Consider the following 115,343-nt stretch of genomic DNA (forward strand, 5'->3'; position numbering starts at 1 on the left):
GCCGCGAATCTCGATTCCGTCGATCCCGATGCGCCCGACTACGACCTCCCGTCCACCGATGCCCTCGCCGCGGGTACGCCGCACAAGGCACGATCCGAGGCCAACGACGCCATGGTCCGCGCGATCATGGGCGTCTTCGAGCAGTTCTCGATCGATGCGAAGGTCACCGGATTCTCGCGCGGCCCGACTGTGACCCAGTACGAGATCGCCCTCGGCCACGGAGTCAAGGTCGAGCGGATCACCGCCCTCACCAACAACATCGCCTATGCGGTCGCCTCGAACGAGGTGCGCATCCTCGCGCCCATTCCCGGCAAGAGCGCGATCGGCGTCGAGATCCCGAACACGGATCGCGAGATCGTCACGCTCGGCGACGTCCTGCGCTCACCCAATGCGCAGCAGGCCACCCACCCCATGACGATCGGCATCGGCAAGGACGTCGGCGGCGGGTACGTCGTCGCGAACCTCGCGAAGATGCCCCACCTCCTCGTGGCCGGGTCGACGGGCTCGGGTAAGTCCAGCTTCGTGAACTCGATGATCACGAGCCTCCTGATGCGGGCGAAGCCCTCGGACGTCCGCATGGTCCTCATCGACCCGAAGCGCGTGGAGCTCACCTCCTACGCCGGTGTGCCGCACCTCATCACGCCCATCATCACGAACCCCAAGAAGGCGGCGGAAGCGCTGCAGTGGGTCGTGAAGGAGATGGACATGCGGTACGACGATCTCGCGTCGTTCGGCTTCCGCCACATCGACGACTTCAACCGGGCCGTCGTCGCCGGCGAGATCCAGTTGCCCGTCGGCAGCGAACGCGTGCTCAAGCCCTATCCGTACCTCCTGGTCGTGGTCGACGAGCTCGCGGACCTCATGATGGTCGCGCCCCGCGACGTCGAGGACTCGATCGTCCGCATCACCCAGCTGGCGCGTGCCTCCGGCATCCACCTTGTCCTGGCCACCCAGCGCCCGTCTGTCGACGTCGTGACCGGTCTGATCAAGGCGAACGTCCCGTCCCGACTGGCCTTCGCCGTGACGAGCGTGACCGATTCGCGCGTCATCCTCGACCAGCCCGGCGCCGATCGCCTCATCGGCCAGGGTGACGGACTGTTCCTGCCGATGGGCGCCTCCAAGGCGGTCCGCGTGCAGGGCGCGTGGGTCGCCGAGAAGGAGATCGAGAAGGTCGTCAATCACGTCAAGAACCAGGCGCGACCCGAGTACCGCAAGGACGTCGAGGCCGTCATCGAGAAGAAAGAGATCGACGCCGACATCGGTGACGACCTCGAGCTGCTCCTCGCGGCCGCCGAGCAGATCATCACGACCCAGTTCGGTTCGACCTCGATGCTGCAGCGCAAGCTCCGCGTCGGCTTCGCGAAGGCCGGCCGCCTCATGGATCTCCTCGAGGCCCGCGAGATCGTCGGCCCCTCCGAGGGTTCCAAGGCGCGTGACGTCCTCGTGACTCCCGATGAGCTCCCTGCCGTTCTTGCGCGTCTCCGCGGCGAGGAGCCGCCCGAGGATGCCGCACCCGCAGCCGCCGTACCTCCCGCGGCTCCCGCGCCCGTGGCGGATCCGTACGGTCCCGACGCGGTCACGGAGCAGTTCGAGGGCTACGAGGTCGTCGAGTCCGAGGGCGACGAGGATGCCTGGGGCCTCACCGGCCGCGACTGAGGCCGTCGGCGTCTCGGGTCTATAGGCTCGAGACGTGACGATTCCGCGGCAGCTGCCCAACGCCATCACGATCGTGCGCATCCTGTGCGCACCGGTGTTCGTCTGGCTCCTTCTCGCTGACGGCGGCTCGGACGGCGCGCTTCGTTGGTGGGCGGCCGTGCTGTTCATCGTGGCGATCGCGACCGATGGCATCGACGGCTACCTGGCGCGGCGGTACGAGATCGTCACGGACCTGGGCAAGCTGCTCGATCCGATCGCCGACAAGGTGTTGACGGGGTGCGCTTTCGTCGCGCTGTCCATCCTCGGCGAGCTCCCCGTGTGGGTGGTCGTCCTCGTGCTGGTCCGGGAGCTCGGGATCACCGTGCACCGACTCCTGGTGGCGACCGACCACGTCGTCGCGGCAGCCTGGATGGGCAAGCTGAAGACCGTGGCGCAGGCGGTCGCTCTCTCCCTCGCACTGCTGCCGCTCTGGACGCTGGTGGGGGAGTGGATCCACGTCGTCAACGGGATCGCGATGACGATCGCCGTCGTGCTGACGGTCGCGAGCGGCGTCGACTACGTCGTGACCGCCGTCCGCGCTCGCACACCCCGGCGGGCCTGATGCGTCGAACGCCCAGCGAACTACCCGAAGAGCTCGAGCAGACAGCTGCAGCGAGCGGGCCGCGCTCCGATGCCGAGCGCTTGGTGGAGCGGTTGAAGGAACTGGGCTGGACGCTGGGGATCGCTGAGTCCCTGACCGGCGGACTCGTCGCGGCATCCGTGGTCGCGGTGCCGGGAGCATCCGCCGTGTTCCGCGGCGGCATCGTCGCGTACGCCACGGAGCTGAAGGCCCGACTGCTCGGGGTCGACGCGACCCTTCTGGAGGCTCATGGCCCCGTGCATCCGCGGGTGGCCCGACAGATGGCGGACGGTATCCGAAGGGTCGTCGGCGAGGAGGAGCCCGCCGACGTGGGGATCGCGACCACGGGTATCGCCGGCCCCGTGTCCTCCGACGGGCAGCCGGTCGGGACCGTTCACATCGCCGTCTCCACGCCGCTCGGGTCCAGGGTCGAATCCCTCCATCTGGAGGGCGATCGGGACGACATCCGCACCGCTGCCGCGGCCCACGCGATCCTGCTCGCCGTCGAGGCTCTGTGACCCGGGGAATAGCCCTCGTTCCAGGCATGTTACGTCTCGGTGATTCCCATTCATTCCCCAGCGCTCGGGGTCTAGGGTGACAGCGAACGTGTTGTACCGTGGTTCTCCCATCAGGGACTCGGTGGATCGAAGCAGAGGGAGGGCCCACGCATGATCCTGGTTCGTCAAGAGATCGGCGACGTCCTCCGCGACTTCCGTCTGCAGAAGGGTCACACTCTCCGGCAGGTGTCCGGCAAGGCGAGTGTCGCCCTCGGCTACCTCAGCGAAGTGGAGCGCGGTCAGAAGGAAGCGTCGAGCGAGATCCTCGCTGCCGTCGCCGAAGCGCTCGATGTGCCGATCTCGGCGATCATGCGCGAGGTGGGTGAGCGGATCTCGGTCCTCGAGGGGCTGCACCCCATCACCGACGTCGTCCCCGACGACCTCGCGTCGCTGAGCGACGGCGTTTCCGCGCCGGAGCTCTCGCTGCGCTGACCTTCCCCGATGCGTCACAGCGAGTTCGATCGCGCCGTCGCCGATGAGTTCGGAGATGGTGGAGCCGCGCTGGTGGCCGATCTGGCGTTGACTGCTGTGGGAAACCGCACGGCCCGCGAGGCTCTCGCGGACGGCGTGGCCCCGCGAGAGGTCTGGTACGCGCTGTGCACCGAGACCGACGTCCCGGAACCGCGACGTCACGGCGCGGGACGGCTCGAACCGCGACGCTGAGCGGCGTGTCTTATCGAATATGCGTTCGATGCGGGCGTAGTCTCCTTCACAACGGGTGTCGTAGAGACGTCGTCCACGAAGGAGCTCGTTCCGGCATCGATGTCGGAGCCCCCTCCTAACGTGAATGTCGTCAGATGACACCCACGCCCTGTCGCAGCATCCGATCCGTCGGTGACGAGCGCGACAGCCTACGGGCGACGGAACCGCGAGCATCAAGGAGCACGACATGCCATCACCTGCCGACCGCGAAAAGGCCCTCGAATCGGCCCTCGCCCAGATCGACCGCCAGTTCGGCAAGGGATCGATCATGCGACTCGGGAGCGACGAGCGCGCACCGGTCGAGGTCATCCCGACCGGATCGATCGCCCTCGATGTCGCCCTGGGGATCGGCGGTCTCCCGCGCGGCCGTGTCGTCGAGATCTACGGCCCGGAGTCGTCGGGAAAGACGACCTTGACGCTCCATGCCATCGCCAACGCGCAGCGCAACGGCGGGATCGCGGCCTTCATCGATGCAGAGCACGCGCTCGACCCCAACTATGCCGAGAAGCTCGGTGTCGACATCGACGCGCTTCTCGTCTCGCAGCCCGACACCGGAGAGCAGGCCCTCGAGATCGCTGACATGCTGATCCGTTCCGGTGCCATCGACCTGGTCGTCATCGACTCCGTCGCCGCATTGGTGCCCGAGGCCGAGATCAAGGGCGAGATGGGCGACTCCCACGTCGGTCTGCAGGCTCGACTCATGTCGCAGGCTCTCCGAAAGATCACGGGTGGCTTGAGCCAGACGAAGACCACGGCGATCTTCATCAACCAGCTCCGCGAGAAGATCGGTGTCTTCTTCGGCTCGCCCGAGACGACCGCCGGCGGTAAGGCTCTCAAGTTCTACGCGTCCGTGCGACTGGACATCCGCCGTATCGAGACGCTCAAGGACGGCTCCGACGCTGTCGGCAACCGGACGCGTGTCAAGGTCGTCAAGAACAAGATGGCTCCGCCGTTCAAGCAGGCGGAGTTCGACATCCTCTACGGGGTCGGGATCTCCCGCGAGGGCAGCCTCATCGACTTCGGCGTCGAGCACGGGATCGTCAAGAAGTCCGGTGCCTGGTACACGTACGAGGGCGAGCAGCTCGGCCAGGGCAAGGAGAACTCGCGCAACTTCCTGCTCAAGAACACCGACGTCGCTGCCGATATCGAGAACAAGATCAAGCAGAAGCTCGGGATCGGTCAGCCGAAGGTCGAGATCGAGGATGTCGCGGCGCCTGACGAGCTGACGGCTCGGCGCCCGGCCTGATCATGACGGAATCGAACGGGGGCGAGCGGGATTCGCTCGCCCCCGTCATCCCGCTTTTCGGGAGTCGCTCCGATCGGGCGCCCGCTGTCGAGCCCGCGCCCGACGACCCCGACGAAGCCGCGACCTGGCACGCTACGTGGATCGCGGATCGGGCTGCGGCGGATCGTTCGGCCGCCCGCGCGGCGCATCCTGCAACGGGAACTCTGCCCGTGGTGGCCCCCGCGGGCGAGGACGAGGCCGCTGCCGTGGCTGAGCGTGTGCTGCTGCGCAAACTTCGGACGCGTTCCCTCTCCCTCCGAGAGGCCCGTTCCGTCCTCCGAGAGCACGAACTCGACGAGATCGAGCTGGAGGGGATCGTCGACCGGTTCGTGTCGCTCGGGTACCTCGACGATGCTGCCCTCGCGGAGCAGCTCATCGACAAGGCGACCTCGCGCAAGGCGCAGGGTCGCATGGCGATCGCGCAGGCGCTGTCGCAACGCGGCATCCCGCGAGAGGTCGTCGACGAGGCGCTCGATCGGCTTCCCGATGATGAGGCTGAGCGAGCGCTCGAGTTCGCGCGGTCCAAGGCGCGCGGTTTCGAAGGGCTCGACAGGGACACGGCGCTCCGGCGGCTGGCGGGCCAGCTCGCCCGGCGCGGATACGGATCGGTTGCTCTCTCGGTGGCGCGTCAGGCGCTCGACGAGTCCTCAGCGCCGCCACGACGGGGAGTTCGCTTCGAATCCTGACCGCCGTGCACCCGGTCTGACACACTCGGGCTAACGCGCGTCCGGCGCGATCGGTGAGAGGGCGCACGTGGCGATCGAGGTAGAGGGACTCGTCAAGTCGTACAAGACGGTGACGGCTGTGGACGGCATTACGTTCTCTGTTCCCGACGGTCAGCTGTTCGCCTTCCTGGGAGCCAATGGGGCAGGAAAGTCGACGACGATCGGATGCCTCACGACTCTGCTCCGGGCTGACAGTGGCGTCGTGCGCGTCGCGGGCCACGACCTCCGCACCGACAGCGAGAACGTGCGATCGAAAATCGGTGTTGTCTTCCAGCGGTCTCTGCTCGATGACGGCCTGACTGTTCGAGAGAACCTGGCGCTTCGGGCGACGCTCTCGCGGATCGAGAGTCGGCGATTCGCCACTCGGCTCGCCGAGCTGTCGGAGCTCATCGAGCTGGAGGATGTCATCGACCGTGTGTACGGACGACTGTCAGGCGGACAGCGCCGACGTGCAGACATCGCCCGTGCACTCATGCACGAGCCGTCGATCCTCTTCCTCGACGAACCGACCGCGGGGCTCGATCCTGGCAGTCGCGTCGCCGTGTGGGCGGCGATCGACCGGCTGCGGTCTGAACGCGGCCTCACGGTCTTCCTCACGACCCACTACATGGCGGAGACGGAGGAGGCCGACCAGGTCACCATCATCGACTCCGGGCGGGTTGTCGCGAGCGGCACTCCGACGGAGCTCCGCGCGAGACACAGCCGCAGCATCCTCACCGTGACCACGCGCGATCCCGAGGCGCTCGAGGCGCTCGCACGTCGTGAGGGACTCCCCGTCCGACGCGAGGGCGACATCCTCACCGTCGAAGTGCCCGATGCGCTCCCCGCGCGTCGTCTCCTCGCCGCTCACGGCGACGACGTCGCCGACTTCGAGTTCCGACACGGCCGCATGGACGACGTCTTCCTCGCTCTCACGGGCCGCAGCGACCTCGTGGAGGACGCCGCGTGAGGGTCGTCGCGGCCATCGTCCGCCGCAACCTCACGCTCTTCTTCCGCGACCGGATGAACGTCTTCTTCTCCCTGCTGAGCGGACTCATCCTCTTCATCCTCTACACGCTCTTCCTGTCCCGACTGCAGGTCGACGGGCTCGGACGGACCTTCCCGCAGGCGTCGCGCGGCGACGTCGAGGCGTTCGTGGACAGTTGGATGCTGTCGGGCATCGTCCTCCTCACGACCGTGACCTCGGGGATGGGGGCGGTGTCCGTGTTCGTCGACGACCGCGCCACCGGCCGGTTCGCCGACTTCCTCGTCGCCCCAATTCGGCGATCGCAGCTGGTGCTCGGATACCTGCTGTCGTCGGTGGCGGTCGCGATCATCATGTCAGGCATCATCTTCGCCCTGACGGTGCTCCAGCTCGGCCTCGCCCGCGACACGTGGCTCAGCCCTCTCCAGATCCTCACGGCGATCGGCGCGACCGTCCTCTGCTGCGTCGCGTTCACGGCCCTCGGGGCCTTCGGCGCGTCGTTCCTGAAGACGACGGGCGCCTACTCCGCGTTCTCCACCGTCGTCGGAACCGTCCTCGGGTTCATCGCGGGCTCCTACATCCCCGTGGGGTCGCTTCCCGAGGGCGTCGCCTCCACGATCAACGCCTTCCCCTTCGCGCAGGGCGCCATGCTCCTGCGTCTGCCGTTCACGGACGACACGCTCGCGGCCCTCGCGGGCGGAGACAGCGCGGCGATCAGCGACCTCAGGGAGTTCTACGGGGTGGATCTGTTCGTCGGGTCCACCGTCGTGCCGGTGTGGCTGGCCGTCACCGTCCTGGTGAGCGTGGCGGTCGTCTTCAGTGCGATCTCGGCCGCCCGCATCCGCTCGCTCCTGCGCTGAACGGGTGCGGGGCTTCCGGCGCAACGCTGCTCGTAGAATGGCCTGATCATGACCAGCCCTTCCGCTGCCCCCACTCTCATCGCACCGTCCACTGCTGCCGTCGCTGCTGACGGTCACTCTCGCACGTACGAGGTGCGGACGTTCGGGTGCCAGATGAACGTCCACGACTCCGAGCGCCTCTCCGGATCGCTCGAATCGGCCGGCTACGTCCGCGCCGACGCGGGGGCCGATGCCGACGTCGTGGTCATCAACACCTGTGCCGTGCGCGACAACGCCGCCGGCAAGCTGTACGGCACGCTCGGGCACTTGAAGAGCCGCAAGGACAAGCACGACGGCATGCAGATCGCCGTCGGCGGATGCCTCGCGCAGATGGACAAGGACGCCGTCCAGCAGAAGGCACCCTGGGTCGACGTCGTCTTCGGCACCCACAACATGGGCTCGCTCCCGAGCCTCCTCGAGCGCGCTCGTCACAACGGTGAGGCGGAGCTCGAGATCCTCGAGTCGCTCGAGGTCTTCCCCTCGACGCTGCCCACCAAGCGCGACTCGGCCCACAGCGGCTGGGTGTCGATCTCGGTCGGCTGCAACAACACCTGCACCTTCTGCATCGTCCCGAGCCTCCGCGGCAAGGAGAAGGACCGCCGCCCCGGCGACATCCTGAACGAGATCCGTCTTCTCGTCGAGGACGGCGCCATCGAGGTCACTCTCCTCGGCCAGAATGTGAACAGCTATGGGGTGGAGTTCGGCGACCGTCAGGCGTTCAGCAAGCTGCTGCGCGCGGCGGGGGAGATCCCCGGTCTCGAGCGCGTGCGCTTCACGAGCCCGCATCCCGCTGCGTTCACCGACGACGTCATCGACGCCATGGCCGAGACGCCCGCCGTCATGCCGCAGCTTCACATGCCGCTGCAGTCCGGATCTGACCGCATCCTCAAGGCGATGCGTCGGTCCTACCGGAGCGAGAGGTTCCTCGGCATCCTCGACCGCGTCCGCGAGAAGATGCCGCACGCGGCGATCTCGACCGACATCATCGTGGGCTTCCCCGGCGAAACCGACGAGGACTTCGACGACACGATGCGCGTCGTCGAGCAGGCGCGCTTCGCCAGTGCGTTCACCTTCCAGTACTCCATCCGCGAGGGGACGCCAGCGGCCACCATGCCCGACCAGGTCTCCAAAGAGGTCGTGCAGGAACGCTACAACCGGCTCATCGCGCTGCAGGAGCGCATCTCGCTCGAAGAGAACCAGGCTCAGCTGGGCCGCACCGTAGAGGTGCTCGTCTCCACGGGCGAGGGCAAGAAGGATGCCGCGACTCACCGTCTGACCGGGCGGGCCGAGGACAACCGCCTCGTCCACTTCGAGGTGCCCGACGGATCGCCCACGCCGCGCCCGGGCGACGTCGTGACCACTGTCGTGACGCACGCCGCTCCGTTCCACCTGCTCGCCGACAGCCCGGACGGCGCCCCGCTGCGCATCCGCCGCACCCGTGCGGGCGACGCGTGGGATCGCGCGCAGGCAGACTCCTGCGGCGTCCCCGCACCGGTCGGGGACGCCGGTCCGCGGGCTGTCTCACTCGGTCTTCCCGCGATCCGCACTGCGACGCCCGGACTCTGACCCGGTGGGCGCGCAGCGCCTGTGGGCGATCGTCGGTGCCACGGGCACGGGGAAGACGGCGCTGTCACTGGACCTCGCCGACGGCCTGATCCGCTGCGGCCGCGATGCCGAGATCGTCAACGCCGACGCCATGCAGCTGTATCGCGGTATGGACATCGGAACCGCGAAGCTCCCGGTAGCCGAGCGACGCGGCATCCCGCATCATCTGTTCGACGAGTTCGACGTGACGGAGGACGTCGCCGTCGCGGTGTACCAGGAGCGGGCGCGCGCCGCGATCCAGGACATCTTCGACCGAGGGGCTGAGGCGATCCTCGTCGGCGGGTCGGGACTGTACGTGTCGAGCGTCGTCTTCGACTTCCGTTTTCCGCCCCGCGATCCGGCTCTGCGGGCGCGTCTCGAGGCCGATCTGGAGGGGCACGGCGCGGCAGCCCTCATCGAGAGGATCCGCGAGCTCGACCCTGCGGCGGCCGACCGGCTCGATCCGCGAAACGGCCGTCGCGTGGTCCGCGCCTTGGAGGTCGTCCTCCAGGGCGCCGAGACGCACGGCGCCGCCCTTCCGGACGCTCCGGTGCTGTGGCATCCCGACACCGTCCTGGTGGGCGTCCAGTCGGACCGCGCGGCGCTCGTCGAGCGGCTCGACGAGCGGGTACGCGGGATGTGGCGCGACGGCATCGTGGCGGAGGTGGAGGCGCTCCGGATCCTCGGGCTCGAGTCGGGGCCGACTGCCCCGCGCGCCATCGGATACGCGCAGGCACTCGCGCAACTCGCGGGCCGGATGACCGAGGACGAGGCCATCGCCGAGACCCAGGCGCTCACGCGGCGCTACGCGCGACGCCAGGTGTCGTGGTTCCGTCGGTATCCCGGCATCCGCTGGGTGGATGCCGGGACCCCCGGCGCGCGACTCATCGAGGACTTCTCCGCCCCGAGCGCTTGACAAGTTAAAGCTAATAGCCGTAGCCTTCCGGTATCGAACACGATGCTGGGGAGACGGCGATGAGCGAGAAGTTGAGCGTGGCGGGCGGCGAGATCGCCTTCGATGTGGCGGGTGAAGGGCAGTTGGTGGTCCTGGCGCACGGGATGGGCGACTCGCGTCGCTCGTACCGGTTCGTGATGCCGGCGTTGCTGGCGGCGGGATACCGCGTGGCGAACGTCGACATTCGCGGTTGCGGCGAGTCGAGCCCGACGTGGGCGGGCTACGGGCGTGGCGACATCGCCGGCGACCTCCTCGCCGTCATCCGTCATCTGGGCGGACCTGCCGTCATCATCGGCCAGTCGATCAGCGGCGGCGCCGCGACGGTCGCGGCCGCAACCGCACCGCAGGATGTCGCGGGAGTCATCGAACTCGCCCCGTTCACCCGGGTCCAGCGCTTCGACGCGAGGGGCCTGCTGCGAAACTCCCACCACCGGAAGGGGATGACCCGCCTCGCCGGAATGCTCCTGCGGGGCAGCGTCTCCGCGTGGCTGAGCTACCTCGATCTCGCCATTGCCCGAAAGCCCGCCGATTGGGAAGAGGAGCGGGCGAACATCTCCCGCGACCTCAGCGATCCTGCCCGGATGGCGGCCCTTCGAGCCATGGGGCGGACGACTCCCGCGGACGCGGGTGCGCAGCTGCCTCACGTCTCCGTGCCGGTGCTCATCGTCATGGGGAGCGCCGACCCCGACTGGGCCGACCCACGCGCCGAGGGTGAAGGGGTGCTGGCGGAGCTGCCGACGGGCATCGGCGAGCTCGCGGTCATCGACGGCGCTGGGCACTACCCTCACGTCGAACGACCCGACGAGGTCGTCGACCTCGCCCTTCCGTTCCTCCGCACCGTGTTCGCAGCGCACGCGGGGTCGACGGATGCCTAGGGTCGGTCTCGATACCGCGGCCGTCACCCGTGCCGCGGCGGATCTGGTCGACGAGCAGGGGCTCGCTGCCCTGACGATGACGACCCTGGCGGAGCGGGTCGGGGTTCGACCCCCGTCTTTGTACAAGCACGTCCCGGGAGGGCTGGCCGAGCTCGTGCACCGGGTGGCCACGCTCGCGGCGGAGGAGCTCGCCGACGTGTTCCGGACGACCGTGTCGGGGCAGAGGGGAGAAGCCGCCCTCACGGATGTGGCGGACGCTTTTCGGCACTACGTCCGTGCGCACCCAGGGCGCTACGCGGCGACGGCGGCAGCGGATCCGGTGGACGATGAGGACCCGCTGGACATCGCGCTCCGCGACAGCCTGGACGCGCTGGGCGGCGTGCTGGAGGGATATGGGTTGCCGCAGGAAGACCACGTGCATGCGCTCCGGATGCTGCGGAGCCTGCTCCACGGCTTCGCCGTCCTCGAGGCGTCGGGCGGTTTCCGCATAGGGGTCGACGTCGAGGAGAGCGTCACGTGGTCGCTCCGCCTCATGGACGCGGGGCTCCGCACGGGAGGCCGCGCCTAGACTGGGCGGGTGTCGACGATCGCATTCACGAAGGGCCACGGAACCGGCAACGATTTCGTCGTCGTCGCCGACCCGGACGGTTCGCTCCACCTCACCGGTGAGCAGATCGCTGCGGTGACCGACCGTCGATTCGGGATCGGTGCCGACGGTCTCCTGCGCGTCGTCCGCTCGTCCGCGATCGATGCCGGCGCGGCGACTCCGGATGCCGAGTGGTTCATGGACTATCGCAACGCCGACGGCTCGATCGCCGAGATGTGCGGCAATGGCGTGCGCGTCTTCGTGAAGTACCTCCTCAGCGCGGGGTACGCGACCCTCGACGTCGGCGAGACGCTTCGGATCGGGACCCGCGCCGGAACGAAGACGGTGACGCTCTCCGACAACGGCTTCGAGGTCGACCTCGGCGTCTGGCGGCCGACGGTCGACGAGGTGCTGGTTCGGGCCCACGGTCTGAAGGTCGCCCGCCCTGGCCTCGGCATCGACGTGGGAAACCCGCACGTCGTCGTCGCACTGTCGAGTGAGGCCGAACTCGAGAGTCTCGATCTGACGCTTCAGCCGATCCTCGACCCCCACCTTGCAGCCGGCGCCAACGTCGAGTTCGTCGTCCCGGCCGACCCGCTGATCACCGACGGCGTCGGTGCGATCCGGATGCGGGTGTTCGAGCGCGGCGTGGGTGAGACCCTCTCGTGCGGCACCGGGGTCGCGGCATCCGCTCTCGCCGTCCGGCACTGGGCGGGCGCCGGCGCTCCGGACCGATGGACGGTCGACGTCCCCGGCGGCCGCCTCGGCGTTCGCGTCGTCCGGACCGACGCGGGGGAGCGGGTCCTGTTGTCGGGGCCTGCGTCGCTCGTCTTCTCGGGCGAGATCGCCCTCGCCTGACGCGCGGCCGGGACCGTCAGGGAAGCGTGATCGTCCCCGTCTCGGGTGAGCCGTGACGGCGTACCTTGAGGACGCGGAAGCCACGTCCGGTCGCCGCGCGGGTGACCGAGTACCCGCGATCCAGAGATGCCGCGAGCCAGCGCTGCAGCGAGTCCGAGCCGAGGTTCCGCTGCACGACGAGCCACGCATCGCTGCGTTCGGCCAGCCGCGGGATCCACGACTCCAGCATCCCGTGCAGCACGTCCTTGCCCACGCGGATCGGGGGATTGGACCGGATCGTCCGGAAGGTCACGTCGCCCGGAACATCCTCGGGCTGGACGGCGTTGACGTTATCGAGGCCGAGTTCCCGAGCGTTCCGACGCACGAGGTCCAGAGCCCGCTCATTCACGTCCACGGCCCAGACCGTGGCGTGGGGGGCGTCGAAGGCGAGCGAGAGCGCGATGGGGCCCCAGCCGCATCCGAGATCCAGCAGATGACCGCCGGCAGGCGGGGGCGGCGTGTTCGCCAGCAGAACGGCTGTCCCGCCGTCCACGTGCTCGGGACTGAAGACCCCGCCCGCCGTCGTCACCTCGACATCGCGACCGGCGAGGGACACACGGATGCGGCGGAGATTCTCGGAGCTGGACGGGGACGCGCTGAAGTAATGGTCGCTCCCCATGCGACGAGCGTAGCGGAGGCGGTGGAAGCCGCGGGAAGCTAGAGTGCACGGATGGCCGAGAGGCCGCGAAAGGAACACATGACAGACACCACCACCCCTGCCACGACGGACGAACCGGTGGACCCGGTCGACCGCGTGCTCGCGCACGCTGAAGCGCGTTCGGGGGTGCGCGTGTTCGGCGCCGCACAGGCGTTGCAGGACCAGAGCACCGTCGCCTACGGCGACACGGACGGCGAGCAGTGGGACCGTGAGGAGCGCGCCGCGCTTCGCCGCGTCCCCGGGCTGTCCACCGAACTCGAAGACGTCACCGAGGTCGAGTACCGCCAGCTGCGGCTGGAGAACGTCGTCCTCATCGGGGTCTACCCGCAGGGATCGACGGAGGATGCCGAGAACTCGCTCCGCGAGCTCGCGGCGCTCGCCGAGACTGCCGGCGCCGTCGTCCTCGACGGCGTGCTCCAGCGGCGACCGACGCCTGACCCTGCGACGTACATCGGGCGCGGCAAGGCCGCTGAGCTCCGCGACCTCGTGGTCGCCGTGGGCGCCGATACCGTCATCGCCGACACCGAGCTCGCGCCGAGCCAGCGGCGTGCGCTCGAGGACGTCGTGAAGGTCAAGGTCATCGACCGGACCACCGTCATCCTCGACATCTTCAGCCAGCACGCCAAGAGCCGCGAGGGCAAGGCGCAGGTCGAACTCGCGCAGCTCGAGTACCTCCTTCCGCGCCTGCGCGGGTGGGGCGACTCGATGAGCCGTCAGGCCGGTGGCCAGGTCGGTGCCGGGGGTGCCGGTATGGGCTCGCGTGGTCCCGGTGAGACGAAGATCGAGCTCGACCGTCGCCGCATCCGCACGCGCATGGCGATGCTTCGCCGCCAGATCCGTGACTACAAGCCGGCCCGTGAAGCCAAGCGCGCAGAGCGCAAGCGCAACACGATCCCCTCCGTCGCGATCGCCGGCTACACGAACGCCGGCAAGTCGAGCCTCCTGAACCGGCTCACGAGCGCGGGCGTCCTCGTCGAGAACGCGCTGTTCGCGACCCTGGATGCCACGGTCCGCCGCGCGCAGGCCGCCGACGGACGCGTGTACACGCTGACCGACACGGTCGGGTTCGTGCGGAATCTCCCGCACCAACTGGTCGAGGCGTTCCGCTCCACCCTCGAGGAGGTCGGCGACGCCGACGTCATCGTCCACGTCGTCGACGGTTCGCACCCCGACCCGGCGGCGCAGCTGGCGACCGTCCGAGACGTCATGGGCGACGTGGGTGCCCGGTCGACGAACGAGATCGTCGTGTTCAACAAGGCCGATCTCATCGACCCGGACACACGGCTGGTCCTCCGGGGCCTCGAGCCGAAGGCGCACTTCGTGTCGTCGCGGACGGGCGAAGGTGTCGCGGAGTTGCGGGCGACCATCGAGGAGGCGCTGCCGCTGCCCGCGGTCGAGGTCCACGCGCTCGTCCCGTACGACCGCGGCGACCTCGTCAACGCGGTCCACGAGTCCGGTCACATCCTTTCGACCCGTCACGAGGAGGGCGGCACAGCCGTCCACGCCCACGTGTCGGAACGTCTCGCGGCTGAGCTCGCGCCCTACTCGCGCTGATCGGCGCGTCGCTCAGTCGAGCGTGATCGCCGTGACGCCGGGAGTCTCGAACCCGAAGACCTGACCGAGGAACGCGAGCTCGGACTCCAGCGCGTGGACGACGGTGGTCGCGCTCCGGAATCCGTGACCTTCGCCCTCGTACAGCACGTAGGCATGGGGCACGCCCTTCGCGGCGAGGGCATCGCGGATCGCCTCGGCCTGGGTCGGCGGCACCACCGCATCCTCAGCGCCCTGCAGGAGGAGGACGGGAACCCGGAACCCTTCGGTGCGCCCCAGCGGTGAGCGCTCGACGTACAGTGCCTCGGCTTCGGGGAGCGGCCCGATGAGCCCGTCGAGGTACCGCGCCTCGAAGTCGTGCGTGTCGGTGGCGAGCAGGCGCGCGTCTCCCACTCCGTAGCGCGAGATACCGGCGCCGAACACGTCCGTCCCAACGAGGGCGGCCAGCACCGTCCAGCCGCCGGCGGAACCGCCTGCGATCGCGATGCGCCCGGCATCCGCTCGTCCGTCGGCAGCGAGTCCGGATGCCGCGGCCGCGACATCGTCGCGATCGACGATGCCCCACTGGCCGAGGAGGCGCCGCCGGTAGTCCCGGCCGTAGCCGGTGGAGCCGCCGTAGTTGACCTCTAGGATCCCGATGCCGCGACTCGTGAAGTAGGTGATCCGGCTGTCCGCGACGCCGCCGACGTGGGCGGTCGGACCGCCGTGCACGAAGACGACGTAGGGCGGGAGCTCCCCATCGGGGGCGGAGAAGTCCGGGTTCGTCGGCGGGTGGTCGAACGCATGGACCTCCCCATGCTCGCCGGGGACTGTGAGCGGCCGAACCGCAGGGATCCACTCGTCGCCGAGCTCGGAGCGGGTTCCGACGACCATCGTCACCTCTCCGTCGGCGGCGATCTCCCAGATTCCCGTCACCCCCGGTGCGGCGCCGGACACCAGGACGCGCGACCCGCTGACGTCCTCCACGATGGCGCGAGAGCGAGCGGGGACGTCCGTCGTGGAGACGACTCCGGCCGCGTCGATCCGCATGACCTCGTCGGCGCCGTTCGTCCGGATCGCCACGAATCCGCCGTCGTCGAGGGGCACGTACCAGCGCGCTCCGAGCACCCAGAGCCCGCCGCCGGTGTCGGCGTCGGCGGGAGCGACCGCCTCGGCGGGACGATCGGATGCCGCCTCCCGCCGCCAGAGGTTCCATCGCCCGGTCGGCTCGTCGACGAACGTGAGGCGGCCCGCGGCATCCCATTCGGGCTGCAGGGCGGCCGTCCCGCCGGACGTCACCGCTCGCCACGTCGTGATCACACCGTCTTCGAGCTCGCCCACCCGGATCTGCGTACGGTCCCACGGCATGTCGGGGTGGTCCCACGCGACCCAGGCGAGCCGGCGCCCGTCGGGCGACAGCGCAGGGTGGGCGAGGAAGTCGCTGCCCGCGACGACCTCGCGGACATCCCCTCCCGCGAGCGGGATCGACACGATCGAGCGGCGGGGAACGGGGCCGCCGTCGTGCACTTCGCGGACGGCGAGCAGGACGCCGTTCTGCCAGCGGAGGCCGCCGTGACGCGCGCTCGGGTCCTCGGGGGTGAGCGCTGTCGGTTCCTCGCCCGGGCGGAGCGTCCAGACGCGCTGGTCCGACTTCTCGACGAAGAACAGGCGCCCGACGGGGTCCGTCGTCCAGGAACCCCCGCCGTACTCGTGCACGCGCGACCGTGCGCTCCACGGTGCGGGGAGAACGTCCTCGACCTCACCGTCGACGGCGCGACGTACCGATGAGCGGCCCGCTTCCTCGGCGAGCGTCTCACCCCACCAGATCTCGTCGGCCACGAACCGTGCGCCGTCGTAGCGGGCGGCCGCAGCAGAGGCATCCGCCGCGGACAGCGGTGAGATCCAGGAACCGTACGGGGCGATCGTCGTCATGCGACCACGCTACGCGGCGTCACACAGCGCAATGGGGCGTCACACACCTGTCGGAGGTGTGAGAAGCGTGGCTAGCATGACCGCATCAGTGGCCCGGAGACCCCGGGTCCGGAGCGACAGCCGAGCCCGGCACCCGCCCGCGATGTCCCCGCACCCTGCGTGCGGTCCGCGGCCGCCAGGCCTTCCGATCCGTCTCCGGAGCTCCCATGTCGATCATCCAGACCCCGTCCGCCACTTCGGTGCCGGTCTCGTTCGAGGTCTACCCGCCGCGCGATGACGCGGCCGATGCGGCGCTGCACGAGACGATCGCGAAGCTCGCCGCCGTCGATCCGTCGTTCATCTCGGTCACCTACGGTGCGGGCGGGTCCACCGCAGGCCGATCGCTCGAGGTCTTGAGGCACATCCTGCGGGAGACCCGCGTCGAACCGCTGGCTCACCTCACGTGCGTCGGCAACTCCTACCGTCAGGCGACCGCGCTCATCCGTGAGTTCCTCGACGCGGGCGTCCGGTCATTCCTCGCGCTCCGGGGCGATCCGCCGGACGGCGGGGGGAGCGGCGCCGTGGGAGACCTGGAAAGCGCCGCTCAGCTCGTCCAGCTCATCGATCGGGTGCAGGCCGAATGTTCGCCCTACACCGAGGCGCCCATCCCCGGTGTCCCCGGTGCCGCGCGCGTCGAGCGGCGCCGTCACGTCGACATCGCCGTGGCCGCGTTCCCCAATGGGCACCCGCGTTCGCGCTACCCCGCGGAGCACATCGACGCCCTCCTCGCGAAACAGGCCGCGGGGGCGACCCTCGCGATCACGCAGCTGTTCTTCCATGCCGACGACTACCTCTCCTTCGTCGCCCGCGCCCGCTCGGCCGGCGTCGAGATCCCGATCCTCCCCGGCATCATGCCGATCACGTCGCCCTCACGCCTGCGTCGCATCGTCGAGCTCACGGGAGAACCCGTCCCCGGCACGCTGGCGGTCGACCTCGATGTGGAGCCCACGGTCGAGGGACGGCGCGACGTCGGTGTGCGCTACGCGGCGCGCCTGTGCCGTGCCGTTCTCGACGGCGGGGCCCCCGGCATCCATCTGTACGCCTTCAACCATCACCGCACCGTTCTCGCCACCCTCGCAGAGGCGGGCGTCATCACCCCGATCGAGGAGACCTCATGACCCAGTTCCCTGCCGGCACCATCCTCGGCTACCCCCGCATCGGGCGCCGCCGAGAGCTGAAGCGAGCCGTGGAAGCCCACTGGCGCGGCGAGATCGATGAGGAGGCGCTCGAAGCCGTCGCCGCGGACCTCCGTCGTGTCACGCGCGAGCGACTCGCCGAACTCGGTCTCGGTCGCACCGATTCCGCGATCCCGGAGTCGTTCTCCTTCTACGACCAGGTGCTCGACGTCGCGGCATCCGTCGGCGCGGTGCCCGAGCGCTTCGCGCATCTTCGCGACGACGACGGCTCGGTCCCGCTCGCCGCCTCGTTCACGGCAGCGCGAGGCGAAGGCGACGCCGCGCCCCTGGAGATGACGAAGTGGTTCGACACGAACTACCACTACCTCGTTCCCGAGATCGGTCCCGAGACGCGCTTCGCGCTCTCGAGCGACCGCTTCGCCCGTCAGATCGCCGAGGCCGTCGCGGACGGCTACGTGACGCGCCCCGTCCTCGTCGGCCCGGTGACGTTCCTCGCCCTGTCGAAGCCGACGGATGCCGCTCCCGACACTCGTCCGCTGGACCGACTCGATGACGTGCTCCCCGTCTACGTCGAACTCCTGGCCGCCCTCCGCGACGCGGGAGCCGAGTGGGTGCAGATCGACGAGCCCGCTCTCGTCAGCCAATCGCTCGGGTACACAGATGCCGAGCTCGCCGCGGCCATCACACGGGCTGCGGAGGTGCTCACGGCATCCGCTGACCGTCCGTCGATCCTCGTGGCGGCGGGGTACGGAGCACTTTCGGATGCGGCGTGGCAGGCGCTCGCGGAGTCCGAGGTCGAGGGCATCGCCATCGACCTCACCCGCGGGAGCGTGCCCGCCGCAGCTCCGGGGCTCCGCTCGAAGGTCCTCGTCGGGGGAGTGATCGACGGTCGGAACATCTGGCGCGGCGACCTGGCCGCAGCCGCCGAGACCCTCGCCGCGGCGGCCGAGCTCGGTGCCGCCACGACGGTCGCCGGCACGTCGACGTCGCTTCAGCACGTTCCCCATGACCTCGCTGACGAGCCAGATCTCGATTCGCGGCTGGTGTCGTGGCTCGCGTTCGCCGACCAGAAGGTCGCGCAGGTAGCGACGCTCGCTCGCGGACTCCGAGACGGGCGGGAGTCGATCTCGGCTGAGGTGGATGCCGCGAGCGCCGCGCTCGCCGACCGGAGCGAAGCCGATGGCGTGCGCGATCACACGGTCCGCACCCGGGTGGCGGCCCTCACCGCTGCCGACCGGACGAGGACCGCCTTCGAGGTGCGCTCGGCAGTGCAGGATGCCGCGCTCGGGCTGCCCATCCTGCCGACCACCACGATCGGTTCGTTCCCGCAGACCGGCGAGATCCGTCGTGCTCGTGCGCGTTTCGGACGCGGGGAACTCGACGCGGACGCGTACGAGGGTTTCCTTCGCGACGAGATCGGTCGGGTGATCGAGCTGCAGCGCGACATCGGACTGGACGTCCTCGTGCACGGCGAGGCCGAGCGCAACGACATGGTGCAGTACTTCGCCGAGAACCTCGACGGCTTCGCCGTCACCCGGAACGGCTGGGTGCAGTCCTACGGGTCACGGGCGACGCGCCCATCGATTCTGTGGGGCGACGTCTCGCGACCTGCGCCCATCACCGTGCCCTGGGCGGCGTACGCGCAGTCGCTGTCGTCCGCTCCCGTGAAGGGGATGCTGACCGGGCCCGTGACGATCCTCGCGTGGTCGTTCGTGCGGGACGACCAGCCGCTGAGCGACACCGCCGATCAGGTGGCGCTGGCCCTCCGCGACGAGATCGCCGACCTCGAGCGCGCGGGCATCGCGATCGTGCAGGTCGATGAGCCGGCGCTCCGCGAGCTCCTGCCGCTCAAGGCTGCGGACCAGGCGGCCTACCTCGAGTGGTCGGTGGGTGCGTTCCGCCTTGCGACGGCGGGTGCCGGCGATGCGACGCAGATCCACACGCATCTCTGTTACTCCGAGTTCGGTGTCGTGATCGATGCGATCGCTGCGCTCGACGCCGACGTCACGTCGATCGAGGCGGCCCGGAGCCGGGGCGAAGTGATCTCGGATGTCGCGGCCTCCGGCTTCGACCACGGGATCGGCCCCGGTGTCTATGACATCCACTCGCCGCGCGTCCCGTCCGAAGCCGAGGTGACGGACCTGCTCGAGCGGGCGGTCGTCGAACTCGACGTCCGGCGCCTCTGGGTCAACCCCGACTGCGGTCTCAAGACCAGGGGCTACGACGAGACCGTGGCGTCGCTCCGGAACATCGTCGCCGCGACACGTGCCGTGCGCGCGCGGGTCGCAGGCCGCTGAGGTCCCGGATATGAAGAAGGGGGATGCCGCGGCGGCATCCCCCTTCTTCGCGTTGCCCCGGAGGGTCAGACGGCGCGCAGCACCGCGACCACCTTGCCGAGCACGACGGCATCGTCGCCGAGGATGGGCTCGAAGGCGGAGTTGCGGGGGAGGAGCCACGTGTGGCCGTCCCGCTGACGGAAGGTCTTCACGGTCGCCTCGCCATCGAGCATCGCCGCGACGATCTCACCGTTCGACGCGTCAGCCTGCGAACGGATGACGACCCAGTCCCCATCGCAGATGGCGGCGTCGATCATGGAATCGCCCGACACCTTCAGCATGAAGAGCTCGCCCTTGCCGACGAGCTGGCGAGGAAGGGGGAAGACCTCCTCCACCTGCTGGTCGGCGGTGATCGGAACGCCCGCTGCGATCCGCCCCACGAGCGGGACCATAGCCGCGTCGCCCACGGCGGGGGCGGTGTCGGCGGGGTTCTCTCCCGCGGCGCCGGGAAGGTCGATGAGCACCTCCATGGCGCGGGTCTTGCCGGGGTCGCGTCGGAGGTACCCGCTGAGCTCGAGCTGGTTCAGCTGATGGGTCACGCTCGACAGCGACTTCAGGCCGACGGCGTCACCGATCTCGCGCATGCTCGGCGGATATCCGTGCCGCGCGATGGATCGCTGGATCACCTCGAGGATCGCGAGCTGCTTGTCGCTCAGGCTCTTGCGCCGTCGCGTCTGCGGCTTGTCGCTCATGTCGTTCCTTTCGCGGCCTGGGTGATTCAGGGCCGACTTCTCGGGCCCTGAGCGTCCCGCCGGGGGCACTCGCCTTCGAATGTCGGAGGTTGGTGATGGGCTCTGGTTATCGAAACCGTATCCGGTGTCGATGAGATCGTCCCGCAGCCGACCGCGTGTCGTCTTCGATCGATCTGCGGACAACCGCTCCCTTGACAGTGTACGAATATCGAAGATAGATTCGGAAGAGAACTTCGCACCCGCCCGTCCCGGCCGATGGGCGGGGGCGAAGATCTCATCTGACCGGGGTCACCCGAGGAGGACACCATGAACTCGATCACCACAACCACCAGTCCCGCTACGCACACCCGTCTGCGCCTGACGACCCGGGGCCGCCGCGTGCTCGCGACGCTCGCTGCTCTGCCGGCGGTGGCTGCTCTCGGTGTGGCCATCGTCTCGAGCGGCGGGGCGCTCGCGAGCGGTGACGCGGGCGCCCCGTCCGGGTCGTTCGATACGGTGACCGTGCTCCCCGGTGATTCCCTGTGGACCATCGCGAAGGACGTCGCCCCCGACAGTGACCCGCGAGACGTGATCGATGAGATCGTCCGCTTGAACGCGCTCCCGTCGTCTGTCCTCGACGCGGGTCAGTCGCTCGCCATCCCCGCCGCCTACAGTGCTCAGGCGGCCGAGTAAGCCGTCGAGACGCCCTACGATGGCGGGGTGAGTGCGAGTCTCGACGACCTACCCCTCCGCGACGACCTGCGCGGGCAGATCCCTTACGGAGCTCCGCAAGCAGCGCTTCCGGTGACACTCAACGTCAACGAGAACACCCACCCGGTTCCCGAAGAGGTTGCGGACGACATCCTCGACGCGATCGCGCAGGCGCTTCGCGATATCAACCGGTATCCCGACCGCGAATTCACCGTTCTTCGAGAGGGTTTCGCCGACTATCTGGGGCACGGTCTCGAGCCCGAGCAGATCTGGGCGGCGAACGGTTCCAACGAGGTCCTTCACCACCTGCTTCAGGCCTTCGCAGGCCCCGGACGCACGGCTTTCGGGTTCTCACCGACCTATTCGATGTATCCGTTGCTCACCGGTGCGACCGGTGCCACTTATGTCAGCGGCACGAGGGGCGAGGACTTCACGATCAGCGCGGCTGACGCGGCCGAGCAGGTCGATCGTGCGCAGCCCGACGTCGTCTTCCTGTGCTCGCCGAACAATCCCACCGGAACGCCGCTGGCGCTCGATGTGGTCGAGGCGGTGTACGAAGCGTCGCAGGGGCTCGTGATCGTCGATGAGGCGTACCAGGAATTCGCACCGCACGACGAGCCCTCCGCTCTCACGCTCCTGCACGGTCGCGAACGGCTCGTCGTCTCGCGCACGATGAGCAAAGCCTTCGCCTTCGCCGGAGCTCGTGTGGGCTACCTGGCCGCCGATCCTGCGGTCATCGATGCCCTACGGCTCGTCCGGCTGCCGTACCACCTGAGCGCGCTCACGCAGGCCGCAGCGACGGCCGCACTCCGGCACGCCCCCACCATGCTCGGCATGGTCGACGACATCGTCGCTCAGCGCGACCGGATCTCCGCGACGCTCTCCGCACTCGGCTACTCCCCGTACGAGAGCTGGTCCAACTTCGTCCTCTTCGGCGGCGTCGACGACCCCGCCGCCACCTGGCAGGGCTTGTACGACCGCGGCATCCTCGTCCGTGACGTCGGTCTTCCCCACACGCTCCGTGTCTCCGCGGGCAGCGAAGAGGAGTCGACCGCGTTCCTCGAGGCCCTCGCGTCCCTCTGAGTCAGGGCGTCGTCACGAGGGCGGGACGGATGCCGCGCGTCGATAGACTCGACGCATGAGCACCCCCGCGCCCCGCACCGCCTCTGTCCGGCGTGCGACCAGCGAGTCGACCATCGAACTCGATCTGGATCTCGACGGCACCGGTCAGAGCACGATCGAGACGACCGTACCGTTCTTCGACCACCTGCTCACGGCCTTCGCGAAGCACTCCCTCATCGACCTGACGGTTCGTGCCACGGGCGACACCCACATCGACGCGCACCACACGGTCGAGGACACCGCCATCGTGCTGGGCCAGGCGATCCGTCAGGCCCTCGGCGACAAGGCCGGCATCTCGCGCTACGGCGATGCCCTCGTTCCCCTCGACGAGGCGCTGGCCCAGGCCGTCGTCGACATCAGCGGTCGCCCCTACCTCGTCCACTCCGGTGAGCCGGAGGGGTACGAGTTCCACCTCATCGGCGGCCACTTCACCGGTTCGCTCGTGCGTCACACGTTCGAGGCGATCGCGTTCCACGCCGGTCTCACGGTGCACGTCACGCTCGTCGCCGGGCGTGACCCGCACCACATCGCCGAAGCCGAGTACAAGGCTTTCGCGCGCGCGTTCCGTCAGGCGAAGTCCCTCGACCCGCTCGTGCAGGGAATCCCCAGCACGAAGGGCGCGCTGTGACCGCAGCGCCGCTCGTCGCGGTCCTCGATTACGGTTCGGGCAACGTCCACTCGGCAGTCAAAGCGCTGAACGAGGCCGGCGCCGATGCGCGCCTGACGCGTGACCGCGGCCTGATCGCCGATGCCGCAGGGCTGCTCGTCCCGGGCGTGGGGGCGTTCTCCGCCGTCATGTCGGCGCTCACAGCCAGCCGCGGCGACGAGCTGATCGGTCGTCGGCTCGCCGGGGGGATGCCGGTACTCGGTATCTGCGTCGGAATGCAGGTCATGTTCGAGCTCGGCGTCGAGCGGGGCGTGAACACCGAAGGGCTGGGGGAGTGGCCCGGGTCGGTCACCGAACTCCACGCGCCCGTTCTCCCGCACATGGGATGGAACACCGTCCGTGCCGGAGAGGGCTCCACGTTGTTCGCCGGTCTCGAAGAAGAGCGGTTCTACTTCGTGCACTCCTACGGAGCGCAGGACTGGACCCTCGACGTGATCAAACCCTTCCGCGAGCCGGTTCTCACCTGGTGCGACTACGGCACGCCGTTCCTCGCCGCTGTCGAGAACGGCCCGCTGTCGGCGACGCAGTTCCACCCGGAGAAGTCGGGGGCCGCCGGCATCCGGCTGCTTTCCAACTGGATCACCTCGCTCCCCGGCGCCTAGTACTCTGTCCCCTTGTGCGCGCGCCCGGCGTGCACACCGTCCCACCCGGAGCCATGAACGATTTCGCATCTACGCCCGAATTGATCCTGCTGCCCGCTGTCGACGTCGCCGCGGGGAAGGCCGTCCGCCTGACGCAGGGCGAGGCCGGTACCGAGACCAGCTACGGCGACCCGGTCGACGCCGCACAGGAGTGGGCTCGACAGGGCGCCGACTGGATCCACCTCGTCGACCTCGACGCCGCCTTCGGTCGGGGTTCGAACGCTTCGCTCATGCGCAAGGTCATCAAGTCGCTCCGCGGCGTGCAGATCGAACTGTCGGGCGGTATCCGCGACGACGAGTCGCTCGACGCCGCACTCGACTCGGGCGCGACCCGCATCAACCTCGGCACCGCAGCGCTCGAGAACCCCGAGTGGGCGGCCGACGTCATCCTGCGCTACGGCGAGGCGATCGCCGTCGGTCTCGACGTCCGCGGTACGACGCTCGCGGCGCGCGGATGGACCCGTGACGGCGGGGACCTCTGGCAGGTGCTCGACCGTCTCGAGGATGCCGGCTGCAGCCGTTACGTCCTCACCGATGTGACGAAGGACGGCACCCTGCAGGGGCCGAACATCGAACTGCTCCGCGAGGTCGCCATCCGCACCGACAAGCCGGTCGTCGCGTCCGGCGGTATCTCGAGCCTCGACGACATCGCGGCGCTCCGCGAACTCGTCCCGCTCGGTGTCGAGGGTGCGATCGTCGGCAAGGCTCTCTACGCCGGTGCGTTCACGCTGGCCGAGGCACTGGATGTCGCCGGACACTGACCCGCACTCCGGCCACCCGGCGGACTCCGCCGGCGTGCCCTGGGAGGGACGCAGCTTCCAGCCGAATCCGCACAGCGGCGACGACGGGAGTGCGGACCCGGCCCTGCTGGCAGCGCTGATCGCGTTCCACGCGGGCGAGGGCCCGGCGACCGACGTCGTCGATGCCTACCGCAACGCGCGCCTCCTCATCCCTCTCGTCGCCCAGAAGGGGGAGGAGGGCGTCGGCCCCACCGGCCTCACGGTCGACAAGACGCAGGAGCTCTCGATCGTCACGGTCGCGGCCCCCGACGGCCGCAAGGTCCTGCCGGTGTTCTCGTCGGTTGCGACGATGTCGCGCTGGGATGCCGCGGCTCGCCCGGTCCCCGCCGACGGCATCCGTACGGCCCTGTCGGCGGCGGCGGATGACACGGAACTCATCGTCATCGACCCCGGCAGTGACACCGAGTTCGTGCTCCGGCGTCCCGCGGTCTGGGCCATCGGGCAGGGCCACGCGTGGGAACCGCCGCACGTCTCACCGGAGGTCTTCGCCGGGCTGCAGGAGTCGATCGGCACCGAGCTCGGCGTCCTCGACCTCTCCGTCGCCGCGGGGGATCCGCACTCGCGGCTGCGTGGGCCGGAGCTCGTGGTGAGCCTGCACCTCGTCGACGGTCTCGATCAGGCGGCGCTCGACGCCATCCTGCAGCGGCTCGCGTCGCGCTGGGCGTCCGATGACCGCGTCGCGGTCCTCGTGGACTCCCTGACCGTCAAGCTCGTTCGCGCGTGAGGGGGTGGATGCCGCGGCATCCACCCCCTCAGCGCTGCGACGTCAGTTGACGGGTCCGGTCCACTTCTCGCCGGGCCCCTTGCCGATCGGGTCGGGGATCGAGGAGGCCTCGCGGAACGCGAGCTGGAGCGTCCGGAGCCCGTCCCGGAGCGAACGTGCGTGCATGTCGCTGACCTCGGGGGCTGCCGCCGTGATGAGGCCGGCGAGTGCGTTGATGAGCTTCCGTGCCTCGTCGAGGTCCTTCTGCTGGTCGGGGGCGTCGGCGAGGCCGAGTTTCACGGCCGCGGCGCTCATCAGATGGACCGACGTGGTGGTGATCACCTCGACGGCCGGGACGTCCGCGATGTCGCGCGTGGCCGACTGAGCGACCCGTTCCTGTTCGTCCCAGCGCGAGAGGCGCTCGGGGTCGTGATCACTGTGGTCGGCCGGAATAGTACTCACGTGCTGCTCTCTGCTAGACTTCTGCGGGCACCGGAGTGTTCTGCTCCGTGTCGAAAGAGGATCACATCCCACCCGCGCTTGCCGCTCCAGGCTACCGGGTCTCGCACTCCGCCTCGCTCGTCGAGGTTGTCCAGGGTGCAGAACACAGAACGCCGATGCATGCATCGTGCGGGGTGGACGTGACGATCTTCCGCCCGGCGACACATTTCTCGTGTCACCGGAGGCCGTCCACCGCACGAAGAGGAGTTCCGCATCAGCGATCCCCGCACCAATGACCGCATCCGCGTTCCCGAGGTCCGCCTCGTGGGCCCCGCGGGTGAACAGGTCGGCGTCGTCCGCATCGAGGTGGCCATGCGCCTGGCCCAGGAGGCCGACCTCGATCTCGTCGAGGTAGCCCCGAACTCGAAGCCCCCCGTGGTCAAGATCATGGATTACGGCAAGTTCAAGTACGAGGCTGCGCAGAAGGCAAAGGAAGCGCGGCGCAATCAGGCGAACACCGTCCTCAAAGAGGTTCGGTTCCGTCTGAAGATCGAGGCGCACGACTACATAACCAAGCTCAAGCGCGCCGAGGGCTTCCTCCAGGCGGGCGACAAGGTGAAGGCGATGATCCTCTTCCGTGGCCGCGAGCAGTCGCGTCCCGAACAGGGTGTGCGTCTCCTCCGCAAGTTCGCCGAGGATGTCGCCGAGTTCGGCACCGTGGAGTCGAACCCCACGATCGATGGCCGCAACATGGTCATGGTCGTCGCGCCCCACAAGAACAAGTCCGAGGTCAAGACCGAGCAGAACGCCGTTCGCGCGGCGTCGAAGCAGGCAGCGCGCGATGCGCGCGGCGGTCAGGCCGACGACGAAGAGACCACCGCTTCCGCTCCGGCGGAGTAAGCGCACCACAGACTCCCGTCCGCGGGATCCCCAACGAAGGAAGAGATATGCCGAAGCAGAAGACCCACTCGGGTGCCAAGAAGCGTTTCAAGGTCACCGGCAGCGGCAAGCTGATGAAGCAGCAGGCCAACCTGCGCCACAACCTTGAGGGCAAGTCGACCCGTCGCACCCGTCGCCTCGACCAGGAGCAGGTCCTGGCCAAGGGTGACGCCAAGGTCGCCAAGAAGCTCCTCGGCATCTGATCGCCGACGCAGATTAGGAAGTAGAAGAAATGGCTAGAGTCAAGCGGGCTGTCAACGCCCACAAGAAGCGTCGCGTCATCCTCGAGCGCGCCTCCGGTTACCGCGGACAGCGTTCGCGTCTGTACCGCAAGGCGAAGGAGCAGGTCACCCACTCGCTCGTCTACGCGTACCGCGACCGTCGTAAGCGCAAGGGCGACTTCCGTCGCCTCTGGATCCAGCGCATCAACGCCGCTGCCCGCCAGAACGGCATCACGTACAACCGCTTCATCCAGGGCCTCGGCCTCGCGGGTGTCCAGGTCGACCGTCGTATGCTCGCTGAGCTCGCGGTCAACGAGCCGGCCGTCTTCGCGTCGCTCGTCGCAACGGCGAAGGCTGCGCTGCCCGCCGATGTGAACGCCCCCAAGGCCTGATCGCGTCACCGTCTGTGAAAGGGCGTCCTCTTCGGAGGGCGCCCTTTCGCGTGTGCGGGGGATGCGCGCCCCTACACTGAGAACGTGCTCGAGAACCCCCGGTCGCCGCGCGTCCGCGCCGTGGCGAAGCTGACCAAGCGTGCCGCCCGTCAGGAGACGGGGCTCTACCTCCTCGAAGGCCCGCAAGCCGCCCGCGAAGCGCTCACGTGGCGGCCCGACACGCTGATCGAGCTGTTCACGACGCCGTCGGCGTGGGAGAAGCACGACGACATCCGAGACGCGGCATCCGATGCGGGTATCGAGGCGGAGTTCGCGAGCGAAGCCGTCATCGAGGCCATGGCAGACACGGTCACGCCGCAGGGAATCATCGCCGTGGCCCGTCAGGTCCCCACGTCCGTGCGCGACATCTTCGCCGATGACCCGAAGCTCATCGTGATCTGCGAGGAAGTGCGCGACCCGGGAAACCTCGGCACGATCATCCGTGCCGCGGATGCCGTCGGTGCAGACGCAGTCATCCTCACCGGCCGGACGGTCGACCCCTTCAACCCCAAGGTCGTCCGTGCGACGACCGGTTCGCTGTTCCACCTGCCCGTCGCGGTCGGTATCGAATTGGCGGATGCCACGGGTCGGGCCCGCTCGGCGGGGCTGCGGATCGTCGCGGCCGACGTCGGGGGAGAGGACTTCGTCGATCACCGCGGCACACTCGCCGAGCCGACCGCCTGGGTGTTCGGAAATGAGGCTCGCGGGCTGGACGATGACGCTCTCGCACTGGTCGATCTCTCGCTCCGTCTGCCGATCTACGGGAAGGCGGAATCGCTGAATCTCGCGACGGCCGCGAGCGTCTGTCTGTACGAGTCGGCGTTCGCGCAGCGCGCGAGCCGCTGACTCCGGATCATTACGGAACTGTAAACCCCTGGCAACCAGGCGGGTCTCCGGACGTCATGCCCCATAAGGTCGGAGGATGACCACTCCTGCTGCCGATCCTGCGCCGCGCACGTCGAACATCGATGTCCGCCGTGGCCAGCCGCTCGTCGTCATGACGAACGTGCAGAAGCACTACGGCGATTTCCAGGCCCTCACCGACATCGACCTGTCGGTCAACCGTGGCGAGGTCGTCGTCGTCGTCGGCCCGTCCGGGTCGGGTAAGTCGACGCTCTGCCGCACCATCAACCGCCTCGAGACGATCACGAGCGGGTCGATCACGATCGACGGCGCGGATCTCCCGGCCGAGGGCAAGGCACTCGCAGCCCTCCGCGCCGACGTGGGCATGGTCTTCCAGTCCTTCAACCTCTTCTCGCACCTGACGATCCTCGAGAACGTGACCCTCGGGCCCATCAAGGTCAAGGGCATGAAGAAGGCGGATGCCGACAAGCTCGCCCGCGAACTGCTCGACCGTGTGGGCGTCGGCCACCAGGCCGACAAGTTGCCGGCTCAGCTCTCCGGAGGCCAGCAGCAGCGTGTCGCGATCGCGCGGGCCCTGGCGATGAAGCCCAAGGTGATGCTTTTCGACGAGCCGACCTCGGCTCTCGACCCCGAGATGATCAACGAGGTCCTCGACGTCATGGTCGGCCTCGCGCAGGACGGGATGACGATGATCGTCGTCACGCACGAGATGGGCTTCGCCCGTAAGGCCGCTGACCGCGTGGTCTTCATGGCCGACGGGCTGATCGTCGAGGAAGCGACGCCGCAGGAGTTCTTCACCAACCCGAAGAGCGACCGCGCGAAGGACTTCCTCTCCAAACTCATCACCCACTGAGACGTCCGCGCCCTGCACCGGCGCGACGAATGACGAACGACACGAAACCAGGAGGATCACATGCGTAAGACTCGACTCGCCGGCGCCTTCGCCGGCATCGCGATCGCGGCACTCGCTCTCGCCGGCTGCAACAGCGGCAGCCCCACCACCCCCGGCGGCGCTGCCGGCGGTGACGACGACAAGGCCCTCTGGGAGGTCGCGAGCGACGTGAAGCTCGACGGCAGCCCGACGTTCGACCGCGCCTCGAAGGCCGACAAGATCGTCGTCGGTGTCAAGAGCGACCAGCCCGGCCTCGGCTACGAGGACGCCGTCTCCGGTGAGCGTTCCGGCTTCGATGTCGAGATCGCGCGGTGGATCGCGGCATCCCTCGGTTTCGACGAGGATCAGATCGATTTCCAGACGATCCCGTCGGCCAACCGCGAGCAGGAGATCGTCAACGGCAACATCGACTACTACGTCGGCACCTACTCGATGACCCCCGCTCGCGACGAGGTCATCGACTTCGCCGGACCGTACTTCATCACCGGCCAGGGCCTTCTGGTCGCCGCTGACGACGACTCCATCAACGGCCCGGACGACCTCAAGGACAAGGTCACCTGCTCGGTCACGGGGTCCACGCCGCTGCAGCGCATCCGCGATGAGTACAACGGCGAGGTCACTGAACGTCAGACCTACTCCGAGTGTGTCGAGCAGCTCCTGAACGGCCAGGTCGACGCCATCACGACGGATGAGGCGATCCTCGCCGGCTATGTCGCGGAGGACAAGGACAAGCTCAAGCTCGCCGGTAAGCCGTTCAGCGAGGAGCGCTACGGCGTCGGCCTTGCGGACGGTGACACCGTCCTGAAGGACCACATCAACAAGCTGTTCACCGACGGCGGCGATGTGTGGACTGCGCTGTACGACGAGTACCTCAAGCCGTCTGGCGTCGAGGCTGAACAGCCCGCGGTCGACTGACCTTCTCCCCTGGGGGCGCGGCATCACGCGCCCCCAGGGTCTCTGATCCTCTGAGACCTTCGAAAGGACCGCATGGGCGTCATCACCGACAACCTCGACTTCTGGGGCGAGGCGCTTCGTGGCACCCTCGTGCTGTTCTTCGGCGGTGGACTGCTCGCTCTCATCCTCGGCGTCATCGTCGGAGCGATGCGCGTCTCGCCGATCCCGATCGCACGCGCGGTCGGCACGGTCTACGTCAACACGATTCGCAACACGCCTCTGACGCTCGTCTTCTTCGGTTTCGCCTACACGCTCCCGCCCCTTCTCGACATCAGGTCGAGCGGAGTCGTGCAGGTGGTGTTCGCCGTTGCCGCCCTCGGGATCTACACGGCGACCTACGTCGCCGAGACGGTCCGTTCCGGGATCAACACCGTTCCCGTGGGTCAGGCAGAGGCGGCCCGCGCGCTCGGGATGACGTTCGGGCAGGTCATGTCGCTCGTTGTCCTCCCGCAGGCGTTCCGGTCGGTCATCCCGCCCATGATGAGCGTCTTCATTGCCCTCCTCAAGAACACGACGGTCGCTGCCGGGTTCTCCGTCATGAACCTCGGCTCCGCCCGTGACTGGTTGAGTGAGCGTGGCGAGAATCAGCTCGTCGTCATCATCTGCGTGATGGTCATCTTCGTCGCCCTGGTCCTCCTCCTCTCGTGGGGCCAGCGATCACTCGAGAACCGCTGGAGGGTGGCGCGATGAGCAGCAGCGTCCTGTATGACGTACCCGGCCCTCGGGCGATCGCCCGCAACCGGATCATCGGTGCGATCGTCATCCTGGTGGTCGCGGCGATCGTCGCCTTCCTCGTGTGGCGCCTCGCAGTGACCGGCCAGTTCGCCGCCGAGAAGTGGAACGCGTTCACCTACACCCGAATCTGGGAGCAGTTCCTCCTGGCCGCGGGCCGGACGCTGGCAGCGTTCGCCCTGGCCGCTGTCGGCGCGCTCGCCCTCGGGTTCCTTCTCGCGATCGGCCGTCTGTCGGCTCACGCCTGGGTGCGCGTCCCGGTCGCGGCGGCGGTCGAGTTCCTCCGGGCGGTACCTGTGCTCGTGACGATGTTCCTGCTGTACTACGGCATGCCGGTGATCGGCGTCCGTATGGAGGGGTATTGGGTCGTCGTCATCGCTCTCGTCGTCTACAACGGCTCGGTGCTCGCGGAGGTGATCCGCGCCGGTGTGGAGTCGCTACCGCGAGGTCAGTCCGAAGCGGGCTACGCGCTGGGACTTCGGAAGTCCGGCGTCATGCGTCTCGTGCTCCTGCCGCAGGCGATCCGAGCCATGATGCCCGTGATCATCGCTCAGCTCGTGGTGACGTTGAAAGACACCGCGTTGGGCTTCATCATCACCTACGAGGAACTCCTGTTCTACGCGAAGTACCTCGGGTCGCAGAACTCGCTCGAGCGCCCCATCGTCCAGGCGACGATCGTCGCGGGTGCCATTTACATCGGTCTGTGTCTCGCGCTGTCCGGTGTGGCGAAGCTGGTGGAGAAACGCCTCAACAGTTCTGGTCGCGGGCCCGGTGCCGGCCCTGCCCGGCCCCTGCACAACACGACCGACACCGAACTCATCGCCGTGCAGCTGAAGGCGAGTTCGAAGGATGCCGGCACAGGCCGAGCTGTCTGACGACTCACCGGCGGGCCGCACTCCGGCCCGCCGGTAGACTCGTCTCTCGTGTCCGACGCACCCGAGATCACCCCCGAGGCGGTGGATGCCGCCGTCTCAGACGCGCTGGCAGCCTTCGCCGCCGCACCCGACACCGCCGCGCTCAAAGCAGCACGATCGGCTCACACCGCGGAGGGGTCGCCCCTCGCCGGGCTGAACGCGCAGCTGCGGAACGTCCCGAACGACCAGAAGGCCGCCCTCGGCAAGCTCGTCGGCCAGGCCCGCGGGCGCGTCAACCAGGCGCTTGCCACCCGCGAAGCCGAGCTCGCCGCCGCCGAGACGGCCGCGAAGCTCGAAGCCGAACGCGTCGACATCACGTCGATCGCCCCGCGCGGACGCGTGGGGGCGCGGCATCCGATCTCGCTTCTGCAGGAGGAGATCGCCGATCTCTTCGTCGGCATGGGGTGGGAGATCGCCGAAGGTCCCGAGCTCGAGCACGAGTGGTTCAACTTCGACGCGCTCAACTTCGCGCCCGACCACCCTGCGCGACAGATGCAGGACACCTTCTTCGTCGACCCGGTCGCCCGCCACCTCGTCATGCGCACGCACACGAGCCCCGTCCAGGTGCGTTCGATGCTCGAGCGCGACGTCCCGATCTATATCCTCTGCCCGGGTCGGGTGTACCGCACCGACGAGTTCGACGCGACGCACCTGCCCGCCTTCACGCAGTTCGAAGGCCTCGTCATCGACAAGGGCATCACGATGGCGCACCTCAAGGGCACGCTCGATCACGCCGCGAAGGTCCTCTTCGGCGCCGAGGCGAAGACCCGGTTCCGCACCAACTACTTCCCCTTCACCGAGCCGTCCGCCGAGCTCGACCTGTGGCACCCCACCTTCCCGGGCGGCGCGCGCTGGATCGAGTGGGGCGGATGCGGGATGGTGAACCCCAACGTCCTCCGTGCCGCGGGCATCGACCCCGAGGAGTACTCGGGCTTCGCCTTCGGGATGGGCATCGAGCGGACCCTGATGTTCCGCAGCGATGTGCAAGACATGCGTGACATGGCCGAGGGCGATGTCCGCTTCAGCGAGCAGTTCGGAATGGTGGTCTGATGCGCGTCCCGCTCTCTTGGCTCGGCGAGTACGTCGATGTCGCACCCGGCACGACCCCCGAGGACGTCCTCGCCTCCTTCGTGTCGGTCGGCTTCGAGGAGGAGGACGTCCACGCGTTCGATCTCACCGGCCCGATCGTCGTCGGCCGCGTCGTCTCGTTCGACGCCGAGCCGCAGTCCAACGGCAAGACCATCCGCTGGTGCCAGGTCGATGTGGGCGAGGCGCACGGCGGCATCCGCGGAATCGTCTGCGGCGCGGGCAATTTCTTCGAAGGCGACAAGGTCGTCGTGACGCTCCCGGGTGCGGTCCTTCCCGGTCCGTTCCCGATCGCCGCCCGCAAGACCTACGGCCATGTCTCCGACGGCATGATCGCGTCCGCGAAGGAGCTCGGGCTCGGTGACGAGCACTCCGGCATCCTCCGTCTCACTGAACTCGGTCTCGACCCCGAGGTCGGCACCGACGCGATCGCGCTGCTCGGACTCGACGACGTCGCGGTCGACATCAACGTCACTCCCGACCGGGGCTATGCGCTCTCGATCCGTGGCGCCGCCCGCGAGTACGCCCACGCGACCCGTGCCACGTTCACCGACCCCGGGCTCCGTCCGTTCGAGGAGCTCGAGCAGCCGACCGGCGGCTTCGATGTCACCATCGACGACGCGGCCCCCATCCACGGCAACTCGGGCGCGAGCGAGTTCGTCGTCCGCATCGTCCGCGACGTCGACCCCTCCCGATCCACTCCGCCCTGGATGACGGCACGACTGTCGCTCGCCGGCATCCGTTCCCTCGGCATCCTGATCGACATCACCAACTACGTGATGCTCGAACTCGGCAATCCCATCCACGGCTACGACCTCGACACGCTCACCGGTGGCATTACCGTGCGACGTGCGGCGGCGGGGGAGAAGCTCACGACCCTCGACGGCAAGGAGCGCACGCTCGACGCCGAAGATCTCCTCATCACCGACGACTCCGGTCCCATCGGCCTCGCCGGCGTCATGGGTGGCGGAAAGACCGAGATGGGGGATGCCACGCGCAACGTCCTCATCGAAGCGGCCATCTTCGACCCGGTGTCGATCGCCCGCACGGCCCGTCGGCACAAGCTCCCCAGCGAAGCCTCGCGCCGTTTCGAACGCGGCGTCGACCCGCTCATCCCGTTCGTCGCGGCGCGCCGGGTCGCCGACCTCATGGTCGAACTCGCCGGCGGCACGCTCGACACGACCACGGGCGGCGCTCTCTTCGCCGAGGTGTTCGTCCCGTCGGTCGAGCTCCCGACCGCGTTCATCCCCGGCCTCATCGGCGTCGACTACACGTCCGACGAGATCGTCGGTGCCCTCGAGACGATCGGGTGCGAGGTCATCGAGGCCGACGGTGGCTGGGAGGTCATCCCGCCGTCCTGGCGTCCCGACCTGACCGATCGCTGGACCCTCGCCGAAGAGGTCGCGCGCCTTCATGGGCTCGACCGCATCCCTTCGATCCTTCCGACGCCGCCCTCGGGCCGTGGCCTCACCGCCCTCCAGCGCGGGCGTCGTCGGGTCGTGAATGCGCTGGCCGCTGCCGGTCACGTCGAGGTCGTCGCGTTCCCGTTCACGACCGAAGAGCAGAACGCCCTGCACGGCTCGCCGTCAGGGCAGCACCTTCCGTCGATTCGCCTGGCGAACCCGCTCGACGGCCAGGCGCCGTTCTTGCGTCGTTCCCTTCTGCCGGGTCTCCTGCAGATCGCACACCGCAACGTGTCGCGTGGCTTCACCGACCTGGCGCTGTTCGAAACCGGCACCGTGTTCACGCCGGCACCGGGGGCCGAGTACGGCACGACGACCGTTCCGCCGCTCGCCCAGCTGCCCGACGAAGCGACCCTCGCCGCGCTGCACGCGTCGATCCCGCCCCAGCCGCGCCATGTCGCCGTCCTTCTCCACGGCCACGCCGTGTCGAAGGCCCCGGGCCAGCAGGCGATCTCGTTCGATCTCGCCGACGCGCTCGGCGCCGTCCAGACGGTCGCGACCGCTGCGGGCGTGACGATCGACGTCCGTCAAGCGCAGCGCGCTGCCCTCCACCCGGGCCGCGCGGGTTCCCTCTTCGTGGGCGATGCCGAGGTGGGCTACGTGGGCGAGCTCCTGCCGACAGTCGCGGAGGCGGCCGACCTGCACGGGCGCGTCTTCGTCGCCGAGATCGATCTCGACTCGGTGCTGGCACTGACCCCCGCCCCGGATGCGGCGCCGTCGCTCGCGACCTACCCCGCCGCGACTCAGGACGTGTCGCTCGTCGTCCCCGCTGACCTCGCCGCCAGCGAGGTGAGCGGCGCGCTCGCTCACGGCGCAGGCGCGTTGCTGGAGGACCTCCGCCTCGTGGACGACTACCGCGGCGCGGGCGTCCCGGACGGGTCGAAGAGCCTGACGTTCGCACTGCGCTTCCGCGCCGACGATCGCACGCTGACGGCGGCGGAGGCCACGGAGGCCAAGCTCGCGGGTGTGGCTGTCGCGGCGGAGCGGTACGGGGCCTCGATCCGGGACTGACGCACCCCGCGGTCCGCTCAGCCGCTCGCGGTGTCGGTTCGGCGCCGTCCTCAGGCGGCGGCGCCCGGATCAGCCGCGATCGAAGCGCATGCCGCAGGCGTCGGCATCCACCTCGGTGGAAACCGTTCCCGTGCGCGCGAAGTCCGCCCAGACGCGGCGCACGGCGCGTCCGCGTGCGGCGACCTCCGGCCACGACTCCGGCGGCACGAGGCTCGTGCGCGTCCACGCCTCTCGCGTGCCGAGGATGAGCGGGACGTCGACCGTGTGCCCCACGCCGATGGGGCTGGATGTCGGAGCGGCCTCCAACACGTATCGCACCGCACGACCGCCCGCTGCGCGGTGGCGCTCGGCGAACGCCTGGACAGGCCGGGTGTAGACGAACCGCGTCATCGGGCGGACCATCGCCCCCATGAGGATCGCCCGGAGCGCTCGACCGAGCACCGGCACACGCAGGAGCGGCGCGATCACGGGCAGGGCCGGCAGGTACATCGCGATCTCGTCCCTGGTGGTCCCGATGAGGAGGTCGACCTCCGGCGCGACCGCGCGCCACGCGGCATCCCGGTCCTCCTCTCGGGGAAGCGGTGCGTGACCGTAGCGCGGACCCCACGGCAATCCCGAACGGATGCCGGAGGCCCACGACGCGCGCTCTGCCCGTGCCTGACGCCGCAGCACGGCATCCACCGGCGCGTTCGCAGGAAGCGCCCGCGTGATTCGCGCCATCGCGCGGAACATCCGCTCGCGCCCGGTCGTGATCCCGAGCGGCGGGCTCTGCACGATCGCCCTTCGGATGAGGCCGCGCGCACCGTCGCTGATCAGGAGGTGCAGGATCGCATCGGCACCTGCGGACTGCCCCATCGCGGTGATCGTCTCGGGGTCGCCGCCGAACGCGGCGATCGAGCCGCGGATCCAGCGCAGCGCCTCGATCTGATCGAGCAGGCCGAGGTTGGCGGGTGCACCGTCGTGGGGACGCCTCGGACCAGATCCGCCCCCGCCGAAGCCCAGCATCCCCAGCCGTGAGGTCACGGCGACGACGAGCACGCGCTGTTCGACGACGAGCGCGTGGGGATCGTAGATCGCCAGGTCGCCCGCTCCCGTCGTATATCCGCCGCCGTGGAACCAGACGATGACAGGCACGACCTCGCCGGAGCGAAGGTCGGCGGGCAGCGTGATGGAGAGGCGCTGGCAGTCCTCCGACTGCGGGACGCCGTCGAGGGCGCCCTGCATCAGGGTCTCGAGAATCCGTGACGACGGTTGCGGGCACGCCGGTGCGGTATCCGTCGCTCGCAGCACGAGAGGTTCACCGTCGAGTCCCGTCTGCGGTGCAGCCGGCATGGGCGGCGCGCCGCGGTCGGCGTTCGCGTAGGGGATCCCGGAATAACGGATCACGTCCCCGTCGCGGCGGCCGGTGACGGGGCCGGAACGCGTCGGGATCGGACCGGGAACAGCGAGCGGCGGCATCCGGCAACGCTACCCGTCGGTCCGCGAATCGCCGGCGATCCTCAGCGCTTGCCCCAGTTCCACGGCGGACCCTCCAAGCGTCCCTGGCCCGCCACCGCCGTCCCGTCGAGGCGGCGCTCGAGGGAGACCCGGTTGGCCTCGGGAATCGCGTCGACGAGGCCCGCCGCGTGCGATACCAGGATCACCTGCGTCTGCTCGGATGCCGCACGGACCAGGTTCGCCAGAGGTCCGAGCAGACTCGTGTGAAGGCTCGACTCGGGCTCGTTGAGGACCGTCAGTGGCGCCGGCCGCGCAGGCAGCAGCGCCGCGCACAGGAGCAGGTAGCGGAGCGTCCCGTCGGAGAGCTCTGCGGCATCCAGAGGTCTGAGGAGCCCCGGCTGCCGCACCGTCAGCCGGAGGACGCCGTCGGATGCCTCGACGGTCACCCGGCTGCCGGGGAACGCCTCGTCGACCGCGCGGTCGAGTTGGCGCCCAAAACCCGCGTCGACGACAGTTGCCCACACCGCCGCGAGGTTCGATCCGTCGTGGGCGAGCAGCGGCGACCGCGTGCCGACCTGCGGACGCCGGGCGGGCGCGTCGGCATCCACTCGGAAGTGGTCGTAGAATCGCCAGCCGTTCATGATGCGGCGGAGCCCCAGCAGCTCGGGTGCCGTGTCTCCCTCGGCGAGGTCGGTGATGATGCTCTCGAACGGCGCGAGCTTCTGATCGAGGGACACCCAGGCGCCGTCGCGGATGCGGGTCTGGGAGCGGAGGCGGTCGATGAGCAGGGTGGCGGGTTTGGCGAAGGGACCGGCGAACACCTGCTCGCGCTTGATCTCGGGATCGCGGGCGAACACGCTGTCCTGAGCGATCTGCGGGATGCCGAGATCGACGAGGTACCCCAGCTCATCCGATGAGAACCCCAGCTGCACGGCGATCGGGTTGCGGCGGACCGTGCCCTGATCGCCGCCCTCTTCCGGTCCCGCCCACAACAGTGACGGAAGACCGCCTTCACGGGCCACCGCGCCGACGAGGTCGCCCGTCGCCGCCGACGCGAGCAGGCGAAGCGCCCGGTAGAGGTTCGACTTGCCCGAGCCGTTCGGTCCTGTGACGACGGTGAGTTCGCCGAGCGGAAGCACGACATCGCGGAGGGACCGGTAGCCGGAGACGGCGAGCGTTCGGAGCATACGGACACTGTGTCAGGTGGGGCTGACATCGGAGCGAGGGCGTTCGCTAGGCTCGCCGGGTGAGTGAGCCACGAACCGTCCCCGCCCTCCAGCTCTCCGGTCTCTTCAAGCAGTTCGGATCGACTCCCGCCGTCGCCGGGATCGACCTCGTCGTCCCCGCCGGCTCGTTCTATGGGCTCGTCGGGCCGAACGGCGCGGGAAAGACCACGACTCTCTCGATGGCGACCGGCCTCCTCCGCCCCGACGCCGGTGGCGCCTGGGTGCACGGCATCGACGTGTGGCGCGACCCCGTTGCGGCGAAGCGCATCATCGGCAACCTGTCCGACGGCATCCGGCTGTTCGACCGCCTCACGGGCGAGCAGCTCATCACCTACACCGCGATGATGTTCGGCCTACCGCGCACGGAGATCGCGCCGCGCGTATCCGACCTCCTCGACTTGATGGACCTGCGACCGGCGGCCGGGACGATCGTCGCCGACTATTCCGCCGGCATGACCAAGAAGATCGCGCTCGCGTGCGCGCTCGTCCACGCTCCGCGTCTCCTCGTCCTCGACGAGCCGTTCGAATCCGTCGATCCCGTCTCGGCGGCGAACATCGAGGACGTCCTCCGGAGCTACACGGCCTCGGGCGGATCGGTCATCGTGTCGAGCCACTCGATGGACCTCGTGCAGCGCATGTGCGACCACGTCGCGGTCATCGCGGCGGGTCGAGTGCTCGCGGCCGGCACGATCGACGAGGTCCGCGGCGGGCAGAGCCTGCAGGACCGCTTCGTCGATCTCGTCGGCGGTCGTCACCAGAGCGAGGGGCCGCAGTGGTTGCGACAGTCCTGAAGCTCCGGTACCGCGCCCTCTTCAACACCCTCGCCCGGCGGCCCTGGCAACTCGTCGGGTTCATCTTCGGGGTGCTGTGGGGGCTCGGCATCCTGACCTCTCTCACCGCGGGCATCGTGTCGCTCAGCCTCTTCGGGTCGCTCGAGGCCGCGGCCGAAGTCAGCATCATCGCCGGGAGCGCGCTCATCCTCGGGTGGGTTCTCGGTCCCATCATCGTCGCAGGGATGGATACGTCGATCGATGCGCGGCGCCTCGCGCCTTTCCCGTTCACTCGCCGTCAGACGATGCTCGCGCTCGTCGGTACCGCGGTGACCGGCATCCCCGGGGTCGTCACGACCCTCCTCGCCCTGATCTCTCTCGTCCTCTGGCTCCGCTGGCCGCTGGCTGCCCTCGCCGGCATCCCCGCCGCCATCGTCGGGGTGGCGATCTGCGTCGTCGCCTCCCGCCTCGTCGCGGAGCTGTCCGGCGGGTTCGGAGGCAACCGGCGCGGGCGCGAGTTCATCGGCACGCTCGTCCTCGTCGTCGCGATGCTCTCGGGGCCTCTCCTCACGGGGATACTCGCTCTGCTCGACGGCGGAGGCGGCTCGTTGGGCGATCGGCTCGCCGCCGCGGCCGACGTCCTGCCGTGGACGCCTCTCGGGGCCGCGTGGGGCGTCGCTCCCGCGCTCGCCGCGGGTGACGGGCTGCTGGCCCTCGCTCGCTCGGGCGTTGCGATCGTCAGCCTGGGCCTGCTCTGGTGGGCCTGGTCGCGGGCGGTCGACGGCGCGACCTCGTCTCCGCCGCATCAGACGAGTCGCCGCGTGAAGGCGGGAAAGCTCGGACTCTTCGGCGTGATGCCGACCGGCGGCATCGGAGCGACCTGGGCGCGCTCGCTCACGGCCTGGCTCCGCGATCCGCGGTACATCCGTCAGCTCCTCGTCGTCCCCATCTTCCCGGTCCTGTTCGCCTTCATCGGGGGTGTCGACGGCTTGGGGTTCGCCGCGTCGCCCGTCCTGGTCGCCTTCATGCTGGCGATCGCGAGCTACACCGACATCTCCTACGACGGCACGGCGTACGCGACGGTCCTGGCGACCGGGATCCGGGGGCGGGACGATCGGCTCGGGCGTCTGCTCGGAGCGGCGTGCGTCGGCATCCCGCTCGTGGTCGTCCTCTCGGTCGTCACCGTCGTCCTGAGTACGGATGCCGGGCGTCTGCCGCTCGTCCTCGGCGCCGCTCTCGGGGTCCTGCTCACGGGGTACGGCGTCTCGGCGGTGACGTCCGCGATGATCATCACCCCGGTCGCCGCTCCCGGGGACAGCCCGTTCAAGAGCGTCCCGGGCCAGACCTTCGTCAGCGGCCTGATGGCGTTCGTCGTCTGGGCCGTGATCGGCGTCCTCTCCCTTCCCACTCTCGTGCTCGCCGTCACCGGCATGGTGCAGGGCGGCGAGGGCTGGGCGTGGGCGACGCTCGCCACGGGCGTGATCGTCGGCGGGGGAGTCGTCGTGCTCGGCGTGTTCCTCGGTGGACGGACGTTCGACCGCTCCGGGCCCGAGCTCTTCGATCGCATCCGGTCACTGCCGACATGAGCGACCGCGTCCTCGTTCTCGGCGGAACAGGCTGGGTCGGCCGCCTCGTCGCGCAGGCGTGGGTCGAGCGCGGCGCGCGGGTGACCGTGCTCGCGCGGGGCGACAGGCCCGCCCCCGCCGGGGCGGATCTCGTGGTGGCCGACCGCTCCGAACCGGGCGCGAACGACGCCCTCGACGACGTCGAGTGGGACGAGATCGTCGACATCTCCTCGAGTCCCGGCCACGTGGCGCAGGCTGCGTCCGCACTGGGCGAGCGTGCCGCACACGCGACGTACATCTCCAGTGTGTCGGTCTACGCCGAGGCCGATCGCCCCGGCGCCGACGAGCGCGCCGCAGTGGTCGAGCCGCTGGGCGACGGCGAGCCGTACGACTACGCGCGAGCAAAGGTCGCCTGCGAACACGCGGCCGCCGCGCTTGCCGTCCGCGTCGCCGTCATCCGCCCTGGCCTCATCGTCGGCCCCGGCGATCCGACCGACCGATTCGGCTACTGGCCGGCGCGGTTCGCGGCGGCGACCACCGAATCCGTCCTCGTCCCCGAGGCCGCCGGGCTTCGCGCACAGGTGATCGATGTCGACGACCTGGTCGCCTTCATCGTCTCGTCGGGCGCCCGCGGGTTCGACGGCGTGGTCGACGCCGTGGGGGAGTCGCATCCGCTCGGCCACGTCCTCGATCTCGCACGGGATGCCGCCGGCCACACCGGCGAGGTGCATGCCGCACCCGCCGACTGGCTCGAGCGTCACGGCGTCGCGCATTGGGCGGGCCCACGATCGTTGCCGCTGTGGCTGCCGGCCGAGGTGCGGGGGTTTGCGGCGCGGAGCGGGGCCGCCTACCGCGCGGCGGGCGGCGGCATCCGTCCCCTGTCCGAAACGATCGAGCGAGTCCTCCAGGACGAGCGCGCCCGAGGGGTTTCCCGTTCCCGCTCGAGCGGCCTCGAGCGCGCCGAGGAGCTCGCCCTCATCGAGTCGTTCGTCGCCGGTCGCTGACCTCGATTTGCGACGACGGATGCTGCGGCACTACCGTCGCGGTATGTCCTCGCCCGCGACCCTCACCGTTTCGACGGTGGTCAGCGCGCGTCGACGTCGGGGCGACCGCCGACGCTAGGCGACCCCTCCCGCTCTCCGCGTGCTGCGGATCGAGCCGCAGGTGTCGCCGTCCTCGGCCCATCCACCCCAGACAATAAGGTTGACTCCATGACCTTCTCGGTCGCCGTCTCCGGCGCTTCCGGCTATGCGGGCGGCGAGATCCTCCGCCTCCTCGCATCGCACCCCGACGTCGAGATCCGCACCGTCACGGCGCACTCGAACGCCGGGCAGCCCCTCATCGACCATCAGCCGCACCTGCGCTCACTCGCGCACCTAACGCTGCAGGACACCACCCCCGAGGTACTCGCCGGCCACGACATCGTGTTCCTCGCGCTGCCTCATGGGCAGTCCGCGCAGTACACCGACATGCTGTCGGACGTGCCGCTCGTCATCGATGCGGGCGCGGACCATCGCTTGACCGACTCGGCGGCGTGGGACGCGTTCTACGGCGGCGCGTTCTCGGAGCCGTGGGCATACGGCGTGCCCGAACTGGTCGTCGGATCCGAGAAGCAGCGCGGCGCACTCGTCGGTGCACGCCGGATCGCGGCCCCCGGATGCAACGCCTCGACCGTCTCGCTGAGCCTCGCGCCGGGTGTCGCCGCGGGAGTCATCGATCCCGGCGACATCGTCACCGTTCTCGCCGTCGGCCCGTCCGGCGCGGGCAAGAGCCTCAAGACGAACCTGCTCGCGTCCGAGGTCCTCGGCACCGCCAACCCGTATGCCGTGGGCGGCACGCATCGGCACATCCCCGAGATCCGACAGGCGCTCGCCGCCGCCGCGCCCGCTGCCGGCGACATCCGCATCTCGTTCACTCCCGTTCTCGTCCCCATGTCCCGCGGCATCCTCGCCACCTCGACCGCCCCGATCGCGCCCGGCGTCACCGACGCGCAGATCCGTGACGCGTGGGAGTCGGCATACGCCGATGAGCCGTTCGTGCACCTGCTTCCGGAGGGATCCTTCCCGCGCACCGCAGACGTGCTGGGCGCCAACACCGCGCTCCTCGGCCTCGCGATCGATCGCGCCGCCGGCCGCGTTGTGGTTGTGGCAGCGGTCGACAACCTCGTCAAGGGCACCGCCGGTGCCGCGATCCAATCGATGAACATCGCCCTCGGCCTCCCCGAGACGACGGGCTTGAGTGTGAACGGAGTGGCACCGTGAGCGTCACGGCAGCGCAGGGATTCGAGGCGGCCGGAGTCGCCGTCGCTCTGAAATCGACGGGGGCAGCCGATGTCGCCGTCGTCGTGAACCGCGGTCCGAAGAAGGTCGGTGCCGCCGTCTTCACGACGAACCGCGCCAAGGCGAACCCGATCCTCTGGTCGCAGCAGGTCATCGGCGACGGTGTCGTCGAGGCGATCGTCCTCAACTCCGGCGGGGCCAACTGCTTCACCGGCTCCTTCGGATTCCAGACCACGCATCAGACCGCGGAGAGGGTGGCTGAGCTGCTCGGCGTCGGCGCGGGCGATGTTCTCGTCTGCTCGACGGGGCTCATCGGTACGGGCGACGAGATCTTCCGAGGCAAAGTGCTCGACGGTGTCGACCAGGGCGTCGCAGCCCTCTCGACGGACGGGGGAGAGGCGGCATCCCTCGCCATCATGACGACCGACTCGCGGCCGAAGCGCGCCGTCGTCACGCGGGGCGGCTGGACCATCGGCGGCATGGCCAAGGGCGCCGGCATGCTGGCGCCGGGACTTGCGACCATGCTTGTCGTCATCACGACCGATGCCGACCTCGATGCGCCGTCGGCTGACGCCGCGCTCCGCGATGCGACCCGGGTGAGCTTCGACCGGCTCGATTCCGACGGCTGCATGTCGACGAACGATCAGGTGACACTCCTCGCGAGCGGAGCCAGCGGCATCCGTCCCGAGCCTGCCGAGTTCGCCGCCGCCCTCACCGAGCTCTGCCTCGATCTCGCCGCGCAGCTGCAGGGGGATGCCGAGGGGGCGAGCCACGACATCACGATCGAGGTCGTCGGCGCCGCGAACGAGGACGACGCCGTCACCGTCGGCCGCTCGGTCGCGCGCAACAACCTCTTCAAGGCTGCGATCTTCGGCAACGACCCCAACTGGGGTCGCGTCCTCGCCGCGATCGGCACGACGGATGCCGCCTTCGACCCCTACGACGTGGACGTGTCCTTCAATGGGGTCCGCGTCTGCACGGCCGGCGGCCCCGATCGCCCGCGCGAGGAGGTCGACCTGACGCCACGCGCGACGCACATCCGTATCGACCTGCGCGTCGGAGACGCGGCGGCGACGATCCTCACGAACGACCTCACGCACGACTACGTCCACGAGAACAGTGCCTACTCGTCATGACCGACATCCAGAAGACCACTCCTGAAGAAGCCGCCGGCAAGGCTGCGGTCCTCGTCGAGTCCCTCCCGTGGCTCAAGCGATTCCGCGATCAGATCGTCGTCATCAAGTACGGCGGCAATGCGATGGTCAGCGAGGAGCTGCAGGCCGCGTTCGCCGACGACATCGCCTACCTGCACCATGTCGGCGTGAAGCCGGTCGTCGTCCACGGCGGCGGTCCGCAGATCTCCAAGATGCTCGACCGGCTCTCCATCGCCAGCGAGTTCAAGGGCGGATACCGCGTCACGAGCACCGAGGCGATCGGCGTCGTCCGCATGGTGCTGGCCGGCCAGATCAATCCGCAGCTCGTGTCCCGCATCAACGCGCACGGGTCGTTCGCGACCGGGATGTCGGGCGAGGACGCGGGGCTCTTCCGCGGCCGCCGTCGCGGTGTCGTCGTCGACGGCGCCGAGCACGACCTCGGCCACGTCGGTGACGTCGTCGGAGTCGACCCGACGGCGATCCTCGACCACCTCGCGGCCGACCGGGTGCCCGTGGTGTCGTCGATCGCGCCCGACGTCGATCACCCGGGGAGCTCGCTCAACGTGAACGCGGATGCCGCGGCCGCCGCGCTGGCCGTGGCTCTCGGCGCGGTCAAACTCGTGATCCTGACCGATGTCGCGGGCCTCTATGCCGACTGGCCGAACCGCGATTCGCTCGTCTCGCACCTGACGGCGACGGAGCTCCGCACGATGCTGCCGAGCCTGGAGTCGGGGATGATCCCCAAGATGCAAGCCTGCCTCGATGCCGTCGACGGCGGCGTCGACCGGGCGGCGATCATCGACGGCCGGCAGCCGCACTCGGTGCTGGTCGAGCTCTTCACGCAACGCGGAATCGGAACAGAGGTGGTGGCGGGATGACCGCGCAGGCGACGGTGAGCTGGAAGGATGACGCGTCTCGCGACCTCGTCCTCAACTCGGGAGACCGGTTCGCGCTGCTCGTGCGCGGCGAGGGTGCGCACCTGTGGGATGACGAGGGCACCCGCTACCTCGACTTCCTCGGCGGCATCGCGGTCATCTCCCTCGGCCACGCCCACCCGGTGTTCGTGAAGGCCGTGGCGGATCAGGCCGCGACCCTGGGTCACGTCTCGAACTACTTCGCGACGCCTCCTCAGCTGGGGCTCGCTGCTCGGCTGAAGCGTCTCGCCGGCACGGGTGAGTCCGGCCGGGTCTACTTCGGCAACTCGGGCGCCGAGGCGAACGAGGCGGCGTTCAAGCTCGCTCGACTCCACGGCGGGGCGGATCGCCCCCGCATCCTCGCCCTGAAGAACGCCTTCCACGGCCGCACCATGGGAACGCTCGCCCTCACCGGCAAGCCCGCGATGCAGCAGCCGTTCGAGCCGATGGTTCCCGGCGTCGAGTTCCTCGATTCGACGATCGAGGCGCTCGAAGCCGCGATCGACGACCGCGTGGCAGCGCTGTTCGTCGAGCCGATCAAGGGGGAGGCCGGTGTCCTCGAGTTGCCGGAGGGATACCTCGCCGCCGCCCGTGAGCTGACCGAGCGTCACGGCGCCCTGCTCATCATCGACGAGATCCAGACGGGCGCGGGCCGGACCGGCGCGTGGTTCGCGTTCCAGCACACCGGCATCACGCCCGACGCGATCACGGTCGCGAAGGGCATCGGCAACGGCATCCCGATCGGCGCGCTCATCACGTTCGGCGCGGCCAGCGACCTCTTCTACCCCGGAACCCACGGCTCCACGTTCGGGGGAAACCCGCTGGCGACGGCCGTCGCGTCCGCCGTCCTCGACGAGATCGAGAGCGCCGGGTTGGTCGACGCTGCCGCGGAGCGCGGTCAGCAGATCCGCGACGCGGTGACGGCGATCGGTTCCGCCCTGGTCGAGGGATGCCGCGGCCAGGGCCTTCTGATCGGCGTCGCCCTGCGGCATCCCGTCGCCGGGGCGGTGGTCGCCGCCGCCCAGCAACACGGGTTGATCATCAACGCGGCCAACGACTCGACGATTCGTCTCGCGCCGGCGCTGACGATCGGTGACGTCGAGATCGACGAATTCCAGACCCTGTTCGCCCGAGCCCTCGCCACCGTCGAGGACGCCCTGATGCTCGACGACACCCACGAGACCCCGGAGGCCTCCGCATGACCCGCCATCTGCTGCGCGACGACGACCTGACCCCCGCTGAGCAGGCCGAGATCCTCGACCTCGCCCTCGAGCTGAAGGCTGATCGCTGGAGGGAGAAGCCCCTCGAAGGGCCGCAGACCGTCGCGGTCATCTTCGACAAGTCCTCCACCCGCACCCGGGTGTCGTTCGCGGTCGGCATCGCCGATCTGGGCGGATCGCCGCTCATCATCTCGACGGCCAACAGCCAGCTCGGCGGCAAGGAGACCCCCTCCGACACGGCGCGCGTGCTCGAGCGCCAGGTCGCGGCGATCGTCTGGCGCACCTACGCCCAGGCGGGTCTCGAGGAGATGGCGGCGGGAACGCGTGTCCCCGTCGTGAACGCGCTCAGCGACGACTTCCACCCCTGCCAGCTGCTCGCCGACCTCCTGACCATCCGCGAACACAAGGGCTCGCTCGCCCGCCTCACGCTCGCGTTCTTCGGTGACGGACTGTCCAACATGTCGCACTCCTACGCTCTCGCGGGCGTCACCGCGGGTATGCACGTGCGCATCGCGTCGCCCGATGCCTACGCGCCGCGTCCTGACGTCGTCGCCGACGCCGATCGCGTCGCCGCCTCTACCGGGGGTTCTCTCACCCTGTACACCGACCCCCTCGAAGCCGCCGCCGGGGCCGACGTCATCGTCACCGACACATGGGTGTCGATGGGCAAGGAAGAGGAGAAGATCGCACGTCTTCGCGACCTGGGCGCCTACAAGGTCACGCAGGAGACGATGGCACTGGCGCAGGACGATGCGATCTTCATCCACTGCCTTCCTGCGGACCGCGGTTACGAGGTCGACGCCGACGTGATCGACGGGCCGCAGAGCGTGGTGTGGGACGAGGCGGAAAACCGCCTGCACGCGCAGAAGGCGCTGCTGGTGTGGCTGCTGCGTCAGCAGTGACGGATGCCTGGCGGAGCTGGAACGGCCCCGCCAGGCTCCACGGCATCGATCTCGCCCGGGCGCTCGCCGTCTTCGGGATGCTCGCCGCCCACCTGCTGACGATCGACGAAGACCTGACGCTGTCGGATCCGTCGTCGTGGGTCGACCTCGTCAACGGCCGTTCGTCGATCCTCTTCGCGATCCTCGCGGGAGTCTCGATCGCGCTCATGTCCGGTGGCAGGATGCCGCACCACGGCGAGCGGCTCCGGGTGAGCAGGCGCCGGCTCGCCGTCCGGGCCGTCGCACTGTGGATGATCGGTGTGCTCCTCACGGCGACGGGCGTCCCGATCTACGTGATCCTCCAGGCCTACGGCATCCTGTTCCTTCTCGCTCTCCCCCTCCTCGCGCTGTCCGTCCGGGTGCTCTGGGCGATTGCGGCATCCGTCGCGATCCTCATGCCCTGGGTGCTTCCCTTCCTCGACGCCCTCCCGATCTGGACCGGCGAGTCGGGGGAGACGCTGTTCTTGTTCACCGGGTGGGCGTACCCGTTCCCGTTGTGGATCGCGTTCGTGACCGCGGGTATCGCGCTCGGGCGGACGGATCTGCGGAGCGCGACCAACCAGGTGACGATCCTCGCGGGCGGCGTCGCCGCGGTCGTGATCGGGAGCGTCCTCGCGATCGTCGCGAGCGCGGGCGGCATGTCGTCACCGGGAACGTACGGCGAGGCCGTCTTCGCGGGGGAAGCGCACAGCGGTGGTCTCGTGGAAGTCATCTCGTCAGGCGGGTTCGCGGTGGCCATCATCGGAGCCTGTCTCCTGCTGTGTCGCACGCCGCTGACGTGGTTGGTGACTCCGCTCCGCGCGGTGGGATCCATGCCGCTGACCGCGTATGTCGGCCAGGTGCTGGTGTGGGCTGTCGTGGCTCTCGGTGTCTTCGACGACACGACGGACCTCGGTGCATTCCGCGATCTCGGACTCTTCTGGTGGTTCTGTCTGGGCGCCGTCGTGTTCTGCACGTTGTGGGCAGTGCTGCGCGGCCAGGGCCCGCTCGAGCGCGGGTTGGCGTTCGTCTCGCGCCGCCTGGTGCCGGGGTGGAGCCTCGACCCCGCCGATAGGGTGTATCCGTGAGTGAGAGCAAGAGCGACGCGACGAATCAGGGTGCACTGTGGGGCGGGCGGTTCGCGACCGGACCCTCGCCGGAACTGGTCGCACTCAGCCGTTCCACCCACTTCGACTGGTCATTGGCGGAGTACGACCTCGCGGGATCGCACGCCCACGCTCGTGCCCTGGCCGGTGCGGGGTACCTCACGACGGACGAAGAAGCGCGGATGCATGCCGGGCTCGACGCGCTCGGTGAGGCGGTGCGCGCCGGCGATCTGGTGGCCGTCGATTCGGATGAGGACGTCCACGGCGCCCTGGAAGCGGCGCTGATCCGCGAGGTCGGTCCCGAGCTCGGCGGAAAGCTTCGCGCGGGTCGCAGCCGGAACGACCAGATCGCCACCCTCGTGCGTCTGTTCCTCCTCGACCACTCCCGGGTGATCGCGCGTGACCTCCTCCGTGTGATCGATGCGATCGTCGCGCAGGCGGAATCGCACCCCGCCGCGATCATGCCCGGGCGCACTCACCTCCAGCACGCCCAGCCCGTCCTGCTGGCCCACCACCTTCAAGCGCACGCCTGGCCGCTCATCCGTGACCTCGAGCGTCTCCGCGATTGGACCGCCCGCGCATCCGTCTCGCCGTACGGCGGGGGAGCGCTCGCCGGTGCGACGTTCGGTCTCGATGCGCAGGCGGTGGCGCAGGATCTGGGCCTGGCACGCCCGGCAGAGAACTCGATGGACGGCACCTCATCCCGCGACGTCGTCGCGGAGTTCGCGTTCATCGCCGCGATGATCGGCGTCGACATCTCGCGGTTCGCCGAAGACATCATCATCTGGAACACGCGAGAGTTCTCGTTCGTCCGCCTCGACGACGGCTTCTCGACCGGGTCGAGCATCATGCCGCAGAAGAAGAACCCTGACATCGCTGAGCTCGCTCGGGGCAAGTCGGGCCGTCTGATCGGAAACCTCACGGGTCTTCTCGCCACGTTGAAGGCTCTGCCGCTCGCCTACAACCGCGACCTGCAGGAGGACAAGGAGCCCGTCTTCGACTCGGTGGCGACGCTCGAGGTGCTCCTCCCGGCATTCGCCGGGATGATCGCGACGTTGCGTTTCGACACCGACCGCATGAGCAGCTCCGCGCCCGAGGGTTTCTCGCTGGCCACCGACGTGGCCGACTGGCTCGTGAAACGCGGCGTCCCCTTCCGCGACGCACACGAGATCTCGGGTGCGCTCGTCCAGGCGTGCGAGGTGCGTGGGATCGGGCTCGAGGACGCCGACGACGCTCTGCTGGCAGAAGTGTCGGAACATCTGGATGCCGACGTCCGCGAGGTGCTGACGATCGAGGGATCCGTCGCGAGCCGAGACGGGGTCGGGGGGACGGCGCCCACACGGGTGACGGAGCAGCGATCTGCGCTCGTCGCACGTGCGCAGGAGCTCGCGCGCGACCTCCGTCTGTGACGCGAGCCCGCCTCGCTTATATCCGCAAGACAATAAGCAAAAGTCTTATTGCGCGGGAGACATAACCGCCGTACTCTTCCTGTCATGACTCCCCGTGTCGCTGTGATCGCCGACATCGTCGGCTCGCGCGATCTCGTCGATCGCGCGGGAGCGCAGCGCTCGATCGTCGCGACCGCTCATCAGGTACATGCCGACCACCCGGTGACGACATCTCCCATGACGGCGACCGTCGGCGACGAGTTCCAGGCCGTCTACCCCGATCTCGCGGCCGCCTTGACCTCGCTCCTGTTGGTTCAGCTGCGCCTCCCGGACGGCGTGCACCTGCGGTTCGGGCTCGGCGTCGGAGATGTCGACCCCATTGATGACACCATCACCGACGGGCCCGGCTGGTGGGCTGCGCGTGCCGCGATCGACGAGGCTCACCGTCTGCAGGACCGCGCCGTGCCGCGGGCACGCACGAGGATCGCCGCCGCGGAGGGAGAGGATGCCGTCATGCTCGAACGCATCGCGTACGCCAACGCCTACGTCCTCGCCCGCGACGAGCTCGTCGCTTCGATGAGCGACCGCAGTCGCCGCCTCACGTACGGCAGGTGCCTCGGGCGCACCCAGCGCGAACTGGCGGATGCCGAGGGAATCACCCAACCGGCGGTCTCACAGGCTCTCGCGAGTGCCGGCTCGGCCGCGCTCGTCGCGGGGTTCGCCGACCTGGTCAAGGATCTGCCGTGATCGGCGCCGGGATCGTCCTGCTGGCGGTCGGCCTCGCAGATCTCATTCGCCTGCACGTCCCGGCACGTCTCCGTGTGCCGAGCTATGCACTCGCGGTCCTCGCTGTCCTGATCGGCTCCGCCGGAGCAGATGCCGCGATCTGGGCGTTCGTCGCTGTGGGCGTCGCCGTGCTGTGGGTCGTCGCGACCCCGGGTTCCACCGTGGGGCGGTCGGGCCTGTGGCCGATCGTCGGCGTTGCACTTGTGACACTCGGCGCCGTCGCATTCGAAGGTGTCCGCGCCGATCAAGGCCCGCTGGGAGCGCTCTGGCCGGTCGACTCGCCGCTGGGTGCCGTCAGTCTCGACGTCGGCGTCTTCGTTGTCGGGACGCTCGTCTTCCTGACAGAGTCCGGCAACGTCGTGGTCCGATCCGCACTCCGGGGCGGCGATGTCGCGTCGGATGCGCCGACCGTGCTTAAGGGCGGCCGCCTCATCGGGCCGCTCGAACGGGTGCTGGTGTTCGCCCTGACCGTGACGGGAGCATTCACGCTGCTCGCCGCCGTCCTCGCCGCGAAGGGGATCGTGCGGTTCCCGGAGATCTCCCGCGACACCGATCTCGGCACGCGCGCCGAGTACTTCCTCATCGGCAGCCTCGTCAGTTGGGCGTCGGCGCTCGGCGCAGCCTTCTTGCTCTGGTGGGGGACGTCCACCTGATCCTTGCCGCCCCGAGATTTATCTGCTTGTCTCTCGGCATGGCGAAAATGGAGCACTTCGAGATTCCCGTCGATGACATCGATCGGGCGCAGGCCTTCTACAAAGACGTCCTCGGCTTCGATTACACCCCCTGGGGCGAGGAGATGGGGACGATCACACAGCCCGATGGCGAGGGCGCCAACGGCGACCTTCACGTCCGGGATGTCGTGCCGCACCCGACGGTCGTCTTCACCGTGGACCGAATCGAGGACACCGTCGCACTCGCCGTCGCTGCCGGCGGTGAGCAGGTGGGGGAGATCCAGCCGCTCACCGAGCGCTCGCGCTGGGTCTATCTCCGCGATTCGGAGGGCAACGTGATCGGCCTCTACGACGAGGTGTCACCGGACTGATCCGCCCGGACCCCGCTGGTAGCCTGGAAGGCGTGTCTGAAACCGTTCCGAGCGTCGAAGTGACGGCCCTCGCACCCGCCAACGACCCGTCCTTCGAGAACGTATGGGACGAGATCGTCTGGCGCGGCCTTGTGCACGTGTCGACCGACGAGGGGGCGCTGCGGGAGCTTCTCGGTGGCGACCCCATCACGTTCTACTGCGGATTCGACCCGACGGCGGCGTCGCTGCACCTCGGGCATCTGGTGCAGTTGCTGACCGTGCGACGTCTACAACTCGCCGGACACCATCCCCTCGGACTCGTGGGGGGATCGACGGGGCTCATCGGCGATCCTCGTCCGACAGCGGAGCGCACCCTCAACTCGCGAGAGACCGTCGCCGACTGGGTAGGACGGCTCCGTAGCCAGATCGAGCGTTACCTCAGTTTCGACGGGGAGAACGCGGCTCGGATGGTCAACAACCTCGACTGGACGGCGCCGCTGTCCGCGATCGACTTCCTTCGAGAGATCGGAAAGCACTACCGCGTCGGCACCATGCTGAAGAAGGATGCCGTCGCCGCCCGGCTCAACTCGGATGCCGGCATCAGCTACACGGAATTCAGTTACCAGATCCTGCAGGGACTGGACTTCCTCGAGCTCTTCCGCCAGTACGGCTGCGTTCTCCAGACCGGCGGATCGGACCAATGGGGCAACCTCACGAGCGGAACGGACCTCATCCATCGCGTCGAGGGGGTCAGCGTGCACGCGATCGGCACTCCGCTAATCACCAACAGCGATGGCACGAAGTTCGGCAAGAGCGAGGGCAATGCGATCTGGATCGACGCTGAGCTGACGAGCCCGTTCTCGTTCTACCAATTCTGGCTATCGACGGCGGACGCGGACGTCGTCCAGCGGTTGAAGATCTTCACGTTCCTCACCAGAGAAAAGATCGAGGAGTACGCGGGCCTCGTCGAAACCGAACCCTTTCGGAGGGCAGCTCAGAAGCGCCTCGCACTCGAGGTGTGTGCCGTCGTCCATGGCCTCGAGGCGACGGAGGCCGTCATCGCCGCGACCGAAGCTCTTTTCGGGCAGGGGGATCTCCGCAGTTTGGATGCGGCGACCCTCCGGTCCGCTCTCTCCGAGCTTCCGCACGTGGTGGCGGAACAGCCCGTCCCAATCGTTCAAGCGTTGATCGACACCGCACTCGTCCCGAGTGCGAGTGAGGCACGGCGAGCGATCGCCCAGGGGGGCGTGAGCGTGGACGGCGAGAAGATCGCGGACGACACGTACATGGTGTCCGGGACCTTGCCGGGCGGAGTCTCCGTGGTTCGGCGAGGCAAGAAGACCCTCGCCGGAGTCTTCGTCGCCTGACCGGCCACTCGCCTGACGGCCGCCCGTTCTCTCCCGGAGAGTGGGCGGCCGTCGCCGTTCGTCAGGGCTCGTGCACCACGCGACACGCCCGGGATGCGGGCGTGATTTGCCCGACTCCTGGCAGCCGCGTAACTTATTACTTGTTCGCCCCACAGGGAAGAGCGAGAGTCCGAAAGGCCTCCGGCCCCCTCAAGCGGAGAACAAAATCCATCCCAAACCTCTCCTAGAGAGAACAAGGCCTTGTGGTCTAGGATGGGGACTCCACCTCGAAGCCCCGTGGTGATGAGCCTGTACGACCTTCTGGTTGCTGCATGCCGTCCCGTACGGGAGTCGAGCGAAGAGTAGAGAGGTTGCCTCACTACGAAGCCCTTGTGGGTGGTGTGGGAGCATCCGATCCTTGAGAACTCAACAGCGTGCACTTGTCAAATGCCAAATAACCTCTACCCAGTTTCGGCTGGGTGAGATTCCTTTGGATCAAAGTCCGGCTTCTTCCGGGAAGTCGGCATTAGATAGTCAGCAATGATTTATCTGTTTGGTCAGTTCAAACTCGCTGCTTCGGCCTATTCCGGTCGTTGTCAGTATTTTTCTTTTACGGAGAGTTTGATCCTGGCTCAGGATGAACGCTGGCGGCGTGCTTAACACATGCAAGTCGAACGGTGAAGCAGAGCTTGCTCTGTGGATCAGTGGCGAACGGGTGAGTAACACGTGAGCAACCTGCCCCTGACTCTGGGATAAGCGCTGGAAACGGCGTCTAATACTGGATATGAGCTGCGACCGCATGGTCAGCAGTTGGAAAGATTTTTCGGTCTGGGATGGGCTCACGGCCTATCAGCTTGTTGGTGAGGTAATGGCTCACCAAGGCGTCGACGGGTAGCCGGCCTGAGAGGGTGACCGGCCACACTGGGACTGAGACACGGCCCAGACTCCTACGGGAGGCAGCAGTGGGGAATATTGCACAATGGGCGAAAGCCTGATGCAGCAACGCCGCGTGAGGGATGACGGCCTTCGGGTTGTAAACCTCTTTTAGCAGGGAAGAAGCGAAAGTGACGGTACCTGCAGAAAAAGCGCCGGCTAACTACGTGCCAGCAGCCGCGGTAATACGTAGGGCGCAAGCGTTATCCGGAATTATTGGGCGTAAAGAGCTCGTAGGCGGTTTGTCGCGTCTGCTGTGAAATCCCGAGGCTCAACCTCGGGTCTGCAGTGGGTACGGGCAGACTAGAGTGCGGTAGGGGAGATTGGAATTCCTGGTGTAGCGGTGGAATGCGCAGATATCAGGAGGAACACCGATGGCGAAGGCAGATCTCTGGGCCGTTACTGACGCTGAGGAGCGAAAGGGTGGGGAGCAAACAGGCTTAGATACCCTGGTAGTCCACCCCGTAAACGTTGGGAACTAGTTGTGGGGTCCATTCCACGGATTCCGTGACGCAGCTAACGCATTAAGTTCCCCGCCTGGGGAGTACGGCCGCAAGGCTAAAACTCAAAGGAATTGACGGGGACCCGCACAAGCGGCGGAGCATGCGGATTAATTCGATGCAACGCGAAGAACCTTACCAAGGCTTGACATATACGAGAACGGGCCAGAAATGGTCAACTCTTTGGACACTCGTAAACAGGTGGTGCATGGTTGTCGTCAGCTCGTGTCGTGAGATGTTGGGTTAAGTCCCGCAACGAGCGCAACCCTCGTTCTATGTTGCCAGCACGTAATGGTGGGAACTCATGGGATACTGCCGGGGTCAACTCGGAGGAAGGTGGGGATGACGTCAAATCATCATGCCCCTTATGTCTTGGGCTTCACGCATGCTACAATGGCCGGTACAAAGGGCTGCAATACCGCGAGGTGGAGCGAATCCCAAAAAGCCGGTCCCAGTTCGGATTGAGGTCTGCAACTCGACCTCATGAAGTCGGAGTCGCTAGTAATCGCAGATCAGCAACGCTGCGGTGAATACGTTCCCGGGTCTTGTACACACCGCCCGTCAAGTCATGAAAGTCGGTAACACCTGAAGCCGGTGGCCCAACCCTTGTGGAGGGAGCCGTCGAAGGTGGGATCGGTAATTAGGACTAAGTCGTAACAAGGTAGCCGTACCGGAAGGTGCGGCTGGATCACCTCCTTTCTAAGGAGCATCTGAAGACTTCGGTCTTCCAGAACCCAGATCGAGACGAATGTTCTCGCTGGGAGCTCATGGGTGGAACATTTGACGAGGTGTGGGAGGGTGACCTTCGAATTCAGTACGGCCTTCGGGTCTGGAACGGTTCGGGGTAAGGCTTCTTGCACATGCACGCTGTTGGGTCCTGAGGGACCGGATGTGTTGTGACCTTCGGGTTGTGGCATGACGAACCTCAGGGCCTTTTCTATGTCGGTGTTGCCGGCGTGGGGAGGGTACCGCCCGTACTTTGAGAACTACACAGTGGACGCGAGCATCTTTGAACTGATCTTTGATCGGTTCAGAAAGATGATCTTAAAGATCATTAGTCAATTTCGATTGACGATTCAACTCATGTGATTTCAAGTCTTTAAGAGCAAACGGTGGATGCCTTGGCATCTGGAGCCGAAGAAGGACGTAGCAATCTGCGATAAGCCTCGGGGAACTGATAAGCAAGTTTTGATCCGAGGGTGTCCGAATGGGGAAACCCCGCTGGGCGGCGTGCCGACCTAGTGACTCCCGCCTGAATATATAGGGCGGGTAGAGGGAACGTGGGGAAGTGAAACATCTCAGTACCCACAGGAAGAGAAAGCAACCGCGATTCCGTTAGTAGTGGCGAGCGAAACCGGAACAGGCTAAACCGAGTACGTGTGATATCCGGCAGGAGTTGCGTATTCGGGGTTGTGGGACTTTTCAGACAGTTCTGCCGATCTGTCGGCGTTACAAGAAGGTATAGACGAACCGCATTGAAAGGCGGGTCATAGAGGGTGCCAACCCCGTAGTCGAAATGCCTCTCTTGACGCGAAGAGTATCCCAAGTAGCACGGGGCCCGAGAAATCCCGTGTGAATCTGTCAGGACCACCTGATAAGCCTAAATACTCCCAGATGACCGATAGCGGACAAGTACCGTGAGGGAAAGGTGAAAAGTACCCCGGGAGGGGAGTGAAATAGTACCTGAAACCGTTTGCTTACAAACCGTTGGAGCCTCCTTAGTAGGGGTGACAGCGTGCCTTTTGAAGAATGAGCCTGCGAGTTAGCGATATGTGGCGAGGTTAACCCGTGAGGGGTAGCCGTAGCGAAAGCGAGTCTGAATAGGGCGATTCAGTCGCATGTCCTAGACCCGAAGCGAAGTGATCTATCCATGGCCAGGTTGAAGCGACGGTAAGACGTCGTGGAGGACCGAACCCACTTAGGTTGAAAACTGAGGGGATGAGCTGTGGATAGGGGTGAAAGGCCAATCAAACTTCGTGATAGCTGGTTCTCTCCGAAATGCATTTAGGTGCAGCGTTGCGTGTTTCTTGCCGGAGGTAGAGCTACTGGATGGCCGATGGGCCCTACAAGGTTACTGACGTCAGCCAAACTCCGAATGCCGGTAAGTGAGAGCGCAGCAGTGAGACTGTGGGGGATAAGCTTCATAGTCGAGAGGGAAACAACCCAGACCACCATCTAAGGTCCCAAAGCGCGTGCTAAGTGGGAAAGGATGTGGAGTTGCCTTGACAACCAGGAGGTTGGCTTAGAAGCAGCCACCCTTGAAAGAGTGCGTAATAGCTCACTGGTCAAGTGATTCCGCGCCGACAATGTAACGGGGCTCAAGCACGCCACCGAAGCTGTGGCATTGACATTATTGGTAGGCCTTCGTGGTCCAGCCGTGTTGATGGGTAGGAGAGCGTCGTGTGGCCAGCGAAGCGGCGGTGTGAACCAGCCGTGGAGGCTACACGAGTGAGAATGCAGGCATGAGTAGCGAAAGACGTGTGAGAAACACGTCCTCCGAAAGACCAAGGGTTCCAGGGTCAAGCTAATCTTCCCTGGGTAAGTCGGGACCTAAGGCGAGGCCGACAGGCGTAGTCGATGGACAACGGGTTGATATTCCCGTACCGGCGAAGAACCGCCCAAGCTAATCCAGTGGTGCTAAGAGTCCTAACCCGGCTGAGTGGATCCCTTCGGGGTGAAGCCGGCCGGTCTAACGCTCGACCCCGTTCTGGTGCGGCTAGCGTATTAACAGGTGTGACGCAGGAAGGTAGCCCATCCCGGGCGATGGTTGTCCCGGGGCAAGTGCGTAGGCCGAGAGATAGGCAAATCCGTCTCTCACATAGGCTGAGACACGATGCGGATAAAAAGTGGGTGATCCTATGCTGCCAAGAAAAGCATCGACGCGAGGTTCAAGCCGCCCGTACCCCAAACCGACTCAGGTGGTCAGGTAGAGAATACCAAGGAGATCGAGAGAATCGTGGTTAAGGAACTCGGCAAAATGCCCCCGTAACTTCGGGAGAAGGGGGGCCTTCCGCTTATTAGGATTTACTCCGAAAGGGCGTGGAGGCCGCAGAGACTAGTGGGTAGCGACTGTTTACTAAAAACACAGGTCCGTGCCAAGTCGCAAGACGATGTATACGGACTGACGCCTGCCCGGTGCTGGAAGGTTAAGAGGACCGGTTAGCCGCAAGGCGAAGCTGAGAATTTAAGCCCCAGTAAACGGCGGTGGTAACTATAACCATCCTAAGGTAGCGAAATTCCTTGTCGGGTAAGTTCCGACCTGCACGAATGGCGTAACGACTTCCCAACTGTCTCAACCGCGAACTCGGCGAAATTGCATTACGAGTAAAGATGCTCGTTACGCGCAGCAGGACGGAAAGACCCCGTGACCTTTACTATAGCTTTGTATTGGTGTTCGGTGTGGCTTGTGTAGGATAGGTGGGAGACTTTGAAGCGGTGACGCCAGTTACCGTGGAGTCATTGTTGAAATACCACTCTGGTCACTCTGGATATCTAACTTCGAACCGTAATCCGGTTCAGGGACAGTGCATGGTGGGTAGTTTAACTGGGGCGGTTGCCTCCCAAAAAGTAACGGAGGCGCCCAAAGGTTCCCTCAACCTGGTTGGCAATCAGGTGGCGAGTGTAAGTGCACAAGGGAGCTTGACTGTGAGACTGACAGGTCGAGCAGGGACGAAAGTCGGGACTAGTGATCCGGCAGTGGCTTGTGGAAGCGCTGTCGCTCAACGGATAAAAGGTACCTCGGGGATAACAGGCTGATCTTGCCCAAGAGTCCATATCGACGGCATGGTTTGGCACCTCGATGTCGGCTCGTCGCATCCTGGGGCTGGAGTAGGTCCCAAGGGTTGGGCTGTTCGCCCATTAAAGCGGTACGCGAGCTGGGTTTAGAACGTCGTGAGACAGTTCGGTCCCTATCCGCTGCGCGCGTAGGAAATTTGAGAGGATCTGACCCTAGTACGAGAGGACCGGGTTGGACGAACCTCTGGTGTGCCAGTTGTTCTGCCAAGAGCACCGCTGGTTAGCTACGTTCGGGATGGATAACCGCTGAAAGCATCTAAGCGGGAAGCCGGCCTCAAGATGAGATTTCCATACCTTCGGGTGAGAGGCTCCCAGCCAGACTACTGGGTTGATAGGCCGGATGTGGAAGCGTGGTAACACGTGAAGCTGACCGGTACTAATAAGCCGATGACTTGATAACACACCGTTTAGGTGCTTGCGTCCACTGAGTGGTTCTCGATGTACGGTCGAGAACCGCATAACGTTTAATCGTTGTGCAGATTGAAACATCAATAGTGTTTCGGCGGCCATAGCGTGAGGGAAACGCCCGGTTACATTCCGAACCCGGAAGCTAAGCCTCACAGCGCCGATGGTACTGCAGGGGGGACCCTGTGGGAGAGTAGGACACCGCCGGACTTCTTTCGTGAAATGGCCACCCAAAGTTGGGTGGCCATTTCTCGTTAACGCGTATGCAGGAGGACAGAGAAGATGACTGACGAGAAGCGCCCTGACAAGTCGGGCGGTAAGCGGAAGTTCACGCCTGCTTCCTCGAGCTCGCGTGACGATCGATCGCGCGACCGCGCCCGCCCGGATCGTGGAGATCGCGATCGCGGTGCATCTGAGCGTCGCGATGGCGAACGGAGTTCGGCTCCCCGTCGCGACGGGGAGCGTCCCTCGTATCCGAAGCGTGATGGTGACCGTCCGCAGCGTGATGGGGATCGTCGTCCCAACGAGAACCGTGGTGGCGATCGGCCCTCGTATCCGCGTCGCGATGGCGACCGACCGTCGTACCCGCGGCGGGATGGAGAACGCCGTCCGTACGAGAAACGTGACGGAGATCGTCCGTCGTACCCGAAGCGTGACGGGGACCGTCCGTCGTACCCGAAGCGTGACGGGGACCGCTCGTCGAACCCGAAGCGTGATGAGGAACGCCGTCCGTATGAACGGCGTGACGGTGACCGTCCCTCGTCCGCGCGTCGTGATGGCGATCGTCCGTCGTACCCGCGTCGTGATGGCGATCGTCCGTCGTACCCGCGTCGCGACGGCGATCGTCCGTCGTACCCGCGTCGTGATGGCGATCGTCCGTCGTACCCGCGTCGTGATGGCGATCGTCCGTCGTACCCGCGTCGTGATGGCGATCGTCCGTCGTACCCGCGTCGCGACGGCGATCGTCCGTCGTATCCGAAGCGTGATGGCGATCGTCCGTCGTATCCGCGTCGCGATGGCGATCGTCCGTCGTATCCGAAGCGGGATGGCGATCGTCCGTCGTATCCGCGTCGCGATGGTGACCGTCCCTCGTATCCCAAGCGGGATGGGGAACGCCGTCCGTACGAGCAGCGCGACGGAGACCGTCCGTCGTACCCGCGTCGCGACGGCGATCGTCCGTCGTACCCGAAGCGCGACGGAGACCGGCCGTCCTATCCGCGTCGGGACGGAGATCGCCCCTCGTATCCGAAGCGGGATGGCGATCGTCCGTCGTATCCGAAGCGGGACGGGGACCGTCCCTCTTACCCGCGTCGGGACGGGGACCGCCCCTCTTACCCGCGCCGGGACGGGGACCGGCCGTCGTACCCGAGCCGTGACGGCGACCGCCGATCGTCTCGCCCGCCCCAGGATTCGGACCGCCGCAGCATGCCGGCAGGTCCGGTCGTACCTGACGAGATCACAGCTCGTGACCTCAATGGGGCAGCCCGCAACGAGCTGAAGACACTGAGCAAGGACAATGCCGAGCAGGTCGCTCGGCACCTCGCGATGGCAGCACTGCACATCGACGACGACCCGGCACTGGCACACGAGCACGCACTGGCGGCATCCCGGAGCGCAGGCCGAATCGCAGTCGTCCGCGAAACAGTCGCGATCACGGCTTACGCAGTCGGGGACTTCGCGCTGGCTCTGCGGGAACTGCGGACGTTCCGTCGCATCTCCGGTCGAGACGACCAGATCGCCCTCATGGTCGACAGCGAGCGCGGCGTCGGGCGACCGGATCGCGCCCTCGAGGTCGGCCGCGCTGTCGACCGCGCAGCGCTTCCCACGGACGTGCGCGTCGAGTTGGCGATCGCCATGTCGGGCGCCCGTCTAGACCTGGGGCAGACTGACCGCGCCCTGCAGGAACTCGACATCCCCGAACTCGATCCCGACACCGCCTATCCGTGGAGCCCGGGCCTCTTCGCCGCGCGCGCGGCTGTTCTCGAAGAGCTCGGTCAGGTCGACGAAGCAGCGAAGTGGCAGCGGCGTGCAGATGTCGCGGAGGCTGCGCTCGGAGAGATCGACGCTGACACGGAGACGATCGAGGTCGATGAAATCGACGAGATCGAGATCGATGAGGAGCCTGAGGGCGACGACGAGATCGACGACGATGAGACCGAGATCGACGACGAAGCCGAGGGCGAGCTCGAAACCGAGTTCGACGCCGAGGTTTCGGCCGTCGACGAACTCGACGGCGAGAAGGATGCCGCTGCGTCGGCGAGCCCGGATGCCTCCGAAACCGCCGAGACGCCGGCATCCGATCGGGAGGACGGCCCGGAGGATCGCGCCTGATGGGACTCTTCTCCCGCTCTCGGCCCACTCCGCTGGACGGCGTCGATCTGGTCCTCGCGGATCTGGACGGCGTCGTCTATGCCGGTGACTCCGCGATCCCGCACGCCGTCGAAGCGTTGACAGCGTCCCGCGCTCAGCGGCCGCTCGCCTACATCACGAACAACGCCTCGCGGCGTGACAGCGTCGTGGCGGCGCATCTCACCGACCTCGGTCTCGAGACGCAGCCGCGCGAAGTGGTCACGAGCCCCCAGGCTGCGGTCCGACTTCTGCGCGACAAGGTGCCGGCCGGTGCGACGATCCTGGTCGTCGGCGGGGACGGACTCGTCTTCGAGCTCGAGAAGGCGGGGTACGCGGTGACGCGGAGCGCAGACGATAGGCCTGCGGCCGTCGTCCAGGGCTTCGCACCCGAAGTCGGTTGGGCACAGCTCGCCGAAGCCGCCTACGCCCTCGCGCTGCCCGAAGACGAGGGGGGCATCCCGTGGATCGCGACGAACACCGACTGGACGATCCCGCAGTCTCGCGGCATCGCACCGGGTAACGGCACGCTCGTGTCCGCGGTCCACACCGCCGTCGGTCGCCTTGCGACCGTCGCGGGAAAGCCCGAACGGCCGATCTTCGACGAAGCGGTCGCGCGGTTCGGGGCGCAGCATCCACTCTTCATCGGCGACCGGCTCGACACCGACATCGCCGGCGCTCAGGCAGCCGGAATCGAATCGGTCCTCGTGCTCACGGGAATCGATCGGCCCAAGCACGTCCTTGCGGCACCGACAGTCTCGCGTCCGACGTACATCGTCGGCGACCTGCGGGAACTCCACGAGCCGTACCCCGAGACGATCGTCAAGGGCGATGTGACCACGGTCGGCGGCGCCTCTGTGCGGATCGATGGACCTGACGTGCACATCGTCTCGGAGGGGGATCGCCCCGTCGACCTCGTCCGTGCCGGCGCAGCTGCCATCTGGGCCACCGGTCGCGCGATCTACGGTTTCCGTGTGCCGGAGCGCCTGTACGCCGACCCGTTCCACCGCCGCTGATCACGGCGCGCTCCCCCTCACGACCCGCGTCCGCGGGGCCGCGTAGGGTGGGGATCATGTCGATGGATGCTGCGGACGGCGACGCGCGCCGGGAGGATCTCCTCTCAACGCTCGAGGTCATCGAGGACCAGCCCTTGGGGGAGCGGGCCGCGGCCTACGCACTGCTCCACGATGAGCTGGCCAAGCGCCTCGAATCGGGTCCACGCGACCCGAACGCATGAGCACCCGCCTCGACGCGGCTGTCGCCGCTCGCGGGCTCGCGCGTAGCCGCACGCACGCGGCGCAACTCATCGATGCCGGCCTGGTGAGCGTCGACGGGCACCCCGTGGTGAAGTCCTCCGTGAAGGTCGGCGACGATCAGGTGATCGAGGTCGCGGCATCCGATCACTACGTGAGCCGCGCTGCGCACAAGCTCATCGCCGCCCTCGACGCCTTCGACGTCGACCCGTCTGGACGCGTCGCCCTCGACATGGGCGCCTCCACGGGAGGGTTCACCCAGGTCCTCGTCGAGCGCGGCGCAACCCGGGTACTCGCTGTGGACGTCGGGCACGGCCAGCTCTCCGCGGAGGTTGCCGGGCTCCCCGAGGTCATCTCGGTCGAAGGCTTCAACGTGCGGCACATGACACCGACGTCTCTCGCAGAGGCGAGCGGCTCGGCAGACGTTCCTTCGCTCGTCACCGGCGACCTCTCCTTCATCTCCCTCACTCACGTCCTGCCCGCGGCGGCCTCGGTCTGCGATCCCCGCGGCGATCTCGTGCTGCTGATCAAGCCGCAGTTCGAAGTCGGACGCACCGGCGTCCGAGAAGGACTGGTGACGGATGCCGGGCGCCGGGCCGACGCCGTCGCCACCGTCCTCTGGGCGGCCTGGGATGCCGGCCTCGGCACTCACGGCGTGATCGCGTCCCCGATCGCGGGAACCCACGGCAATCGCGAGTTCCTCGCACATCTCCGTCCCGGGACGAGCGACGACGTGAATCCGACACAATGGTTGGACACCGTGAACCGACTGGCGGGAGCCGCATGACCGACGCGACGCGCAACATCCTCGTGGTGGCGCACGCGCTGCGCGAGAACACCGTCGCAGGCGCCCGGCGCGTCGTCGCGGCCATTCACGATGCCGGCCTCCAACCGGTCGTTCCGGGGGATGACCCCGAACTCGCCGCGGTCCTCGGCGACCTCGACACCGTCGTCCTCGGCGAGGGCGGCGTCGACGTCTCCGACATCGAGGTCGCCATCGTCCTCGGCGGCGACGGCACGATCCTCCGCGCGGCGGAGCTGGTGCGGGCGGCATCCGTGCCCCTTCTCGGCGTCAACATGGGACACGTCGGGTTCCTCGCGGAGCTCGAGGCGGATGACCTCGACGAGGCGATCGGGCGGGCACTCGCGCGCGACTACGAGATCCATGAGCGGATGACGCTGTCGGTCGAGGTCCGTGACTCCGCCGGTGGCCTCGTGTACTCGACTTGGGCGCTCAACGAAGCGACCGTCGAGAAGGCGTCCCGTGAGCGGATGCTCGAAGTCATGATTGAGATCGACGACCGGCCGCTGTCATCCTTCGGGTGCGACGGCGTCGTCGTCGCGACCCCTACCGGATCGACCGCCTACAACTTCTCGGCAGGCGGACCTGTCGTCTGGCCGTCGGTGCAGGCACTCTGCCTCGTGCCGCTGTCCGCGCACGCCCTCTTCGCGCGCCCTGTCGTCCTCGGCCCCGAGACCGCTGTCTCGATCGATGTCCTCGAGCGCAATCAGGGTCTCGGCGTGCTCTGGTGCGATGGGCGCCGTTCTCATGACCTTCCGCCCGGCGCACGCGTCATCGTGCGGCGGTCGGGGCGTCCGGTGCGCCTGGCCCGTCTGCACCGGTCCGCGTTCACCGACCGCCTCGTGCGCAAGTTCCAGCTCCCCATCGCCGGCTGGCGCGGCGGCGCGGAGACAGCACTGTGATCGAGCAGATCCGCCTTCGCGATCTCGGCGTGATCGCGGGGGCGACGTTGCCGATCGGCGCGGGCTTCACGGCGATCACGGGTGAGACCGGTGCGGGAAAGACGATGGTGGTCACGGGGCTGGGGCTTCTGCTCGGGCAGCGCGCCGATTCGGGCGCGGTGCGCGCCGGCGCGGATCAGGCCGCGGTCGACGGTGTGTGGATCGTCCCCGAAGACGGACCGATCGTGGACCGAGTGCGGGATGCCGGGGGCGACGTCGAACCCATCGGAAACGGACGAGCGGAGCTCTACCTCGGCCGCACGCTGTCGAGCGAAGGCCGCAGCCGGGCCACGGTGGGCGGCAGAACCGCACCCGCGGGCGTGCTCGCCGATCTCGCCGACCAGCTCGTCGTGGTCCACGGCCAGTCCGACCAGTTGCGGCTGACGTCCGCCACCGCGCAGCGCGAGGCGCTCGACCGCTTCGGCGGCGCCCCGGTGGCTGAAGCGCTCACGCGTTACCGCGAGGTGTGGGATGCCTGGCGCACCGCCGCCGCTGAGCTCGAGACCCTGACGACCGAGCAGAGCGCCCGCGCCCGCGAGGCGGACGAGCTCCGCGCGGCGATCGCCGACATCGAGTCGGTCGACCCGCAGCCGGGGGAGGACGTCGAGCTCGCGCAGCGCGCGGACCGCCTGGCGAACGCCGAGGAACTGCGGATCGCGGCAGCGACCGCCCACACGGCTCTCTCGAACGAGGACGACCTGCCCGATGTGCAGGCTCTCCTCGCCGAGGCCCGCCGCGCTCTCGAGCGCGCTGCCGGTTCCGATGAGGTGCTCCGCGGGCACGCCGCGGCGATCGAGGAGCTCGGGTACCGCGTGGCCGACGTCGCGGGCGACCTGAGCGGCTACCTCGCCGACCTCGACGAGGGCGGCCCCCACGAGCTTGCTGCCGTCGAGGGACGTCGCGCCGTGCTGGGTGCCCTCATCCGGGTCCACGGATCGCTCGATGAGGCATTGACGCTTCTCGCCACCGGGTCCGCGCGTCTCGTCGAACTCGATGACGACAGCGACCGGATCGAACGGCTCACCGCAGACCGCGACCGGCTCCGCGACGACCTCGATGCGCGAGCCGCCGAGCTGACGGATGCGCGGCGAGCGGCGGCATCCCGTCTCGGTGAAGCCGTGACCGAAGAGCTCCGCCACCTCGCGCTGCCCGATGCGCGACTGACGGTCGCCGTCGAACCCGGTCCGGAGGCCGCTCACGGCCGCGACGTCGTCACGATCCAGCTCGCCCCGCACCCCGGAGCGAGCCCGCGACCCGTGGCGCGCGGTGCGTCCGGGGGTGAGCTCAGCCGCGTCATGCTCGCGATCGAGGTGGTGATCGCGGCGACCGACCCCGTTCCGACGTTCGTCTTCGACGAGGTGGATGCCGGTATCGGCGGCGCCGCGGCGATCGAGGTCGGCCGGCGACTCGCGAAGCTCGCCGAGACGAGCCAGGTCATCGCCGTCACCCACCTCGCGCAGGTGGCCGCGTTCGCCGGCAACCATCTGTCGGTCGTGAAGTCGAACGACGGCTCCGTCACGGCGTCGAGCGTCCGCCGCCTCGAGGGCGAGGAGCGGGCAGCCGAGATGGCGCGCCTGCTGTCGGGGATGGCCGACTCGGATGCCGCCCTCGACCATGCGCGCGAACTGCTCGCCCTCGGCCGGGCTCGCTGAGCGACACGCGTCTGAGCGACACGCCTCTGAGCGACCACCGGGGCGGGCGCCGGACCGGGCACGCGAGAGGGCTGATAGAGTGAAAGCCCGTGACGGACTCTTCGGGCGCGGGACGCAAAAACAACGACATCACCAAGCACATCTTCGTGACGGGTGGTGTCGTTTCGTCTCTCGGCAAGGGCCTCACCGCCGCCAGTCTCGGTAACCTTCTCACCGCGCGCGGTCTCCGCGTCGTCATGCAGAAGCTCGACCCGTATCTGAACGTCGACCCGGGAACGATGAACCCGTTCCAGCACGGCGAGGTCTTCGTGACCGACGACGGCGCCGAGACCGACCTCGACATCGGCCACTACGAGCGCTTCCTCGACATCGAGCTGAGCCAGGCGGCGAACGTCACGACGGGCCAGATCTACTCCGAGGTCATCGCGAAGGAGCGCCGCGGCGAGTACCTGGGCGACACGGTCCAGGTCATTCCGCACATCTCGGACGAGATCAAGCGCCGCATGCGTCTGCAGGCGAGCGAAGAGCCCCGCCCCGACGTGATCATCACCGAGGTCGGCGGCACCGTCGGCGACATCGAGTCGCAGCCGTTCATCGAGTCGGCGCGGCAGATCCGCCACGAGCTGGGCCGCGACAACGTCTTCTTCGTGCACGTCTCGCTCGTGCCGTTCATGGGCGCATCGGGCGAGCAGAAGACCAAGCCCACGCAGCACTCCGTCGCGACGCTTCGCTCCATCGGCATTCAGCCCGACGCGCTCGTTCTGCGCAGCGACCGTCCCGTGACGGAGTCCAACAAGCGCAAGATCGCGCTCATGTGCGACGTCGACGAGGACGCGGTCATCAACACCGTCGACCTGCCCAGCATCTACGACATCCCCTCGACGCTCAGCGATCAGGGTCTCGACGCGTACATCGTGCGCCGCCTGGGCCTCGACGCCAAGGCGGGCGAGATCGACTGGACCCGCTGGAACAAGGTCCTGAACGCGGTCCACAACCCCAAGCACGAGGTCACCGTCGGCCTCGTCGGCAAGTACATCGACCTGCCCGACGCGTACCTGTCGGTGACCGAGGCGCTCAAGGCCGGCGGTTTCGCCCAGGAGACGAAGGTCCAGATCGTCTGGATCCCCTCCGATCTTTGCGAGACGCCGGAGGGCGCCGCGAAAGCCCTCTCCGCCGTCGACGGGATCGTGATTCCCGGTGGGTTCGGCATCCGCGGTATCGAGGGTAAGCTCGGCGCCCTCAAGTTCGCCCGCGAGCAGGGGCTTCCGACGCTCGGCATCTGCCTCGGCCTGCAGTGCATGGTCATCGAGTACGCCCGCCACGTCGCCGGCATTGAGGATGCCTCATCGAGCGAGTTCGATCCCGACACGACGCACCCGGTCATCGCGACCATGGCGGAGCAGGTCGACATCCTCGACCGCGGCGACATGGGCGGCACGATGCGCCTGGGCCTGTACGAGGCCGCGTTGGCCGAAGGGTCGCTCGCGGCCGAGCTGTACGGCTCGGACCGTGCGACCGAGCGTCACCGGCACCGCTACGAGGTCAACAACACGTACCGCCAGCAGATCGCGGATGCGGGCCTCTGGTTCTCGGGCCTGAACCCCGACCTCGACCTCGTCGAGTACGTCGAGCTTCCCCGTGACGTCCACCCGTACTACATCGCGACGCAGGCGCACCCCGAGCTCCGCTCGCGCCCGACCGAGGCGAACCCGCTGTTCCGCGGTCTCATCGCCGCAGCGCTCGACCGCCACCGCGCGAGCGAGCTGTTCGACGTCGAGAACGAGGACTGACGCATGACGGATGCCGCGCCCCTGCAGGACGACGCCGTCACCGTCGAGGTGACGCAGTCGGAGACGGTGTTCGAGGGGCGGGTGTGGAACCTGCGCCGCGATGCGTTCGTCTACGGCGACGGCTCGATCGTGCGGGAGTACGTCGATCACTCCGGCGCCGTTGCCGTGCTCGCCCTCGACGAGGAGGGACGTGCTCTCCTCATCCGTCAGTATCGCCACCCGGTCGGCTTCCGCGAATGGGAGATCCCGGCCGGATTGCTCGATGTGCCGGGGGAGGACCCGCTCGAGGCGGCCCAGCGCGAGCTCGCCGAAGAGGCCGATCTGACCGCGGAGCGCTGGGACGTCCTGTCCGACTTCTTCACGAGCCCGGGCGGCAGCGACGAGGCGATCCGCATCTACCTCGCGCGTGGTCTTTCCGTCGCCCCGGAGACGTTCGCGCGCACCGAGGAAGAGGCCGACATCGAGGTGCGCTGGGTGCACCTGGATGAGGTCGTGGACGCGGTCCTCGCGCGGAAGCTTCAGAACCCCTCGCTCGTCATCGCCGCCCTTGCGGCCGCGGCGGGACGTTCTCGGCAGTGGACGACGCTCGGCGCGGCGGACGCACAGTGGCCGGGGCGGTCGCGTCCGGTGGGCGCAGACCGACCGCAGGGCTGAGGCCCGGATGAGGCTCGCGCGCGCCGTCGACGCGTTCCTCCGGCACATCACGATCGAGCGCGGCCTGTCGGCGCACACCGTCTCGGCGTACCGGCGCGACCTCGCCGGATACCTCGCGTGGTTGAGCGAACGCGGCGTCGACGACACCGACGCCGTGACGGGCGAGCTCGTCACGGCGTTCGCGGCGGAGCGCGCAGCATCCGACCCCCCTCCCGCGTCGACGTCGTTGGCACGGCTGCAGTCGGCGATTCGCAGCTTCCACCGCTTCCTGGCGCGCGAGGGCATCGTGACGGACGACCCGACGACGAAGCTCCGGCCCCCGAAGGCGCCGATGCGTCTGCCGAAGGCTCTTCCCGTGGACGACGTCATCCGGCTCCTGGATGCCGCCGGCCCTGCGCCCGCCGATGCCGCGCCCGGCGAGCTCATCGGGCTCCGCGACCGCGCTCTTCTGGAGCTCCTCTATGCGACCGGCGCGCGCGTGTCGGAGATCATCGACCTCGACGTCGACGACCTGATGCACGGCGATGTGCTGCGCGTGCGGGGGAAGGGCTCGAAGGAACGGATCGTTCCCGTCGGGTCGTACGCCCGGGCGTCGGTCGATGCCTACCTGACCCGAGCGCGGCCAGAGCTGTCGCGCCGAGGCCGCGCCACCTCGCGCGCGTTCCTCGGTGCGCGGGGTGCGGCCCTGTCGCGGCAGAGTGCGTGGCTCGTGATCCAGCAGGCGGCTGAACGTGCCCAGATCGCGGCCCACGTGTCTCCCCACACGCTCCGCCATTCCTTCGCGACTCATCTGCTGCAGGGCGGCGCCGACGTCCGCGTCGTCCAGGAACTCCTGGGTCATGCGTCCGTCGCGACGACGCAGATCTACACGCACGTGACCGTCGACGCCCTGCGCGACGTGTATCTCACCTCGCATCCCCGCGCTCGGTGATCCCGGTCGCGTCTGCGGGGGAGTCGCTCCACGGCGCCCTGCGATGGGATGACTAGACTCGGGTGAGCACGGCGAAGGCGGGAGATCAGTGGCGAGCAAGCGGAGCACGGCGGACGGCGATTCGGCGGTGACGACCGACGCCCCGATGGGGCCGACGGGTCGTCCCTACCACGGCTTCCCGACCCCTCCGAAGCTCGACGGCCACGGTCCGGCCCGCATCATCTCGCTCTGCAACCAGAAGGGCGGCGTCGGCAAGACGACGACGACCATCAACCTGGCGGCCGGACTCGCGTCTTACGGACGTCGCGTGCTGGCCGTCGACTTCGATCCCCAGGGCGCACTGTCGGCCGGCCTCGGTGTGCAGACGCACGAGTCTGCGACGATCTACGACCTGCTGCTCGACCCGAAGCGCGACCCGAACGAAGTCATCGTCTCGACGTCGGTCGAGGGTCTCGACATCCTCCCCGCCAACATCGACCTGTCGGCGGCCGAGGTGCACCTCGTCAACGAGGTCGCGCGTGAGACGATCCTCGCGCGGGTCCTCCGCAAGGTCGCCGGCGACTACGACGTCATCCTCATCGACTGCCAGCCCTCGCTCGGACTGCTCACGGTCAACGCGCTCACCGCGAGCCATGGCGTCCTCATCCCGCTCGAGTGCGAGTTCTTCGCCCTCCGCGGCGTGGCGCTCCTCATCGAGACGATCGACAAGGTGCGCGACCGGCTCAACCCCGCGATCACTCTCGACGGCGTGCTCGCCACGATGTACGACCCCCGCACCCTGCACTCCCGCGAAGTTCTCGAGCGAGTCGTCGACGCCTTCGGCGACGACGTGCTCGAGACGGTCATCGGCCGCACGGTGAAGTTCCCCGACGCTTCCGTCGCCGGTGTGCCGATCACGAAGTTCGCTCCCGAGCACTCCGCCGCCCAGGCATACCTGCGCCTCGCGCGGGAGCTGGTCTCCCGTGGCGCCGTCGCCTGACGAGGGCCCCGACGCCGACGCCGCGCCTTCTCCGGCCGACACGACCGAGGCCGCGGGAGATCGATTCCGTGTCTCGCTGGGCAACTTCGACGGGCCCTTCGACCTGTTGCTGACCCTGATCTCGAAGCACGAACTCGACATCACCGAGGTCTCGCTCAGCGAGGTGACCGACGAGTTCATCTCGTACCTCAAAGGACTCGACGACGACGCCGACCTCGACCAGGCATCCGAGTTCCTCGTCGTCGCAGCGACGCTGCTCGACATGAAGGTCGCAGGCCTTCTGCCCCAGGGCGAACTGGTGGATGCCGAGTCCGTCGCCCTCCTGGAAGCCCGAGATCTGCTGTTCGCACGGTTGCTGCAGTATCGCGCGTTCAAGGAAGTGTCCGCGTGGTTCGCCCGCTGCCTCGAACGCGAAGGCAAACGCCACACCCGGGCCGTGCGTCTCGACGAGAAGCATCGACGAGCTGTTCCTGAACTCGTCTGGACGCTGTCGCCCGACGATTTCGCGGCCATCGCGATGCTCGCGTTCGCGCCGAAGGAGATCCCGCACGTCGGGCTCGACCACCTGCACGCGCCGCTCGTCTCGATCCGGGAGCAGGCGGCGATCGTCGTCACGCTGTTGCGGGATGCCGGTCAGCTCAACTTCCGTGAGCTCGTCGCGGGTGTCACGCAGACCGGCGTGGTCGTGGCGCGCTTCATCGCCGTCCTCGAGCTCTATCGCCATGCCGCGCTCTCGTTCGAGCAGCTGGAGCCGCTCGGCGAGTTGACGCTGCGCTGGACCGCCGACCGCTGGTCCGAAGAGAACCTCGCCACACTGGGAGCCGACTATGACCGATGACGCAACCGAGACCGAGGCGCCGCCCCGCTCGCAGGAGCCCGGCGACATCGCACGACGCCTCGAGGCGATCCTCATGATCATCGACGAGCCGCAGAGCCTCGTCTCGCTCGCCGCCGCCGTCGGAGCACCCGTCGTGGCTGTGCGTCGCGCCGTCGACGACCTGGTCGCCGACTATGACGGCGAACGTTCCGGACCGCGCCGCGGTTTCGAACTCCGCGAAGTCGGCGGGGGATGGCGGTTCTATGTGCGGGACGAACACGACGACCTGGTCGCCGAGTTCGTCAACGGACAGGCGCCCTCGCGACTGTCGCAGGCCGCGCTCGAGACCCTCGCCGTCATCGCCTACAAGCAACCCGTGTCGCGGAGTCAGGTCGCGTCGATCCGCGCCGTGAACGTGGACTCCGTCGTCCGGACGCTCCTCGCGCGCGGGCTCATCACAGAAGCGTTCACCGACCCCGAGACCGGGGCCATCAACTACCGCACCACCGACGCGCTGCTCGGCCACCTGGGGATCAATTCCCTCGACGAGCTGCCCCCCATCTCCCCGCTGCTGGACGACGGCTCCGCGGGATTCGAAGGAGAGACCATCCGATGAACGACCAGTCCGACGAGAACCGCGTCCGCCTGCAGAAGATCCTCGCGAATGCGGGCGTCGCCTCTCGCCGCGTCTGCGAGCAGTACATCGTCGAGGGACGCGTGCGGGTCAACGGCGTCGTGATCACCGAACTCGGCTCGCGGGTCAACCCGGAGACCGACCAGGTCGACGTCGACGGCACCGCCATCCAGCTCGACACGAGCAAGCGCTACGTCGTCCTCAACAAGCCCACCGGCGTCGTCTCCTCCATGAAGGACGACCAGGGCCGTCCCGATCTGCGCCGCTTCACCGCGGACTGGCCCGAGCGCCTCTACAACGTGGGGCGGTTGGATGCCGAGACGAGCGGCCTCCTCGTCCTCACCAACGACGGCGAGCTCGCGCACGTTCTCGCACACCCGTCGTTCGGCGTGACGAAGGTCTACATCGCGAAGGTCTCGGGCCGTGTCCTGCCGCAGACGATCGCTCAGCTCACGAAGGGCATCGAGCTCGAGGACGGCCCGATCGCGGCCGACAAGGCGCGACTGCTCGACGCGAGCGGCGACACGAGCCTGGTCGAACTCACTCTCCACTCGGGGCGGAACCGGATCGTTCGTCGCATGATGGCCGCGGTCGGTCACCCCGTTGAGGAGCTGGTACGACGCCAGTTCGGCCCACTGCACCTGGGCACGCTCCCAGCGGGCCGCGCACGCGAATTGACTACAGTGGAGCGTGGTGCGCTGTTGACTCTCGCGCGCCAGGCGGACACCCCGCCCGGGGACCCCACTCAGGAGCAGTTGTGACCGACGCCATCGACGCGCGCGCCCGTGCCGTCCGCACGAGCGGCGTCGTCCGCATCGTCGGCGCCGGTCTGCTCGGCTCGAGCATCGGGCATGCGTTGCGGGCCCTCGGCGTCGACGTCGTCCTCGCCGACGCATCACCCGCGCAGTTGCGTCTCGCGGTCGACTACGGCGCGGGGCGCGTCGCGCGCGATGAGGACCGACCCGGCCTCGTCGTCGTCGCCGTGCCGCCGGACGTGACCGCCGATGTCATCGAGCGCGAGCTCACCGCCTTTCCCGACGCGGTCGTCACCGACGTGGCGAGCGTCAAGCTCGAGCCGCTCCTCGTGCTCCGCGAGCGCGGCGTCGACCTCTCCCGCTACATCGGCTCGCACCCGATGGCCGGCCGCGAACGCGGCGGTGCCATCTCGGCGCGGGCCGACATCTTCTTCGGCCGGCCGTGGGTCATCTGCCGCGACGAGGAGACCTCCGCGCGCGACCTGGCCGTCGTCGAGGGCCTCGCGCTCGACCTCGGTGCGAGCCTCGTCGAGATGACGCCCGAGGAGCACGACCGCTCCGTGGCTCTCGTCTCGCACGTGCCGCAGCTCGTGGCATCCCTCCTCGCCGGTCGATTCGTCGGCGCGGAGGACGCATCGCTGCGTCTCGCGGGCCAGGGCGTTCGCGACACGACCCGCATCGCGGCATCCGCTCCGGAGCTGTGGGTGCAGATCCTCGGCGCGAACTCGCAGCCGGTCGTCGATGTCCTGGACGCCCTCGCCGCCGATCTGACGACGGTCGCCGGAGCGCTCCGCGAGCCGGATGCGCCCGGATCGCGACGCGCTGTCGCCGACACGATCCGCCGCGGCAACGAAGGCGTCGAACGCCTCCCCGGAAAGCACGGCCAGAACCGTCGATTCGAGACCGTGGTCGTCATGGTCGACGACACCCCCGGGCAGTTGGGACGCCTGTTCGGCGACCTCGGCGAGCTCCAGGTGAACGTCGAGGACTTCCGTCTCGAGCACTCGCCCGGAGCCCAGTTCGGCCTCGGCGAGATCAGTGTCGTCCCGTCCGCCGTCACCGTCGCCACCGACGGTCTCGCGGCGCGCGGGTGGAAGATTGCGAGCCTCAATGACTGACCCCATCACGATCGCCATCGACGGTCCCGCCGGGAGCGGGAAGTCCAGCGTGTCGAAGGAGGCCGCGCGTCGACTCGGCTACGGCTACCTCGACACGGGCGCCGCGTACCGCGCGCTCGCATGGCACGTTCTCCAGCACGGCGCCGACACCTCCGCCGCCGCCGCCGTCGTCGACGCGGCCGGCGACTTCGACTACGCCATCTCGCTCGACCCCGATGAGTACTGGGTGCGCGTGGGCGACACCCTCGTCACCGACGCGATCCGCGAGCCGCACGTGAGTTCCGCTGTGAGCGGTGTCGCGCGGGTGCCGGTCATCCGCGAGCAGGTGAACGTGCTGTTCCGCCGCCTCGTGGCGGAGTCCGGCCGTCCCGGCGTCATCGTCGAGGGCCGCGACATCACCACCGTCGTCGCCCCCGATGCTCCCGTCCGGATCCTCCTGACCGCCGCCCCCGAGGTGCGCGCCGCCCGGCGCAGCGCCGAATTGACCTCACAGGATGCCGCGGCTGTCGCCGCCGCGCTGCACAAGCGCGACGCATCCGACTCCCAGGTCGTCGACTTCCTCACCGCCGCCCCCGGCGTGACGGTGGTCGACTCGACCGACCTGGACTTCGCACAGACCGTCGACGCCGTCATGGACGTCGTGCGGTCGGGAACGGAAGGCTCGCGATGAGCGCCGAAGACGATTACGAATACGAAGCCGGCCCCGACCGCATCGAGGAGAAGCTCGCCAACCTCGACGAGGAACTCGCCGAACAGCGTGCCGCCGCCCTCCGCGCCTCGCTCGCCGACTACGAGCTCGACGAGGACGACGATGAGCTCCTCGCCGGCTTCACCGCCGGCGGCGAGGTCGTCGAGCTGCTGCCCGCCCTTCCCGTGGTGGCGATCGTCGGACGGCCGAACGTCGGCAAGTCCGCACTCGTGAACCGCATCCTCGGCCGTCGCGAGGCGGTCGTCGAGGACACCCCGGGTGTCACGCGTGACCGTGTGAGCTACAAGGCCGAGTGGATGGACCGCCGGTTCACCCTCGTCGACACCGGCGGTTGGGAGCACGACGCCAAGGGGATCGACCGTTCCGTCGCCGCGCAGGCCGAGATCGCGATCGAACTCTGCGACGTCGTGATGTTCGTCGTCGACGCCATGGTGGGCGCGACGGCGACCGACGAGCAGGTCGTCCGCATGCTCCGGAAGACCGACAAGCCGGTCTTCCTCGTCGCCAACAAGATCGACGACGCCCGCCACGAGCCCGAGGCTGCGGCGCTCTGGAACCTGGGTCTCGGCGAGCCGCACCCGGTGTCGGCGATCCACGGTCGCGGCGTCGCCGACCTCCTCGACGAGGTCATGAAGGTGCTCCCCGAGATCTCGGCAGTGGCGAAGAACGAGCTCGGCGGACCGCGCCGGGTCGCGATCCTCGGCCGCCCGAACGTCGGCAAGTCCTCGCTCCTGAACAAGGCTGCGGGGGAGGAGCGCGTCGTCGTCAACGACCTCGCCGGCACCACGCGTGACCCGGTGGACGAGGTCGTCGAGCTCGGCGGCAAGCTGTGGCGTCTGGTCGACACCGCCGGCATCCGTCGTCGCGTGCACCTGCAGCAGGGTGCCGACTTCTACGCATCGCTCCGCACCAGCGCCGCGCTCGAGAAGGCCGAGGTCGCTGTCGTCGTCCTCGACGTGACCGAGACGATCAGCGTGCAGGATCTCAACATCATCGACCTGGTCCTCGAGTCGGGCCGCGCGCTCGTTCTCGCCTTCAACAAGTGGGATCGTCTCAACGACGACGACATGGACAACGCCGATCGCCGGCGCTACCTCGAGCGGGAGATCGAGCAGGACCTCGCGCACGTCACGTGGGCGCCGCGCGTCAACCTGTCGGCCCGCACGGGACGCCACCTCGAGAAGCTCGTCCCGGCGCTCGAGACCGCGCTCGAGTCGTGGGATCAGCGCATCCCCACCGGCAAGTTCAACGCGTTCCTCGCCGAACTCATCGCCGAGCACCCGCACCCGCTCCGCGGCGGCAAGCAGCCCCGCATCCTGTTCGGGACGCAGGCGTCGACTCGTCCGCCGACATTCGTGCTGTTCACGACCGGGTTCCTCGACCCCGGCTACCGCCGGTTCATCCAGCGGCGCCTGCGCGAGATCTTCGGCTTCGAGGGCACGCCGATCATCACGAACATGCGCGTGCGCGAGCGTCGCCAGCGCTGACGCTCTGCCGCCGTCGCTTCGAGAGGAGATGACGCGTCGCGAGGAGGCATCCGGTCGAACCGGTCCTCGCGAAGCGTCATCTCCTCTCTGTTCGTCGGCGAAGCTGGGGATCTGTTCCGGGACGTGACGGATGCCGCGCCCGGCCGCCGTGCGCGTGAGAGGGTGAACGCATGAGGATCGAGGAGCCGTCGAGCGGGCCACCGCGCCCGACCGGCCCCCGCGATCCGGGCGATGCGTGGGTGATCACCGATGCCGGTGAGAAGTACTGGGGCCGGTTCGGCGCAGCGGGTCTGCTCGCGCACGATCGTGAGCGCGGCGTGCTCCTGCAGCACCGCGTCGCGTGGAGCCATCACGGCGGCACGTGGGGCATCCCGGGCGGCGCGCGTCATCAGGGCGAGAGCGCGACGGATGCCGCGATGCGCGAGTCCCACGAAGAGGCCGGTGTGCCCGGCGAGGCGCTGCTGCCGCGCTTCACCAGTGTGCTCGATCTGGACGTCTGGTCGTACACGACCCTGGTTGCCGACGTGGTCCGGCCGTTCGAGCCGGTGATCGCCGATCCCGAAAGTTACGCGCTCGAGTGGGTGCCGCTCGACCAGGTCGATTCGCTGCCTCTGCACCCCGGGTTCTCCGCCTCCTGGCCGCCGCTGCGTGATCTGCTCGCCGTTCGGCCGACCGTCCTCGTGGACGCGGCGAACGTGGTCGGGTCGGTTCCCGACGGATGGTGGCGCGATCGCGCCGGTGCTGCAACGCGTCTGCTCGATCGGCTCGACGGTTTCTCGCGGGCGGGAGTCGCCGCAGCGGAGTTCTCCCTCCCCGGAGACACCTGGTATCCGACAGTCGTCGCGGTGCTCGAGGGTGAGGCGCGGAGCGCCCCCGATCGACCGGGCGCCGTCGAGGTGGTGCGGGCGGATGCCGCGGGTGACGACACGCTCGTCGCCGAGGCGCGGCGGCGCGTCGGCGACGGAGAGCGAGTCCTGCTCGTGACCAGCGACCGCGCGCTCGGCGAGCGGGCGGTCGCGGTGGGCGCCGAGGTGCGTGGGGCGTCCTGGCTGCGGGATCGGGCGTGAGGCGGAGGCTCCTCGGGGTCGCTGTCGTTCTGGTGGCGGTGGCCGCGGGGTTGGCTGTGCACGTCGGCGCGGCGGACACCGCGGCATCCGACATCGCCGGTGACGCGCTCTACGTCATCGCCGTCTGGGGCGGACTTGTCGCGCTGTTCCCGCGGTGGTCGTCGTGGCTCGTCGGCGCGATCGTGCTGGTGTGGTGCGTGGGGGTGGAGCTCTTCCAACTCACCGGCTTGCCCGTGCGGTGGGCGGGGGAGTGGCCGCCGATCGTGCTCGTGTTCGGCACCGTCTTCGACGCGCGCGACCTGCTCGTCTACGGCGTGACGGCCCTGGCCATCGCGGGGACGGATGCCGCAGTGCGCCGCCCGCGGCGACGTCGGCTCTCAGACTGAGTCGAGGTCGCGCCCGCGGAGCCGTTCGATGTCGCGTCGCTCACGCTTGGTCGGCCGGCCGGCTCCGCGGTCGCGGACGGCGACCATGGCGACCGGCTCACGCACGGGCGTGCGGTCCTCCGCGGCGACGGCGGCGACGGGAGCGCCGACGCGCTTGGTGAGGGTCTGGCGGACGACGAGGATGCGGTCGAACCCCGCGATGCGCACGCGCAGTTCGTCGCCGATCCTGACCTGTTGGGCGGCTTTGGCTTTGTCACCGTTGACGCGCACATGTCCCGCACGGCATGCGGTCGTCGCTGCCGAGCGAGTCTTGTAGACGCGGACCGCCCACAGCCAGGAGTCCACGCGAACGGCATCCGCCATGTCCGTCCTCCTTCTGTCCGGTGGCTCCATCGTAGGTCGGGTCAGGATGCCGCGAGCCGCCGTTCGACGCGGGTGAACATGGCCTCGTCGAAGGCGACGATGCGAGCCTCGGTCACGCTCGACGGTGTCTCAGCCAGTGTCGTGACGGCAGCGTCGACCGCGTCGTCGAGTGGCCAGCCGTAAATCCCCGCGCTGATGAGAGGGATGGCGACGGTCGTGGCGCCGAGCTCGTCGGCTACGTCGAGAGCGCGGCGATAGCAAGATATGAGCAGGTCGCGGTCGCGTTCGCCTGCCGCATGATTCGGGCCGACGACGTGGATGACCCAACGGGCGGGAAGATCGCCGGCGGTCGTCCACCCGGCATCCCCGGTCGCGAGGCCGTGGGGGAAGCGCGCGATGCAGTCGGCGAGGACCTCGGGCCCGCCCGCACGGTGGATGGCGCCGTCGACTCCGCCGCCGCCACGCATGGCGCGGTTCGCCGCGTTGACGACGGCGTCGACCTTTTGGCGGGTGATGTCGCCGCGGACGGCTGTGACACGACTCATGCAAATGCCCTCGCGACAAGGGGGCATTCGGCACCGGAACGAGCGGTATCTGACTGAGTGGGCCCGGTGGATATCGGCGTCATGCGGGCAGAGTAGCGGCGGTAACGGACACGCGGAACCCCGTGGCGGTTCGCGGGCGGCCCCGGGACCGGTTAGGATAGTGGAGTTGTCCGCAAGGGCAACGGACCGGGATGTGGCGCAGCTTGGTAGCGCACTTGACTGGGGGTCAAGGGGTCGCAGGTTCAAATCCTGTCATCCCGACCGGACGAGGCCCGGAATCTCAACAGAGGTTCCGGGCCTTTTGCATGTCCATCTCGCGTGGGCGACTCCACAAGGGCTCCAATGCATGGTGAGACAAAGGCGCCCGAGAAGCTGGACGAGTCTCGTCCGGTCCGTTCTCTGACAAGGGCACACCCCTCCGCGAGGCTGTGCAGCATGGGTATGGTCGTGATCCCGGTGCCGCGGCCTGCCCCTGATAAGGAGGGGGCTCTGGGCCGCCACATGGCGCACAGGCTTACCATGACCCCATGAGTGCGCAGTCGAGGGTGTGGGCGGCCACGGCCGGAGTCGTGTCCGTCGGCGCAGCCCTCGCCGTCGCCGAGCTGATCGCGCTCATGGTCGCTCCGCAGAGCAGCCCGCTGTTGGCCGTCGGCTCTCTCGTGATCGACCTCGCGCCACCGTGGGCGAAAGACGCCGCCATCGCACTCTTCGGCACGAACGACAAAATCTTCCTGCTGGTGCTGCTGTCGGTGCTGCTGGCGCTCGTCGCCGCCGGCGCCGGCATCCTTCACCTCGCTGCTCCGCCCGGAGGTGTTCTCGTCCTGGGCGTGCTCGGCGCCATCGCGGCGCTCGCGGTCATGACCCGCGCACAAGCGACCGGAGCGTGGGCCATCCCGACAGTCCTGGGCATCACGGTGGGATGCCTGCTGCTGCACATGCTCATCGTGCGCCTACGGCGGTCCCTCCCCAACCCCAACGGCGCCACGGCATCTCCTTCCTCGCCGTCGCGACGTGGTTTCGTCGCTCTGCTCGCAGGGTCGGCCGCGGCGGTGATCGTCGTCGGCGTGGGCTCGCGCCTTGCGAATGCCGCGACCATCACGACGCAGACCATCCGTCGGGCCATCACCCTGCCGAAGCCCACGGCGGCGGCTCCCGTGCCCGCCGGGGCGTCGCTCGACGTCGAGGGGATCTCGCCGCTGATCACTGCGAACGAGAACTTCTATCGGATCGACACCGCCTTGCAGGTGCCCGCCATCGACCCGGAGACTTGGCGTCTGCGCATCGTCGGCATGGTGGAGAACGAGATCGAGATCGGCTTCGACGAGCTGCTCGCATTGCCGCTCGGCGAGTCCATCACCACCCTCATGTGCGTCTCGAACGAGGTGGGAGGCAGCCTGATCGGGAACGCACTCTGGCTCGGCTATCCGATCCGCGACCTGCTGGCGCGGGCCCGGCCACTGGCCGGCGCCGACATGGTGCTCTCTCGCAGCGTCGACGGATTCACCGCGAGCACGCCGCTCGAGATCCTCCAAGAAGAGGACCGTAATGCGATCTTCGCGGTCGGCATGAACGGCGAGCCGTTGCCGCCGGAGCACGGCTTTCCCGTGCGCATGGTCGTGCCCGGCCTGTACGGCTATGTGTCGGCGACAAAATGGGTCACGCAGCTCGAGGTCACCACGTTCGACCAGGCCTCCGCTTACTGGACCGACCGCGGGTGGTCGGAACGGGGACCCGTCAAGATCGGCTCACGCATCGATGTGCCGACGAACCGCGCTTCCATGACGGCCGGCTCGATTGCTGTCGCGGGCGTTGCATGGGCTCAGCACACCGGCATCCGGGGCGTGCAGGTGCGCGTCGACGGCAGCGACTGGCAGGACGCGCGCTTGGCGACGGCGATCTCCTCGGACACCTGGGTGCAGTGGGTGTACCAGTGGGATGCCGCCGCCGGCACTCACGAGATCGAAGTCCGCGCGACGGACGCCGACGGTCAGGTGCAGAGCGGTGACGACGTCCCCGTCGTCCCGAACGGCGCCGAGGGCTGGCATTCCATCTCGGTGACCGTCGGCTGAGCGGACGTCAGCTCGCAGCGAGGAACGCTCTGGCGGCGCAGACCAGCTGCGAGTGGCCCACGTCGATCGCCTTTGCTCAGCCGACGGTCGATCTGAACTTCGCTTGACGGCCCGTCCTAACCCGGGTTAGCATCATCCACACATGGCGTTAACCCGGGTTAGTCGCCTCAACGGAGAGGGCTCACGTGTCGATCGACAGGCAACGCGCGGTGACGATGCGCGACATCGCCGAGCGGGCGGGTGTGTCGCGGACCGCGGTCTCGTTCGTGCTGAACGACCGCCGCTCCGTCTCTCTGTCGGATGAGACGCGAGACCGCGTGCTGAGCGTCGCCGCCGAGCTCGGCTATCGGCGCAACGCGAGCGCCCAAGCGCTCGCCCACCAGCGAAGCGACTGGTACGGACTCGTCACGGAGATCGTCACCGCCCCATTCGCCGTCGAGATCATCAAGGGCGCTCAGGATCGCGCGCTGAGGGACGGAAAGTACCTCCTCATCGCCTCGACCGAGTCGGATGCCGAGGCCGAGTCCGCTGCTATCGAGCGATTCCTGGAACAACGGGTCGAAGGAATCATCTACGCCGCGACATGGCACCGTGCCGTCACCATCCCGGACATCGCGAGCGAGGTTCCCACCGTTCTCGTGAACTGTTTCGACGAGGAGGGCCGCTACCCTGCGGTCGTCCCCGACGAGCGCACGGGCGGGCGACGCGCCACCGAACGACTTCTCGCTGCGGGACACCGTCGAATCGGCTTCGTCAATCTCGATCCCGGGATCCCGGCGGCAGTGGGAAGACGCTTGGGCTACCACGACGCATTGCGCGACGCGGGCCTCGACATCGACGAATCCCTCGAAATATCTGGACACGCGACAGCAGACGGCGGCTTCACTGCGGTCGACGCTCTGCTCGACCTTCCGACGCCTCCCACTGCGATCTTCTGCGCGAACGACCGCATGGCCATGGGAGCGTACGACGCCATCAAGGAGCGCGGACTGCGCATCCCCCACGACGTGGCCGTCATCGGATTCGACAATCAGGAGCTCATCGCGGCGTACCTGAGGCCGAGTCTGACGACGGTCGCCCTGCCCTTCGATGAGATGGGCGCCCGAGGCGTGGACATCCTCGCCGCTATCACAGCGGGCCAGTCGACCGACGCCACACGGGTGACGGTCGACTGCCCGCTCCTGGAACGCTCGTCCGTGTGACTGGACATCGCTGAACGAGCACACCCTTCGCCTTCAAGGAAGAAGAAAGGAACACCATCATCATGACACTCCGTAGAGGCCGCGCGCTCGCGGCGGTGGCCGCCGCGGCGGCCTTCGCCCTTGCGCTCGTCGGATGCAGCGGCGGCGGGAAAGACACCGCCGCCGATCTGGACGGCACTCAGCTGCTCACTATTCCGCGGGAGGACATGGGAACGTTCGACCGTAACTTCAACCCGTTCTCCAACCCCGACTTCCCCATGACCCAGCAGGCGATCTACGAATCGATGCTGATCTTCAACCCCGCCGACGGCACGACCACGCCCTGGCTCGCAACCGAGTGGGAGGTGGCTCCCGACGGGACCGGGGTGACCTACCACCTCCGTGACGACGTGAAGTGGTCCGACGGCGAGCCGCTCGTGGCCGACGACGTCGTCGTCAGCTTCGATCTGCAGCGCCAGATCCGCGGCGGATTCGACTACATCGAGAAGATCACCGCCGTCGACGACACGACGGTCCAGTTCGACTTCTCCGAGCCGTTCTCGCCCGCTCTTCTCGACATCGGTCAGCAGTCCATCGCACCCGCCCACATCTGGCGCGAGTTCGACGACCCCGCCAAGGAAACCAACCCCGAGCCCGTCGGAACCGGCCCGTACACCGAGGTCACGAACTTCCAAGCGCAGTCGTTCGATCTGCTCCGCAACCCGGAGTACTGGCAGCCCGACGCCCAGCGCATCGAGGGCATCCGCGTGCTCGCCTTCGCCGGCAACGACGGCGCGAACCTCGCCGCCGCCAACGGCGACGTCGACTGGGCGCCGCAGTTCATCCCCAACATCGAGAAGGCCTACGTCGAAAAGGACCCGGAGCACCGCTTCTACTGGTTCCCCCCGACCGGCTCGATGGTGAACTGGCAGTTCAACACGACCAAGGCACCGTTCGACGATGCGAATGTACGCAAGGCGCTGTCGATGGCCGTGGATCGTGAGCAGGTCGCGGAAATCGGGATGCAGGGCTACACGAAGCCCGCGGACTGCACCGGGCTGACCGGGTCTTACGACTCCTGGCGTGACGAGGATGTCGTGTCCTCCTGCACCTGGACGAAACGCGACCTCGACGGCGCGGCGAAGCTGCTCGACGAAGCCGGAATCACCCTCGGCTCCGACGGCAAGCGCGTCCTGCCCGACGGCACGCCGTTCGAGTTCGACTATTCGGTGGGCGCCGCGTCGAGCGACTGGGTGTCGGTCGGCAACGTCATCGCACAGAACCTCGCCGAACTCGGGGTCACGGTGAATGTCGCTGCGCGGGACTGGGCGGAGGTCGTCTCGGGCTATGAGACCGGCGACTTCGACTCCGGAGTGGTGTGGAGCAACTCCGCACCGACGCCGTACCAGTTCTACCGGGGCGTCATGTCGACCGAAACCGTCAAACCGGCCGGCGAGCAGGCCTTCGAGAACTATCACCGCTTCGGCACCCCGAAGGCGGATGCCCTCCTCGACCGGTTCGCTGCGGCATCCGATCAGGCGACGCAGACCTCGGTCATGAACGAGCTTGAAGCGCTCTTCGCGGCGGAGGCCCCGGTGGCGCCGCTGTTCCCCGGGCCGGAGTGGGGAGCGGCCAGCACGGCGCGCTTCACCGGGTGGCCGACCGAGGACGACCCGTACGCGACTCTCTCGACGCGTGCGCGTACCGCGGTTCTCATCCTGACGACGCTCGAGCCCGTCAAGGGCTGATTTCGGCAGCCCGTTGCGCCACCCGGTGTGGTGGCGCAACGGGCACCGAGGAGGAACACCATGGGATACATCCTTCGGCGACTCGGGTTCTACCTGGCCGCCTTCTGGGTTTCGATAACCCTGAACTTCATGCTGCCCAGGCTCATGCCCGGCGACCCCGTCTCGCGCATGGTCGCACGACTGCAGGGGTCGATCCGGCCCGAGCAGATCGAGGCGCTGCGCCGGTCGTTCGGCGTCGACGACGCCCCCCTGTGGGAGCAGTACGTGCGCTACCTGGGGCAGATGCTCTCGGGCGACATGGGCTTCTCGATCTCACGATTCCCGACGCCCGTGACCGACGTCATCGCCGGACAAGTGGGGTGGACCGTTCTGCTGGGGCTGACCTCGTTGATCATCGCGGTGGCCATCGGCAACCTTCTCGGCATCCTCGCCGCCTGGCGTCGAGGCGGGGTTCTGGATTCCGTCCTCCCGCCGGTACTGATCTTCATCGGTTCGTTCCCCTACTTCTGGCTCGCCATGGGACTGCTGTGGCTGTTCGGCGTGACCCTCGGCTGGTTCCCGCTCCGTCACGCGTTCTCGATGGGCACGGTCCCGGACTTCTCGCTCGACTTCGTCGGCGACGTGGCCTACCACCTCGTGCTGCCGGCAACCTCGATCGTCCTCGTCTCGATCGGCGGGTGGATGCTGGGGATGCGCAACACGATGATCGCCACGAACGCCGAGGACTACATCGTCATGGCCGAGGCGAAGGGCCTGCGTCCCGGCCGGATCATGATGCGATACGCCGCGCGCAACGCGATGCTCCCGTCGGTGACCGCCTTCGGCATGTCGCTCGGCTTCATCGTCGGTGGCGCCCTGCTCACCGAGGTCGTCTTCGCCTACCCGGGCGTCGGATACCAACTTCTCTCCGCAGTGCAGAACCTCGATTACCCGCTGATGCAGGGCCTGTTCCTCACCATCACCACCGCGGTCCTGATCGCCAACTTCCTCGTGGACATCGTGTACGTGCGGCTCGACCCGCGCGTGCGCGTCAGCTGATTGGAGCGTGACGATGTCTCTCGCACAAGAACCCAACGCGATGGCCGAGATCGACCTCGGCGGTGAACCCGACTCCACCTCGCGACGCCGACCCGCCCGTGAGGGCCTGATCCAGGGCCTGCTCTCGAACAAGAAGGCGATCGCGGGCCTCGTCATCCTGGCGGTGTTCGCCGCGATCGCGTTGCTCGCGCCGGTGCTGTCGCCGGGCGACCCGACCTTGATCCAAGGGCTCGGCGCTCAGCCGCCGTCGGGGGATCACCTGCTGGGCACCACCGCCAAGGGACAGGACGTCTTGGCGCTGAACCTGTGGGGCGCGCGCTCCTCGCTCTTCGTCGGGTTCATCGTCGGCATCCTCGCCACCCTTGTCGGCCTGCTCGTGGGGCTCGCATCGGCCTACCTCGGCCGGGTGGTCGACAACGTCCTGTCGCTCGTGACGAACGTGTTCCTCCTCCTGCCCGGGCTGCCCCTGCTCGTCATCCTCGCCGCCTTCCTCCCGCAGGGCATCGGCACCGTGATCCTCGTCCTGGTGATCACGGGGTGGGCGGGATCGGCGCGCGTGCTGCGCTCGCAGGCGTTGTCCATCCGCGGCAAGGACTTCGTCGCGGCCGCACAGGTCACCGGTGAGGGATCGTTCCGCATCATGTTCCGCGAGATCCTCCCGAACATGGCGTCGATCGTCATGAGCACGCTCCTGGCATGCATCATCTTCGGCATCGGTGCGCAGGCCGGGCTCGAGTTCCTCGGCCTGGGCGACATCAGCACGGTCAGCTGGGGCACGAACCTCTACTGGGCCAGCAACGACGGGGCGCTGCTGACCGGCGCATGGTGGGTCTTCGTCCCTCCGGGCGTGTCGATCGCATTGGTCGCCTTCGCGCTCGCCCTCGTCAACTACGGCGTCGACGAGACGACCAACCCTCGCCTGCGTCGCCCCCGTCGTCGGGTCGCCGCAGCCCAGCCCACCCCCGTTCTGTCGAAGGAGGTCTCGCGATGAGCGCTCCTCTGCTCGAGGTCGATGACCTCACCGTCGAGTACGTGACCGACACGCGGGTCGTCACCGCCGTGGACCGAGTGAGCTTCACCATCGGTGAAGGCGAGGTGTTCGGACTTGCGGGTGAGTCGGGATGCGGAAAGTCGACCATCGCGAACGCGGTGCTGCGTCTGCTTCGCGACCCCGCCGTGATCGCCGGCGGATCGATCCGCTTCCGCGGCACCGACGTGCTCGCGCTCACTGCGCAGGAGCTTCGCGCCTTCCGGTGGCGTCAGGTCGCGATGGTCTTCCAAAGCGCGATGAACTCGCTGAACCCCGTGATGACGATCGGCGATCAGATCGCCGACATCTACACGACGCACGATGGGGTCTCGAAGAAAGAGGCGCTGCGCCGCGCGGCAGGCCTCCTCGACCTGGTCGGGATCCCGCGCGACCGCCTGCGCTCCTATCCGCACCAGCTCTCGGGCGGGATGCGGCAGCGCGTCGTCATCGCGATGGCGACGGCACTCCGACCGCCGCTCCTCATCATGGACGAGCCGACGACGGCTCTCGACGTCGTCGTGCAGCAGGAGATCATGGCGCAGATCAAAGACCTGCAGCGCGAACTCGGGTTCGCGGTGCTGTTCATCACGCACGACATGTCGCTGATGGTCGAGCTCTCCGACCGGATGGCCGTGATGTATGCGGGCCGCTTCGTGGAGACCGCACCGGCCGTCACCGTGTTCGACGAGCCCCGGCATCCGTACACTCGCGCCCTCATGAACGCCTTCCCGCCGATGACCGGTCCGCGCACGCGGCTGACCGGCCTCGGCGAGGGCATCCGATTCGCCCACATCCCCGACTTGGTCCCCGTCGCCGCAGACCACTGGGTCGCGCCGTCGGGGCCCACCGACTCCTCGACGGAGGTCGCTCGATGAGCCCGTCCGACACACCAGTCCTGTCCATCCGCGGTCTGGAGAAGACCTTCTCGATCGGCAGCGCATTCTCGCGTGGCCGCGTGCGGGCGCTGGGAGGCGTCGACCTCGACATCGCGCACGGTGAGGTGGTGGCGCTGGTGGGGGAGTCGGGCAGCGGTAAGTCCACGCTCGCCCGCTGCCTCGCCCGCCTGGAGCAGCCTTCGGGAGGCACCTTCTCGTTCGAGGGGCGCGACGTCCTGACGTCTGAGCGCCGGGGCGCGAGCCGCGCATACCGGTCGGCCGTGCAGATGATCTTCCAAGACCCGTTCGGGTCGCTCAACCCGGTCCACCGTGTGGGGCACTTCCTCGAGCGGCCGCTCCGCCTCCACGACGCGGCTGCGGGGCGTTCGGAGATCGATGCGGCAAAGCGCCGCTTGATGGCGAAAGTGGATCTGCCGGCAGAACTGCTCGACCGCTACCCGCATGAGTTGTCGGGCGGGCAACGCCAGCGCATCGCCATCGCGAGGGCGCTCGCCGTCAATCCGCGACTCATCCTGGCCGACGAACCGACGTCGATGCTCGACGTGTCGGTGCGTATCGGCGTGCTGAACCTGATGCGCACGCTCTGCGAGCAGCAGGGAATCTCGATGCTCTACATCACGCATGATCTCGCGTCGGCGCGCTACATTGCCGACCGCATCGTGGTCATGTTCGCCGGCGAGTTCGTCGAGGGTGGAGATGCGATGGCGCTGTTGGCCGATCCGATGCATCCCTACACGCAGCTGCTCATCTCCGCGGTGCCGGACCCGCGGCGCCGCGGATCGTTCGATGCCGCCGAGCGCGCGCGGTTGCGACGAGAGGTGCTGCACCCGACGACCTGCCGGTGGGAAGGAACGGGCGACCAGCCCTGCTCGGCCGACACCCCCGTCTTCCACCGCGTGAGCGATACGCCCGAGCACTGGGTCCGTTGCCAGCTCTATGCGCCGCCCTCCGATGCGCCCGGCACCGCGATCGACAGCCCCGCGATGGATGAGGAGTCCACCGTCCTATGACCGACATCGTCACACCCCTGCAGGCCATGCCGTCCGAGATGCTCGAGCGAGCCGCGGCCGACCGTCACCGTCCGGCGTTCCATTTCACGTCGCCTGCCGGCTGGCTCAACGACCCCAACGGCCTCACGCAGCGCGACGGGGTGTTCCACCTCTTCTACCAGTTCAACCCGTTCGCTGCGGTCCACGACCGCATCCACTGGGGTCACGCCATCAGCGAAGACCTCGTCAATTGGCGCGACCTGCCCATCGCGCTCGCGCCGAGCGAGGGGCCCGACGTCGACGGGTGCTGGTCCGGCGTGCTCGTGTACGACGGCGACGTGCCGACGATCGTCTATTCCGGCAGGCGCGGTGATCAGGAACTGCCCTGTCTCGCCACCGGGTCGAGCGACCTGGTCACCTGGACGAAGGACACCGGCAACCCCGCCATCGCGGCGCCGCCTCCCGACCTCGACATCGTCGCCTTCCGTGACCACTGCGTGTGGCGCGAGGGCGACACCTGGCGGCAGATCATCGGTGCGGGCATCCGCGGTCAGGGCGGTACGGCCCTGATGTACGAGTCCCCGGACCTTCGGCAGTGGAACTATCTCGGTCCGCTGCTCGTCGGAGACTCCGAGGACCGTCCACGTGACGCCCCGGATTGGACCGGCACGATGTGGGAATGCGTGGACCTGTTCCACCTCGACGCCGACGATGTCGACCGCGACGTGCTCGTCTTCTCCGCCTGGGATGAGGGCGTGACGCATCATCCGCTCTACTGGACCGGGCACTACGAAGGCGTGCACTTCGAGCCGGAGGCGCTCCACCGCCTCGACCTCGGTGGGCGCTACTTCTACGCTCCGCAATCCATGCAGGATGCCGGCGGTCGCCGGGTCCTGTTCGGCTGGATGCAGGAGGGGCGGCCCGACGCGGCGGCTGTCGCCGCGGGGTGGTCGGGCGTGATGTCGCTTCCGCGCGTCGCGACGCTGCGAGCAGACGGGTCGCTGCACCAGGCGCCCGCGCCGGAAGTGTCGAGCCTCCGGCAGGAGCTGCTGCACGACGGGCCGGCCGAAGGTGCCTCCGTGCGGGGCGACCAGCTCGACCTCGAGCTCGACATCGACCTTCCCGAGGGCGGCTCGGTCGAGCTCGCCGTGCTGGCGTCGCCTCAGGGCGACGAGCGAAGCGTCTATCGCGTGTCCCGCTCGGACGGCGAAGCGACGATCCTCCTCGACCGGTCGCGATCCAGTCTCGATTCCGACGTCGACACCGCGGAGCTCTCCGGGACCTTCCCGATGAGCGGCGACCGGGTGGCTGTGCGGGTGCTCGTCGACCACTCTGCACTCGAGGCGTTCGTGAACGGCGTCCCGCTGGCGGCGCGGGCCTACCCGACGCTGCGTGATGCGGTCGGCGTCGAGATTCAGGCGTCGGGAGCACGCGTCCACCTGCGTGCCTGGGAAATGAGTGCGGCAGCGACGCCGCGCTGACCGAATCGGAGGAACCATGACATCCGCAATCTCGAGGCGCTCGCTGTTCGCCGCGACCGGGGTGGCAGCGGCTGCCCACGTACTGACGCCCGCGCTGGGCTCCACCGTCGAAGCGGCGGAGCTTCCCGCGGCGAGAGGGAAGGGACACCCGGCATCCATGCGACCGACCTATCACTTCAGCGTTCCCGACAACTGGAAGAACGATCCCCAACGCCCCATCTGGGTGAACGGCGAGTACCACTACTACTACCTGTACAACGCCGACTACCTCGACGGCGGCGGGGGGACCTCCTGGCGCCGGGCGACGACCACGGACCACGTCTCGTTCCGGGATCGCGGCGTCGCGATTCCGAAGTTCACGAACGCGAACGGCGACTGCTGGTCCGGGAGCCTCGTCGTCGACGACCGCAACACGGCCGGGTTCGGGGGAGGAGCGATCGTGGCCCTCGTGACACAGGCGCCCGAGGGACGACAAGCCCAGTACCTCTGGTACTCGACCGACGGCGGACGCACGTTCCGGCCGGGCGGCGCGGCTCCGGTGCTCGCGAATCCGGGAACCCCCGATTTCCGGGATCCGAAGGTGATTTGGGATGAGGAGCGGGCTCGGTGGTTCATGGCCAATGCCGAGGGGCGCCGCATCGGGTTCTACACCTCGCCGGATCTTCATCGGTGGACACGCGTCGGGGAGTTCTCCCGCGACGACCTGGGTCTTCTCGAGTGCCCTGACATCTTCCGGATGACTGCCGACGACGGGACGACCCGGTGGATCCTCGGGGTGAGTGCCAATGGGAAGTCTCGAGGCCTGCCGGCGACCTACGCGTACTGGACCGGACGATTCGACGGGGTGTCATTCGTTCCGGATGCCGCCGAGCCCGCGTGGCTCGATCATGGCTTCGACTTCTACGGTGCCGTCACCTACGAGCATCGCGACGCATCAGGTCAGATCGACCCGACGGTGCGCCACGCTCTCGGATGGGCGAACTTCTGGGACTATCCGCACAACACCCCCACCCTGGTGACGGACGGCTACAACGGAGACGACATGATCGTCCGCGATCTCCGCCTCGTTCGTGGTTCCGACACCTATTACCTGGCGTCGGCGCCGACTGCCGCGCTGCGGGGCTACGCGTTCCGACAGCATCGGCTCGGGGACGTGACTGTGAACGGCACCCGCGACCTGAACGTACGATCCCGCGCCTACGAGCTGTCGTGCGAACTCGTGTGGGACCGCGGTGCCCACCCCGAGAACATCGGCTTCGAAGTGTGCCGTGCGCCGGAAGGCGGTCGGCATGTGGCGGCCGGGGCGTTCGTGAACGGTCCGTTCACCTACGTGAACCGTCGGCCGACGATAAACCCGACCGGGGGCGAATCGCAGGCGCCCTTCGACATCGGCGGAGGGTCTCTTCATGTGCGACTTCTGGTCGACCACGCGAGTGTCGAGCTCTTCGTCGGGGACGGTCGAGTGGTCCACTCGCACCGAGTGTTTCCGTTGGCGTCCGATGACGGCATTCGGCTGTACTCGCATGGTGGTGCGACGACGTTCCGCGATCTCCGGATTCGAGAGCTCAGAGCTCCGCGACGCGGATGATCGAGAACGTCTCCGTGAATCCGTGACGTCCCGGCGATCAGCCGTATGACCTCACGAGGTTCAGCGCTCGCTCGCTCACCGATGCGTCGCGGTCGGCGAGCGCGTCGATCGTCGCCCGCAGGCGTTCGACGCGGGCGACCCAGTCCGGGCCGCGCTGCTCGCGCCGGGGCAGCACCTCGAGCGTCTGCACCTCGCGCCACGCGGTGAGCAGCACCGTCTCGTACAGCTGCTGGTCAGCCTCCGCCGCCTCGCCGCGATGCCCATCGGCACGTCCGAGGACGGCGACCGCGTCGAGCCGTGACAGGTCGAGACCGAGCGCGAGCGCATTCAGCTTCTCGCGCAGACCGCGCAGCTGCCTCCGTGCCCTGCGCGAACCGGCGTTGCGGAGGAGCAGCTGGGCGATGGACCACCCGACCATCGCAAGCGCCTGCACACCGGTCCATGTCGCCAGGGCGACCGTCCAGAACAGTGCGCTCGCCGGGAGACCGGCAGCCCGAAGGTTGTTGTATTCCATCTCTCTGCCCAGATCCGACATCCGCGACGCGACGAGCCACCCCACGGGGATCGTCGAATCCTCACCCGGCCTATTCCACATCGCGGGCTCGGTCGCGTTGAAGTAGTAGGCGCCCAGCCTGCTGTCCACGCCCGAACTCAGCGTCCCTGTGAGCGGAAGGCCGACACCGTAGGAGCCGTCGTCGGCGATCCAGAGGGGGACGACGGCGTGTCCGGGGCGCACCTCGCCGGTCGCCGTGTCGATGGTGTCGGGGGAGACCGCCGCCACCTCGCTCGTGATCCGCGGATAGACCTCGAGCAGCTCGAGGTAGTCGAGCTGAACCAGGTTCTCGCCGCGCTCGTGCGGCCGGACGGTGACGTAGTCGTCCATCGGGAGCAGCGCCACGACGATGTCGAGCCGCTCGGGGAGCAACGCGGCATCCGAGCGATCCGCGTTCGACGCCATCGCGTCGCGCACGAACCCGAGCGACAGCGTCTCGATGTTGGGCGGCTCGCGTTCGGCGAGTGCCGGGTCCGAGTACGGCGGAAGCAGCGCGGGGTCACCGATGACCTCGAGCGCCGCGAGCGGCTCGTCCCCGACCAGCGTGCGCCCGTACGTGGCGTCGCCCGCTTCCGCCGCGGATGTCGCCGCGAACCCGGCGATCAGCGCGATGACGAGCGGCAGACCAACGACGGCGAGCGGTGTGAAGTCCGGTGACAACCGATCCACTCGGATGCCGGTGCGGGGCTGTCGATCACCGCCGGAACCGTCCTTCGCCTCATCGATCGCCTCGGCGATGAGCAGGATCCGCTCGGCAGGATGCGACGGCGGCTCGGTCTTCGGAGCGAGATCGAGCGACGCGCGCAACTCCTCGAGGGTCTCCGTCCTGCCGCCCGTGGCGACGCGCGTTCGATTCTCCACGCGCTCGGTCAGAGCTTCCGCGTCGATGTGCGAGGTGACTCCTCGGGGCACCTCTCGCTTCGCGCGGCGTTCGATCCGTGCGAGCGTCGTGGCCAGGCGGTGTTCCGCTCGCCGCCACCGCGTCAGGAGGTCGGCGTGGCGAGCGACGACATCCGGACCGACCTCTGCGAACGAGGTCTCAGCCTCATGAACGAGCGCGAGGAGTTCGCTCCGCTGCCGGGTCAGCACCTCACCCTCATCGACGGTGAGGAGATGACGGCGCTGCAGGACATCGTCGAGTGCGAGTGTGGATGACAGGGCGATCTGTCCGAGGACCGTGCCGCCGCCGGCGTGCCCGACGCGGAGCGACGACGCGGCGACGAGGGCATCGGCCCGGCGTCGGAGCGCTGCGACGCGAGAGGCGAATCGGGGAAGCTCGAGCGGTTCGGCGGGTGCCCCGCGTTCGTGCACCGCCGCACCCGGGTCCAGCAGCTCGCGGGCGAGCACCTGTTCCTCGTGGGCGAGTTCGAGGCTCTCCTCGCGGATCGTCGACCAGTCCGCCTGCAGTTGCTGCTGGATGTCTCCCGCGACGCGACGCGCGCCGCCCTTCGCCGCGCGGTCGAGTTCCGCCCCGGCGATGCTGACGTGAGCGTCGAGGAGGTCGAGCTCGAGGACCACCCTGGCGAGCTCCAGGCGGGCGAGCGCGAACACCCGCCTCCGGCGGCGCTCCCGAGCGAGGTAGCGCGCCCACAGAGCCATCATCAGCAGCCCGACGAGAAGAGGCAGCGCCGCGACCGACACCCAGAACACCGGCGAGCGCGTGCCCCAGTCGAAGGCGCTGGACGCGGCGGTCATCGCGGCACCGACCACGGCGCTCGGTCCTTGTCCCTGCGTGAGGTTGTTGAGGAAGGTTTCGCGGATGCTGGAGCTCGCATCGTAATTCGGCTGCCAGTCATCGCCCGCGGCGAGCTTCGCCACCGAGGCGCGTGAGGCGTCGGTGAGGGTGAGGTCGACATCCTCCTCGTCCATTCCCACGGAGAGCATGACGTCGGCGCCCTGCGGGAACTCGCCGTGCTGGGACTCGTCCCACGTCAGCTCACGTTCGACGATCAGGATCGTGAACGGCTCGTAGCTGAGTGCACGGTCCTCCGCCACCGCGTCGACGCTCTCCTGCGTGATTCCGTACGGAAGGCCCTCCTCCACGAGGAAGGTGATCGGCTGATCCGGCTTCGCGAGGATGCGAGCCTGCGCCACCTGGCCGAGGCCTGCCGACAGCGCAGCGAGGGCGACCGCCAGCACCGGCACGATCCATTTCGTGCGATACACACGAGCGGCACGGGGACCTTTGCCAACCATGTGTCGATGCTATGCGCCGCCCTCACCGCCATCGATGTCCGCACCGCCCCTAGGCTCTCCTGGTGAGCATCGGGGAGTGGGTCGCGCCGGCGCGGCTGGGGAGGGACTTCCGCTGGCTGCTCGCCTCGTCGTGGACGAGCAACGTCGGCGACGGCATCGCGCTCGCCGCCGCGCCTCTGCTGATCGCGTCGATGACCGACTCGCCGCTGCTGGTCGCCTCCGGCGCCGTCATGCAGTTCCTGCCGTGGCTGCTCTTCGGGCTTCACGCCGGTGCCATCGCCGATCGCGTCGACCGGCGCCTGCTCATCATGGGCGCCAACGCCGTGCGGGCCCTTGTCCTCGTGGCACTCTGCACCTTCCTCCTCATGGGTGTCGCGAGCATCTGGATGGTCCTCGCCGTCGCCTTCGTCTACGGGTGCGCCGAGGTCTTCGTCGACACGACCAGCAGCACGCTCCTGCCGATGATGGTCCGGAAGGCCGATCTAGGGATCGGCAACGCCCGCCTGCAGGCCGGGTTCCTGGTCGCGAACCAGTTCGGCGGTCCGCCACTCGGCGCCTTCCTCTTCGCGGTCGGCTCCTTCTGGCCCTTCGCCGTGCAGGCGATCTGCGTCGCGCTCGCCGTGGTGCTCATCTCGCGCATCGCCGTGACCAAGCCGCCGACGGACGGCGAGGAGCGGCCGCGCACCGCCGTGCACACCGACATCCGCGAAGGCATCCGATGGCTGTGGCGCAACCCGCCCGTTCGCACCCTGGTCATCGTCATCCTGACGTTCAACATCACGTGGGCGGCGCCCTGGGGCGTGCTCGTCCTCTACGCGACGGAGCACCTCGGGATGGGGCCGGTGGGCTACGGCGCGCTGACGACGGCATCGGCCATCGGCGGATTGGTGGCGACATTCGCGTTCGGATGGCTCGAACGCCGCTTCACGTTCGCGACCCTCATGCGCATCTGCCTCAGCGCCGAGGTCGCGATGCACCTCGCTTTCGCCCTCACGACCTCGGGTGTCGTCGCCTTCGCCATCATGATGGCGTTCGGCGCCTACGCCTTCGTCTGGGGGACGATCTCGACGACGGTGCGCCAGCGCCTCGTCCCGCACGAACTCCAAGGACGCATCGCGTCGGTGAACATGGTGGGCGTCTTCGGCGGCCTCGTCATCGGGCAGGCGCTCGGCGGCGTCATCGCCCAGCTGTGGGGTCTGACCGCGCCGTGGTGGTTCGCCTTCGTGGGCGCTGCCATCACCCTCGTGCTCGTGTGGCGGCCGATCACTCACATCGCGGCGGCGAAGATCGACGGCGGGGAGGATGCCGCGCACTGACCCGCGGCATCCGCCTCGTCAGTGCTCAGAGCTCCGCGACGCGAATCAGGACCTTGCCCACGGTCGCCGCTTCGACGGCGTCGTGCGCCGCCGCGGTCTCGGCGAGCGGGAACCAGGTCAGCGGGAGGCCGTGTTCCTCCCCGACGGGGAGCACGCCGTCCTGGAGGGCCAGCGTGATGTCGGCGATCGCAGCATCCAGTGCCGGTTCGCCGACCGTGTAGAGCAGAACTCCCTGCACCCGGATGTTCTTCGCGAACGTGGGCCGGATCGGCATGCTGAACGTGTCGCCGTTGTCGTCGGCGTAGAACGCGATCACCGCGTGGCCGGCGGCGACCTCCGCATCGACGGCGGCGTTCGTGGCGAGGGACACTTCGACGAACTGGTCCACACCGTCGGGAGCGACGTCCCGCACCTTCTCGACCAGGTCGCCCTGCGTGTAATCGATGATGTGGTGAGCACCCGCCGCGCGGGCAAGGTCGGCCTTGGCATCGGAGCTGACGGTCGTGATGACGGTCGCCCCGGCCCAGCGAGCGAGTTGGATGGCGGCGTGGCCGACAGCGCCCGCACCTCCGGCGACGAGCACGGTGCGACCCGCGAGAGCGCCAGGGGCGAGACGTGCGGGGCCGTCCTCGTGGACGGTCAATGCGCGGTGCGCGGTGACGGCGGGCACGCCGAGGCTGGCTGCGGTCGCGAAATCGACGCCGTCCGGAAGTCGGATGGCGCGGGATGCCGGGACCACCGTGTACTCCTGCGCGGTGCCCGTGGGGCGCTGGTGCTGGGCGAGGTGCACCCACACGCGGTCGCCGACGGAGAGCCCGTCGACACCGTCGCCGAGCGCATCCACGATGCCGGCGCCGTCCTGATTGGGCACGGTCTCGGCGTAGGAGGCACGCTGCGTCCCGCCGGCGCGGGACTTCCAGTCGGTCGGATTCACGCCGGACACGGCGATGCGCACGCGCACCTCGCCGGCGCCGGGCACCGCGATGTCGCGGTCGACGAGGGACAGGACGTCGGATGCGCCCGGGGCGCGGTAGATGATCGCCTTCATACCGAAAGGGAACCTGCTGAGGCGCCGAGGCATTCCGTGACCGGAGGATTGCCAGGCGCACTGTGAAAGGCTCGAGACAGCGGCATGAGCTTCGTGCCGCACGCAGGAAAGGGGGCCCCGTGCCCACCTGGCTCGAACATCTCTGTCATTCCCTGATCGGCCGGACGCGATCGCACGACGATCTCCCGGATCTCCGCGACCTCCCCACCTCCCGTGTCGAGGTCGAGCGGACCTACTACCTCGTCGACGATCCCGAACGTCGCACCCGCGACGACCGGCTCTACGTCTTGCGTGTCGGCCGCGGCCGCACACGTCGCGCCGTCGATGTCGCGGTGCACTCGAACGGGCGCGTCGTCGGATTCCTTCCGGCGGATTCGGCTGCTGCTCTCGCCGCGCCGCTCGCGCGTCTCGGTGGCGCTGCGGTCGTCAACGGGGCCGGCCCGCGTCCCGGCACCACTCGACTGCGTGTCGATCTTCCGAGCGCCGCTGCGATGCAGTCGGTCCCTCGGGCGGACGAGTTCGCCGCGGCCTGACGGCGTCTCACTGCGCGACGAGTTCGCCCGATCCGTCCGCGTTCACCCGGAACGACGAGTCCTTGTACTCGGTGCGGAGCGAGAACCTCATCTCCGGAGCTGCGACCGGTTCTCCGAAGGTCTCGCTGTCGATGTCGCTGTCTGTGCCGCGCGTGACGAGGACGCTCGCGTCGTCGATGCCGAGCCCCGATTCCGTCGAAGCGTCGCTCAGCAGAGACCAGACCTTCGGTAGGGCGATGTTCTTCCAGACGAACTGCTCCGCAGCGAGCTCCGGCTGTGAGGGGGCAGCCCCGGTGTGCTCGACGATCCCGCCTCGGTACATCCACACGTCGGTCTCGGTTCGTCCGGGAGTCACGGGTGCCTCGACCCTGATGAAGTCGGGGCGGATGAGGACGGTGACGATGCGGTCGTGCCCGATCTCGTCCTCGAGCGCCTTCGCGGCGACGGAGAGTTCGTCGGGGCGGCGCAGGTCGACACCGAAGCGCCCCTCCTGCGCAGCCTGGACGGTCATGATGACGGCCCGCGTGTAGGGCGCGACGACGGCGCCTGCGGCGACGAGCGCGACGACGAGGAAGAGGATGCCGCGCAACATCCGCCCGCGAGGCCCGATTCCCAAGAGCGGTCCCCGTCGCGCTCCGTTCACCACCCGCATCGCTTTCGGCCAGACCAGCGTCGGGACCGATCCCCGCGGAGGGACGACGAGGTCGGCGATCTCCGCAGCGGACACCTCGCCGTCGACGAAGCCGAACTCGGGACCTCCGTCGATGAGTACCGCGACGCGTCGGATCGCGCCGGCCTGGAGGGACGACAGCTCGACGAGCGGCACGACCGTGCGCACCGTTGTCGCATAGCCGGCGCCGCGCCGCGGCTGCACCGTGACGTCTATTTCGCAGAGAGGCTGATCGTTGATCTGCGTTCCGGTCTGGCGGACGGCCTCGATGCGCGCCACCCCCAACCGGTCCTCGGCCCGCGCCCGGATCAGGTCCTCTTGCGAAACGGCCGTCGAGGCGAGCCCCGACGCCCCCAGGCGCATGAAGACAAGGCTGAGGATGCCGACGGGAAGCGCGATCGCAAGGACCCAGATGCCGGCTCCGGGAGGACCGACGAGAACGGCGATGGCGCCCCCGATGAGAGCGCCCACAGCTGCGGACAAGACGAGGCGAAGCACGATTCGTGAGCCTATCGAGCGGTGAAGAACCTTCCGAATCGTCGTCGCGCACACCGCCGCTCTGAGAGGCTTGCCGTGTGATCGAGACGCTCCTGGGCCTGGTGGTCGCCCTCCTCGTCGTCGCCCTGACCACCGTCGTTGGACGGTGGGCGGGTATCGCTGCGCCGATCCTCATGGTCGCCGTCGGCGTCGGCGGCAGCTTCCTGCCGATGTTCGACGACTTCGTCCTCGACCCGGAGTGGATCCTTCTCGGCATCCTGCCGCCCCTTCTCTACTCGGCAGCCGTCTCGATGCCGGCGATGCACTTCCGACGCGAGTTCGGCGCGATCGCGGGGCTTTCGGTGTTCCTCGTCATCGGAACCGCGCTCGCTCTCGGGCTGTTCTTCATGATCGTGATCCCCGATCTCGGGTTCGCGTGGGGCGTCGCGCTCGGCGCGATCGTCAGCCCGACCGACGCGGTCGCGACGTCGATCATCAAACGCACGCCCGTCTCGAAGCGTGTGATCGCGATCCTCGAGGGGGAGAGCCTCCTCAACGACGCCACGGCGCTCGTGCTGCTGCGAACGGCGATCGCGGCGGCCGCGGCATCCTTCTCCTTCTGGGGAGCGGTCGGCACGTTCGCTTACGCCGTCGTGGTGGCCGTGCTCATCGGCGGCTTCCTCGGGTGGCTCAACCTCACGGTGCGACGTCGCGCGACGGACCCGACGGTGAACACCGTGCTGTCGTTCACCGTGCCGTTCCTCGCTGCGATCCCCGCCGAACTCCTCGGCGCTTCGGGCCTGGTCGCGGCGGTCGTCGCGGGCATCATCACGGGAGTCGGCGGACCGCGGGTGTTCTCTGCCCGCAACCGACTCTCCGACGCGCAGAACTGGCGCACGGTCGAGCTCGTCCTCGAGGGGCTCGTGTTCCTGTTCATGGGGCTGCAGCTGACGACGATCATCTCCGACGTGCAGGCTGCGCACGCCGGTGTCGCACCGGCGCTCCTGATCGCGGCGGGCGCGTGGTTGCTCACCGTCGTCGTCCGGGCCGGGTACGTGGCTCCGCTCCTGGCGCTCCTCTCGCTCAGTGCGCGTCGCGTCCGCAGGCTGCAGCCCCGGCTCGAGACCATCGCGCAGCGGCTCGAGAGCGAGGAGGGCGAGAAGAAGCTCGTCGCCGCCTTCGCCCGTCGGGGTCGGACGGTCTCCCGCGACACCGTCCGCCGCTTCGGACCCCGGGTCACGCGAGGCCTCGCGGACATCCGCTACTTCCAGGAGGCGCCGCTCGGATGGCGCGAGGGCGCCCTCGTGGTGTGGGCGGGGATGCGGGGCGCCATCACGCTCGCCGCCGCGCAGACGCTCCCCGAGGACACGCCGCAGCGGTCGGTCCTCATCCTCGTGGCGTTCGGCGTCGCCGTCCTCTCCCTCGTCGGCCAGGGCTCGTCGGTCGCGGCGATGGTCACCGTGCTCACGCCCGCGGGTGCGCAGGAGGAGACCCGCCAGCGGGAGCGCGAGGAACGACGGCACATCCTCGAGCTGCTCCGCGAGAGCGCGGCGATCGTGCCCGCAGTCGAGACGACCGGCCGACGCGGACCGCTCCCTGATCTTCGAGATCGAAAGCGCTCACCGTCTGGAGGTCATCGCCGAGCAGCGCCGCGCGCTTCTCGACGCCCGCGACAGCGGCACCTTCGACGCCGACGTGCTCGCTCACGAGCTGGCTGTCATCGATGCGGCGCAGATCGCGATCGAACTGCGCTCGGACCGAGGCTGACCTCGATCTAGCGGCCGAGCGCGCCGGCGATGTCCTCGACGTCGCGAAGATCGTTGAACACGTGCAACGCGACACGGGCGTTGCCGGCGCGGCTCGACGCCACGATTCCCGCCGCCCGCAGGCGCGCGATGTCAGCGCCGTCCTCGTCCCGCCACGTCACGATGGGGGTGGCCCGCTCGGGCTGGGGCAACCCGAGCCGCTCGCGGAGCGCCGCGGCCATCCCCGTCACTTCACGGTGCAACGCGTCGGGATCGGCCGCCGCGAACAGGGCGAGTGCGGGCTCGGCTCCGACGAAGGCCTGCCACGCCGGCGAGACGTCGAAACGCCGAGCGGATGCCGCCAGTGCCGCATCCGTCCCGTAGCACGACGCCCACGGGTCCGAACCCGCATACCAGCCGGCCTGTCGCGGCGAGATCGTGGCCGCGTAGTCCTCGCTGAGCGTGAGGAACGCGACACCGCGCGGCGCGCACAGCCACTTGTAGGCGTGACAGACGAGCGCGTCGAACGCGGCGGCGGCCACCGGCATCCATCCGACGGCCTGCGTCGCGTCGCAGAGGGTTCGCACGCCGTGCTCCCGTGCGGCCGCGACGATCGCGTCGGCATCGGCGACGACTCCCGTGGCGGACTGCACGATCGAGAACGCGACCAGCGCGTCACCCTCGTCGATCGCGTCCGCGAGAGCCGGCAACGGCACGGTCCGGACGGTGATCCCGCGACCGGCGTGGACGAACGGGAGCACGAGGGAGGAGAACTCGCCTTCGGGGCATACGACGACGGCGTCGTCGGGGAGGGATGCCGCGATGAGGCTCACCATCGCCGATGTCTGCGCCCCGAGGGCGACCGCGTCCGTCGCGACACCGACGAGCCGTGCGAACGACGTCCGGCACCGCTCGGCGACCTCCGCGTAGCGGATCGGGTCCGGGAGGGCGTCGAGGTCGTCGCGCACCGCCGCCCGCGTGGCGAGCGGTGGGATGCCCGCGGTGCACGCTGCGACATAGCCGCGCACGTCGGGGAACGACGCGCGGACGTCGGCGGGGGAGAGGGGCATGCCTCCATGGTGTCGAGGACCGACGAATTGCACTACGGCAGGTATTGCATCGAATGCATGACGTCGCGTTATATGTGCAGGTGCCGACTTCTCTCCCCGACCTGTCCGTCGCCGAACTTCGGATCGTGAAGGCCGTCGGCGACACCGGCTCCGTGACCGCCGCCGCCGTCGCACTCGGCTACAGCCAGCCCGCCGTGAGTCAACAGCTCCGCCGCCTCGAGTCGCGGCTCGGCATGGCGGTGGTGGAACGCGTCGGCAGACGGATGCGGCTCACCGAAGCCGGCCGCATTCTCGCTCGCCACGCCGCCTCCATCACGACCGCGCTCGGGGCGGTCGCCGGCGAACTCGCCGATCTGAGCGGGGGCAGAACGGGGACGGTGCGACTCGTCGGGTTCCCTTCCGCGTCGCCGACCGTGCTGCCCCGGCTGATGCGACGCCTCGCCGAAACCGACCCGGGCGTGTCCCTCACCTACGTGGAGGCGGAGCCGCCGGAAGCGGTCGCGGCTGTCCGGGCCGATCGCGCGGACATCGCGCTGACCTTCAGCCATCCGGGTGGGGGCACGGATGCCCACGGTGACAGCATCCGCGGACTCGACGCTCGCCGCATCGGCGCGGAGGATCTCCTGCTGGTCCTGCCCGACGGCCACCCCCGGACCTCGGACGACGTCGTCGAACTCGAAGCCCTCGCCGCCGACGACTGGATCGCGGGGTGTCCGCGGTGCCGCAGCCACCTGCTCGACTCCTGCTCGCGAGCCGGGTTCCTTCCCCGCATCCGCTTCGAGACGGACAACGTGGCGGCCGTCGAGCAGCTCGTCGCCCAGCGGGTGGGGGTCGCCACGCTGCCCCGATTGGCAGTGGCATCCTTCCCGCTCGTCGACGGTGTCACCACGCGCCCGCTGGCCTCCGGAGACCGGCGGGAGTTGCACGCGGTGTCGGCGCGAGGCGCGGCACGTGTCCCCGCCGTCGCGACCGTGCTTCGCCACCTCGAATCCGCCGTCGCGGAGATGACCATGCCAGGGCCGGAGGCCTCCCGATCGAAGTAGGGTGAGCCCCATGCATCAGCGTCCCCTCGCCGCCACCGGCCGTTCCGTATCCTCGATCGGCCTCGGTACGTGGCAGCTCGGGGCCGACTGGGGAGACGTCTCCGAAGCCGATGCGCTCGACGTGCTCGCGACCTCGGTCGAGGCGGGCGTCACCCTCTTCGACACCGCCGACGTCTACGGCGACGGACGCAGTGAGACCCTGATCGGCCGCTTCCTCTCCTCTCACCCCGGGCACGGTGTCACGGTCGCCACCAAGATGGGCCGTCGCATGGACCAGGTTCCCGAGAACTACACCGCCGCCAACTTCCGCGCGTGGACCGACCGCTCCCGCACCAACCTGGGCGTCGACACCCTCGACCTCGTGCAGTTGCACTGCCCGCCGTCCGCGGTGATCGACGCCGACGAGACGTACGACGCGCTCGACGCCCTCGTCGCCGACGGTGCGATCGCCGCCTACGGCGTCTCGGTCGAGACCTGCGCACAGGCGCTCTCCGCCATCTCGCGTCCCGGGGTGACGAATGTGCAGATCATCGTCAACCCCTTCCGACTCAAGCCGCTCGACGAGGTCCTCCCCGCCGCTGACGCCGCAGGCGTGGCGATCTTCGCTCGCGTCCCGCTCGCCTCGGGCCTGCTGAGTGGCCGATACACGGCTGCGACCTCGTTCGCCGGCAACGATCACCGCTCCTACAACCGCAACGGCGAAGCCTTCGATCGGGGCGAGACGTTCTCCGGAGTGGACTACGAGACCGGGCTCGTCGCAGCGGAAGAATTGAGCGCTGCTCTCCCCGAGGGGGTGTCTCTCCCGGCGGCATCCCTCGCCTGGATCGCGTCCCGTCCCGGTGTCACCTCCGTCATCCCCGGAGCGCGCACAACGGCCCAGGCGCAGTCGAATGCGGCGGCGGGTCTGATCGACCCCGCGACCCTCGAGACGTTCGCCGCCGCGGTCGTCGACGTCTACGACCGGAGGCTGCGGGCCGACATCCACCCGCAGTGGTGATCGCCGGGGTGGGGATGCTGCCCACCCCCGCTTGCGAGAAGTCGCTACCGTGACGGCATGATCGTCGACGTCGCTGGGGTCCTCTTCCGCTGGGAATCGCGGAGGGACGACTGGTACTTCGTGCCGCTCTCTGAAGAGGTGAGCGCCGACATCCGTGACGTCCCGCGCCCGGGACGCGGCTTCGGGTCGGTGCCGGTGCAGGTCACGATCGGCTCGTCGACGTGGCGGACGTCGGTCTTCCCCGACGCGGGCCGCGGGGTGTACGTCCTCCCGCTGAAACGGGCGGTCCGCGAACGCGAAGGCATCTCGGACGGAGACACGGTCCGCGCTCGGCTCGACGTTGTCGACGGCTGAGGTCGTGTTCGCCCCGTTCATCGGCGCCCTGGGACCGGTCGCCGTCGTCGCCGTGAGTCTCGCCTACGTATGGTTCGCCGTCGCCTCGATCGTGCTGGCCGTGATCGACGCCCGGACGCACCGCCTCCCCAACGCCTGGGTGATGCCGGGATACCCAGTCTTCGCTGTGCTCCTCGTCGTCGCGTGTCTGGCCGGCGCACCCTGGCCGTCCCTCCTCCGCGCGGCCATCGGCGGCGCTGCGCTCTTCGCGTTCTACCTCCTGCTCCGCGCCGCCGGCGGGGGAATGGGCGGGGGAGACGTCAAGCTCGCCGGAATCGTCGGGATCGCTCTCGGCTGGTCGGGGTGGGCGGCGCTCGCCGTCGGCGCATTCGCGGGGTTCGTCTTCGGCGGTGTGTACGGCGCGCTCCTGCTGGCCACCCGCCGCGCCGGTCGCCGGACGGCGGTGGCGTTCGGGCCGTGGATGCTGCTCGGCGCGTGGACCGGCATCCTCCTCGGCGGGGCTCTCGTCGAGCGAGTCGGGCTGTGACACCTTTCCGGCACTGACAGATCCCTGCCCTCGATGCAAGGGCGTTCGGGCAGGGCGGGTCCGTGACTACCGTGAAGCCATGGCCGACGACACGAAGACCCCGCTCGTCCCGCGCCTGATCGCTCGCGCGCTCTCGTTCCGCGTCGTCCGCGCGTACCTCCGGTACAGCGAGCGCCGCGGCCCGCTCCTCGCCGACAGCGTCACGTATCGCACGCTCTTCAGCGTGTTCGCGGGGGTCCTCCTGGGCTTCTCGGTGGCCGCCCTGTGGCTCGCCGGCAACCCGCAGGCGTGGCAGAGCCTCATCAGCGCGGTCGACGGCGTCATCCCGGGGCTCATCGGCAAGGACGGCATCATCGACATCGAGAAGCTGGGTGAACCGGTCGCCTTCTCGTTCGCCGGGGCGTTCTCCCTCGTCGGCCTCGTGCTCGCGGCGATCGGCGCGATCGGCTCGCTTCGCGCGGCGCTCCGCACGATCGCCGACAAGGTGCACGACGACACCCTCGTATTCATCGTCCTCGGTCGGAACCTCCTCCTCGCCGTCGTCATCGGCGCAGGGCTGGTCGCCGCGGCTGCCGCGACGGTCCTCGGCACCGCGGGAGTCGGCCTGGTGGCGGGCTTCGTGGGCGTCTCGGCCGAGAACCCCGTGACCGTCGGCGTCAGCGCCGTGGTCGGCATCCTGGTCACGTTCGCCCTCGACACCGCCGTCGTCGCGCTGCTGTTCCGTGCACTCTCGGGCGTCCATGCTCCGGCGCGCGCGCTGTGGACCGGTGCGCTCATCGGCGGAGTCGGGCTCACCGTGCTGCAGCAGCTGTCGAGCCTCTTCGTCGGTGGCGCCGGCTCCAACCCGCTGCTCGCGTCGTTCGCCTCGCTCATCGCGTTGCTGCTCTGGATCAACCTGTCGTGCCAGGTGATCCTGATCGCCTCCTCGTACATCGTGACGGCGACGCTCGAGAGCGAGGACCGAGTCCGCCGGGTCCACGGCGCGACCACGCTGGTCGAGCGTCGCGTGCAGACGGCGGAGGACCAGGTGAAGGCCGCCGCCGACGAACTGCGCGCGGCGCGCGAGGCTCTCGCGGCGGAGCGCAGCGCAGGCTGATCGGTCGGTCGCCCGTCTCCGCTTCGTCACCGCTGTGTGAACTCTGACGCATCTGATCGATGCGAACGGGCGAGGGTGTGTACCGTCGAACCGTGAAGAACCCGCGCCTTCAGCCGAGCCACCCGATAGCCCTCGCGCCCGTACAGGCACCCGAGCCCACCGTCGATGGATTCGTGACTCAATTCCTCCGCAACCTCAACAACGGGCGCGGTGTGGCGCTGTCGACGTCGACAGCGAACGATCGCTACTTCGCGCTGGCCGCGACGGTCCGCGATTACCTCATGGCGCGGTGGCTGGAGGATGTCCGACGTCAGCGCTCGATGCAGTCGAAGGGCGTCGCCTACCTGTCGGCGGAGTATCTGCTCGGCCGACAGCTCGACAACAACCTGCTCGCTACCGGTCTCACCGATATCGCCGCCGAGGCACTCGTCGCCTGCGGTCTCGATCTCGAGGACGTGCGCGCGCTCGAGGTCGAACCCGGCCTCGGCAACGGTGGCCTCGGCCGATTGGCCGCATGCTTCATCGATTCGCTCGCGACGCTCGGCGTGCCGAGCATCGGCTACGGCATCCGGTACGAGTACGGCATCTTCCGTCAGACATTCGTCGACGGCGAGCAGGTCGAACAGGCCGACTCGTGGCTCGCGCTCGGCTCGCCGTGGGAGTTCCCGCACCCCGAGGCCGCGCAGACGATCTCGTTCGGCGGCCACACCGAGACCTATGACGACGAGGGCGTCACCCGCACGCGATGGGAGCCGTCCTGGAACGTCCTCGCCGTGCCCTACAACTACATGGTCCCCGGCTACCACAACGGTCGCGTCAACACGCTCCGGCTCTGGAGCGCGCAGGCCACCAAGGGATTCGACCTCCGAGTGTTCAACGCGGGCGACTACCAGGAGGCCGTCCGCGCGCAGACCTACGCCGAGAACATCTCGAAGGTCCTGTACCCCGAGGACTCGACCCCGCAGGGCAAGGAGCTGCGCCTCCAGCAGCAGTACTTCTTCGTCGCGGCATCCATCAGCGACTTCGTGAACCTGATCCTGCCGAGCGACTTCGACATGACGCAGCTGCCCGAGCGCGTCATCTTCCAGCTCAACGACACCCATCCCGTGATCGGCGTGCCCGAGCTCATGCGCGTGCTGGTCGACGAGCGGAAGCTCGAATGGGATGCCGCCTGGCAGATCACCCAGCAGTGTTTCGCCTACACGTGCCACACCCTCCTTCCCGAAGCGCTCGAGGTCTGGTCGGCGGATCTGCTGGGTCGGCTGCTGCCGCGGCACCTCGAGATCATCTACCGGATCAACGACGAGTTCCTCGAGCAGGTCCGCGCGCGATTCGGGGACGACGGCGATCGCGTCCAGCGGATGTCGATCATCTCTCCCGACGGGTCGGTGCGCATGGCGTTCCTCGCGACCGTCGCGGGATCCAAGGTCAACGGTGTCGCAGAGCTTCACTCGCAGCTGCTGCGGGAGAAGGTCCTTCCGGACTTCGACGAGTTCTACCCGGGCAAGTTCACGAACGTGACCAACGGCGTCACGCCGCGACGCTTCGTGCGACTGGCCAACCCGGGACTGTCGCGGCTCATCACCGACACGATCGGCGCGGGCTGGCTCACCGATCTCGACCGGCTCCGGGAACTCGAGGACTACGCGGATGACGCGGAGTTCCGCTCGGCATTCCGCGCCGTGAAGGCGGCCAACAAGCGGGTCCTCGCCCGCACCCTCGCCGAGCGCGACGGGCTCACTGTCGCCGACGACCACCTCCTCGACGTGATGGTGAAGCGCCTGCACGAGTACAAGCGTCAGACGCTGAAGCTCCTCCACATCATCACCGAGTACGACGCGATCGCCTCGGGCCGCGTCACGGCCGACCAGGTCACGCCGCGCACCTTCGTATTCGGGGCGAAGGCAGCCCCCGGCTACGCGATGGCGAAGCGCATCATCCACCTCATCAACGCCGTGGGGTCCGTCGTCAACGACGACCCGCGCGTCGAAGGGCGCCTGAAGGTCCTGTTCCCACCGAACTACAACGTGACGCTCGCCGAGCGCGTCGTCCCGGCCGCAGACCTGTCCGAGCAGATCTCGCTCGCGGGCAAGGAGGCGTCCGGCACCGGAAACATGAAGTTCGCCCTCAACGGCGCGCTCACGATCGGCACGGACGACGGCGCCAACGTGGAGATCCGCGAGCTCGTCGGTGACGACAACTTCTTCCTGTTCGGCATGGCTGAGCCCGAGGTCGCCGACCTCCAGGCACGCGGCTACCACCCGATCGATTTCGTCCGCGCGGATGAGAACCTCTCCCGTGCGCTCGATCTGATCTCTTCCGGGGTCTTCTCGGACGGAGACGCGTCGGTGTTCGAACCCGTCGTGACCAACCTGACCCACCACGACCCGTTCATGGCCCTGGCGGACTACACGGAGTACATCAAGGCTCAAAAGCGAGTCGACGTCCTGTACGCCGATCAGGATGCCTGGACCCGCGCCGCGATCCTGAACGTCGCGCGGAGCGGGTTCTTCTCCTCGGATCGATCGATGCGCGACTACATCGATCGCATCTGGCATACACCGCCGATCGTCTGATCCGTCTGGATATCACTGGTCCGCCGTGCTGACAAGGCAACCGGGTCCACGGCCGCACGCGATTACAGTCGGTGTCGGAGGTACACAACATGGCTATTGCACGACTTCACGGCGGCCCGCTCGACGGCCAGGTCATCCCGCTCGAAGAGGACACGGATCGCCTGATCCTGCCCTACAGCGAGACGCAGATCACGTACGAGCGCGCCGGCGCCGACGAGAACACGGGGGAGGGTGACGGACCCACATCCGCCGACTTCCACTTCGTGGCGGCACAGGACGACATCGACCCGTCGGCCGACGAGCGCGACGACCGTTCGACTCTTGACGACTGAGCCGGAACACTCGCTCGAGATCGAGCGCACGTACGACGTCGACGCCGGGACGCCGTTGCCCGATTGGGCGCGGCTTCCCGGCGTCGCCGTCGTCGGCGAGGCCGAGCCGCGTGAGCTCGACGCGCACTACCTCGACACGGATGACGGCGCCCTCGGCCGGGCGAGGGTCGCCCTCCGCCGCCGCAGCGGCGGTCCCGACGAGGGATGGCACATCAAGCGGGTGACACCCGAGGGCAAGGCGGAGTCCCGCTGGCCGCTCGACGACGGCGACCCCGAGCACATCGTCGTTCCGGCGGCGATCGAGGCTGTGCTGGCGGAGATCGCCGCACCGCCCTTCGCACCTCTCGCGCGGATCCGGAACGCACGCACGGCGTATGCGCTGCTTGACGCGTCGGGCGAGCTCCTCGCCGAGTTCGTGGACGATCGCGTCACCGCGACCGACGTCCGGCGGGGCATCGACACGTCGTGGCGCGAGTGGGAGCTCGAGTTGGGCCCGGCGGCGCCGACGGATGCCGCTGCCCGCGACGCCCTCTTCGACGCCGCAGACGAGCTGGTGCGAGCCGCCGGGGGAGAGGTCTCGGCGTCGGGATCGAAGCTCGAACGTGCTCTCGGGCTCTGACGGTTCTCACGCGTTAACGCACTGACGCCGCCCCCGGCTTCGTTCGGGGCGGCGTCAGTCGTGATCGTCAGGTTACTGAAGACCCATCCGTTCCGATAGGTCCTTCCCTGCTGATCAGAGGTTGATCATGTGGCCGGCGAGGCCGTGGAAGGCCTCCTGCAGGCCTTCCGACAGCGTCGGGTGGGTGTGCACGTTGCGTGCGGCCTCGAGCGCCGTGAGGTCCCACTTCTGGGCCAGCGTCAGCTCGGGCAGGAGCTCCGACACGTCGGGTCCGATGAGGTGACCGCCGAGGAGTTCGAGGTGCTCGGCATCCGCGATCAGCTTCACGAAGCCGACCGGCTCTCCCAGGCCGTTGGCCTTGCCGTTGGCCGAGAACGGGAACTTCGCGACCTTCACGTCGTACCCGGCGTCGCGAGCCTGCTGCTCGGTGAGTCCGAACGAAGCGACCTGCGGCGAGCAGAACGTCGCGCGCGGCATGTTGCGGTAGTCGCCGAGCGTCTGGGTCTCGGCCTTGCCGATGGTCTCCGCGGCGACGACGCCCTGCGCCTCGGCGACGTGGGCGAGCTGCAGCTTCGCGGTGACGTCGCCGATCGCGTAGACGCCTTCGACGTTGGTGCGCATGTGGTCGTCGATGTCGATCGCGCCACGGTCGGTGAGCTTCACACCGGTCTTCTCGAGGCCGAAGCCCTCGACGCGCGGCGCGAAGCCGATCGACATGAGGACCTTGTCGGCCTCGATCTCGCCCTTCGCCCCGTCGGCGTTGGCGGAGTACGAGACGGTGACCTTGTCGCCGGAGTCGACGACGGACTCGACCTTGGTCGAGGTGAGGATGTCGATGCCGTACTTCTTGTACTGGCGCTGGATCTCCTTCGAGACCTCGGCGTCCTCGTTCGGCAGGGCACGGTCGAGGAACTCGATGATCGTGACCTTGACGCCGTAGTTGCTCATGAAGAACGCGAACTCCATGCCGATGGCGCCGGCGCCCACGATGACGATCGAGTTCGGCAGCTCACGGGTGAGGATCTGCTCCTCGTAGGTGACGACGTTCTCGCTGAGGGTGACCCCCGGCAGCAGTCGCACGGTCGACCCGGTGGAGATGATGACGTTGTCGGCGGTGACGGTCTCCTTCGAGCCGTCGGCCTTCGTGACCTCGATGGTCTTCGCGTCCAGGAACGATCCGCGCCCGTCGTACTCGGTCACCTTGTTCTTCTTCATCAAGAAGTGGATGCCTTTGACGTGGGTGTCGGCGACCTTGCGGCTGCGGTCCCAGGCGACACCGAAATCGAAGCTGACGTCGCCGCTGATGCCGAAGAGGTCGGCCTTGTGCAGGAAGGTGTGCGCCAGATCGGCGTTCTTCAAGAGAGCCTTGGAGGGGATGCAGCCGACGTTGAGGCAGACACCGCCCCAGTACTTCTCTTCGATGATGGCGGTGGACAGTCCGAGCTGTGCCGAGCGGACGGCCGCGACATAGCCGCCGGGGCCGGCACCGAGGATGACGACGTCGTAGTGAGGCATGCGTCCAGCCTAGTCCGACGCAGGTGCCTCATTCCTTCGTGGCGCCCTGTCGACCGCGAACGATCGCGACGGCGATCACGACGCCGACGGCGGTGAAGATGATGGCTCCGCCGACCGCGTACGGGACGGCGTTGAATCCCTCGGTCGACCCCTCCGCTCGCTCCGCGGCGGACTCGCCGCATTGCTCTACGGCTTCGACCTTGCCGACCTCGCCGACGGAGAACGAGTACTCGTCGGAGATGGGATGTCCGTCGCTCGAGACCGCCTTCCACTGCACGAGGACGGCACCCTCGACGGGTCCGCTGATGCGCTGAGCGACGGTGTTGCCTTCCACGATCGGATCGCCGATGCCGATCGGGGCGCACTCCTCGTCGAAGACGGCGAAACGGGTGGCACCCGGTTCGGTCGACGGCGCGTCGCTCAGCGTGAGGGTGATCTTGTCCGGTGACGTCCCCAGGAGCGCGTCCGGCGATGGATCGGACGCAAGCAGCTCATCGTGGGCTGCGGCCGAGGACGCAGGCGCGAACATCAGAAGCGCGCCGATGGCCGCTCCGACGAGGGCGCCGGCGAGGCGGGGGGCGCGTCGTGAGGTGGAGGACATGCGCGAGACGATAAGCGCAGAGTCGCGTTCGCAGCGGGCCCTGTCGTCAGTCCGGACGGATGACTACGATGCGGGCCGTCACTCCGTTCGTGGCGTCAGACCAGCGACAAGGCGTTGAATCGCCGTGACCCCACCGCGAGGACACCGTGGCGGCGGTGGTAGGCGACGGGGTCACCCGGGCTCGCATCGGACGCCGCTCCCGCACCGTTCCACAGTGAGAAGCGTTCGGCGCCACTCCAGCTCATCAGTTCGATCTCGCCCGTCTCCGCGGACACCTCGGTCACGACCGCATCGATCCACTCCGCCGGATCGGCGTCTGCCAGTCGAGCGGGGACGAGATGCAGCGCGTGGCCCGGCGCGAACGTAGAACAGGCCCGTCCCGTGCGGCACATGCACGTCGCTTCCTGACGCGCGACGGCGGCGGGGATGCGGGGGAATGGCCGGGACACGATCTGCTCCTTGTTTCCTGCGGGTGGTGTGCGTCAGGCTACGCAAGCGGACTCTGGATGGTCGTGCCCGACGACACACGGAGAAACACCGCTGACGCGCGCCGATCCCGGGTGCTCGGCAACCCGGAGCGTGACCGATCGGTTACTGTGGAAGAAGGAGGACATCGTGGACGACAATCAGCGACCGAGCGGCGATATCAATCGTGCTGCCGAGACGTCTGCGCACCCACGACTCGTGGACTCGACGCAGACCTTCGGCCACGACTCGGACCTCTCTTTCGTGCCTTTCGGCGCCGAATTGACGGCCGCGGAGGTGGAGGCGATCAATGCGCTGCCCGCCCGCGCCGCTCTGCTCGTGGTTCGCTCGGGACCGACTGCGGGTGCGCGCTACCTGCTCGACACCGATGTGACGACGGTGGGTCGTCATCCCGAGGCCGACATCTTCTTCGACGACGTGACGGTGTCCCGTCGGCACGCGGAGATCACGCGTACGGGGGCGACCTACGAGTTGATCGATCAGCGCTCTCTCAACGGGACCTACGTCAACGGCGAGCGTGTCGATCGTGCCACCCTGACAGACGGTGCCGAGGTGCGGGTCGGAAAGTTCCGTCTCAACTTCTTCGTGGCTCCGGCAGAGCGGGCGATCAGCGCGTGAGCTCGGCTGCCGCCACCCGGGGACGAGTTGCGTCCTCGGGGTCATTGAGTATTGGCCAGGTTCTCGCGAGGCTGAGCCCCGAGTTTCCTGCACTGACCGCGAGCAAGCTCCGCTTTCTTGAAGTCCAAGGGATCGTGACGCCCGTGCGCACCGACTCCGGCTACCGGAAGTTCTCTTCCGCTGACGTTGAGCGCCTTCGCACCGCGCTCACGATGCAGCGTGATTTCGGCATCCCGCTGGCTCGTATCCGTGAGTATCTCGAGGAGCATGGCGAGGAGGCCGCTCCTGCGCCTCCCGCATCGATCGTGCAGACGACGAGGCGCTACCGTCGCGATGAGCTCATCAGCACAGCCGGTGCGTCGCCCACCCTGTTGAACGAAGCCGTGTCGGCAGGGCTCATCCTGCCCGCCGATTCCTTCGACGAGCGCGCGTTGGGATTGCTTCGATCCCTGGTCGCGCTGAACGCCCACGGCATCCAGCCGCGCCACATCCGGACGATCCGGCAGAGTGCGGAGCGCGAGGTCGCCTTGATCGAGAGCGCGATCGCACCGCTGCTGCGTCGCGCCGATGCCGGCGCGCGCGCCCAGGCGAGCGAGGCTGCTCCCGAGCTGGCGCGCAGGCTCGAAGAGGTCCGGCAGTTCTTCGTCGGTGCGGCGCTCGAGCGCCTGACGCCGTGACCGTCGCCCGCGACACGCCGGGGCCCGCCGAGCGGATGTCGTTGCCCGAGGCTCGTCCCTCCTCTAGCGTTGAAGCACCGATCACCTGCAGGAGGCCTCGATGACTGCGCACGACGCGCTGGGCGAGCAGAAGTTCTCGACAGAGCTCCTGTTCACCGACGGTCTCCCCGAGATGGATGACGAAGTCGGTTACCGCGGTGCCCAGGCGGCACGCGCAGCCGGCATCACCTACCGTCAGCTCGACTACTGGGCGCGCACCGAGTTGGTCGAGCCCACCGTGCGCGGCGCAAGCGGCTCCGGATCGCAGCGTCTCTACGGCTTCCGCGACATCCTCGTTCTGAAGCTCGTGAAGCGCCTGCTCGACACGGGAATCTCCCTCCAACAGATCCGGATCGCCGTCGACCAGCTTCGCGCGGCTGGCATCCGTGACCTTGCGGGCACCACCCTTATGAGCGACGGCGCCTCGGTGTACCTTTGCACGTCGAACGACGAGGTCATCGATCTCGTCAGTCGCGGTCAGGGCGTCTTCGGCATCGCAGTCGGCAAGGTGCTCCGCGAAGTGGAGACGACTCTGATCGACTTCGACGCACAGCAGTCCGACCACACGGACGAGCTGGCCGCGCGACGAGCGGCCCGATCCGCCTGACGAATGCCCTGATTTCGGCGCTCTGTTCTGCGCCGGCAGGTCCGCGTCCGCGCCTGCTTCCCGGCTCAGGCGGGGGTGCTGGCTCCCGTGACCGGAATACGGCCCGTCCGGACGATGCGGTCGAGCAACGAGTCGAAATCTGCGGCCAGTTCCTGCGCAGAATCGCCGGGCCAGATGTGCAACGGCTTCGCCGCGCCCTGGGCCTGCTGGAGCGACGTGCGCTCGGGGAGCTGAGGAGCCAGCACGAGCGGGCCGAACATGTCGCGGAGTTCCTTGATGCGGAACTGGTGTTCGATCGACTGCGGTCGGACACGGTTGACGACGATGCCGAGCGGCTGCAGGCGAGGGGAGAGGCCGCGACGAATCTCTTCGATGGCGCGGAGAGCGCGGTCAGCGGCGGCGACGGAGAAGAGGCCGGGCTCGGTGACCACGACGACGCGGTCGGATGCCGCCCACGCCGTGCGTGTCAGCGCGTTCAGGGACGGCGCGCAGTCGATGAGAACGAGATCGTAGTCCGCCTCGATCGTCGCCAGCGCTTCTTCGAGCTTCCAGACGTCGCGGACGCTGGGGTGCGGTCCGTCGAAGTTGATGGCGGACGGACTGCCGATCATCACGTCGATCGTGCCCGGGTGCACCTTCGCCCATCCGCTCGAGGTGATCGCCTGACGGACGACCTTCTCTTTGGGGTTGGCGAGGACATCGGCGACATTGAGTCGGCCGGCGACTTGGATGTCCATCCCCGTCGACACGTCGGACTGCGGGTCCAGGTCGACGACAAGGGTCCGTACCCCGCGCGCGAACGCCGCGGAGGCGAGGCCCAGGGTCACGGTCGTCTTGCCGACGCCACCTTTGAGGGAGCTGACGGAGAGTACGTGCACAAGGCTCCACGTTACCGTCCCGTAGGCTGTGAGGGTACTCAGCCCGTACCTCGGCGGCCCCGACGCAGCGGCCCCGCACCCTGTAGAGGTGAAGAGCATGTTTCGCAAGATTCTGGTCGCCAATCGCGGAGAGATCGCCATCCGTGCCTTCCGTGCCGCGTACGAGCTCGGTGCCCGCACCGTTGCGGTGTTCCCGTACGAGGACCGGTACTCCTTGCACCGACTGAAGGCGGATGAGGCCTACCAGATCGGCGAGGTCGGCCACCCCGTCCGCGCGTACCTCGACGTCGACGAGATCATCCGTGTCGCGCTCGAGAGCGGTGCCGACGCCATCTACCCCGGCTACGGGTTCCTCTCCGAGAACCCGGAGCTGTCCGCACAGGCCGCAGAGAACGGCATCGCGTTCATCGGTCCTTCCGCCACGGTCCTCGAGATGGCGGGCAACAAGGTGACGGCGAAGCGGCACGCGGTCGCCGCGGGCGTTCCGGTGCTCCGCTCGACGGAGGCGTCCGACGACATCGATGCGCTCGTCGCGCAGGCGGACGACATCGGCTTCCCGATCTTCGTGAAGGCCGTCGCCGGTGGTGGCGGACGTGGGATGCGGCGGGTCGAGCACCCTGACGCGCTTCCCCCTGCCCTGTCGGAGGCCATGCGGGAGGCGGGCAGCGCGTTCGGTGACGCCCGGGTCTTCCTCGAGCAGGCCGTCCAGCGGCCGCGGCACGTCGAAGTCCAGATCCTCGCCGACAAGGCGGGGAACACCGTCCACCTCTTCGAGCGTGACTGCTCCGTGCAGCGCCGGCATCAGAAGGTCGTCGAGATCGCCCCCGCGCCGAACCTGTCCGACGAGATCCGTCAGAGCCTGCACGCGTACGCCGTCGCCTTCGCCGAGTCGATCGGGTACGAGAACGCAGGGACTGTGGAGTTCCTGCTCGAGACCGCCGGTCCCCGCGCGGGCGAGGTCGTCTTCATCGAGATGAACCCGCGCATCCAGGTGGAGCACACGGTGACCGAAGAGGTGACCGACGTCGACCTCGTGCAATCGCAGATGCGCATCGCCTCGGGGGAGACCCTCGACGATCTCGGTCTTCGACAGGAGCAGATCCAGCTGCGCGGCGCGGCCCTGCAGTGCCGCATCACGACCGAGGATCCGGCCCACGGCTTCCGCCCTGACACGGGCAAGATCACCACCTACCGATCGCCGGGCGGCGCCGGCATCCGTCTCGATGGCGGGACGACGGCCGCCGGCTCCCAGATCAGCCCGCACTTCGACTCGATGCTGTCGAAGCTGACGGCTCGAGGCCGGGACTTCGAGGCAGCGGTCGTTCGCTCGCGGCGCGCGCTGGCGGAGTTCCGCATCCGCGGCGTCTCGACGAACATCCCTTTCCTGCAGCGCGTCCTCGACGACCCTGCTTTCGTCGCCGGCGACCTCAGCACCGCGTTCATCGACGAGCGGCCGGAGCTCGTGCTCGGCCGGGAGTCGAAGGATCGCGGCTCGAAGGTCGTCTCCTGGCTCGCCGACGTGACCGTGAACCGGCCGAACGGCGACAGTCCGGTCCACACCGATCCTGCGGCCAAGCTTCCGCCGGTCGCACTCGACGCCGAGCCCGCTCCGGGTTCACGTCAGCGCCTCCTCGAGTTGGGCCCGAAAGAGTTCGCCGCGGCCCTGCGGGCTCAGCGCGGGCTCGCCGTCACCGAGACGACCTTCCGAGACGCGCACCAGTCACTGTTGGCCACGCGGGTGCGCACGAAGGATCTCGTACGCGTCGCACCGCACGTGGCGCGCCTCACGCCTCAGCTGCTGTCCGTCGAGGCCTGGGGCGGGGCGACGTACGACGTCGCGCTCCGCTTCCTCGGCGAAGACCCCTGGGAGCGTCTGGACGCACTTCGCGCGGCGCTCCCGAACGTCGCGATCCAGATGCTCCTCCGCGGGCGGAACACCGTGGGCTACACGCCCTACCCCACGAAGGTCACGGATGCGTTCGTGGCTGAGGCCGCGGCATCCGGGGTCGACATCTTCCGCATCTTCGACGCGTTGAACGACGTGAGTCAGATGCGGCCGGCGATCGAGGCGGTCCTCGCGACCGACACCGCCGTCGCCGAGGCGGCCCTCTGCTACACGGGAAACCTCCTCGACCCCGCTGAGGACCTCTACACGCTGGACTACTATCTGCGCCTCGCGGAGCAGATGGTCGGGGCCGGTGCCCACATCCTCGCCATCAAGGACATGGCCGGTCTGCTGCGCCCGGCCGCCGCGACGCAACTCGTCACGGCGCTCCGAGAGCGCTTCGACCTGCCCGTCCACCTGCACACGCACGACACCGCGGGCGGTCAACTGGCGACGCTCCTGGCGGCCAGTGCGGCGGGAGTGGATGCCGTCGACGCGGCCGCCGCGCCGATGTCGGGTACGACGAGCCAGCCCTCGCTGTCGGCGCTCGTGGCGGCGCTGGCCGACACCGATCGCGACACGGAACTCGATCTGCAGGCGGTCTCGGACCTGGAGCCCTACTGGGAAGCCGTCCGGAACCTGTACGCGCCGTTCGAGTCGGGGCTCCCCGGCCCGACCGGCCGGGTGTACCACCACGAGATCCCCGGCGGACAGCTGTCCAACCTTCGCCAGCAGGCGATCGCGCTCGGACTGTCAGAGGACTTCGAGCTCATCGAGGACATGTACGCGGCCGCCGACAGGATGCTCGGACGCATCCCCAAGGTGACGCCGTCGTCCAAGGTCGTGGGCGACCTCGCTCTGCACCTCGCGGCGGTGAAGGCCGATCCTGCGGACTTCGAAGCGCACCCCGAGAAGTACGACGTGCCGGACTCGGTCGTCGGATTCATGGCGGGTGAGCTCGGTGATCTCCCCGGCGGGTGGCCGGAGCCGTTCCGGTCGAAGGTCCTCGCGGGCCGCTCGGTGAAGGTAGGCGTCACGGAGATATCCCCGGATGATGCCGCGGCGCTCGACGCCGAATCGGCGACGCGTCGCGACACCCTGAACCGCCTTCTCTTCCCCGCACCGACGAAGGCGTTCCACGAGGTTCGCGAGACGTACGGCGACCTCAGCGTGCTCGACACGATTGCCTACCTCTACGGCATGAAGCCCGGTCAGGAGCACGTCGTCGAGATCGAGCGGGGCGTACAGCTGTACGTCGGTCTCGAAGCGATCGGCGAGGTCGATGACAAGGGGATGCGGACGGTGATGGCCACCCTCAACGGTCAGCTCCGCCCCGTCACAGTGCGGGATCGTTCCGTCGCCGTCGAAGCTCGTCAGGCCGAGAAGGCCGACACGTCGAAACCGGGTCAGGTGGCGGCTCCGTTCTCGGGTGTCGTCACCGTCAAGGCGGACGTGGGGACGAAAGTCCGCGCGGGCGAACCCGTGGCATCCATTGAAGCGATGAAGATGGAGGCAGCCATCGCCGCCCCCGTCGACGGCGTGGTGGAGCGCGTCGTCATCGCGTCGACCGCGCAGGTCGAGGCGGGCGACCTTTTGCTCGTGGTCCGTCCCGCGGACTAACCTGGTGCGTCGGGCTTTTCGAGCCCCGAGATCCACCAGGAGTGACCCCCGTGA

General features: G+C 68.3%; 107 protein-coding genes, 1 tRNA gene and 3 rRNA genes (2 of these 111 running past the window's edge). 95 read left to right on the forward strand and 16 right to left on the reverse strand.

What is annotated here, in order from left to right; translation table 11 throughout:
• The 14 genes from ABQ271_RS04950 to dapF form a co-directional block, all read left to right on the forward strand.
• Positions 1–1,656, forward strand: the 3' portion of a protein-coding gene (locus ABQ271_RS04950; protein ID WP_349310402.1) for a DNA translocase FtsK. 1,065 nt of this gene lie to the left of the window's left edge; 1,656 of the gene's 2,721 nt are visible here — the last part of the coding sequence; the start codon falls outside the window, past its left edge; its stop codon occupies positions 1,654–1,656.
• Between the two features lie 34 nt (positions 1,657–1,690).
• Positions 1,691–2,257 carry a CDP-diacylglycerol--glycerol-3-phosphate 3-phosphatidyltransferase gene (gene pgsA / locus ABQ271_RS04955; RefSeq protein ID WP_349310403.1) on the forward strand — a complete coding sequence of 189 codons (567 nt, stop codon included), beginning with the start codon at positions 1,691–1,693 and terminating at the stop codon, positions 2,255–2,257.
• Positions 2,257–2,793: a CinA family protein gene (locus ABQ271_RS04960; RefSeq protein WP_349310404.1), complete on the forward strand. Its 537-nt coding sequence runs from the start codon at positions 2,257–2,259 to the stop codon at positions 2,791–2,793. The genes pgsA and ABQ271_RS04960 overlap by 1 nt, the downstream gene beginning before the upstream one ends.
• 150 nt (positions 2,794–2,943) lie before the next feature.
• Entirely contained in the window at positions 2,944–3,264 is a 321-nt protein-coding gene (locus ABQ271_RS04965) for a helix-turn-helix transcriptional regulator (RefSeq protein WP_349310405.1), read from the forward strand.
• 9 nt (positions 3,265–3,273) lie between these two features.
• Positions 3,274–3,495 (forward strand): DUF3046 domain-containing protein, encoded by a 222-nt coding sequence (locus tag ABQ271_RS04970; protein ID WP_349310406.1) that lies wholly within the window; start codon positions 3,274–3,276, stop codon positions 3,493–3,495.
• 226 nt (positions 3,496–3,721) lie between these two features.
• Positions 3,722–4,780 carry a recombinase RecA gene (gene recA / locus ABQ271_RS04975; protein WP_349310407.1) on the forward strand — a complete coding sequence of 353 codons (1,059 nt, stop codon included), beginning with the start codon at positions 3,722–3,724 and terminating at the stop codon, positions 4,778–4,780.
• Positions 4,781–4,782: 2 nt separating this feature from the next.
• Positions 4,783–5,505 carry a regulatory protein RecX gene (locus ABQ271_RS04980; RefSeq protein WP_349310408.1) on the forward strand — a complete coding sequence of 241 codons (723 nt, stop codon included), beginning with the start codon at positions 4,783–4,785 and terminating at the stop codon, positions 5,503–5,505.
• 67 nt (positions 5,506–5,572) lie between these two features.
• Positions 5,573–6,493 (forward strand): ABC transporter ATP-binding protein, encoded by a 921-nt coding sequence (locus tag ABQ271_RS04985; RefSeq protein WP_349310409.1) that lies wholly within the window; start codon positions 5,573–5,575, stop codon positions 6,491–6,493.
• Complete coding sequence (locus ABQ271_RS04990) at positions 6,490–7,368, forward strand: ABC transporter permease (RefSeq protein WP_349310410.1); 879 nt, start codon at positions 6,490–6,492, stop codon at positions 7,366–7,368. The genes ABQ271_RS04985 and ABQ271_RS04990 overlap by 4 nt, the downstream gene beginning before the upstream one ends.
• Positions 7,369–7,416: 48 nt before the next feature.
• A complete protein-coding gene (gene miaB, locus ABQ271_RS04995; protein ID WP_349310411.1) occupies positions 7,417–8,973 on the forward strand; it encodes a tRNA (N6-isopentenyl adenosine(37)-C2)-methylthiotransferase MiaB in 1,557 nt (518 codons plus the stop codon).
• A 4-nt stretch (positions 8,974–8,977) separates the two neighbouring features.
• Positions 8,978–9,907, forward strand: coding sequence for a tRNA (adenosine(37)-N6)-dimethylallyltransferase MiaA (gene miaA / locus ABQ271_RS05000; RefSeq protein WP_349310412.1), 930 nt, complete (start codon positions 8,978–8,980; stop codon positions 9,905–9,907).
• 59 nt (positions 9,908–9,966) lie between these two features.
• Positions 9,967–10,821: an alpha/beta hydrolase gene (locus ABQ271_RS05005; RefSeq protein ID WP_349310413.1), complete on the forward strand. Its 855-nt coding sequence runs from the start codon at positions 9,967–9,969 to the stop codon at positions 10,819–10,821.
• Positions 10,814–11,389 (forward strand): WHG domain-containing protein, encoded by a 576-nt coding sequence (locus ABQ271_RS05010; RefSeq protein WP_349310414.1) that lies wholly within the window; start codon positions 10,814–10,816, stop codon positions 11,387–11,389. The genes ABQ271_RS05005 and ABQ271_RS05010 overlap by 8 nt, the downstream gene beginning before the upstream one ends.
• Before the next feature lie 9 nt (positions 11,390–11,398).
• Positions 11,399–12,265 (forward strand): diaminopimelate epimerase, encoded by an 867-nt coding sequence (gene dapF / locus ABQ271_RS05015; RefSeq protein ID WP_349310415.1) that lies wholly within the window; start codon positions 11,399–11,401, stop codon positions 12,263–12,265.
• Positions 12,266–12,281: 16 nt separating this feature from the next.
• On the opposite strand, the gene ABQ271_RS05020 is transcribed toward dapF, so the two are convergent.
• Positions 12,282–12,923, reverse strand: coding sequence for a methyltransferase (locus ABQ271_RS05020; protein ID WP_349310416.1), 642 nt, complete (start codon positions 12,921–12,923; stop codon positions 12,282–12,284).
• 78 nt (positions 12,924–13,001) lie between these two features.
• On the opposite strand from ABQ271_RS05020, the gene hflX reads away from it, so the two are divergent.
• Positions 13,002–14,516: a GTPase HflX gene (gene hflX, locus ABQ271_RS05025; protein ID WP_076708645.1), complete on the forward strand. Its 1,515-nt coding sequence runs from the start codon at positions 13,002–13,004 to the stop codon at positions 14,514–14,516.
• Positions 14,517–14,528: 12 nt separating this feature from the next.
• On the opposite strand, the gene ABQ271_RS05030 is transcribed toward hflX, so the two are convergent.
• Entirely contained in the window at positions 14,529–16,424 is a 1,896-nt protein-coding gene (locus ABQ271_RS05030; protein ID WP_349310417.1) for a prolyl oligopeptidase family serine peptidase, read from the reverse strand.
• Positions 16,425–16,630: 206 nt separating this feature from the next.
• Between ABQ271_RS05030 and ABQ271_RS05035 the strand changes: the two genes are divergently transcribed.
• Together ABQ271_RS05035 and metE are read left to right on the forward strand one after the other, a co-directional pair.
• Positions 16,631–17,581, forward strand: coding sequence for a methylenetetrahydrofolate reductase (locus ABQ271_RS05035; RefSeq protein WP_349310418.1), 951 nt, complete (start codon positions 16,631–16,633; stop codon positions 17,579–17,581).
• Positions 17,578–19,896 carry a 5-methyltetrahydropteroyltriglutamate--homocysteine S-methyltransferase gene (gene metE / locus ABQ271_RS05040; protein ID WP_349310419.1) on the forward strand — a complete coding sequence of 773 codons (2,319 nt, stop codon included), beginning with the start codon at positions 17,578–17,580 and terminating at the stop codon, positions 19,894–19,896. The genes ABQ271_RS05035 and metE overlap by 4 nt, the downstream gene beginning before the upstream one ends.
• A gap of 65 nt (positions 19,897–19,961) precedes the next feature.
• Here metE and lexA read toward each other — a convergent pair whose 3' ends face one another.
• The gene (gene lexA / locus ABQ271_RS05045) at positions 19,962–20,627 is read right to left on the reverse strand and encodes a transcriptional repressor LexA (protein ID WP_349310420.1); all 666 of its coding nucleotides are present in this window, start codon (positions 20,625–20,627) and stop codon (positions 19,962–19,964) included.
• A 306-nt stretch (positions 20,628–20,933) separates the two neighbouring features.
• Here lexA and ABQ271_RS05050 point away from each other — a divergent pair, with 306 nt between their 5' ends.
• Genes ABQ271_RS05050 through ABQ271_RS05075 form a run of 6 tightly spaced genes read left to right on the forward strand, consistent with a single transcriptional unit; the run spans position 20,934 to position 25,271 of the window.
• A complete protein-coding gene (locus ABQ271_RS05050; RefSeq protein WP_349310421.1) occupies positions 20,934–21,299 on the forward strand; it encodes a LysM peptidoglycan-binding domain-containing protein in 366 nt (121 codons plus the stop codon).
• A gap of 27 nt (positions 21,300–21,326) precedes the next feature.
• Entirely contained in the window at positions 21,327–22,400 is a 1,074-nt protein-coding gene (locus ABQ271_RS05055) for a histidinol-phosphate transaminase (RefSeq protein WP_349310422.1), read from the forward strand.
• Positions 22,401–22,455: 55 nt separating this feature from the next.
• On the forward strand, positions 22,456–23,067 hold the full coding sequence (gene hisB, locus ABQ271_RS05060) for an imidazoleglycerol-phosphate dehydratase HisB (protein ID WP_349310423.1): 612 nt from the start codon (positions 22,456–22,458) through the stop codon (positions 23,065–23,067).
• Positions 23,064–23,708, forward strand: coding sequence for an imidazole glycerol phosphate synthase subunit HisH (gene hisH, locus ABQ271_RS05065; RefSeq protein WP_349310424.1), 645 nt, complete (start codon positions 23,064–23,066; stop codon positions 23,706–23,708). Before hisB ends, hisH begins: the two co-directional genes overlap by 4 nt.
• 53 nt (positions 23,709–23,761) lie before the next feature.
• Entirely contained in the window at positions 23,762–24,508 is a 747-nt protein-coding gene (gene priA, locus ABQ271_RS05070) for a bifunctional 1-(5-phosphoribosyl)-5-((5-phosphoribosylamino)methylideneamino)imidazole-4-carboxamide isomerase/phosphoribosylanthranilate isomerase PriA (protein ID WP_349310425.1), read from the forward strand.
• Entirely contained in the window at positions 24,492–25,271 is a 780-nt protein-coding gene (locus tag ABQ271_RS05075; protein ID WP_349310426.1) for an SseB family protein, read from the forward strand. The genes priA and ABQ271_RS05075 overlap by 17 nt, the downstream gene beginning before the upstream one ends.
• Before the next feature lie 42 nt (positions 25,272–25,313).
• Here ABQ271_RS05075 and ABQ271_RS05080 read toward each other — a convergent pair whose 3' ends face one another.
• On the reverse strand, positions 25,314–25,712 hold the full coding sequence (locus ABQ271_RS05080; protein ID WP_036313760.1) for a DUF1844 domain-containing protein: 399 nt from the start codon (positions 25,710–25,712) through the stop codon (positions 25,314–25,316).
• Positions 25,713–25,916: 204 nt separating this feature from the next.
• Between ABQ271_RS05080 and infC the strand changes: the two genes are divergently transcribed.
• From infC to pheT, 10 genes are all read left to right on the forward strand, one after another.
• The gene (infC, locus tag ABQ271_RS05085) at positions 25,917–26,591 is read left to right on the forward strand and encodes a translation initiation factor IF-3 (protein WP_349310850.1); all 675 of its coding nucleotides are present in this window, start codon (positions 25,917–25,919) and stop codon (positions 26,589–26,591) included.
• Positions 26,592–26,638: 47 nt separating this feature from the next.
• Positions 26,639–26,833 carry a 50S ribosomal protein L35 gene (gene rpmI / locus ABQ271_RS05090; protein WP_036313763.1) on the forward strand — a complete coding sequence of 65 codons (195 nt, stop codon included), beginning with the start codon at positions 26,639–26,641 and terminating at the stop codon, positions 26,831–26,833.
• Positions 26,834–26,862: 29 nt separating this feature from the next.
• Positions 26,863–27,243, forward strand: coding sequence for a 50S ribosomal protein L20 (gene rplT, locus ABQ271_RS05095; protein WP_064003211.1), 381 nt, complete (start codon positions 26,863–26,865; stop codon positions 27,241–27,243).
• An 84-nt stretch (positions 27,244–27,327) separates the two neighbouring features.
• Positions 27,328–28,128 carry an RNA methyltransferase gene (locus tag ABQ271_RS05100; protein ID WP_349310427.1) on the forward strand — a complete coding sequence of 267 codons (801 nt, stop codon included), beginning with the start codon at positions 27,328–27,330 and terminating at the stop codon, positions 28,126–28,128.
• A gap of 151 nt (positions 28,129–28,279) precedes the next feature.
• Entirely contained in the window at positions 28,280–28,999 is a 720-nt protein-coding gene (locus tag ABQ271_RS05105; RefSeq protein ID WP_311869697.1) for an amino acid ABC transporter ATP-binding protein, read from the forward strand.
• 60 nt (positions 29,000–29,059) lie between these two features.
• On the forward strand, positions 29,060–29,953 hold the full coding sequence (locus ABQ271_RS05110; RefSeq protein WP_349310428.1) for a glutamate ABC transporter substrate-binding protein: 894 nt from the start codon (positions 29,060–29,062) through the stop codon (positions 29,951–29,953).
• Between the two features lie 72 nt (positions 29,954–30,025).
• The gene (locus tag ABQ271_RS05115; RefSeq protein WP_349310429.1) at positions 30,026–30,682 is read left to right on the forward strand and encodes an amino acid ABC transporter permease; all 657 of its coding nucleotides are present in this window, start codon (positions 30,026–30,028) and stop codon (positions 30,680–30,682) included.
• Positions 30,679–31,599, forward strand: coding sequence for an amino acid ABC transporter permease (locus ABQ271_RS05120; RefSeq protein ID WP_349310430.1), 921 nt, complete (start codon positions 30,679–30,681; stop codon positions 31,597–31,599). Before ABQ271_RS05115 ends, ABQ271_RS05120 begins: the two co-directional genes overlap by 4 nt.
• Before the next feature lie 48 nt (positions 31,600–31,647).
• Positions 31,648–32,688 (forward strand): phenylalanine--tRNA ligase subunit alpha, encoded by a 1,041-nt coding sequence (pheS, locus tag ABQ271_RS05125; protein ID WP_349310431.1) that lies wholly within the window; start codon positions 31,648–31,650, stop codon positions 32,686–32,688.
• Positions 32,688–35,198 (forward strand): phenylalanine--tRNA ligase subunit beta, encoded by a 2,511-nt coding sequence (pheT, locus tag ABQ271_RS05130; RefSeq protein WP_349310432.1) that lies wholly within the window; start codon positions 32,688–32,690, stop codon positions 35,196–35,198. Before pheS ends, pheT begins: the two co-directional genes overlap by 1 nt.
• A gap of 69 nt (positions 35,199–35,267) precedes the next feature.
• Here the strand turns inward: pheT and ABQ271_RS05135 are convergent, their stop codons facing one another.
• Both ABQ271_RS05135 and ABQ271_RS05140 read right to left on the reverse strand, forming a co-directional pair.
• Positions 35,268–36,656, reverse strand: coding sequence for a carboxylesterase family protein (locus ABQ271_RS05135; RefSeq protein WP_349310433.1), 1,389 nt, complete (start codon positions 36,654–36,656; stop codon positions 35,268–35,270).
• Positions 36,657–36,697: 41 nt separating this feature from the next.
• Complete coding sequence (locus ABQ271_RS05140) at positions 36,698–37,822, reverse strand: AAA family ATPase (RefSeq protein ID WP_349310434.1); 1,125 nt, start codon at positions 37,820–37,822, stop codon at positions 36,698–36,700.
• A 59-nt stretch (positions 37,823–37,881) separates the two neighbouring features.
• Here ABQ271_RS05140 and ABQ271_RS05145 point away from each other — a divergent pair, with 59 nt between their 5' ends.
• The 36 genes from ABQ271_RS05145 (at position 37,882) to ABQ271_RS05320 (ending at position 76,284) form a co-directional block, all read left to right on the forward strand.
• Positions 37,882–38,652: an ABC transporter ATP-binding protein gene (locus ABQ271_RS05145; protein WP_036313792.1), complete on the forward strand. Its 771-nt coding sequence runs from the start codon at positions 37,882–37,884 to the stop codon at positions 38,650–38,652.
• Complete coding sequence (locus ABQ271_RS05150) at positions 38,634–40,217, forward strand: hypothetical protein (protein WP_349310435.1); 1,584 nt, start codon at positions 38,634–38,636, stop codon at positions 40,215–40,217. Before ABQ271_RS05145 ends, ABQ271_RS05150 begins: the two co-directional genes overlap by 19 nt.
• A complete protein-coding gene (locus ABQ271_RS05155) occupies positions 40,214–41,200 on the forward strand; it encodes an NAD-dependent epimerase/dehydratase family protein (protein WP_349310436.1) in 987 nt (328 codons plus the stop codon). Before ABQ271_RS05150 ends, ABQ271_RS05155 begins: the two co-directional genes overlap by 4 nt.
• Before the next feature lie 207 nt (positions 41,201–41,407).
• Positions 41,408–42,457: an N-acetyl-gamma-glutamyl-phosphate reductase gene (gene argC / locus ABQ271_RS05160; protein WP_349310437.1), complete on the forward strand. Its 1,050-nt coding sequence runs from the start codon at positions 41,408–41,410 to the stop codon at positions 42,455–42,457.
• On the forward strand, positions 42,454–43,611 hold the full coding sequence (argJ, locus tag ABQ271_RS05165; protein WP_349310438.1) for a bifunctional glutamate N-acetyltransferase/amino-acid acetyltransferase ArgJ: 1,158 nt from the start codon (positions 42,454–42,456) through the stop codon (positions 43,609–43,611). The genes argC and argJ overlap by 4 nt, the downstream gene beginning before the upstream one ends.
• Positions 43,608–44,507, forward strand: a complete 900-nt coding sequence (argB, locus tag ABQ271_RS05170; protein ID WP_349310439.1) for an acetylglutamate kinase — start codon at positions 43,608–43,610, stop codon at positions 44,505–44,507. Before argJ ends, argB begins: the two co-directional genes overlap by 4 nt.
• Positions 44,504–45,745 carry an acetylornithine transaminase gene (locus ABQ271_RS05175; RefSeq protein WP_349310440.1) on the forward strand — a complete coding sequence of 414 codons (1,242 nt, stop codon included), beginning with the start codon at positions 44,504–44,506 and terminating at the stop codon, positions 45,743–45,745. The genes argB and ABQ271_RS05175 overlap by 4 nt, the downstream gene beginning before the upstream one ends.
• Positions 45,742–46,665, forward strand: coding sequence for an ornithine carbamoyltransferase (gene argF / locus ABQ271_RS05180; protein ID WP_349310441.1), 924 nt, complete (start codon positions 45,742–45,744; stop codon positions 46,663–46,665). The genes ABQ271_RS05175 and argF overlap by 4 nt, the downstream gene beginning before the upstream one ends.
• Positions 46,644–47,771 (forward strand): heparan-alpha-glucosaminide N-acetyltransferase domain-containing protein, encoded by a 1,128-nt coding sequence (locus tag ABQ271_RS05185; RefSeq protein ID WP_349310442.1) that lies wholly within the window; start codon positions 46,644–46,646, stop codon positions 47,769–47,771. Before argF ends, ABQ271_RS05185 begins: the two co-directional genes overlap by 22 nt.
• Positions 47,768–49,198 carry an argininosuccinate lyase gene (argH, locus tag ABQ271_RS05190; protein WP_349310443.1) on the forward strand — a complete coding sequence of 477 codons (1,431 nt, stop codon included), beginning with the start codon at positions 47,768–47,770 and terminating at the stop codon, positions 49,196–49,198. Before ABQ271_RS05185 ends, argH begins: the two co-directional genes overlap by 4 nt.
• An 84-nt stretch (positions 49,199–49,282) precedes the next feature.
• Positions 49,283–49,924, forward strand: coding sequence for a SatD family protein (locus ABQ271_RS05195; RefSeq protein ID WP_349310444.1), 642 nt, complete (start codon positions 49,283–49,285; stop codon positions 49,922–49,924).
• On the forward strand, positions 49,921–50,616 hold the full coding sequence (locus ABQ271_RS05200; RefSeq protein ID WP_349310445.1) for a hypothetical protein: 696 nt from the start codon (positions 49,921–49,923) through the stop codon (positions 50,614–50,616). Before ABQ271_RS05195 ends, ABQ271_RS05200 begins: the two co-directional genes overlap by 4 nt.
• A 38-nt stretch (positions 50,617–50,654) precedes the next feature.
• Positions 50,655–51,005, forward strand: coding sequence for a VOC family protein (locus ABQ271_RS05205; protein ID WP_349310446.1), 351 nt, complete (start codon positions 50,655–50,657; stop codon positions 51,003–51,005).
• Between the two features lie 32 nt (positions 51,006–51,037).
• The gene (gene tyrS / locus ABQ271_RS05210) at positions 51,038–52,351 is read left to right on the forward strand and encodes a tyrosine--tRNA ligase (RefSeq protein WP_349310447.1); all 1,314 of its coding nucleotides are present in this window, start codon (positions 51,038–51,040) and stop codon (positions 52,349–52,351) included.
• 588 nt (positions 52,352–52,939) lie between these two features.
• Positions 52,940–54,462: ribosomal RNA gene (locus tag ABQ271_RS05215) — 16S ribosomal RNA — on the forward strand.
• A gap of 390 nt (positions 54,463–54,852) precedes the next feature.
• Positions 54,853–57,958: ribosomal RNA gene (locus ABQ271_RS05220) — 23S ribosomal RNA — on the forward strand.
• Positions 57,959–58,056: 98 nt separating this feature from the next.
• Positions 58,057–58,173, forward strand: a 5S ribosomal RNA gene (gene rrf / locus ABQ271_RS05225).
• The 16S, 23S and 5S rRNA genes sit together here, the layout of an rRNA operon.
• Positions 58,174–58,315: 142 nt before the next feature.
• Entirely contained in the window at positions 58,316–59,461 is a 1,146-nt protein-coding gene (locus ABQ271_RS05230) for a hypothetical protein (RefSeq protein WP_349310448.1), read from the forward strand.
• A 47-nt stretch (positions 59,462–59,508) separates the two neighbouring features.
• Positions 59,509–60,294: a hypothetical protein gene (locus ABQ271_RS05235; protein WP_349310449.1), complete on the forward strand. Its 786-nt coding sequence runs from the start codon at positions 59,509–59,511 to the stop codon at positions 60,292–60,294.
• Positions 60,294–61,325 carry an HAD-IIA family hydrolase gene (locus ABQ271_RS05240; protein WP_349310450.1) on the forward strand — a complete coding sequence of 344 codons (1,032 nt, stop codon included), beginning with the start codon at positions 60,294–60,296 and terminating at the stop codon, positions 61,323–61,325. Before ABQ271_RS05235 ends, ABQ271_RS05240 begins: the two co-directional genes overlap by 1 nt.
• A 56-nt stretch (positions 61,326–61,381) precedes the next feature.
• Positions 61,382–61,546, forward strand: coding sequence for a hypothetical protein (locus ABQ271_RS05245; RefSeq protein WP_157681063.1), 165 nt, complete (start codon positions 61,382–61,384; stop codon positions 61,544–61,546).
• Positions 61,543–62,349, forward strand: coding sequence for a TlyA family RNA methyltransferase (locus tag ABQ271_RS05250; protein WP_349310451.1), 807 nt, complete (start codon positions 61,543–61,545; stop codon positions 62,347–62,349). The genes ABQ271_RS05245 and ABQ271_RS05250 overlap by 4 nt, the downstream gene beginning before the upstream one ends.
• Positions 62,346–63,266: an NAD kinase gene (locus ABQ271_RS05255; protein WP_349310452.1), complete on the forward strand. Its 921-nt coding sequence runs from the start codon at positions 62,346–62,348 to the stop codon at positions 63,264–63,266. The genes ABQ271_RS05250 and ABQ271_RS05255 overlap by 4 nt, the downstream gene beginning before the upstream one ends.
• Positions 63,263–64,957, forward strand: a complete 1,695-nt coding sequence (gene recN, locus ABQ271_RS05260) for a DNA repair protein RecN (RefSeq protein WP_349310453.1) — start codon at positions 63,263–63,265, stop codon at positions 64,955–64,957. Before ABQ271_RS05255 ends, recN begins: the two co-directional genes overlap by 4 nt.
• A gap of 89 nt (positions 64,958–65,046) precedes the next feature.
• Positions 65,047–66,747 (forward strand): CTP synthase, encoded by a 1,701-nt coding sequence (locus tag ABQ271_RS05265; RefSeq protein ID WP_349310454.1) that lies wholly within the window; start codon positions 65,047–65,049, stop codon positions 66,745–66,747.
• Between the two features lie 3 nt (positions 66,748–66,750).
• Positions 66,751–67,401: an NUDIX hydrolase gene (locus ABQ271_RS05270; RefSeq protein ID WP_349310455.1), complete on the forward strand. Its 651-nt coding sequence runs from the start codon at positions 66,751–66,753 to the stop codon at positions 67,399–67,401.
• Positions 67,402–67,408: 7 nt separating this feature from the next.
• Entirely contained in the window at positions 67,409–68,332 is a 924-nt protein-coding gene (xerD, locus tag ABQ271_RS05275) for a site-specific tyrosine recombinase XerD (protein WP_349310456.1), read from the forward strand.
• A gap of 145 nt (positions 68,333–68,477) precedes the next feature.
• The gene (locus tag ABQ271_RS05280) at positions 68,478–69,311 is read left to right on the forward strand and encodes a ParA family protein (RefSeq protein ID WP_349310851.1); all 834 of its coding nucleotides are present in this window, start codon (positions 68,478–68,480) and stop codon (positions 69,309–69,311) included.
• Positions 69,295–70,149 (forward strand): ScpA family protein, encoded by an 855-nt coding sequence (locus ABQ271_RS05285; protein WP_349310457.1) that lies wholly within the window; start codon positions 69,295–69,297, stop codon positions 70,147–70,149. The genes ABQ271_RS05280 and ABQ271_RS05285 overlap by 17 nt, the downstream gene beginning before the upstream one ends.
• Positions 70,139–70,744, forward strand: coding sequence for an SMC-Scp complex subunit ScpB (locus tag ABQ271_RS05290; RefSeq protein ID WP_349310458.1), 606 nt, complete (start codon positions 70,139–70,141; stop codon positions 70,742–70,744). The genes ABQ271_RS05285 and ABQ271_RS05290 overlap by 11 nt, the downstream gene beginning before the upstream one ends.
• Positions 70,741–71,523 (forward strand): pseudouridine synthase, encoded by a 783-nt coding sequence (locus ABQ271_RS05295; RefSeq protein ID WP_349310459.1) that lies wholly within the window; start codon positions 70,741–70,743, stop codon positions 71,521–71,523. Before ABQ271_RS05290 ends, ABQ271_RS05295 begins: the two co-directional genes overlap by 4 nt.
• Positions 71,520–72,635, forward strand: a complete 1,116-nt coding sequence (locus ABQ271_RS05300; protein WP_349310460.1) for a prephenate dehydrogenase — start codon at positions 71,520–71,522, stop codon at positions 72,633–72,635. The genes ABQ271_RS05295 and ABQ271_RS05300 overlap by 4 nt, the downstream gene beginning before the upstream one ends.
• Entirely contained in the window at positions 72,628–73,305 is a 678-nt protein-coding gene (gene cmk, locus ABQ271_RS05305; protein WP_349310461.1) for a (d)CMP kinase, read from the forward strand. The genes ABQ271_RS05300 and cmk overlap by 8 nt, the downstream gene beginning before the upstream one ends.
• Positions 73,302–74,831: a ribosome biogenesis GTPase Der gene (gene der, locus ABQ271_RS05310; protein WP_036308425.1), complete on the forward strand. Its 1,530-nt coding sequence runs from the start codon at positions 73,302–73,304 to the stop codon at positions 74,829–74,831. Before cmk ends, der begins: the two co-directional genes overlap by 4 nt.
• A 170-nt stretch (positions 74,832–75,001) precedes the next feature.
• On the forward strand, positions 75,002–75,898 hold the full coding sequence (locus ABQ271_RS05315) for an NUDIX hydrolase (protein ID WP_349310462.1): 897 nt from the start codon (positions 75,002–75,004) through the stop codon (positions 75,896–75,898).
• Positions 75,895–76,284 carry a DUF2809 domain-containing protein gene (locus ABQ271_RS05320; RefSeq protein ID WP_349310463.1) on the forward strand — a complete coding sequence of 130 codons (390 nt, stop codon included), beginning with the start codon at positions 75,895–75,897 and terminating at the stop codon, positions 76,282–76,284. Before ABQ271_RS05315 ends, ABQ271_RS05320 begins: the two co-directional genes overlap by 4 nt.
• On the opposite strand, the gene ABQ271_RS05325 is transcribed toward ABQ271_RS05320, so the two are convergent.
• Together ABQ271_RS05325 and ABQ271_RS05330 are read right to left on the reverse strand one after the other, a co-directional pair.
• Positions 76,276–76,647 carry a S4 domain-containing protein gene (locus ABQ271_RS05325; protein ID WP_349310464.1) on the reverse strand — a complete coding sequence of 124 codons (372 nt, stop codon included), beginning with the start codon at positions 76,645–76,647 and terminating at the stop codon, positions 76,276–76,278. The genes ABQ271_RS05320 and ABQ271_RS05325 overlap by 9 nt on opposite strands.
• 41 nt (positions 76,648–76,688) lie before the next feature.
• A complete protein-coding gene (locus ABQ271_RS05330; protein WP_349310465.1) occupies positions 76,689–77,192 on the reverse strand; it encodes an O-acetyl-ADP-ribose deacetylase in 504 nt (167 codons plus the stop codon).
• A 187-nt stretch (positions 77,193–77,379) separates the two neighbouring features.
• Between ABQ271_RS05330 and ABQ271_RS05335 the strand changes: the two genes are divergently transcribed.
• From ABQ271_RS05335 to ABQ271_RS05380, 10 genes are all read left to right on the forward strand, one after another.
• Positions 77,380–77,453, forward strand: a tRNA-Pro gene (locus tag ABQ271_RS05335).
• A gap of 266 nt (positions 77,454–77,719) precedes the next feature.
• Positions 77,720–79,261: a molybdopterin-dependent oxidoreductase gene (locus ABQ271_RS05340; protein WP_349310466.1), complete on the forward strand. Its 1,542-nt coding sequence runs from the start codon at positions 77,720–77,722 to the stop codon at positions 79,259–79,261.
• Positions 79,262–79,446: 185 nt separating this feature from the next.
• Complete coding sequence (locus tag ABQ271_RS05345) at positions 79,447–80,463, forward strand: LacI family DNA-binding transcriptional regulator (protein ID WP_349310467.1); 1,017 nt, start codon at positions 79,447–79,449, stop codon at positions 80,461–80,463.
• Between the two features lie 62 nt (positions 80,464–80,525).
• Positions 80,526–82,190, forward strand: a complete 1,665-nt coding sequence (locus ABQ271_RS05350) for an ABC transporter substrate-binding protein (protein WP_349310468.1) — start codon at positions 80,526–80,528, stop codon at positions 82,188–82,190.
• 60 nt (positions 82,191–82,250) lie between these two features.
• Positions 82,251–83,228 (forward strand): ABC transporter permease, encoded by a 978-nt coding sequence (locus ABQ271_RS05355; protein ID WP_036308436.1) that lies wholly within the window; start codon positions 82,251–82,253, stop codon positions 83,226–83,228.
• Between the two features lie 13 nt (positions 83,229–83,241).
• Positions 83,242–84,219 carry an ABC transporter permease gene (locus ABQ271_RS05360; RefSeq protein WP_349310469.1) on the forward strand — a complete coding sequence of 326 codons (978 nt, stop codon included), beginning with the start codon at positions 83,242–83,244 and terminating at the stop codon, positions 84,217–84,219.
• Positions 84,216–85,133, forward strand: coding sequence for an ABC transporter ATP-binding protein (locus ABQ271_RS05365; protein ID WP_136362063.1), 918 nt, complete (start codon positions 84,216–84,218; stop codon positions 85,131–85,133). The genes ABQ271_RS05360 and ABQ271_RS05365 overlap by 4 nt, the downstream gene beginning before the upstream one ends.
• On the forward strand, positions 85,130–86,164 hold the full coding sequence (locus ABQ271_RS05370) for an ABC transporter ATP-binding protein (protein ID WP_349310470.1): 1,035 nt from the start codon (positions 85,130–85,132) through the stop codon (positions 86,162–86,164). Before ABQ271_RS05365 ends, ABQ271_RS05370 begins: the two co-directional genes overlap by 4 nt.
• The gene (locus ABQ271_RS05375; protein WP_349310471.1) at positions 86,161–87,624 is read left to right on the forward strand and encodes a glycoside hydrolase family 32 protein; all 1,464 of its coding nucleotides are present in this window, start codon (positions 86,161–86,163) and stop codon (positions 87,622–87,624) included. Before ABQ271_RS05370 ends, ABQ271_RS05375 begins: the two co-directional genes overlap by 4 nt.
• Positions 87,625–87,640: 16 nt before the next feature.
• Positions 87,641–89,212 (forward strand): glycoside hydrolase family 32 protein, encoded by a 1,572-nt coding sequence (locus ABQ271_RS05380; RefSeq protein WP_349310472.1) that lies wholly within the window; start codon positions 87,641–87,643, stop codon positions 89,210–89,212.
• Positions 89,213–89,249: 37 nt separating this feature from the next.
• On the opposite strand, the gene ABQ271_RS05385 is transcribed toward ABQ271_RS05380, so the two are convergent.
• A complete protein-coding gene (locus ABQ271_RS05385; RefSeq protein ID WP_349310473.1) occupies positions 89,250–91,961 on the reverse strand; it encodes a hypothetical protein in 2,712 nt (903 codons plus the stop codon).
• A 59-nt stretch (positions 91,962–92,020) separates the two neighbouring features.
• Here ABQ271_RS05385 and ABQ271_RS05390 point away from each other — a divergent pair, with 59 nt between their 5' ends.
• Complete coding sequence (locus ABQ271_RS05390; RefSeq protein WP_349310852.1) at positions 92,021–93,277, forward strand: MFS transporter; 1,257 nt, start codon at positions 92,021–92,023, stop codon at positions 93,275–93,277.
• 25 nt (positions 93,278–93,302) lie between these two features.
• Here ABQ271_RS05390 and ABQ271_RS05395 read toward each other — a convergent pair whose 3' ends face one another.
• The gene (locus ABQ271_RS05395; RefSeq protein ID WP_349310474.1) at positions 93,303–94,325 is read right to left on the reverse strand and encodes an NADPH:quinone reductase; all 1,023 of its coding nucleotides are present in this window, start codon (positions 94,323–94,325) and stop codon (positions 93,303–93,305) included.
• Positions 94,326–94,444: 119 nt separating this feature from the next.
• Here ABQ271_RS05395 and ABQ271_RS05400 point away from each other — a divergent pair, with 119 nt between their 5' ends.
• Entirely contained in the window at positions 94,445–94,858 is a 414-nt protein-coding gene (locus ABQ271_RS05400) for a hypothetical protein (RefSeq protein WP_036308446.1), read from the forward strand.
• 7 nt (positions 94,859–94,865) lie between these two features.
• Here the strand turns inward: ABQ271_RS05400 and ABQ271_RS05405 are convergent, their stop codons facing one another.
• Complete coding sequence (locus tag ABQ271_RS05405) at positions 94,866–96,026, reverse strand: hypothetical protein (RefSeq protein ID WP_349310475.1); 1,161 nt, start codon at positions 96,024–96,026, stop codon at positions 94,866–94,868.
• A gap of 77 nt (positions 96,027–96,103) precedes the next feature.
• On the opposite strand from ABQ271_RS05405, the gene ABQ271_RS05410 reads away from it, so the two are divergent.
• Positions 96,104–97,783 carry a sodium:proton antiporter gene (locus ABQ271_RS05410; RefSeq protein WP_349310476.1) on the forward strand — a complete coding sequence of 560 codons (1,680 nt, stop codon included), beginning with the start codon at positions 96,104–96,106 and terminating at the stop codon, positions 97,781–97,783.
• Here ABQ271_RS05410 and ABQ271_RS05415 read toward each other — a convergent pair.
• Entirely contained in the window at positions 97,780–98,820 is a 1,041-nt protein-coding gene (locus tag ABQ271_RS05415; RefSeq protein ID WP_349310477.1) for an aminotransferase class V-fold PLP-dependent enzyme, read from the reverse strand. The genes ABQ271_RS05410 and ABQ271_RS05415 overlap by 4 nt on opposite strands.
• Positions 98,821–98,900: 80 nt before the next feature.
• On the opposite strand from ABQ271_RS05415, the gene ABQ271_RS05420 reads away from it, so the two are divergent.
• The 8 genes from ABQ271_RS05420 (at position 98,901) to ABQ271_RS05455 (ending at position 106,363) form a co-directional block, all read left to right on the forward strand.
• The gene (locus tag ABQ271_RS05420) at positions 98,901–99,863 is read left to right on the forward strand and encodes a LysR family transcriptional regulator (protein WP_349310478.1); all 963 of its coding nucleotides are present in this window, start codon (positions 98,901–98,903) and stop codon (positions 99,861–99,863) included.
• A 10-nt stretch (positions 99,864–99,873) separates the two neighbouring features.
• The gene (locus tag ABQ271_RS05425; protein WP_349310479.1) at positions 99,874–100,860 is read left to right on the forward strand and encodes an aldo/keto reductase; all 987 of its coding nucleotides are present in this window, start codon (positions 99,874–99,876) and stop codon (positions 100,858–100,860) included.
• A 57-nt stretch (positions 100,861–100,917) separates the two neighbouring features.
• Complete coding sequence (locus tag ABQ271_RS05430; RefSeq protein ID WP_349310480.1) at positions 100,918–101,214, forward strand: DUF1905 domain-containing protein; 297 nt, start codon at positions 100,918–100,920, stop codon at positions 101,212–101,214.
• A complete protein-coding gene (locus tag ABQ271_RS05435) occupies positions 101,201–101,740 on the forward strand; it encodes an A24 family peptidase (protein ID WP_349310481.1) in 540 nt (179 codons plus the stop codon). The genes ABQ271_RS05430 and ABQ271_RS05435 overlap by 14 nt, the downstream gene beginning before the upstream one ends.
• A 79-nt stretch (positions 101,741–101,819) precedes the next feature.
• Positions 101,820–102,836 carry a YihY/virulence factor BrkB family protein gene (locus tag ABQ271_RS05440; protein ID WP_349310482.1) on the forward strand — a complete coding sequence of 339 codons (1,017 nt, stop codon included), beginning with the start codon at positions 101,820–101,822 and terminating at the stop codon, positions 102,834–102,836.
• A 59-nt stretch (positions 102,837–102,895) separates the two neighbouring features.
• Positions 102,896–105,412: a glycogen/starch/alpha-glucan phosphorylase gene (locus ABQ271_RS05445; RefSeq protein ID WP_349310483.1), complete on the forward strand. Its 2,517-nt coding sequence runs from the start codon at positions 102,896–102,898 to the stop codon at positions 105,410–105,412.
• 89 nt (positions 105,413–105,501) lie between these two features.
• Entirely contained in the window at positions 105,502–105,744 is a 243-nt protein-coding gene (locus ABQ271_RS05450) for a hypothetical protein (RefSeq protein ID WP_064002366.1), read from the forward strand.
• A complete protein-coding gene (locus ABQ271_RS05455) occupies positions 105,734–106,363 on the forward strand; it encodes a CYTH domain-containing protein (RefSeq protein ID WP_349310484.1) in 630 nt (209 codons plus the stop codon). The genes ABQ271_RS05450 and ABQ271_RS05455 overlap by 11 nt, the downstream gene beginning before the upstream one ends.
• Positions 106,364–106,477: 114 nt before the next feature.
• Here the strand turns inward: ABQ271_RS05455 and lpdA are convergent, their stop codons facing one another.
• The 3 genes from lpdA to ABQ271_RS05470 form a co-directional block, all read right to left on the reverse strand.
• Positions 106,478–107,878 carry a dihydrolipoyl dehydrogenase gene (lpdA, locus tag ABQ271_RS05460; protein ID WP_349310485.1) on the reverse strand — a complete coding sequence of 467 codons (1,401 nt, stop codon included), beginning with the start codon at positions 107,876–107,878 and terminating at the stop codon, positions 106,478–106,480.
• A 28-nt stretch (positions 107,879–107,906) separates the two neighbouring features.
• Positions 107,907–108,479: a copper resistance CopC family protein gene (locus tag ABQ271_RS05465; protein ID WP_349310486.1), complete on the reverse strand. Its 573-nt coding sequence runs from the start codon at positions 108,477–108,479 to the stop codon at positions 107,907–107,909.
• Between the two features lie 95 nt (positions 108,480–108,574).
• Entirely contained in the window at positions 108,575–108,928 is a 354-nt protein-coding gene (locus tag ABQ271_RS05470; RefSeq protein WP_349310487.1) for a hypothetical protein, read from the reverse strand.
• Positions 108,929–109,094: 166 nt separating this feature from the next.
• Here ABQ271_RS05470 and ABQ271_RS05475 point away from each other — a divergent pair, with 166 nt between their 5' ends.
• The 3 genes from ABQ271_RS05475 to ABQ271_RS05485 all read left to right on the forward strand — a co-directional run bounded on the left by ABQ271_RS05475 (position 109,095) and on the right by ABQ271_RS05485 (position 110,906).
• Complete coding sequence (locus ABQ271_RS05475; protein ID WP_349310853.1) at positions 109,095–109,583, forward strand: FHA domain-containing protein; 489 nt, start codon at positions 109,095–109,097, stop codon at positions 109,581–109,583.
• A 44-nt stretch (positions 109,584–109,627) separates the two neighbouring features.
• Complete coding sequence (locus ABQ271_RS05480) at positions 109,628–110,260, forward strand: MerR family transcriptional regulator (protein ID WP_349310854.1); 633 nt, start codon at positions 109,628–109,630, stop codon at positions 110,258–110,260.
• Positions 110,261–110,360: 100 nt separating this feature from the next.
• Positions 110,361–110,906 carry a MerR family transcriptional regulator gene (locus tag ABQ271_RS05485; protein WP_349310488.1) on the forward strand — a complete coding sequence of 182 codons (546 nt, stop codon included), beginning with the start codon at positions 110,361–110,363 and terminating at the stop codon, positions 110,904–110,906.
• Between the two features lie 65 nt (positions 110,907–110,971).
• Here the strand turns inward: ABQ271_RS05485 and ABQ271_RS05490 are convergent, their stop codons facing one another.
• Positions 110,972–111,784 (reverse strand): ParA family protein, encoded by an 813-nt coding sequence (locus ABQ271_RS05490; RefSeq protein WP_349310489.1) that lies wholly within the window; start codon positions 111,782–111,784, stop codon positions 110,972–110,974.
• Between the two features lie 97 nt (positions 111,785–111,881).
• Between ABQ271_RS05490 and ABQ271_RS05495 the strand changes: the two genes are divergently transcribed.
• Positions 111,882–115,289 carry a pyruvate carboxylase gene (locus ABQ271_RS05495; RefSeq protein ID WP_349310490.1) on the forward strand — a complete coding sequence of 1,136 codons (3,408 nt, stop codon included), beginning with the start codon at positions 111,882–111,884 and terminating at the stop codon, positions 115,287–115,289.
• 53 nt (positions 115,290–115,342) lie between these two features.
• Position 115,343, forward strand: partial view of a MinD/ParA family protein gene (locus ABQ271_RS05500; RefSeq protein WP_349310855.1) — a 1-nt sliver only. The gene runs 1,433 nt beyond the window's last position; just 1 of its 1,434 coding nucleotides falls inside the window; the start codon is cut by the window's right edge — 1 of its three bases falls inside, at position 115,343; its stop codon lies beyond the right edge, outside the window.

Origin of the sequence: Microbacterium sp. MM2322 (assembly GCF_964186585.1) — a bacterium.
GTDB lineage: Bacteria > Actinomycetota > Actinomycetes > Actinomycetales > Microbacteriaceae > Microbacterium.

Bases quoted from the DNA above. Each gene is read 5' to 3' on its own strand.
- ABQ271_RS04960 (WP_349310404.1), top strand. From the start codon at position 2,257: ATGCGTCGAACGCCCAGCGAACTACCCGAAGAGCTCGAGCAGACAGCT.
- ABQ271_RS04965 (WP_349310405.1), top strand. From the start codon at position 2,944: ATGATCCTGGTTCGTCAAGAGATCGGCGACGTCCTCCGCGACTTCCGT.
- ABQ271_RS04970 (WP_349310406.1), top strand. From the start codon at position 3,274: ATGCGTCACAGCGAGTTCGATCGCGCCGTCGCCGATGAGTTCGGAGAT.
- recA (WP_349310407.1), top strand. From the start codon at position 3,722: ATGCCATCACCTGCCGACCGCGAAAAGGCCCTCGAATCGGCCCTCGCC.
- ABQ271_RS04980 (WP_349310408.1), top strand. From the start codon at position 4,783: ATGACGGAATCGAACGGGGGCGAGCGGGATTCGCTCGCCCCCGTCATC.
- miaB (WP_349310411.1), top strand. From the start codon at position 7,417: ATGACCAGCCCTTCCGCTGCCCCCACTCTCATCGCACCGTCCACTGCT.
- ABQ271_RS05005 (WP_349310413.1), top strand. From the start codon at position 9,967: ATGAGCGAGAAGTTGAGCGTGGCGGGCGGCGAGATCGCCTTCGATGTG.
- ABQ271_RS05010 (WP_349310414.1), top strand. From the start codon at position 10,814: ATGCCTAGGGTCGGTCTCGATACCGCGGCCGTCACCCGTGCCGCGGCG.
- ABQ271_RS05020 (WP_349310416.1), bottom strand. From the start codon at position 12,923: ATGGGGAGCGACCATTACTTCAGCGCGTCCCCGTCCAGCTCCGAGAAT.
- hflX (WP_076708645.1), top strand. From the start codon at position 13,002: ATGACAGACACCACCACCCCTGCCACGACGGACGAACCGGTGGACCCG.
- ABQ271_RS05030 (WP_349310417.1), bottom strand. From the start codon at position 16,424: ATGACGACGATCGCCCCGTACGGTTCCTGGATCTCACCGCTGTCCGCG.
- ABQ271_RS05035 (WP_349310418.1), top strand. From the start codon at position 16,631: ATGTCGATCATCCAGACCCCGTCCGCCACTTCGGTGCCGGTCTCGTTC.
- metE (WP_349310419.1), top strand. From the start codon at position 17,578: ATGACCCAGTTCCCTGCCGGCACCATCCTCGGCTACCCCCGCATCGGG.
- lexA (WP_349310420.1), bottom strand. From the start codon at position 20,627: ATGAGCGACAAGCCGCAGACGCGACGGCGCAAGAGCCTGAGCGACAAG.
- ABQ271_RS05050 (WP_349310421.1), top strand. From the start codon at position 20,934: ATGAACTCGATCACCACAACCACCAGTCCCGCTACGCACACCCGTCTG.
- hisB (WP_349310423.1), top strand. From the start codon at position 22,456: ATGAGCACCCCCGCGCCCCGCACCGCCTCTGTCCGGCGTGCGACCAGC.
- priA (WP_349310425.1), top strand. From the start codon at position 23,762: ATGAACGATTTCGCATCTACGCCCGAATTGATCCTGCTGCCCGCTGTC.
- ABQ271_RS05075 (WP_349310426.1), top strand. From the start codon at position 24,492: ATGTCGCCGGACACTGACCCGCACTCCGGCCACCCGGCGGACTCCGCC.
- rpmI (WP_036313763.1), top strand. From the start codon at position 26,639: ATGCCGAAGCAGAAGACCCACTCGGGTGCCAAGAAGCGTTTCAAGGTC.
- rplT (WP_064003211.1), top strand. From the start codon at position 26,863: ATGGCTAGAGTCAAGCGGGCTGTCAACGCCCACAAGAAGCGTCGCGTC.
- ABQ271_RS05105 (WP_311869697.1), top strand. From the start codon at position 28,280: ATGACGAACGTGCAGAAGCACTACGGCGATTTCCAGGCCCTCACCGAC.
- ABQ271_RS05110 (WP_349310428.1), top strand. From the start codon at position 29,060: ATGCGTAAGACTCGACTCGCCGGCGCCTTCGCCGGCATCGCGATCGCG.
- ABQ271_RS05115 (WP_349310429.1), top strand. From the start codon at position 30,026: ATGGGCGTCATCACCGACAACCTCGACTTCTGGGGCGAGGCGCTTCGT.
- ABQ271_RS05120 (WP_349310430.1), top strand. From the start codon at position 30,679: ATGAGCAGCAGCGTCCTGTATGACGTACCCGGCCCTCGGGCGATCGCC.
- pheT (WP_349310432.1), top strand. From the start codon at position 32,688: ATGCGCGTCCCGCTCTCTTGGCTCGGCGAGTACGTCGATGTCGCACCC.
- ABQ271_RS05135 (WP_349310433.1), bottom strand. From the start codon at position 36,656: ATGCCGCCGCTCGCTGTTCCCGGTCCGATCCCGACGCGTTCCGGCCCC.
- ABQ271_RS05140 (WP_349310434.1), bottom strand. From the start codon at position 37,822: ATGCTCCGAACGCTCGCCGTCTCCGGCTACCGGTCCCTCCGCGATGTC.
- ABQ271_RS05155 (WP_349310436.1), top strand. From the start codon at position 40,214: ATGAGCGACCGCGTCCTCGTTCTCGGCGGAACAGGCTGGGTCGGCCGC.
- argC (WP_349310437.1), top strand. From the start codon at position 41,408: ATGACCTTCTCGGTCGCCGTCTCCGGCGCTTCCGGCTATGCGGGCGGC.
- argB (WP_349310439.1), top strand. From the start codon at position 43,608: ATGACCGACATCCAGAAGACCACTCCTGAAGAAGCCGCCGGCAAGGCT.
- ABQ271_RS05175 (WP_349310440.1), top strand. From the start codon at position 44,504: ATGACCGCGCAGGCGACGGTGAGCTGGAAGGATGACGCGTCTCGCGAC.
- argF (WP_349310441.1), top strand. From the start codon at position 45,742: ATGACCCGCCATCTGCTGCGCGACGACGACCTGACCCCCGCTGAGCAG.
- ABQ271_RS05195 (WP_349310444.1), top strand. From the start codon at position 49,283: ATGACTCCCCGTGTCGCTGTGATCGCCGACATCGTCGGCTCGCGCGAT.
- ABQ271_RS05205 (WP_349310446.1), top strand. From the start codon at position 50,655: ATGGCGAAAATGGAGCACTTCGAGATTCCCGTCGATGACATCGATCGG.
- ABQ271_RS05235 (WP_349310449.1), top strand. From the start codon at position 59,509: ATGGCAGCACTGCACATCGACGACGACCCGGCACTGGCACACGAGCAC.
- ABQ271_RS05240 (WP_349310450.1), top strand. From the start codon at position 60,294: ATGGGACTCTTCTCCCGCTCTCGGCCCACTCCGCTGGACGGCGTCGAT.
- ABQ271_RS05245 (WP_157681063.1), top strand. From the start codon at position 61,382: ATGTCGATGGATGCTGCGGACGGCGACGCGCGCCGGGAGGATCTCCTC.
- ABQ271_RS05250 (WP_349310451.1), top strand. From the start codon at position 61,543: ATGAGCACCCGCCTCGACGCGGCTGTCGCCGCTCGCGGGCTCGCGCGT.
- ABQ271_RS05255 (WP_349310452.1), top strand. From the start codon at position 62,346: ATGACCGACGCGACGCGCAACATCCTCGTGGTGGCGCACGCGCTGCGC.
- ABQ271_RS05270 (WP_349310455.1), top strand. From the start codon at position 66,751: ATGACGGATGCCGCGCCCCTGCAGGACGACGCCGTCACCGTCGAGGTG.
- xerD (WP_349310456.1), top strand. From the start codon at position 67,409: ATGAGGCTCGCGCGCGCCGTCGACGCGTTCCTCCGGCACATCACGATC.
- ABQ271_RS05280 (WP_349310851.1), top strand. From the start codon at position 68,478: ATGGGGCCGACGGGTCGTCCCTACCACGGCTTCCCGACCCCTCCGAAG.
- ABQ271_RS05290 (WP_349310458.1), top strand. From the start codon at position 70,139: ATGACCGATGACGCAACCGAGACCGAGGCGCCGCCCCGCTCGCAGGAG.
- ABQ271_RS05295 (WP_349310459.1), top strand. From the start codon at position 70,741: ATGAACGACCAGTCCGACGAGAACCGCGTCCGCCTGCAGAAGATCCTC.
- cmk (WP_349310461.1), top strand. From the start codon at position 72,628: ATGACTGACCCCATCACGATCGCCATCGACGGTCCCGCCGGGAGCGGG.
- der (WP_036308425.1), top strand. From the start codon at position 73,302: ATGAGCGCCGAAGACGATTACGAATACGAAGCCGGCCCCGACCGCATC.
- ABQ271_RS05315 (WP_349310462.1), top strand. From the start codon at position 75,002: ATGAGGATCGAGGAGCCGTCGAGCGGGCCACCGCGCCCGACCGGCCCC.
- ABQ271_RS05325 (WP_349310464.1), bottom strand. From the start codon at position 76,647: ATGGCGGATGCCGTTCGCGTGGACTCCTGGCTGTGGGCGGTCCGCGTC.
- ABQ271_RS05330 (WP_349310465.1), bottom strand. From the start codon at position 77,192: ATGAGTCGTGTCACAGCCGTCCGCGGCGACATCACCCGCCAAAAGGTC.
- ABQ271_RS05340 (WP_349310466.1), top strand. From the start codon at position 77,720: ATGAGTGCGCAGTCGAGGGTGTGGGCGGCCACGGCCGGAGTCGTGTCC.
- ABQ271_RS05350 (WP_349310468.1), top strand. From the start codon at position 80,526: ATGACACTCCGTAGAGGCCGCGCGCTCGCGGCGGTGGCCGCCGCGGCG.
- ABQ271_RS05355 (WP_036308436.1), top strand. From the start codon at position 82,251: ATGGGATACATCCTTCGGCGACTCGGGTTCTACCTGGCCGCCTTCTGG.
- ABQ271_RS05360 (WP_349310469.1), top strand. From the start codon at position 83,242: ATGTCTCTCGCACAAGAACCCAACGCGATGGCCGAGATCGACCTCGGC.
- ABQ271_RS05365 (WP_136362063.1), top strand. From the start codon at position 84,216: ATGAGCGCTCCTCTGCTCGAGGTCGATGACCTCACCGTCGAGTACGTG.
- ABQ271_RS05370 (WP_349310470.1), top strand. From the start codon at position 85,130: ATGAGCCCGTCCGACACACCAGTCCTGTCCATCCGCGGTCTGGAGAAG.
- ABQ271_RS05375 (WP_349310471.1), top strand. From the start codon at position 86,161: ATGACCGACATCGTCACACCCCTGCAGGCCATGCCGTCCGAGATGCTC.
- ABQ271_RS05380 (WP_349310472.1), top strand. From the start codon at position 87,641: ATGACATCCGCAATCTCGAGGCGCTCGCTGTTCGCCGCGACCGGGGTG.
- ABQ271_RS05385 (WP_349310473.1), bottom strand. From the start codon at position 91,961: ATGGTTGGCAAAGGTCCCCGTGCCGCTCGTGTGTATCGCACGAAATGG.
- ABQ271_RS05395 (WP_349310474.1), bottom strand. From the start codon at position 94,325: ATGAAGGCGATCATCTACCGCGCCCCGGGCGCATCCGACGTCCTGTCC.
- ABQ271_RS05415 (WP_349310477.1), bottom strand. From the start codon at position 98,820: ATGCCCCTCTCCCCCGCCGACGTCCGCGCGTCGTTCCCCGACGTGCGC.
- ABQ271_RS05425 (WP_349310479.1), top strand. From the start codon at position 99,874: ATGCATCAGCGTCCCCTCGCCGCCACCGGCCGTTCCGTATCCTCGATC.
- ABQ271_RS05430 (WP_349310480.1), top strand. From the start codon at position 100,918: ATGATCGTCGACGTCGCTGGGGTCCTCTTCCGCTGGGAATCGCGGAGG.
- ABQ271_RS05440 (WP_349310482.1), top strand. From the start codon at position 101,820: ATGGCCGACGACACGAAGACCCCGCTCGTCCCGCGCCTGATCGCTCGC.
- ABQ271_RS05445 (WP_349310483.1), top strand. From the start codon at position 102,896: ATGCGAACGGGCGAGGGTGTGTACCGTCGAACCGTGAAGAACCCGCGC.
- ABQ271_RS05450 (WP_064002366.1), top strand. From the start codon at position 105,502: ATGGCTATTGCACGACTTCACGGCGGCCCGCTCGACGGCCAGGTCATC.
- lpdA (WP_349310485.1), bottom strand. From the start codon at position 107,878: ATGCCTCACTACGACGTCGTCATCCTCGGTGCCGGCCCCGGCGGCTAT.
- ABQ271_RS05465 (WP_349310486.1), bottom strand. From the start codon at position 108,479: ATGTCCTCCACCTCACGACGCGCCCCCCGCCTCGCCGGCGCCCTCGTC.
- ABQ271_RS05485 (WP_349310488.1), top strand. From the start codon at position 110,361: ATGACTGCGCACGACGCGCTGGGCGAGCAGAAGTTCTCGACAGAGCTC.
- ABQ271_RS05495 (WP_349310490.1), top strand. From the start codon at position 111,882: ATGTTTCGCAAGATTCTGGTCGCCAATCGCGGAGAGATCGCCATCCGT.